At 43.1% G+C, this 115,343-nt stretch carries 112 protein-coding genes, 1 tRNA gene, 1 pseudogene and 1 riboswitch (2 of these 115 cut by a window edge); of the genes and pseudogenes, 30 read left to right on the plus strand and 84 right to left on the minus strand.

The features are described 5' to 3' along the window. From ACJ9PY_RS26000 to ACJ9PY_RS26035, 8 genes are all read right to left on the minus strand, one after another. A protein-coding gene (locus ACJ9PY_RS26000; protein WP_034315845.1) for a thymidine kinase crosses the window boundary here: on the minus strand, positions 1–27 show its 5' end (the start). 579 nt of this gene lie to the left of the window's left edge; 27 of the gene's 606 nt are visible here — the first part of the coding sequence; the start codon lies at positions 25–27; its stop codon lies off the left edge, out of view. A gap of 138 nt (positions 28–165) precedes the next feature. Next, positions 166–366 carry a 50S ribosomal protein L31 gene (gene rpmE, locus ACJ9PY_RS26005; RefSeq protein ID WP_034315847.1) on the minus strand — a complete coding sequence of 67 codons (201 nt, stop codon included), beginning with the start codon at positions 364–366 and terminating at the stop codon, positions 166–168. 149 nt (positions 367–515) lie between these two features. Continuing rightward, positions 516–1,805 carry a transcription termination factor Rho gene (gene rho, locus ACJ9PY_RS26010; protein ID WP_034315849.1) on the minus strand — a complete coding sequence of 430 codons (1,290 nt, stop codon included), beginning with the start codon at positions 1,803–1,805 and terminating at the stop codon, positions 516–518. A 318-nt stretch (positions 1,806–2,123) separates the two neighbouring features. Further along, the gene (gene glpX, locus ACJ9PY_RS26015) at positions 2,124–3,086 is read right to left on the minus strand and encodes a class II fructose-bisphosphatase (protein WP_034315852.1); all 963 of its coding nucleotides are present in this window, start codon (positions 3,084–3,086) and stop codon (positions 2,124–2,126) included. Positions 3,087–3,185: 99 nt separating this feature from the next. Beyond that, positions 3,186–4,469: a UDP-N-acetylglucosamine 1-carboxyvinyltransferase gene (locus ACJ9PY_RS26020; protein ID WP_034315853.1), complete on the minus strand. Its 1,284-nt coding sequence runs from the start codon at positions 4,467–4,469 to the stop codon at positions 3,186–3,188. 208 nt (positions 4,470–4,677) lie between these two features. Beyond that, the gene (gene fsa, locus ACJ9PY_RS26025; protein ID WP_034315855.1) at positions 4,678–5,328 is read right to left on the minus strand and encodes a fructose-6-phosphate aldolase; all 651 of its coding nucleotides are present in this window, start codon (positions 5,326–5,328) and stop codon (positions 4,678–4,680) included. 162 nt (positions 5,329–5,490) lie between these two features. Beyond that, positions 5,491–6,348: a class II fructose-bisphosphate aldolase gene (locus ACJ9PY_RS26030; protein ID WP_048683519.1), complete on the minus strand. Its 858-nt coding sequence runs from the start codon at positions 6,346–6,348 to the stop codon at positions 5,491–5,493. Positions 6,349–6,596: 248 nt separating this feature from the next. Then, positions 6,597–6,968: a response regulator gene (locus tag ACJ9PY_RS26035; RefSeq protein WP_034315860.1), complete on the minus strand. Its 372-nt coding sequence runs from the start codon at positions 6,966–6,968 to the stop codon at positions 6,597–6,599. Positions 6,969–7,278: 310 nt separating this feature from the next. Here ACJ9PY_RS26035 and ACJ9PY_RS26040 point away from each other — a divergent pair, with 310 nt between their 5' ends. Next, positions 7,279–7,809, plus strand: coding sequence for a DUF2529 domain-containing protein (locus ACJ9PY_RS26040; protein ID WP_411739288.1), 531 nt, complete (start codon positions 7,279–7,281; stop codon positions 7,807–7,809). A 260-nt stretch (positions 7,810–8,069) separates the two neighbouring features. Here the strand turns inward: ACJ9PY_RS26040 and ACJ9PY_RS26045 are convergent, their stop codons facing one another. The 10 genes from ACJ9PY_RS26045 to ACJ9PY_RS26090 all read right to left on the minus strand — a co-directional run bounded on the left by ACJ9PY_RS26045 (position 8,070) and on the right by ACJ9PY_RS26090 (position 21,972). Further along, entirely contained in the window at positions 8,070–9,677 is a 1,608-nt protein-coding gene (locus ACJ9PY_RS26045; protein ID WP_048683527.1) for a CTP synthase, read from the minus strand. Positions 9,678–10,088: 411 nt separating this feature from the next. After that, positions 10,089–10,679: a DNA-directed RNA polymerase subunit delta gene (gene rpoE / locus ACJ9PY_RS26050; RefSeq protein ID WP_057278194.1), complete on the minus strand. Its 591-nt coding sequence runs from the start codon at positions 10,677–10,679 to the stop codon at positions 10,089–10,091. Between the two features lie 205 nt (positions 10,680–10,884). Beyond that, positions 10,885–11,055: a hypothetical protein gene (locus tag ACJ9PY_RS26055; RefSeq protein WP_156319604.1), complete on the minus strand. Its 171-nt coding sequence runs from the start codon at positions 11,053–11,055 to the stop codon at positions 10,885–10,887. 137 nt (positions 11,056–11,192) lie between these two features. Next, entirely contained in the window at positions 11,193–14,459 is a 3,267-nt protein-coding gene (icmF, locus tag ACJ9PY_RS26060; RefSeq protein WP_411739289.1) for a fused isobutyryl-CoA mutase/GTPase IcmF, read from the minus strand. Between the two features lie 30 nt (positions 14,460–14,489). Further along, positions 14,490–15,122, minus strand: a complete 633-nt coding sequence (locus ACJ9PY_RS26065) for a TetR/AcrR family transcriptional regulator (protein ID WP_034315867.1) — start codon at positions 15,120–15,122, stop codon at positions 14,490–14,492. Positions 15,123–15,230: 108 nt separating this feature from the next. Continuing rightward, positions 15,231–16,370 (minus strand): acyl-CoA dehydrogenase, encoded by a 1,140-nt coding sequence (locus ACJ9PY_RS26070; protein WP_034315870.1) that lies wholly within the window; start codon positions 16,368–16,370, stop codon positions 15,231–15,233. A gap of 26 nt (positions 16,371–16,396) precedes the next feature. Beyond that, positions 16,397–17,533 (minus strand): acyl-CoA dehydrogenase, encoded by a 1,137-nt coding sequence (locus ACJ9PY_RS26075; RefSeq protein ID WP_063574644.1) that lies wholly within the window; start codon positions 17,531–17,533, stop codon positions 16,397–16,399. A 35-nt stretch (positions 17,534–17,568) separates the two neighbouring features. Next, complete coding sequence (locus ACJ9PY_RS26080; RefSeq protein WP_048683542.1) at positions 17,569–18,420, minus strand: 3-hydroxybutyryl-CoA dehydrogenase; 852 nt, start codon at positions 18,418–18,420, stop codon at positions 17,569–17,571. Positions 18,421–18,453: 33 nt separating this feature from the next. Next, the gene (locus tag ACJ9PY_RS26085; protein ID WP_411740336.1) at positions 18,454–19,644 is read right to left on the minus strand and encodes an acetyl-CoA C-acetyltransferase; all 1,191 of its coding nucleotides are present in this window, start codon (positions 19,642–19,644) and stop codon (positions 18,454–18,456) included. Between the two features lie 198 nt (positions 19,645–19,842). Continuing rightward, a complete protein-coding gene (locus ACJ9PY_RS26090; protein ID WP_411740337.1) occupies positions 19,843–21,972 on the minus strand; it encodes a heterodisulfide reductase-related iron-sulfur binding cluster in 2,130 nt (709 codons plus the stop codon). 292 nt (positions 21,973–22,264) lie between these two features. Between ACJ9PY_RS26090 and cls the strand changes: the two genes are divergently transcribed. After that, on the plus strand, positions 22,265–23,467 hold the full coding sequence (cls, locus tag ACJ9PY_RS26095; protein ID WP_283929675.1) for a cardiolipin synthase: 1,203 nt from the start codon (positions 22,265–22,267) through the stop codon (positions 23,465–23,467). 28 nt (positions 23,468–23,495) lie between these two features. Then, positions 23,496–24,449: a UV DNA damage repair endonuclease UvsE gene (uvsE, locus tag ACJ9PY_RS26100; RefSeq protein ID WP_411739290.1), complete on the plus strand. Its 954-nt coding sequence runs from the start codon at positions 23,496–23,498 to the stop codon at positions 24,447–24,449. A 49-nt stretch (positions 24,450–24,498) separates the two neighbouring features. Here uvsE and argS read toward each other — a convergent pair whose 3' ends face one another. From argS to speE, 4 genes are all read right to left on the minus strand, one after another. Beyond that, entirely contained in the window at positions 24,499–26,169 is a 1,671-nt protein-coding gene (argS, locus tag ACJ9PY_RS26105; protein WP_145506359.1) for an arginine--tRNA ligase, read from the minus strand. A gap of 3 nt (positions 26,170–26,172) precedes the next feature. Further along, a complete protein-coding gene (locus tag ACJ9PY_RS26110; protein ID WP_063574638.1) occupies positions 26,173–26,613 on the minus strand; it encodes a DUF1934 domain-containing protein in 441 nt (146 codons plus the stop codon). A 253-nt stretch (positions 26,614–26,866) separates the two neighbouring features. Further along, positions 26,867–27,745 (minus strand): agmatinase, encoded by an 879-nt coding sequence (gene speB, locus ACJ9PY_RS26115; protein ID WP_034315888.1) that lies wholly within the window; start codon positions 27,743–27,745, stop codon positions 26,867–26,869. Positions 27,746–27,759: 14 nt separating this feature from the next. Next, the gene (gene speE, locus ACJ9PY_RS26120; RefSeq protein ID WP_034315891.1) at positions 27,760–28,587 is read right to left on the minus strand and encodes a spermidine synthase; all 828 of its coding nucleotides are present in this window, start codon (positions 28,585–28,587) and stop codon (positions 27,760–27,762) included. 207 nt (positions 28,588–28,794) lie between these two features. On the opposite strand from speE, the gene ACJ9PY_RS26125 reads away from it, so the two are divergent. Then, positions 28,795–30,864, plus strand: coding sequence for a transglycosylase domain-containing protein (locus ACJ9PY_RS26125; RefSeq protein ID WP_411739291.1), 2,070 nt, complete (start codon positions 28,795–28,797; stop codon positions 30,862–30,864). Between the two features lie 150 nt (positions 30,865–31,014). On the opposite strand, the gene ACJ9PY_RS26130 is transcribed toward ACJ9PY_RS26125, so the two are convergent. Then, positions 31,015–31,524: a YwhD family protein gene (locus ACJ9PY_RS26130; protein ID WP_098936991.1), complete on the minus strand. Its 510-nt coding sequence runs from the start codon at positions 31,522–31,524 to the stop codon at positions 31,015–31,017. Positions 31,525–31,566: 42 nt separating this feature from the next. After that, on the minus strand, positions 31,567–32,241 hold the full coding sequence (locus tag ACJ9PY_RS26135) for a site-2 protease family protein (protein WP_411739292.1): 675 nt from the start codon (positions 32,239–32,241) through the stop codon (positions 31,567–31,569). 139 nt (positions 32,242–32,380) lie between these two features. On the opposite strand from ACJ9PY_RS26135, the gene ACJ9PY_RS26140 reads away from it, so the two are divergent. Continuing rightward, positions 32,381–32,566, plus strand: a complete 186-nt coding sequence (locus ACJ9PY_RS26140) for a 2-hydroxymuconate tautomerase (RefSeq protein WP_034315897.1) — start codon at positions 32,381–32,383, stop codon at positions 32,564–32,566. 29 nt (positions 32,567–32,595) lie between these two features. On the opposite strand, the gene ACJ9PY_RS26145 is transcribed toward ACJ9PY_RS26140, so the two are convergent. The 3 genes from ACJ9PY_RS26145 to ACJ9PY_RS26155 form a co-directional block, all read right to left on the minus strand. Then, positions 32,596–33,105, minus strand: a complete 510-nt coding sequence (locus ACJ9PY_RS26145) for a YwgA family protein (RefSeq protein WP_034315899.1) — start codon at positions 33,103–33,105, stop codon at positions 32,596–32,598. Positions 33,106–33,137: 32 nt separating this feature from the next. After that, the gene (locus ACJ9PY_RS26150; protein ID WP_034315900.1) at positions 33,138–34,445 is read right to left on the minus strand and encodes an HD domain-containing protein; all 1,308 of its coding nucleotides are present in this window, start codon (positions 34,443–34,445) and stop codon (positions 33,138–33,140) included. A gap of 235 nt (positions 34,446–34,680) precedes the next feature. Then, the gene (locus ACJ9PY_RS26155; RefSeq protein WP_034315903.1) at positions 34,681–34,902 is read right to left on the minus strand and encodes a DUF1450 domain-containing protein; all 222 of its coding nucleotides are present in this window, start codon (positions 34,900–34,902) and stop codon (positions 34,681–34,683) included. A 269-nt stretch (positions 34,903–35,171) separates the two neighbouring features. On the opposite strand from ACJ9PY_RS26155, the gene ACJ9PY_RS26160 reads away from it, so the two are divergent. After that, positions 35,172–35,918, plus strand: a complete 747-nt coding sequence (locus ACJ9PY_RS26160; protein ID WP_095390579.1) for an RsfA family transcriptional regulator — start codon at positions 35,172–35,174, stop codon at positions 35,916–35,918. Positions 35,919–36,148: 230 nt separating this feature from the next. Here the strand turns inward: ACJ9PY_RS26160 and ACJ9PY_RS26165 are convergent, their stop codons facing one another. Beyond that, positions 36,149–36,997: a biotin/lipoate A/B protein ligase family protein gene (locus tag ACJ9PY_RS26165; protein ID WP_098864419.1), complete on the minus strand. Its 849-nt coding sequence runs from the start codon at positions 36,995–36,997 to the stop codon at positions 36,149–36,151. Between the two features lie 34 nt (positions 36,998–37,031). Then, entirely contained in the window at positions 37,032–38,018 is a 987-nt protein-coding gene (gene pta / locus ACJ9PY_RS26170; RefSeq protein WP_034315909.1) for a phosphate acetyltransferase, read from the minus strand. A gap of 239 nt (positions 38,019–38,257) precedes the next feature. Between pta and hemQ the strand changes: the two genes are divergently transcribed. Together hemQ and gerQ are read left to right on the plus strand one after the other, a co-directional pair. After that, complete coding sequence (hemQ, locus tag ACJ9PY_RS26175) at positions 38,258–39,007, plus strand: hydrogen peroxide-dependent heme synthase (RefSeq protein ID WP_268563622.1); 750 nt, start codon at positions 38,258–38,260, stop codon at positions 39,005–39,007. A gap of 415 nt (positions 39,008–39,422) precedes the next feature. Further along, a complete protein-coding gene (gerQ, locus tag ACJ9PY_RS26180; protein WP_411739293.1) occupies positions 39,423–39,941 on the plus strand; it encodes a spore coat protein GerQ in 519 nt (172 codons plus the stop codon). Positions 39,942–40,244: 303 nt separating this feature from the next. Here gerQ and ACJ9PY_RS26185 read toward each other — a convergent pair whose 3' ends face one another. The 3 genes from ACJ9PY_RS26185 to ACJ9PY_RS26195 all read right to left on the minus strand — a co-directional run bounded on the left by ACJ9PY_RS26185 (position 40,245) and on the right by ACJ9PY_RS26195 (position 41,845). After that, entirely contained in the window at positions 40,245–40,613 is a 369-nt protein-coding gene (locus tag ACJ9PY_RS26185; RefSeq protein WP_053536916.1) for a DUF423 domain-containing protein, read from the minus strand. Positions 40,614–40,636: 23 nt separating this feature from the next. Next, complete coding sequence (locus tag ACJ9PY_RS26190; protein ID WP_369315174.1) at positions 40,637–40,894, minus strand: YwdI family protein; 258 nt, start codon at positions 40,892–40,894, stop codon at positions 40,637–40,639. A 270-nt stretch (positions 40,895–41,164) separates the two neighbouring features. Continuing rightward, entirely contained in the window at positions 41,165–41,845 is a 681-nt protein-coding gene (locus ACJ9PY_RS26195; protein WP_057278207.1) for a uracil-DNA glycosylase, read from the minus strand. Between the two features lie 152 nt (positions 41,846–41,997). Between ACJ9PY_RS26195 and ACJ9PY_RS26200 the strand changes: the two genes are divergently transcribed. After that, positions 41,998–43,431 carry a phospholipase D family protein gene (locus ACJ9PY_RS26200; protein WP_411739294.1) on the plus strand — a complete coding sequence of 478 codons (1,434 nt, stop codon included), beginning with the start codon at positions 41,998–42,000 and terminating at the stop codon, positions 43,429–43,431. Between the two features lie 135 nt (positions 43,432–43,566). Then, a complete protein-coding gene (locus tag ACJ9PY_RS26205; protein ID WP_053536921.1) occupies positions 43,567–43,914 on the plus strand; it encodes a general stress protein in 348 nt (115 codons plus the stop codon). Between the two features lie 76 nt (positions 43,915–43,990). On the opposite strand, the gene ACJ9PY_RS26210 is transcribed toward ACJ9PY_RS26205, so the two are convergent. Genes ACJ9PY_RS26210 through ACJ9PY_RS26225 form a run of 4 tightly spaced genes read right to left on the minus strand, consistent with a single transcriptional unit; the run spans position 43,991 to position 46,348 of the window. Further along, positions 43,991–45,010, minus strand: a complete 1,020-nt coding sequence (locus ACJ9PY_RS26210) for a MoeB/ThiF family adenylyltransferase (RefSeq protein ID WP_411739295.1) — start codon at positions 45,008–45,010, stop codon at positions 43,991–43,993. 24 nt (positions 45,011–45,034) lie between these two features. Beyond that, positions 45,035–45,268, minus strand: a complete 234-nt coding sequence (gene moaD, locus ACJ9PY_RS26215) for a molybdopterin converting factor subunit 1 (RefSeq protein ID WP_034315925.1) — start codon at positions 45,266–45,268, stop codon at positions 45,035–45,037. Continuing rightward, complete coding sequence (locus ACJ9PY_RS26220) at positions 45,261–45,725, minus strand: molybdenum cofactor biosynthesis protein MoaE (protein ID WP_053536924.1); 465 nt, start codon at positions 45,723–45,725, stop codon at positions 45,261–45,263. Before ACJ9PY_RS26220 ends, moaD begins: the two co-directional genes overlap by 8 nt. 2 nt (positions 45,726–45,727) lie before the next feature. Further along, on the minus strand, positions 45,728–46,348 hold the full coding sequence (locus tag ACJ9PY_RS26225) for a molybdenum cofactor guanylyltransferase (RefSeq protein WP_057278210.1): 621 nt from the start codon (positions 46,346–46,348) through the stop codon (positions 45,728–45,730). A gap of 370 nt (positions 46,349–46,718) precedes the next feature. Between ACJ9PY_RS26225 and pdxK the strand changes: the two genes are divergently transcribed. The 3 genes from pdxK to bshB2 all read left to right on the plus strand — a co-directional run bounded on the left by pdxK (position 46,719) and on the right by bshB2 (position 48,788). Next, positions 46,719–47,546, plus strand: coding sequence for a pyridoxine/pyridoxal/pyridoxamine kinase (gene pdxK / locus ACJ9PY_RS26230; protein ID WP_170946897.1), 828 nt, complete (start codon positions 46,719–46,721; stop codon positions 47,544–47,546). A gap of 128 nt (positions 47,547–47,674) precedes the next feature. Next, positions 47,675–48,022: a YojF family protein gene (locus ACJ9PY_RS26235; RefSeq protein WP_034315946.1), complete on the plus strand. Its 348-nt coding sequence runs from the start codon at positions 47,675–47,677 to the stop codon at positions 48,020–48,022. 100 nt (positions 48,023–48,122) lie between these two features. Then, on the plus strand, positions 48,123–48,788 hold the full coding sequence (gene bshB2 / locus ACJ9PY_RS26240; protein WP_034315960.1) for a bacillithiol biosynthesis deacetylase BshB2: 666 nt from the start codon (positions 48,123–48,125) through the stop codon (positions 48,786–48,788). Positions 48,789–48,939: 151 nt separating this feature from the next. Here bshB2 and ACJ9PY_RS26245 read toward each other — a convergent pair whose 3' ends face one another. From ACJ9PY_RS26245 to ACJ9PY_RS26345, 21 genes are all read right to left on the minus strand, one after another. Further along, on the minus strand, positions 48,940–50,145 hold the full coding sequence (locus tag ACJ9PY_RS26245) for an MFS transporter (protein WP_268935960.1): 1,206 nt from the start codon (positions 50,143–50,145) through the stop codon (positions 48,940–48,942). An 18-nt stretch (positions 50,146–50,163) separates the two neighbouring features. Then, positions 50,164–50,583, minus strand: a complete 420-nt coding sequence (locus tag ACJ9PY_RS26250) for a MarR family winged helix-turn-helix transcriptional regulator (RefSeq protein ID WP_053536927.1) — start codon at positions 50,581–50,583, stop codon at positions 50,164–50,166. A 400-nt stretch (positions 50,584–50,983) separates the two neighbouring features. Beyond that, the gene (locus ACJ9PY_RS26255; protein WP_411739296.1) at positions 50,984–52,072 is read right to left on the minus strand and encodes a PQQ-dependent sugar dehydrogenase; all 1,089 of its coding nucleotides are present in this window, start codon (positions 52,070–52,072) and stop codon (positions 50,984–50,986) included. Between the two features lie 27 nt (positions 52,073–52,099). Next, entirely contained in the window at positions 52,100–52,966 is an 867-nt protein-coding gene (locus ACJ9PY_RS26260; RefSeq protein WP_258249495.1) for a Cof-type HAD-IIB family hydrolase, read from the minus strand. Between the two features lie 166 nt (positions 52,967–53,132). Then, positions 53,133–54,251: a PRK06851 family protein gene (locus ACJ9PY_RS26265; protein ID WP_057278215.1), complete on the minus strand. Its 1,119-nt coding sequence runs from the start codon at positions 54,249–54,251 to the stop codon at positions 53,133–53,135. Positions 54,252–54,340: 89 nt separating this feature from the next. Next, a complete protein-coding gene (ybaK, locus tag ACJ9PY_RS26270) occupies positions 54,341–54,817 on the minus strand; it encodes a Cys-tRNA(Pro) deacylase (protein WP_095678764.1) in 477 nt (158 codons plus the stop codon). A gap of 213 nt (positions 54,818–55,030) precedes the next feature. Further along, on the minus strand, positions 55,031–56,575 hold the full coding sequence (gntK, locus tag ACJ9PY_RS26275; protein WP_057278217.1) for a gluconokinase: 1,545 nt from the start codon (positions 56,573–56,575) through the stop codon (positions 55,031–55,033). Positions 56,576–56,891: 316 nt separating this feature from the next. Next, a complete protein-coding gene (locus ACJ9PY_RS26280) occupies positions 56,892–57,215 on the minus strand; it encodes a hypothetical protein (RefSeq protein ID WP_057278218.1) in 324 nt (107 codons plus the stop codon). Between the two features lie 132 nt (positions 57,216–57,347). Further along, positions 57,348–58,046 (minus strand): ATP-binding protein, encoded by a 699-nt coding sequence (locus ACJ9PY_RS26285; RefSeq protein WP_411739297.1) that lies wholly within the window; start codon positions 58,044–58,046, stop codon positions 57,348–57,350. Then, the gene (locus ACJ9PY_RS26290; protein WP_063574619.1) at positions 58,043–58,537 is read right to left on the minus strand and encodes an ECF transporter S component; all 495 of its coding nucleotides are present in this window, start codon (positions 58,535–58,537) and stop codon (positions 58,043–58,045) included. The genes ACJ9PY_RS26285 and ACJ9PY_RS26290 overlap by 4 nt, the downstream gene beginning before the upstream one ends. A 2-nt stretch (positions 58,538–58,539) precedes the next feature. Further along, positions 58,540–59,124, minus strand: coding sequence for a cob(I)yrinic acid a,c-diamide adenosyltransferase (locus ACJ9PY_RS26295; protein WP_241589569.1), 585 nt, complete (start codon positions 59,122–59,124; stop codon positions 58,540–58,542). Positions 59,125–59,138: 14 nt separating this feature from the next. Then, positions 59,139–59,603 (minus strand): bifunctional adenosylcobinamide kinase/adenosylcobinamide-phosphate guanylyltransferase, encoded by a 465-nt coding sequence (locus ACJ9PY_RS26300; protein WP_411739298.1) that lies wholly within the window; start codon positions 59,601–59,603, stop codon positions 59,139–59,141. Beyond that, positions 59,519–60,136, minus strand: a complete 618-nt coding sequence (locus ACJ9PY_RS26305) for a histidine phosphatase family protein (RefSeq protein ID WP_411739299.1) — start codon at positions 60,134–60,136, stop codon at positions 59,519–59,521. The genes ACJ9PY_RS26300 and ACJ9PY_RS26305 overlap by 85 nt, the downstream gene beginning before the upstream one ends. Next, positions 60,094–60,885 carry an adenosylcobinamide-GDP ribazoletransferase gene (gene cobS / locus ACJ9PY_RS26310; protein ID WP_411739300.1) on the minus strand — a complete coding sequence of 264 codons (792 nt, stop codon included), beginning with the start codon at positions 60,883–60,885 and terminating at the stop codon, positions 60,094–60,096. Before cobS ends, ACJ9PY_RS26305 begins: the two co-directional genes overlap by 43 nt. Beyond that, a complete protein-coding gene (locus tag ACJ9PY_RS26315) occupies positions 60,882–61,457 on the minus strand; it encodes a bifunctional adenosylcobinamide kinase/adenosylcobinamide-phosphate guanylyltransferase (RefSeq protein ID WP_057278223.1) in 576 nt (191 codons plus the stop codon). Before ACJ9PY_RS26315 ends, cobS begins: the two co-directional genes overlap by 4 nt. After that, on the minus strand, positions 61,430–62,503 hold the full coding sequence (gene cobD, locus ACJ9PY_RS26320; RefSeq protein WP_400449956.1) for a threonine-phosphate decarboxylase CobD: 1,074 nt from the start codon (positions 62,501–62,503) through the stop codon (positions 61,430–61,432). The genes ACJ9PY_RS26315 and cobD overlap by 28 nt, the downstream gene beginning before the upstream one ends. Further along, positions 62,478–63,443, minus strand: a complete 966-nt coding sequence (gene cbiB / locus ACJ9PY_RS26325) for an adenosylcobinamide-phosphate synthase CbiB (RefSeq protein ID WP_411739301.1) — start codon at positions 63,441–63,443, stop codon at positions 62,478–62,480. The genes cobD and cbiB overlap by 26 nt, the downstream gene beginning before the upstream one ends. Further along, complete coding sequence (locus tag ACJ9PY_RS26330; RefSeq protein ID WP_411739302.1) at positions 63,440–64,912, minus strand: heme ABC transporter ATP-binding protein; 1,473 nt, start codon at positions 64,910–64,912, stop codon at positions 63,440–63,442. Before ACJ9PY_RS26330 ends, cbiB begins: the two co-directional genes overlap by 4 nt. Positions 64,913–64,918: 6 nt before the next feature. Next, a complete protein-coding gene (locus ACJ9PY_RS26335) occupies positions 64,919–65,974 on the minus strand; it encodes a FecCD family ABC transporter permease (protein ID WP_411739303.1) in 1,056 nt (351 codons plus the stop codon). Then, complete coding sequence (locus tag ACJ9PY_RS26340) at positions 65,937–66,908, minus strand: ABC transporter substrate-binding protein (RefSeq protein ID WP_411739304.1); 972 nt, start codon at positions 66,906–66,908, stop codon at positions 65,937–65,939. The genes ACJ9PY_RS26335 and ACJ9PY_RS26340 overlap by 38 nt, the downstream gene beginning before the upstream one ends. Before the next feature lie 171 nt (positions 66,909–67,079). Beyond that, positions 67,080–67,255: riboswitch (cobalamin riboswitch) on the minus strand. 86 nt (positions 67,256–67,341) lie between these two features. Further along, positions 67,342–68,190 carry a polysaccharide deacetylase family protein gene (locus ACJ9PY_RS26345; protein ID WP_411740338.1) on the minus strand — a complete coding sequence of 283 codons (849 nt, stop codon included), beginning with the start codon at positions 68,188–68,190 and terminating at the stop codon, positions 67,342–67,344. A gap of 229 nt (positions 68,191–68,419) precedes the next feature. On the opposite strand from ACJ9PY_RS26345, the gene ACJ9PY_RS26350 reads away from it, so the two are divergent. Together ACJ9PY_RS26350 and ACJ9PY_RS26355 are read left to right on the plus strand one after the other, a co-directional pair. Next, positions 68,420–68,493: transfer RNA gene (locus ACJ9PY_RS26350), tRNA-Arg, on the plus strand. Positions 68,494–68,669: 176 nt separating this feature from the next. Further along, positions 68,670–68,843 carry a hypothetical protein gene (locus ACJ9PY_RS26355; RefSeq protein ID WP_162604434.1) on the plus strand — a complete coding sequence of 58 codons (174 nt, stop codon included), beginning with the start codon at positions 68,670–68,672 and terminating at the stop codon, positions 68,841–68,843. Between the two features lie 108 nt (positions 68,844–68,951). On the opposite strand, the gene ACJ9PY_RS26360 is transcribed toward ACJ9PY_RS26355, so the two are convergent. Next, positions 68,952–69,626 carry a hypothetical protein gene (locus tag ACJ9PY_RS26360; RefSeq protein ID WP_411739305.1) on the minus strand — a complete coding sequence of 225 codons (675 nt, stop codon included), beginning with the start codon at positions 69,624–69,626 and terminating at the stop codon, positions 68,952–68,954. A 927-nt stretch (positions 69,627–70,553) separates the two neighbouring features. Between ACJ9PY_RS26360 and ACJ9PY_RS26365 the strand changes: the two genes are divergently transcribed. Continuing rightward, positions 70,554–70,718, plus strand: coding sequence for a hypothetical protein (locus tag ACJ9PY_RS26365; protein ID WP_156319600.1), 165 nt, complete (start codon positions 70,554–70,556; stop codon positions 70,716–70,718). A 54-nt stretch (positions 70,719–70,772) separates the two neighbouring features. On the opposite strand, the gene ACJ9PY_RS26370 is transcribed toward ACJ9PY_RS26365, so the two are convergent. After that, positions 70,773–72,965 carry a DNA topoisomerase III gene (locus ACJ9PY_RS26370; RefSeq protein WP_411739306.1) on the minus strand — a complete coding sequence of 731 codons (2,193 nt, stop codon included), beginning with the start codon at positions 72,963–72,965 and terminating at the stop codon, positions 70,773–70,775. A 216-nt stretch (positions 72,966–73,181) separates the two neighbouring features. Between ACJ9PY_RS26370 and ACJ9PY_RS26375 the strand changes: the two genes are divergently transcribed. Next, a complete protein-coding gene (locus tag ACJ9PY_RS26375; RefSeq protein ID WP_034316019.1) occupies positions 73,182–74,732 on the plus strand; it encodes an ABC-F family ATP-binding cassette domain-containing protein in 1,551 nt (516 codons plus the stop codon). 105 nt (positions 74,733–74,837) lie between these two features. Here ACJ9PY_RS26375 and ACJ9PY_RS26380 read toward each other — a convergent pair whose 3' ends face one another. From ACJ9PY_RS26380 to ACJ9PY_RS26390, 3 genes are read right to left on the minus strand one after another with little or no spacing between them, the layout of a single operon-like run. Then, the gene (locus ACJ9PY_RS26380; protein WP_411739307.1) at positions 74,838–76,025 is read right to left on the minus strand and encodes a class I SAM-dependent methyltransferase; all 1,188 of its coding nucleotides are present in this window, start codon (positions 76,023–76,025) and stop codon (positions 74,838–74,840) included. A 33-nt stretch (positions 76,026–76,058) separates the two neighbouring features. Further along, the gene (locus tag ACJ9PY_RS26385; RefSeq protein ID WP_063574610.1) at positions 76,059–76,973 is read right to left on the minus strand and encodes a phosphotransferase; all 915 of its coding nucleotides are present in this window, start codon (positions 76,971–76,973) and stop codon (positions 76,059–76,061) included. Positions 76,974–76,988: 15 nt separating this feature from the next. Beyond that, positions 76,989–78,542: a DEAD/DEAH box helicase gene (locus ACJ9PY_RS26390; RefSeq protein ID WP_411739308.1), complete on the minus strand. Its 1,554-nt coding sequence runs from the start codon at positions 78,540–78,542 to the stop codon at positions 76,989–76,991. 299 nt (positions 78,543–78,841) lie between these two features. On the opposite strand from ACJ9PY_RS26390, the gene ACJ9PY_RS26395 reads away from it, so the two are divergent. Next, positions 78,842–80,134 (plus strand): NCS2 family permease, encoded by a 1,293-nt coding sequence (locus tag ACJ9PY_RS26395; protein WP_057278233.1) that lies wholly within the window; start codon positions 78,842–78,844, stop codon positions 80,132–80,134. Positions 80,135–80,229: 95 nt separating this feature from the next. On the opposite strand, the gene ACJ9PY_RS26400 is transcribed toward ACJ9PY_RS26395, so the two are convergent. The 3 genes and pseudogenes from ACJ9PY_RS26400 to ACJ9PY_RS26410 all read right to left on the minus strand — a co-directional run. Then, positions 80,230–80,772, minus strand: coding sequence for a hypothetical protein (locus tag ACJ9PY_RS26400; protein ID WP_057278234.1), 543 nt, complete (start codon positions 80,770–80,772; stop codon positions 80,230–80,232). Between the two features lie 8 nt (positions 80,773–80,780). Next, a complete protein-coding gene (locus ACJ9PY_RS26405; RefSeq protein WP_057278235.1) occupies positions 80,781–81,977 on the minus strand; it encodes a ParM/StbA family protein in 1,197 nt (398 codons plus the stop codon). A 475-nt stretch (positions 81,978–82,452) separates the two neighbouring features. After that, positions 82,453–82,653: pseudogene (locus tag ACJ9PY_RS26410) on the minus strand (nucleoid occlusion protein); the annotation flags it as partial. Between the two features lie 709 nt (positions 82,654–83,362). Between ACJ9PY_RS26410 and ACJ9PY_RS26415 the strand changes: the two are divergent. The 3 genes from ACJ9PY_RS26415 to ACJ9PY_RS26425 all read left to right on the plus strand — a co-directional run bounded on the left by ACJ9PY_RS26415 (position 83,363) and on the right by ACJ9PY_RS26425 (position 85,991). Next, positions 83,363–84,883: an FAD-dependent oxidoreductase gene (locus ACJ9PY_RS26415; protein ID WP_098864440.1), complete on the plus strand. Its 1,521-nt coding sequence runs from the start codon at positions 83,363–83,365 to the stop codon at positions 84,881–84,883. A 112-nt stretch (positions 84,884–84,995) separates the two neighbouring features. Then, positions 84,996–85,190, plus strand: coding sequence for a YwbE family protein (locus ACJ9PY_RS26420; protein WP_034316239.1), 195 nt, complete (start codon positions 84,996–84,998; stop codon positions 85,188–85,190). A 141-nt stretch (positions 85,191–85,331) separates the two neighbouring features. Next, the gene (locus ACJ9PY_RS26425; RefSeq protein WP_411739309.1) at positions 85,332–85,991 is read left to right on the plus strand and encodes an SIMPL domain-containing protein; all 660 of its coding nucleotides are present in this window, start codon (positions 85,332–85,334) and stop codon (positions 85,989–85,991) included. Between the two features lie 360 nt (positions 85,992–86,351). Here the strand turns inward: ACJ9PY_RS26425 and purU are convergent, their stop codons facing one another. After that, positions 86,352–87,254: a formyltetrahydrofolate deformylase gene (gene purU / locus ACJ9PY_RS26430; protein WP_034316032.1), complete on the minus strand. Its 903-nt coding sequence runs from the start codon at positions 87,252–87,254 to the stop codon at positions 86,352–86,354. A 466-nt stretch (positions 87,255–87,720) separates the two neighbouring features. Between purU and ACJ9PY_RS26435 the strand changes: the two genes are divergently transcribed. From ACJ9PY_RS26435 to ACJ9PY_RS26450, 4 genes are all read left to right on the plus strand, one after another. Next, on the plus strand, positions 87,721–88,500 hold the full coding sequence (locus tag ACJ9PY_RS26435; protein WP_053536955.1) for a transporter substrate-binding domain-containing protein: 780 nt from the start codon (positions 87,721–87,723) through the stop codon (positions 88,498–88,500). Positions 88,501–88,526: 26 nt separating this feature from the next. After that, complete coding sequence (locus ACJ9PY_RS26440; protein ID WP_034316037.1) at positions 88,527–89,192, plus strand: amino acid ABC transporter permease; 666 nt, start codon at positions 88,527–88,529, stop codon at positions 89,190–89,192. 11 nt (positions 89,193–89,203) lie between these two features. Continuing rightward, positions 89,204–89,944 (plus strand): amino acid ABC transporter ATP-binding protein, encoded by a 741-nt coding sequence (locus ACJ9PY_RS26445; protein ID WP_034316039.1) that lies wholly within the window; start codon positions 89,204–89,206, stop codon positions 89,942–89,944. 298 nt (positions 89,945–90,242) lie between these two features. Next, positions 90,243–91,895: a glutamine--tRNA ligase/YqeY domain fusion protein gene (locus ACJ9PY_RS26450; RefSeq protein ID WP_053536958.1), complete on the plus strand. Its 1,653-nt coding sequence runs from the start codon at positions 90,243–90,245 to the stop codon at positions 91,893–91,895. A 49-nt stretch (positions 91,896–91,944) separates the two neighbouring features. On the opposite strand, the gene ACJ9PY_RS26455 is transcribed toward ACJ9PY_RS26450, so the two are convergent. The 9 genes from ACJ9PY_RS26455 to ACJ9PY_RS26495 form a co-directional block, all read right to left on the minus strand. After that, the gene (locus ACJ9PY_RS26455; protein ID WP_411739310.1) at positions 91,945–92,799 is read right to left on the minus strand and encodes an STAS domain-containing protein; all 855 of its coding nucleotides are present in this window, start codon (positions 92,797–92,799) and stop codon (positions 91,945–91,947) included. A 22-nt stretch (positions 92,800–92,821) separates the two neighbouring features. Next, on the minus strand, positions 92,822–93,781 hold the full coding sequence (gene msrB / locus ACJ9PY_RS26460; protein WP_057278242.1) for a peptide-methionine (R)-S-oxide reductase MsrB: 960 nt from the start codon (positions 93,779–93,781) through the stop codon (positions 92,822–92,824). A gap of 149 nt (positions 93,782–93,930) precedes the next feature. Further along, positions 93,931–95,115 carry a NupC/NupG family nucleoside CNT transporter gene (locus tag ACJ9PY_RS26465; protein ID WP_063574601.1) on the minus strand — a complete coding sequence of 395 codons (1,185 nt, stop codon included), beginning with the start codon at positions 95,113–95,115 and terminating at the stop codon, positions 93,931–93,933. 264 nt (positions 95,116–95,379) lie between these two features. Next, complete coding sequence (locus ACJ9PY_RS26470) at positions 95,380–95,826, minus strand: hypothetical protein (RefSeq protein ID WP_411739311.1); 447 nt, start codon at positions 95,824–95,826, stop codon at positions 95,380–95,382. Between the two features lie 119 nt (positions 95,827–95,945). Continuing rightward, complete coding sequence (locus ACJ9PY_RS26475) at positions 95,946–97,184, minus strand: sensor histidine kinase (protein ID WP_411739312.1); 1,239 nt, start codon at positions 97,182–97,184, stop codon at positions 95,946–95,948. A 10-nt stretch (positions 97,185–97,194) separates the two neighbouring features. Continuing rightward, positions 97,195–97,866 (minus strand): response regulator transcription factor, encoded by a 672-nt coding sequence (locus ACJ9PY_RS26480; protein WP_057278246.1) that lies wholly within the window; start codon positions 97,864–97,866, stop codon positions 97,195–97,197. A gap of 108 nt (positions 97,867–97,974) precedes the next feature. Then, positions 97,975–99,144: an ABC transporter permease gene (locus tag ACJ9PY_RS26485; protein ID WP_411739313.1), complete on the minus strand. Its 1,170-nt coding sequence runs from the start codon at positions 99,142–99,144 to the stop codon at positions 97,975–97,977. Beyond that, entirely contained in the window at positions 99,092–99,832 is a 741-nt protein-coding gene (locus ACJ9PY_RS26490) for an ABC transporter ATP-binding protein (RefSeq protein ID WP_063574599.1), read from the minus strand. Before ACJ9PY_RS26490 ends, ACJ9PY_RS26485 begins: the two co-directional genes overlap by 53 nt. Position 99,833: 1 nt before the next feature. Further along, entirely contained in the window at positions 99,834–100,802 is a 969-nt protein-coding gene (locus ACJ9PY_RS26495) for an efflux RND transporter periplasmic adaptor subunit (protein WP_411739314.1), read from the minus strand. 225 nt (positions 100,803–101,027) lie between these two features. On the opposite strand from ACJ9PY_RS26495, the gene ACJ9PY_RS26500 reads away from it, so the two are divergent. Together ACJ9PY_RS26500 and ACJ9PY_RS26505 are read left to right on the plus strand one after the other, a co-directional pair. Continuing rightward, positions 101,028–101,366 carry a DUF485 domain-containing protein gene (locus ACJ9PY_RS26500; protein ID WP_063589618.1) on the plus strand — a complete coding sequence of 113 codons (339 nt, stop codon included), beginning with the start codon at positions 101,028–101,030 and terminating at the stop codon, positions 101,364–101,366. A gap of 14 nt (positions 101,367–101,380) precedes the next feature. Next, positions 101,381–102,919 (plus strand): cation acetate symporter, encoded by a 1,539-nt coding sequence (locus ACJ9PY_RS26505; RefSeq protein ID WP_411739315.1) that lies wholly within the window; start codon positions 101,381–101,383, stop codon positions 102,917–102,919. 105 nt (positions 102,920–103,024) lie between these two features. Here ACJ9PY_RS26505 and ACJ9PY_RS26510 read toward each other — a convergent pair whose 3' ends face one another. The 3 genes from ACJ9PY_RS26510 to ACJ9PY_RS26520 all read right to left on the minus strand — a co-directional run bounded on the left by ACJ9PY_RS26510 (position 103,025) and on the right by ACJ9PY_RS26520 (position 105,338). Next, positions 103,025–103,474: a threonine/serine exporter family protein gene (locus ACJ9PY_RS26510; RefSeq protein ID WP_170956501.1), complete on the minus strand. Its 450-nt coding sequence runs from the start codon at positions 103,472–103,474 to the stop codon at positions 103,025–103,027. A 16-nt stretch (positions 103,475–103,490) separates the two neighbouring features. After that, positions 103,491–104,246 carry a threonine/serine exporter family protein gene (locus tag ACJ9PY_RS26515; protein ID WP_283929722.1) on the minus strand — a complete coding sequence of 252 codons (756 nt, stop codon included), beginning with the start codon at positions 104,244–104,246 and terminating at the stop codon, positions 103,491–103,493. A gap of 285 nt (positions 104,247–104,531) precedes the next feature. Continuing rightward, the gene (locus ACJ9PY_RS26520) at positions 104,532–105,338 is read right to left on the minus strand and encodes an alpha/beta fold hydrolase (protein WP_411739316.1); all 807 of its coding nucleotides are present in this window, start codon (positions 105,336–105,338) and stop codon (positions 104,532–104,534) included. Positions 105,339–105,504: 166 nt separating this feature from the next. Between ACJ9PY_RS26520 and ACJ9PY_RS26525 the strand changes: the two genes are divergently transcribed. Then, the gene (locus ACJ9PY_RS26525) at positions 105,505–106,773 is read left to right on the plus strand and encodes a dicarboxylate/amino acid:cation symporter (RefSeq protein WP_411739317.1); all 1,269 of its coding nucleotides are present in this window, start codon (positions 105,505–105,507) and stop codon (positions 106,771–106,773) included. 115 nt (positions 106,774–106,888) lie between these two features. Continuing rightward, on the plus strand, positions 106,889–107,560 hold the full coding sequence (locus ACJ9PY_RS26530; RefSeq protein WP_098864451.1) for a lysoplasmalogenase: 672 nt from the start codon (positions 106,889–106,891) through the stop codon (positions 107,558–107,560). A gap of 84 nt (positions 107,561–107,644) precedes the next feature. On the opposite strand, the gene ACJ9PY_RS26535 is transcribed toward ACJ9PY_RS26530, so the two are convergent. From ACJ9PY_RS26535 to ACJ9PY_RS26545, 3 genes are all read right to left on the minus strand, one after another. Next, the gene (locus ACJ9PY_RS26535; RefSeq protein ID WP_411739318.1) at positions 107,645–108,844 is read right to left on the minus strand and encodes a class I SAM-dependent rRNA methyltransferase; all 1,200 of its coding nucleotides are present in this window, start codon (positions 108,842–108,844) and stop codon (positions 107,645–107,647) included. 110 nt (positions 108,845–108,954) lie between these two features. Continuing rightward, a complete protein-coding gene (locus tag ACJ9PY_RS26540) occupies positions 108,955–109,947 on the minus strand; it encodes a PTS transporter subunit IIC (protein ID WP_048685684.1) in 993 nt (330 codons plus the stop codon). A gap of 446 nt (positions 109,948–110,393) precedes the next feature. Beyond that, the gene (locus ACJ9PY_RS26545; protein WP_411739319.1) at positions 110,394–111,299 is read right to left on the minus strand and encodes a LysR family transcriptional regulator; all 906 of its coding nucleotides are present in this window, start codon (positions 111,297–111,299) and stop codon (positions 110,394–110,396) included. A gap of 155 nt (positions 111,300–111,454) precedes the next feature. On the opposite strand from ACJ9PY_RS26545, the gene gdhA reads away from it, so the two are divergent. Then, positions 111,455–112,837: an NADP-specific glutamate dehydrogenase gene (gene gdhA, locus ACJ9PY_RS26550; protein ID WP_187050305.1), complete on the plus strand. Its 1,383-nt coding sequence runs from the start codon at positions 111,455–111,457 to the stop codon at positions 112,835–112,837. Between the two features lie 194 nt (positions 112,838–113,031). Here gdhA and rbsB read toward each other — a convergent pair whose 3' ends face one another. The 3 genes in view from rbsB to ACJ9PY_RS26565 are tightly spaced (at most 15 nt apart) and all read right to left on the minus strand, a layout consistent with a single transcriptional unit that may run on beyond the window. Next, the gene (rbsB, locus tag ACJ9PY_RS26555) at positions 113,032–113,952 is read right to left on the minus strand and encodes a ribose ABC transporter substrate-binding protein RbsB (RefSeq protein WP_328130533.1); all 921 of its coding nucleotides are present in this window, start codon (positions 113,950–113,952) and stop codon (positions 113,032–113,034) included. Positions 113,953–113,967: 15 nt separating this feature from the next. Further along, positions 113,968–114,912 (minus strand): ABC transporter permease, encoded by a 945-nt coding sequence (locus ACJ9PY_RS26560; protein WP_034316083.1) that lies wholly within the window; start codon positions 114,910–114,912, stop codon positions 113,968–113,970. Position 114,913: 1 nt separating this feature from the next. Further along, on the minus strand, positions 114,914–115,343 hold the end of the coding sequence (locus tag ACJ9PY_RS26565; RefSeq protein ID WP_336058831.1) for a sugar ABC transporter ATP-binding protein. Its footprint extends 1,052 nt past the window's final position; the window shows 430 of its 1,482 coding nt (coding positions 1,053–1,482); its start codon lies beyond the right edge, outside the window; the stop codon is at positions 114,914–114,916.

Consider the following 115,343-nt stretch of genomic DNA (forward strand, 5'->3'; position numbering starts at 1 on the left):
CCAGCCTGTTTGTTTCATTACATACATGGAAACAGCTACTCCCTTCCACCTGTCGATCCATTGGCCATAATTGAAGTCGACCTGGCTTTGTATAAATTCTTACTTGTTTATGGAAAAGAAAAAACAGGCAAGAAAAATACTTGCCTGTTTTTTAAAAAGTCCGGCTTATTTAATACCGTATTTTTTGTTGAAACGATCAACACGTCCGCCAGCTTCAGCGAATTTTTGACGACCAGTATAGAATGGATGGCACTCTGAACAAGTCTCAACTTTGATCTCTTCTTTAACTGAACCAGTTTCAAAAGTGTTTCCGCAAGAGCAAATTACTTTTGAAAGCTTATAATTTGGATGAATTCCAGTTTTCATTCTTTTCATCTCCTTATGCCCTGAATCATTCGAAACAGAGTTATATACTTCAAGTTGAGGGAAAAGCACCCTCACATTTATTGTAAAAACACATGAACTCATTATAACAACTTAAGACTAGTTGTGCAACTGTTTGTTTCTTACCGGGTTTAAGAACGTTTTACGCTCGCTGGACCCTTTTTCATTTCTGACATCTCTTCATCCAGCTTACTGAAAAATTCTTCATTGCCTTTTGTCTGTTTTAGACGGCGAAGGAATTTCTCCGAGAAATCAGGAGAATCTGACATCGTTTTCCTGATGGCCCATAGTTTATCCAGGCGATCTTTCGGAATTAGCAATTCTTCTTTACGCGTGCCTGAGCGACGAATATCGATTGCCGGGAAGATCCGCCTTTCTGCAAGGGCACGATCTAGATGCAGCTCCATATTACCCGTACCTTTAAATTCTTCATAAATGACATCATCCATTCTTGAACCCGTATCTACCAATGCTGTAGCAAGGATTGTCAGGCTGCCGCCTTCCTCGATATTCCTCGCCGCACCGAAAAAGCGTTTCGGACGATGGAATGCAGCAGGGTCAATACCCCCTGACAGTGTACGTCCGCTCGGCGGAATGACAAGGTTGTAAGCACGGGCTAGGCGAGTGATGCTGTCCATTAAAATGATGACATCCCGTTTATGCTCCACAAGGCGCATGGCTCGTTCCAACACCAGCTCAGCCACCTTGATATGGTTTTCCGGCACTTCATCGAATGTTGAACTTACCACGTCTCCTGCGACGGAACGTTCAATGTCTGTCACTTCTTCCGGGCGTTCATCGATCAACAGCACAATCAATTCCGATTCGGGATGGTTTGTGGTTATCGCATTGGCAATTTCCTTGATGAGCATCGTTTTACCGGCTTTTGGCGGTGCAACAATCAGACCACGCTGTCCAAAACCGACCGGTGCCAGGACATCCATAATCCTGGTCGATAAGTTCTTCGGTGTCGTTTCCAGTTTAATTTGCCTGTTAGGATACAGCGGTGTTAAACCTGGAAAGTGGACACGCTCTTTAGCTGATTCCGGATTATCGCCATTGACCGCTTCAACATGCAGCAATCCATAATAGCGCTCGTTTTCTTTTGGAGGCCTTACCTTACCGGACACTTTATCTCCATTTCGCAAATCGAATCTGCGGATCTGTGAAGCCGAAATATAAATATCCTCCGAGCTTGGAGAATAATTAATTGGACGCAGGAAACCGAAGCCCTCTGAAGGGATGATCTCTAAAACGCCCTCCATGAATAGGAGACCGTCCTGCTCAGCTTGCGCTTTCAGGATAGCGAAAATAAGTTCCTTTTTGGAAAGTTTGCTGTAATAGGAAACTTTATATTCACGAGCGTGCTCATAGAGATCCTTAAGTTTCATGTTTTCTAAATTAGAAATAGTTAAATTCATTATGACACCACACTTTTATTAATTAAACGTTTTCACCCATACTGAAAAAGAATTGGTTTGTTAGATGGAAGAAAAACCGCAATCCATGTACCCGACCAGAGTTTTCTTAGAAAGGATGATACATTTTTACATGTAAAGAAGAAAATTATTTGAAGGCTTCTTGAAGTTTGGAGTGAAAGGGCAGATTTTAAATTATTAATAGTAGACCAAGCTTTATTTTACTTTTTTTATTTTAATTATTCAACTTAAATTTTTTTAAAGAGAAAGCGAGCGATGAAACCGCTCGCTTTTTAAAAGTGATTTTTCTAAAAAACGCTATCAGTCAATCAAACCATTCGGTTTAATCTTAAGACTGTGACGCCCATCAATGAATCGAACGGTACCAGATTTAGCACGCATGACTACGGATTGCGTTTCGCCGTAATGCCCTTTAAATTGTACACCGCGTAAAAGTTCTCCGTCAGTCACGCCTGTTGCAGCAAAAATTGCGTCATCTCCGCGAACAAGATCTTCCATTCTGAGGACTTTTCCTAATTCAAGGCCCATTTTCCCACAGCGTTCCACTTCTTCATCAGTATGTGGAACGAGCTTACCTTGAATTTCCCCTCCAAGGCATTTCAAGGCAACGGCTGCAATGACTCCCTCTGGAGCTCCGCCAGATCCGAATAAGATGTCAACACCGGTAAGATCGAAGGCCGTATTTATCGCTCCTGCGACATCTCCATCATTGATCAGCTTGATACGTGCCCCTGCCTCACGAAGTTCATGAATGATCTTCGAATGACGATCGCGGTTCAATACTGTTGCAACCACGTCTTGGATATCTTTATTTTTTGCCTTGGCTACCGCTTTCAGGTTGTCCAACACGGAAGCATTGATATCAATCTGACCAACCGCCTCGGGTCCGACTGCTATTTTATCCATATACATATCCGGGGCATGAAGCAAGTTCCCCTTATCGGCTATCGCCAATACAGCCAATGCATTCCAGCCGCCAGATGCAACGATGTTCGTTCCTTCTAATGGATCAACCGCAACATCCACTAGTGGCCCAAGACCAGTTCCAAGTTTTTCGCCAATATAAAGCATTGGCGCCTCATCCATTTCCCCTTCACCGATTACAACCGTTCCTTGCATGGGAATGGTATTGAAAACATCCCGCATCGCAGTTGTTGCTGCATCATCCGCTTCGTCTTTCTTTCCTCTTCCCATCCAACGAGCTGAATTTAGTGCCGCCGCCTCTGTTACGCGGACTAGCTCCATCGATAAACTTCTTTCCATTTCCGGTTCCCCCTCATGTACACTAGCATGATTTATTTATATATTAGTATAACACATTATATCATATATAGTAACACAATGAGGTAACAAGAAAAGGGATCAGCTTTTAAGCTGCTCCACTTCTTCTTGCGTCATTTCTTCACGCCAAATCGTCGCTCCCAAACCTGAAAGTTTTTCAACAAGATGGCTATATCCGCGATCTATATGTTCAAGCCCTGTCACTTCTGTAATTCCTTCTGCCATTAAACCGGCAATTACCAGAGCTGCTCCGGCACGTAAATCGCTTGCCTTCACTTTTGCCCCATGAAGTTGGACAGGACCATCGACGATGCCCGCTCTGCCCTCGACTTTGATCTTCGCATTCATGCGTCGCAGTTCATCAATATGCTTAAATCGTGCCCCGTATATCGTATCGGTCACCATGCTAGAACCGCTTGCTTTTGTTAAAAGGGAAGTGAAAGGTTGCTGAAGATCTGTTGGGAATCCAGGGTAAACCAACGTCTTGATATCAACGGATTTATAATTTTCTCCCGGTGAGACAAATATCTGGTCATCACCCGCTTCAATATTGATCCCCATTTCCCTCAATTTGGCAGTCAATGACTCCAAATGCTGGGGAATGACATTATCGATCAGAATCCCTTCACCGACAGCAGCGGCTAAAATCATGAAAGTACCGGCTTCAATCCGATCCGGTATGATCGTATGCTTGCAACCATGCAAACTTTCCACACCATCAATACGAATGATATCCGTTCCAGCACCCTTAATTTTCGCTCCCATATTGGTCAACAATGTGGCGACATCGATGATTTCCGGTTCTTTCGCAGCGTTTTCAATCACAGTGCGGCCTTTGGCCAAAACGGCGGCAAGCATGATGTTGATCGTTGCCCCTACACTAACGACATCCAAATATATGCGTGCTCCCCGGAGCTCGTCCGCCCTAAGGTAAATGGCTCCTTGTTCATTCGTCACTTGTGCGCCAAGTGCTTCGAACCCCTTAATATGCTGATCTATCGGACGGGGTCCTAAATGGCAGCCTCCTGGCAAGCCGATCACTGCCTTTTTGAATTTACCAAGCATTGCCCCCATTAAATAATACGAAGCACGTAACTTCTTGACCCTGCCATTCGGAAGAGGCATTGAAATCATCCTGCTGGGGTTGACTGTCATCTGTCCTTCGTCAAAGGACACCTCACCGCCAATTTCCTCCATTAACTCTTTCAGCATCTGTACATCCGAGATATCAGGCAGGCCTTCAATCGTTACGGGAGAGTCCGCTAAAATTGTTGCCGGAATAAGGGCAACCGCACTATTTTTTGCTCCGCTGACACGAATGCTTCCCTTTAGGGGATAGCCACCGGCAATTTTAAGTTTTTCCATAATATACTCCCTTCCACGCTAAGCACTTAGAAGCTACTTTCAAAAAGTAATATTTTACCACAAGAAATTTGCATAATCCGACAACATTTACTATCTAGTTCTTTAGTTTACACAAAAGTAGAAAATTCATGTAAAAAAAGAAAAAAATTTCTAATTTATGTTAATTTTATTAAAACAGTGCAATCTATAGCGACTTAGCGGCAAGGCATTATGCTTCTGTACGTGAATTCCAATCATTCAAGAAAGCTTCAATCCCTTTATCCGTTAATGGGTGGTGGAATAATTGCATTAAAACTTTATAAGGAATCGTTGCAATATGTGCTCCTTTAAGAGCCGCTTCTGTAATATGCATCGGATGGCGGATGGAAGCTGCAATGATCTCAGCATTGATATCATGAATTGCAAATATGTCAGCAATATCCGAAATTAAATCCAAACCATTTTGGCCGATATCGTCCAAGCGTCCTAAAAATGGCGATACATAAGTTGCTCCCGCCCTAGCTGCCAATAATGCTTGGTTTGCACTGAAAATAAGCGTGACATTTGTTTTGACACCTTGTTTTGTAAGTGCTGAAACAGCCTTCAAGCCATCTGGAGTCATTGGCACTTTGATCGTGATATTAGGTGCAATCGCAACAAGCTCCTTGGCTTCTGCCATCATTCCTTCAAAATCAAGCGCAATGACTTCAGCAGAAACGGATTCCTTAACAAGGCTTGTGATTTCTTTTAACCGGTCATGGAAAGAAACTCCCTTTTCCCTGGCAACAAGTGATGGGTTAGTCGTAACACCTGCTAGAACGCCAAGTTCGTGCGCTTGTTTGATTTCTTCCATATTTGCTGTATCTATAAAGAATTTCATAAAATATCCTCCGTATGTAATCGATTTTTTATTTCTCTATTGAATTCTAATTGTTCGAAAAATAGAGATCGGATTAAGCCCAAATCTAAAAGAAACCATTAGGGGGGAGCCCCCCCAATGGGAATATTGCCTTACATTTAAAGGGATGGAACCCTTTTGAAATTATGCTTTGCCGTTTGAACCGAATTCACGAATTTTGCCGATGACCGTTTCTTTAATAGCTTCACGGCCAGGAACCATGTATTTACGAGGATCGTACACTTCAGAATCGTTATTCAGGATTTCACGAACCGCTTTAGTGAACACAATTTGATTTTCCGTATTCACATTGATTTTTGATGTTCCAAGAGAAATCGCTTTTTGGATATCTTTCGTAGGGATGCCTGTACCGCCATGAAGAACAAGAGGTTTGTTCGTTAAATCCCGTACTTCTTCCATTTCTTTATAGCCTAGGTTAGGTTCACCTTTGTATGGTCCGTGAACGGATCCCAAAGCTGGAGCAAAACAGTCGACATTCGTTTCTTTAACCAACTGTTCACATTCTTGAGGGTCTGCATATACGACTCCATCAGCGATTATATCATCTTCTTGTCCGCCAACCGTGCCCACTTCCGCTTCAACCGAAACATTACGTGCGTGAGCGAATTCGACAACCTTCTTGGTTGTTTCGATATTTTCTTCAATTGGATGATGTGAAGCATCGATCATTACTGAAGTGAATCCCGCTTCGATGGCTTCCTTACATTTATCATAACTTGAACCATGGTCAAGGTGAATGGCCACAGGAACAGTGATTTTCATGTCTTCCAACAAACCTTGAACCATCATGACAGTCGTTTTAAAACCACCCATATGACGGGCAGCACCTTCGGAAACACCAAGGATGACTGGAGATTTTTCTTGTTCAGCAGCAGCTAGGATTGCTTGAGTCCATTCAAGGTTATTGATATTGAATTGACCTACTGCATATTTTTCATCAAGGGCTTTATTCAGCATATCTTTCATAGAAACTAAAGGCATTTGATTTCCTCCTACTAGTGGATGTTTATTTTTAAAGTTAATTCTTTCTAGATATTCCCTAAAACCAAAGTAGCATACGCTTTATAAATCAGAATATCTCTCCTCTTTTAGCATATCAATACATCAAAAAAACAGCAACAATTACAACTGTACCATGTCTCAAATTTTATTCCAAAAAAACACGGCCCATCTAAAAAAAAGATAGCCGCGGTAATTTCCCCGTCAATAATATTAAACTTTCAAGACCGTTAACTCGATTGAATCGGTAAGTATTCACGAACGGCTTTTCTAATATCATCAATATCAAACGGCTTTGCAAAGTGTGTCATTGCACCTAAATCCTTTGCTTCTTGAATCATATCAAGTTCACCATATGCCGTCATGATTATGACCCGGATGTCCGGATCGACGACTTTCATCCTTTTCAAGATCTCAATGCCATCCATTCCCGGAATCTTCATATCCAGCAATACAAGATCGGGTGAATGGTTATTTAGCACTTCCAAGGCTTGAATGCCATTAGCTGCTTGAAATGTTTCATACCCTTCTTTATGTAACACCTCGTTCAATAAAATACGAATCCCGAATTGATCATCAACAATCAATATTTTCCCTGGCATTTTATCACCTCTCCCCTTCCCGATTCATCGATTAAATATATTAGCCTATTCGGCCTATTACCCGAAAAAGGGTAGTTACATAGATTGCGTCAAATTACTTGAGCAACGCATTTATTCATTCATGACATCTATGTTCATATTCGATAATTGTAACAAAATTCCTGCTGTATGGCTAAAAGGAATTTTAATTTTTTTGTTTTTTCGACCGATTTAGTTAATTCTGCCCTTTGGACCAAAAACCCTGAAACCTGTCAATGCAAAGGAAAGTCCTTTATAATAAGTATATTATTTTTTAAAGGAGTCCCTGATCATGTTAAAAATTTTCTCGACACAGATAAGCGGTTTATTTAAAAAAATGATTGAAAATGAAGCCTTTGAAATGGAGGATGCCGGACGCCTGCTGGCTCAGGCTGTGGTTGGGGACGGATCTGTGTTCATTCACGGTTTTGGTGAAATGCAGGGCGTCACTGCCGAGGCATTGCATGGGGAAGAACCCTTTCCTAAGGCAAAAAGCTATGATTTAAGTGAAACAATTTCCAAGGAAGATCGATTTCTTATATTCAGCCGCCATTCGGGTGATTCAGAAGCATTGATGCTGGCAAAACAACTCAAGGAAAAAGATATTCCATTTGTTGCGGTTTCTACATCCGTCTCTTCTGAAGAAGATTCTCTTTTGGAGTTGGCTGACGTACATATTGATTTACGCATCCAACGGGGATTGATTCCCGATGAAACCGGAAATCGATATGGGTACCCTACCCTCCTTACCGCTCTTTTCGCTTATCATGGAATTAAATTCACTCTTGAAGAAATCATAAAAGAATATGAAGATGAAGAATGATGAATTCATCTAAAAAGGTTCGGAAAAATATATCTTTCATCAAAGGATGTTCCCGAACCCACTGACCACCCTCTATATGTTAAAACAAATTTGATTGGAGCGGGGTGTGCGGGACTCATGCGGGAAAGCACGTCTAAGCGGTGCTTGGAGTGGCCATCAACCTCCCAAAGTACAAACCATAAAAAAAACTGTAGGCAAACTCGATTTTCTTCAAGTTTGCCTACAGTCTGAAACAGCCACAGGGGCTGTTTTTTTGTTTATTAACGATTTTCGCCGTTCTTTAATGACATACCGACAAAGTCGCGGAATAGCGGCTGTGGACGGTTAGGACGTGACGTGAATTCCGGATGGAATTGGGAAGCCACAAACCAAGGATGATCTTTCAGTTCAATGATTTCGACTAGACGGCCATCTGGACTTGTACCGGAGAACACGAATCCTGCCTCTTCCATAGCTTGACGGTAGTGGTTATTGAATTCATAACGGTGACGGTGACGTTCATAAACAACCTCGTCATTATAAGCTTCGTATGCTTTAGTACCTTCGATAAGCTTACATGGATACAGACCAAGACGAAGTGTTCCGCCCAAATCTTCTACATCCTTCTGCTCAGGAAGAAGATCGATGATTGGATCAGGAGTATCCTCCTTAATTTCAGCTGAATGTGCTTCTGGCAATCCCAGGACGTTGCGTGCATACTCAATGGACGCCAACTGCATGCCTAAACAAATTCCGAAGAATGGTTTTTTTGTCGTGCGGGCAAATTCAGTCGCTGCAATTTTCCCTTCGATTCCACGATCTCCAAAACCTCCAGGTACAAGGATTCCATCTGCATCTTGAAGAAGTTCTGCAACATTTTCTTTAGTTACATCTTCGGAATTCACCCAGTCGATTTCAACATCTGCATCAAATGCGTAACCAGCATGCTTAAGTGCTTCCACTACAGAAAGATAAGCATCTTGCAATTCAACATATTTTCCGACTAAGGCGATTTTCGTTTTCTTTGATAAAGAAGTAACCTTTTTGACTAGTTCCTTCCAATCTTCCATATCCGCTTCGCCACAATCCAATTGCAAGTGATCACAAACGATTTGGTCCATATTTTGGGCTTGAAGCGCTAGAGGGATGGAGTAAAGTGTATCCGCATCAAGACATTCGATAACAGAATTTTTATCGATATCGCAGAATAAAGCGATTTTATCCTTCATATCTTGTGAAATCGGGCTTTCTGTACGTGCAACGATGATATTTGGCTGAATGCCAAGACTGCGTAATTCTTTTACACTATGCTGCGTCGGTTTTGTTTTCATTTCACCTGCAGCTTTGATGTAAGGAACCAATGTACAGTGGATATACATAACATTATTGATGCCGATATCACTCTTGATTTGGCGAATCGCTTCAAGGAATGGAAGAGACTCGATATCCCCTACAGTACCGCCAATTTCAGTGATGACTATGTCGGCATTCGTTTCATTGCCTGAACGGAAAACCCGTTCTTTGATTTCATTCGTGATATGGGGAATGACTTGAACCGTTCCACCTAGATAATCGCCACGGCGTTCTTTTCTCAGGACGGTTGAATAAATTCTGCCTGTAGTCACATTGCTGTGTTTACCAAGGTTGATATCGATGAAACGCTCATAGTGCCCCAAATCCAAATCCGTTTCAGCACCATCATCCGTTACAAACACTTCACCATGTTGATATGGACTCATCGTACCAGGATCCAAGTTGATATAAGGGTCAAACTTCTGGATCGTAACATTCAATCCCCTATTTTTTAATAATCTTCCTAAAGAAGCGGCCGTAATCCCTTTTCCCAAGGAAGAAACTACTCCACCTGTCACAAAAATATATTTTGTCATCTTATATCCTCCTAATAGAATGTTTTCTTCCAATTCAGTTCTTCACATCATTAGATCGGAACCTGAATCAAATCTTCCGCCACATGAGCGGTTAAAAGCTAAAAACCGTAACCAGTACAAACCATTAATCACTTAAAGGTCTTTAGTGAGAGTCATGCAGGATACATGAACAAGAATAAATTTCCTTAAATGACAGTTAACATAAATATGTTCTCTATAGTTTTTACAATTCTACGAGAAATCATTTTTAAAAATAAAAAAATGATGTCATTTATTCATTCCATCATTAAAAACAAAAACGCTCCGCTTACAAAAAAGTAAGGGAGCGATATAATTTAATCATTGTGTCCTTTTTTAAGGAGCCCAAAAATGATTCTACAAATTTCGCCTTAAAAAGTCAAGGGCGATTATTTATTTCTCATCCTCTTCATTCAAGTCATCCAAGTCATCTTCGTCTTCATCTTCGTCCTCATCATCTTCCAGGACAAATGCATCATCTTCGATTATTTCTTCTTCCAGGTCGTCGTCATCATCCACGTCATCATCCAAAAGCACTTCGTCGATGACTGGAGAACCTAGAATATCATCATCGTCGTCATCTTCATCCTCGTCCAGATCATCGATATCCTCTTCAAAGTCAAGGTCTTCGTCTTCAAGTTCATCGAAATCATCGATGACGACAGCAGCCTTTTTGGCTTTCTTTTTCTTTTTAGGTTTTACAACATGTACGACTTCTTCCTCGATTTGGTCAACCGGGTACCATGTTTTCAATCCCCAGCGGTTGTCTCCAAGTGAAGTGAAACGGCCATCCACATTTAAATCCGTATAGAATTGGGCAATCTTCTTTTCCACTTCCGCTTTGGATAAATGGTGCAGCGAAGCTAATTCACTAATTAAGTCTTTAAATGGAATCGGTTCATTTCTTTCAACTAACAAATCATATGCCATCTCTATTAAGGACATTTCCAATAATTGCTCTTTTGAGTATTGTTTTAAACTCAAATTCCGCACTTCCCTTCTCTATTCAAACACTGAATTCCGTGTTTTTTCACATAAAAAAATAATCTAAAACAGTAGTTCGATAAAATAACGACAATTCCTGCTAGACATATACTCCATTATAAACAATCTAAATGGGTTTATGCTAGTTCTATATGATACTTTCACAGATTTACCTTATTGTCTATCATTCACAGGAAACCAAAAGCTAAAGATCATTCCTTTTTTTCTTTTTCGATTTTTGACGATAGGCTGCCGTAAAAAAGACAACAGTCAGGATAAAAAAAGAAATGGCTCCCAATTGATGCTCATACAGCTCAAATAAAAAAATGATGGCAAGAATGTAACCTATGATCAACCCAATCATCTTCAGGTTCATTTTCTCAACTCCAATAGGGCTGATTCTTCATTTTTGCCCCTTTTCCGAATAATTATAAGGTAAAATCTTCATTTTGTTAAAAAAGACGGGAATTATTTAAAAAAGGGCCCCTAAACGTTCGGAGCCCCCTTCTAAGTTTACATATTTCTTCGATATTGACCGCCTACATCATATAACGCCCTCGTTATCTGACCCAGACTGGCCACCCTCACGCAGTTCATGAGCTCAGCAAAGATATTCTCCCCATTCATGGCTGCCAATTTCAGTTTAGTTAACGCTTCATCCGTGAACTCCTTATTTCTTTCCTGGAATGCCCGGAGATTTATGATTTGCCCTTCCTTTTCTTCCTTGGTTGCACGGGCAATTTCCATGCTGTTCACCGCTTCTTCGGAAGGAGGATTTGGATTCAAATACGTATTTACACCGATGATCGGCAATTCTCCCGTATGCTTTTTCATTTCGTAATGCATCGATTCATCCTGGATTTTCCCGCGCTGATATTGCGTTTCCATTGCACCCAGCACACCGCCACGATCATTGATGCGATCGAACTCTTGCAGGACGGCCTCTTCGACCAGATCCGTCAATTCCTCCACGATGAAGGCACCTTGCATCGGGTTTTCATTTTTTGAGAGACCATGCTCCTTCGTAATGATCATTTGGATGGCCATTGCCCGGCGCACGGATTCTTCTGTAGGCGTCGTGATGGCTTCATCGTACGCATTAGTATGCAGGGAATTACAGTTGTCCTGCAGTGCCATTAAAGCTTGAAGTGTCGTTCTGATATCATTAAAATCAATTTCTTGGGCATGAAGCGAGCGCCCGGAAGTCTGTATATGATATTTGAGCTTCTGGCTGCGGTCGTTCGCACCATATTTATCCCGCATGACTGTCGCCCAGATCCTTCTTGCCACCCTCCCGATCACCGTATATTCCGGGTCGAGCCCATTTGAGAAGAAGAACGACAAATTCGGGGCAAAGTCATCAATATTCATTCCGCGGCTTAAATAATATTCGATGTAAGTAAAGCCATTCGCTAATGTAAAAGCCAGCTGTGAAATTGGGTTGGCACCCGCTTCTGCAATGTGATAGCCAGAAATGGATACAGAGTAATAGTTCCTGACTTTCCGATCGATGAAATATGCTTGAATGTCGCCCATTAACCTTAGAGCAAATTCCGTAGAGAAGATGCATGTATTCTGGCCTTGATCCTCTTTCAGAATATCCGCCTGAACAGTTCCGCGTACCGTCTGAAGCGTATAAGCCTGCACTTCTTCAGCTTCGGCGTCTGTAAGGGGACGGCCTAGCTCTTCTTCTTTCCGTTGAATCTGCTGATCGACTGCCGTATTCATATACATGGCCAAAATGATTGGTGCCGGTCCATTGATGGTCATGGATACAGAGGTTGAGGGGTGGCAAAGATCAAAACCTGCATACAGCTTTTTCATGTCATCCAACGTGCAGATGCTGACTCCGCTTTCTCCTACCTTTCCATAGATATCAGGTCGGTGATCAGGGTCCTCGCCATATAAAGTTACAGAATCGAAAGCCGTGCTTAGCCGTTTAGCCGTATCATCCTTTGATAAATAATGAAAACGCTTGTTGGTACGGTCGGGCGATCCTTCACCGGCAAATTGCCGCTTCGGGTCTTCCCCTTCACGCTTGAATGGAAAGACTCCCGCTGTGTAAGGAAAGAAGCCCGGAACGTTCTCACGGAATACCCATCCCAAAATCTCTCCATAATCCACATATTTCGGCAGTGATACTCTCGGGATCATTAAACCTGATAAACTTTTCGTTTTCAGCTTTGTCACGATTTCTTTATCCCTTACTTTCGTTACAAACTGCTCTCCTGCATACTTTTCTTTTAAATCCATCCATCCAGAAAGGATTTTTTTAGATTCAGGTGATAAATTCGAGGCGGTTTCCTTTTTCAGTTTTTCTAAAGAAGCCACCATATCGCCGTTGTTATCATTTTCCTTAACTGCATCAATGGCTCCTTCAAGCTGGAAAAGCCTCCGGGCAATACGCACTTGTTCAGCGGCACGCTTATGATACGATCTGACCGTATCACTGATTTCACGTAAATAATACCGGCGGTCAGTTGGAATGATGACATTTTGCTTGTAAACATCCGCTTCTTTCGAAAAGGCCGTACTCCAAGCCGTTCCTGATTTTTCATTAAGCTTTTCAATCAGTGCAGCGAATAATGCATTGGTGCCTGGGTCATTGAATTGGGAAGCGATTGTACCGTATACTGGCATTTCAGATGGATCTTGATCAAAAAGCGTACGGCTTCTTTGGTATTGCTTTTGAACTTGATTTTTTGCATCTTCGGAACCTTTGCGCTCGTATTTGTTAATGACTATCAAGTCTGCATAATCAATCATATCGATTTTTTCAAGTTGCGAAGGAGCACCGAATTCACTCGTCATTACATACATGGATACATCGCATATTTCGGCAATTTCTGCATCACCCTGACCGATCCCGCTCGTTTCAACGATGATTAAATCGAAGCCTGCTGCCTTCACGACGGAAATGGCATCCTTTATCGCCAAAGACAGCTCACTTTTTGAATGGCGCGTGGCTAGGCTCCGCATATAAACACGCTCTGAAAAGATCGAATTCATTCTGATCCTGTCACCAAGAAGGGCACCGCCCGTTTTCTGTTTGGTCGGGTCTACAGATAGAATGGCGACTCTCTCGTCCGGAATTTCGTTAATGAACCTGCGTATCAATTCATCAGTCAATGAACTTTTTCCAGCTCCGCCAGTCCCCGTGATGCCCAGAACAGGAACCTTCTTTTCGGAAGTCTTGATCTGCTCAAAAAGACTCTCCACCGCTGCCGCTGATTCCTGTGAAACATCGAGTCTATTTTCGGCAAAGGTAATGAATTGGGCAATGGCATTCGTTCCCCCGGCAATCAATTCATCAAAACGTTCCTGTAAAGATGGTTTGACTGTCGAGAAATCACACTCCTCCATCAAAACGTTTATCATCCCTTGAAGCCCATATTCCCTCCCTTCATCAGGTGAAAAGATACGGGCAATCCCATAATCATGGAGTTCTTTAATTTCCCTAGGGATGATGACCCCGCCACCGCCGGCAAAAATCCGAATGTGCCCGGCTCCCTTTTCCATCAACAGGTCATACATATATTTAAAATATTCCACATGTCCGCCTTGGTAAGATGACATGGCTATGCCTTGGACATCTTCCTGGATGGCCGCATTCACGATTTCTTCCACCGAACGATTATGACCTAGGTGAATTACTTCCGCCCCGCTGGACTGAAGGATTCTCCTCATTATATTGATGGATGCATCATGTCCATCAAATAAACTCGAAGCTGTAACGAATCTAATATGGTTCTTCGGTTTATACACCTCAACTGTACTCATTTAGCTCCCCCTTATTGAAACTTATTTATATCAGTGCACTTTGGAACCCGATACATTTTGAATCAATAATTGCGTCTGCAGTTCAACATACTCTTGAAGCGTGTACTGTTTATGCAAAGCCCATCTTCTAAAACTCCACATCTGTCCCTGTACGAAAATGTTATGTGAAACAAGGCTTATTTGTTTTTCCGTTAATGATAGCTCCCCATTCTCAACACATTTCGTTATCACTTTTTCGAACATGCCCACCATCCGAAGTTCTTTATTCAGAACATATGGTAAAGCATCTTTCGTCAGGGCCTTCACTTCCTGATACATGACAAGCACTTCGTCCTGCATATCATCCATCACTTTATAAAAATAGGCGATTGTCAACTTCAAGCTTTCAAGTGTCCCATCACTCTGTTCTATTTCCTTCTGAAGCTTTTCCTGGACTTCATCATAAATAAAGTCACAAACGAGATATAATATATCTTCCTTGGTCCGGATATACTCGTATAATGTACCAATGCTAAAGCCTGCCGCTTTGGCAATTTCCCTGGTAGTCGTACGATGAAATCCCTTTTCTTTAAAAAGGGTCACCGCTCCTTTAATCATTTGAGTACGCCTTTTTTCAACCAGCCGCTCATCCTTTACAGATGCAAGAACCTCTCTTTTTTCCATTTCCAAACTCCTTTTGAAAGCCCATTATTCAACCATTGATATTCTGAAGAAATTGAAAAGGGAATTCCGGTAAAGGCAGAGCCTCATCGGAAAACCACAGTTTCAACCCTATTTAGTAACCATCCGTGAGATGACCAGCTTTTGAATTTCCTGTGTACCTTCGTAAATCTGGGTTATTTTCGCATCACGCATATACCGCTCCACTGGATAATCTTTTGTATATCCATAGCCCCCGAAAACCTGTACGGCCTCCGTCGTCACTTTCATTGCTGTATCTCCAGCAAAAAGTTTGGACATGGCCGACTCTTTCCCATAAGGAAGGCCCACTGATTCCAACCAGGCTGCCTGATAGGTTAATAGCCTTGAAGCCTCAACACCCGTTGCCATATCCGCCAATTTAAAACCGATTCCCTGCTGTGCAGAAATTGGCTTGCCGAATTGGACGCGCTCTTTTGCATAATCAACCGCGGCATCCAATGCACCTTGGGCTATCCCTACAGCCTGGGCTGCAATTCCATTACGGCCGCCATCAAGCGTCATCATCGCGATTTTAAAGCCTTCCCCTTCTTTTCCAAGGAGATTTTCTTTAGGAACACGGCACTCATCAAAGATGATTTCCGTAGTCGGTGATGAACGGATTCCAAGCTTCTTCTCTTTTTTACCAACACTGAAGCCCGGGAAGTCCTTTTCAATGATAAAAGCACTCGTTCCTTTTTGCTTCGATTCAGGATCCGTCAATGCAAAGACGACATATGTATCCGCAATCCCGCCGTTCGTAATGAAGATTTTGGAACCGCTGATAACATATTCATCACCCACAAGCTTTGCAGTCGTTCTCATCCCTCCGGCGTCTGAGCCTGAGCTAGGCTCAGTAAGGCCATATGCACCGATTTTTTCACCTTGTGCCATCGGGCGAAGGTATTTTTGTTTTTGTTCTTCAGTGCCAAACTTATATATTGGCCATCCTGCGAGCGAAGTATGGGCTGATAAAGTCACCCCAGTAGAAGCGCAAACGCGGGAAAGTTCCTCAACCGCTATGCAATACGCTAAGTAATCACTTCCAATTCCGCCGTATTCCTCAGGCCACGGAATCCCGGTCAATCCAAGTTCAGCCATTTTATCGAAGATTTCACGGTCGAATCGTTCTTCTTCATCCCTCTCGGCAGCAGTCGGAGCCACTTCATTCTGGGCAAAGTCGCGCACCATTTTCCTGATCATTTCATGTTCTTCCGTTAGTTTAAATTGCATGGCAATGCCTCCTAAATTTCTCGTAATTACAGACTTTTACTGATGACCATTCTCTGTATTTCGCTTGTACCCTCATAAATTTCAGTTACCTTTGCATCCCTGAAATATCGTTCGACCGGATAATCCGTTGTATATCCATAGCCCCCGAACACTTGGACTGCTTCTATCGCCACCTCAACGGCCGTCCTCGAAGCGAATAGCTTAGCCATTGCCGCCTCTTTACCGGACTTTAATCCCTGTGAGCGTAAAAACGCCGCACGATAGACGAGTAATCTTGAAGCTTCTATGCTCGTTGCCATTTCGGCCAGTTTGAAACCAATCCCTTGCTGTTCTGCAATGGGTTTTCCGAATTGCTCCCTGCTTTTTGCATATCGGACAGCATGTTCCATGGCTCCTTCTGCAATACCCAGCGCTTGAGCAGCAATCCCGATTCTTCCAGCATCCAAGTTGGCCATGGCGATCTTAAAACCTTCCCCTTCTTTGCCTAGGAGATTGGCTGCAGGGACTTTCATATCCTCGAACGTCACCTGTACGGTGCTCGAACCATGAAGGCCCATTTTACGTTCATCTTTACCGATGATTAAGCCCGGCGTCCCTTTTTCTACAATAAAAGCAGAGATTCCCTTGCTTCCCTTCTGTGGGTCGGTCGAGGCAAAAACAATGAACACATCCGCTTCCCCGCCATTGGTGATAAAAACCTTGGACCCATTTATTCGATATTGTCCGCCTTCCTTTACTGCCACTGCCTTCGATTTCAAACTCGCAGCATCGGAACCTGAGCTTTGCTCAGTCAAACAAAAGGCCCCTAAATTTTTACCAGCGGCTAACTTAGGCACATACTTTCGCTTCTGCTCTTCCGTTCCAAAATAAACGATTGGATTTGTGCCAACAGATGTATGAACGGACAGTATGACACCGAGAGTGGGACTTACTTTGGAAATCTCATTGATGGCAATGATATAAGACATGAAGTCCATACCCGCGCCACCGTATTCTTCTGAAATCGGAATTCCCATCAAACCAAGCTCACCCATTTTTTGCAGAATCGTTTTTGGAAACACGCCTGTTTCCATTGCCTCGATATGAGGAGTGATCTCATTCTCCGCAAAAGAGCTTACCATTTTCCGCATCATTTCATGTTCTTCGGTAAACTTGAAATCCATCCTTCATCCCTCCCTGGCTGCACATCTTTCCATGATTAGTTATATTCATAAAAGCCCCGTCCTGACTTCTTGCCTAACCACCCTGCCTTTACATATTTCCTTAACAGCGGACACGGTCGGTATTTATCGTCTCCCAGTCCTTGGTGAAGGGTTTCCATTATATACAAGCATGTATCCAGGCCGATGAAGTCAGCTAGCGTAAGCGGGCCCATCGGATGGTTCATGCCCAGTTTCATTACGTCATCGATCGCTTCTTTAGTAGCGACGCCCTCATAAAGTGTATAGATGGCCTCATTGATCATCGGCATCAAAATCCGATTCGCTACAAAACCTGGAAAATCATTGACTTCCACCGGTACCTTATTCAAGGATTCAGCCATCTTTTCAACCTCTTGATAAACTTCATCCGCTGTAGCAAGGCCGCGGATGACCTCAACCAGCTTCATGACTGGAACCGGGTTCATAAAGTGCATGCCTATTACCTTTTCCGGCCTTTTCGTGGCAGCGGCTATCTCGGTAATCGGTAGCGAAGAAGTATTGGATGCAAGAATGACGTGCCGGGGCGTGATTTCATCCAACTCGGCGAATATTCTTGTTTTTATTTCCATGTTTTCCACTGCCGCTTCAATCACCAAATCTACTGCAGCTGCATTTTTCAAATTCGTTGAGGAAGTAAGCCGGGAAAGGATTGCATCCTTCTCCTCGGATTCCATTTTCCCTTTTTCAACCTGCCGCGATAGGTTTTTGGCAATAGTCCCTAAACCCTTTTCTACATACTCATCTTTTAAATCGTGTAAAAGAACTTCATAACCGCTCATTGCACAGACCTGGGCAATGCCAGATCCCATCTGTCCCGCACCAATGACCATCACTTTTTGAATGCCCATGGGAATATCCCTCCTCATTTATCTATGAAACTATTATCCTTGCTTAGGCACTTCTATTAAAATGGCATCTCCCTGACCGCCGCCACTACAGATCGCTGCGATGCCCAATCCCCCTCCGCGGCGTTTCAGTTCATGCATCAGCGTAATGATGATGCGGGCACCACTTGCCCCGATTGGGTGACCTAATGCTACGGCCCCTCCGTTTACATTCACTTTTCCTGGCTCGATGTTGGCAATTTTCCCGCTGGCCAATGCAACCGCAGCAAATGCTTCATTCACTTCAAATAAATCAATTTCCTCTATCGATTTACCTGTCTTCTTCAGAAGTTCATTTATGACCAGACCTGGCGTTTTAGGGAAGTCCTTTGCTTCCACTGCCACTTCTGCATGAGCTAAAATATAGGCAAAAGGCGTTTTCCCTTCTTTTTCAGCACGTTCCTTACTCATCAATACGAGAGCACCCGCCCCGTCATTGACACCTGGTGCATTACCAGCCGTAATGGTCCCCTCATTATTGAAAGCTGGACCTAGTTTAGCCAACTTTCCGGCAGATGTATCTTTTCTTGGGGCTTCATCATGTTCGATGGTAATTGGTTCGCCTTTTCGGACCGGCACTTGTACGGAAATGATTTCTTCTGCAAGAATTCCGCCATCGATTGCTTTTATCGCTTTTTGGTGACTCTCATAAGCCCAGTTATCTTGTTCCTCACGGGTGATTTCAAGATCCTCGGCTGTACTGTTACCGTAAGTCCCCATATGGACGCCCGTAAAACTGCAGCTAAGTCCATCCGATATCATCGTATCCTTCAGTTCCCCATCACCCATCCTTAGGCCCCACCTTGCTTTTGGAAGGATATAAGGTGCATTGCTCATCGATTCCATTCCGCCGGCAACAATGATTTCTTCTTCACCTAAGCGAATGATCTGATCAGCCAATGTGACACTGCGAAGTCCTGATGCGCATACTTTATTAATGGTTTCCGTTTTCACTTCCCAAGGTAATCCAGCATGACGGGCTGCCTGGCGGGACGGTATTTGGCCTTGGCCTGCTTGAAGCACATTCCCCATGATGACCTCGTCCACTTGGCTTCCTTCAATCCCTGCCCGAACAAGTGCCTCTTTGATTGCTATTCCACCAAGTTGTGATGCCGTCAAACTGCTAAGACCACCGCCGAATTTACCAAAAGGTGTTCTCACACCGCTAATAATCACTGTTTTCGCCATCATTATTTCCCCCTATAAGTAACATTGATTGAACGCTCGCTCAATTTGGAGTTAAAAAAATAGTGTTGTAAGCGCTTAATATTATATTATATTACACATTTTTCTCAAAAATGAAAATATTTAGTTTATAAATATTTGAAAATATTGCCTGCTTCCATTTGAATCTCATTTAGAGGAAGCAGGCAATTCCATTTAAAATTAAGAGGCAATCGATTTATTTTCACCAATGACCGCTTTTTCGAGTAGTTCAGCTACATCATACGTTTTAACATTTTCCTCAACTTCTTTTGCCTTCGTCCCATCAGATAGCATGGTCAGGCAATAAGGACATCCTGAGCTGATCACTGTTGGACTGACGGCCAGCGCCTGTTCGGTACGGGCGACATTAATGCGGTTTCCAGTTTCTTCCTCCATCCACATCAAACCGCCTCCAGCTCCGCAGCACATACCCTTCTCACGGTTACGCTCCATCTCAATAAGTTTCACTCCATCAATGGATTGTAAGATTTCACGCGGCGGGCTGTAAACTTCATTGTACCTTCCCAAGTAACAGGAATCGTGGAATGTAATCGTCTCATTCACCGGATACTGCGGCACCAGCCTGCCTTCACTGACAAGTTTGGCCAACAGCTCAGTATGGTGATACACTTCCGCTTCCAAGCCAAAATCCGGATACTCATTCTTAAAGATATTGTATGCATGCGGATCGATCGTCACGATTTTCGTTATTTCATTCTTTTGGAATTCTTCTATATTTTTCATGGCAAGTTCCTGAAAAACAAACTCATTACCCAATCGACGTGGAGTATCCCCTGAGTTTTTCTCCTTATTTCCGAGAATTGCAAATGTGACGCCCGCTTCATTCAATAATTTAGCAAAGGAAAGGGCAATCTTCTGGCTTCGGTTATCGTATGACCCCATTGAACCCACCCAAAATAAATACTCGAATTCTTCGTCTGCCTTTTTTAATTCCTTCACGGTTGGGACGCTGACATCTTCCCGAAGGCTCCGCCAATCTTCTCTCTCTTTACGGTTCAATCCCCACGGGTTCCCTTGACGCTCGATATTCGTCATGGCACGCTGTGCATCGGGATCAAGTCTGCCCTCAGTAAGCACTAGATAACGGCGCATATCAATGATTTTGTCGACATGTTCATTCATTACCGGGCATTGATCTTCACAGTTCCGGCATGTGGTGCAAGCCCAAAGTTCTTCTTCCGTAATGACTTCGCCAATCAGGCTCGGACTGTATGCTTCAGTTGCTGCAGCTGATTCCTGCACCCCCTGCGCGGCACCAGCCAGAGCGATCTTATTTCCCTTCGTATTTCCAAAAACAAAAGATGGCACCCATGGCTGCTTCGTTGTAACGGCAGCGCCTGTATTAGTTAAATGGTCACGCATCTTGATTATGATATCCATCGGGGACAGCATTTTCCCAGTACCTGTGGCTGGGCACATATTCGTACAGCGACCGCACTCCACACAGGCATAGAGGTCCACCATTTGATATTGCGTCAAGTCCTCGATATATTTGGCACCGTAATATTGATTGCCTTCTTTGTCGAGAATCTCTTCTTCCAAATCAACCGGTTTCAATTTCCCCGGATTGTCCAGGCGATTAAGGAATACATTTATTGGACCGGCAATCAAATGAGCGTGCTTAGATTGCGGGATATAAACAAGGAAAGATAATATGATCAGTAAATGCAGCCACCAAGCTACATAAAAAACGACGGTTGCCGCTGTTGTCCCCATCCAGCCGAATAGAAATGCAATGCTCGATGCGACAGGCTCTGACCAGGTTGCATCGTGTCCATGCCAGATCATTCCCATTCCATTCCCCAGTAATACGGTGATCATGATACCGGTAATGAAGATGACAACCAAACCTGCTTTGAAATCCCTTTTCAAGCGAACAAGCTTTTCGACATAACGGCGGTATGCCGCCCATAGGATTGCAACAAGAACGGTAAGCGTCACAATTTCCTGGAAGAAAGTAAAGGCCGGATAAACAGGGCCGAACGGTAAATGCCACCCCGGCCTTAAGCCTTTAACGAAAAAATCAAGTGCACCAAATTGCACTAATATGAAACCATAAAATAACAAGGCATGAATGATCCCGCTCTTTTTATCTTTAAAGAGCTTCTTCTGTCCAAATACATACACCCCTATTTTGACAAGACGATCTTTCACACGGTTATCGAATTCCACTTTTTTGCCAAGTTTTATATAAGCAATACGAGTCTTTATCAAATAGATAAACAAACCGGCGGCGTAAGCGGTTACAAACAGGAATGCAACTAAGTTGATCCATAGTAAACCATTCATTTCCATGCAGTCTTTCCCCCTCTTTAGTAAATTGCAAAATGCCAGGTACCATTATGGGAAATTTGGCATTTTTCTGAAATTTGATTAATTCCATTATATAATGAATGAGCATTCAGTCAACTTTTTTCTTTTAAAAACCATTTAATTTTTCTGCCCCTTAATTATATAATTCGACAAATCCATGCATTACCCTTCCGCATTCAAAAAAAATGAAGACCCTTTCCCCCTTTTTAATGGTTACTGACAGGGAATTAGAGCCAAACTAAATATAATCATTTAGGGGGGATTTTTTTTGAAGATAATCACCACGATTGCCTCTATATTTTTATTGATCTTCTCTTGGTGCTGGGTTGATCTTAAGGTAGGGCATAGCCGTTATTCGAAGCACGCAACCAACATTAAATATCCGCCTCGGAATAGCGAAATAACTGTATTCACATCAGGGAAAATCCTGTTTGAAGATTATATCAAGGAAGTCAGGCAAGCTCAGGATTCCATCCATATCCTTTTTTATATAGTAAAAAACGATAAATTCAGCAAGGACTTTTTGAAGTTACTGCAGTCAAAAGCGGAAGAGGGCGTGGAAGTGCGGCTTTTAGTCGATTGGATAGGGAGTAAAAAAATGTCCCGCCAAACCATTCAGGAGCTGACTGAAAGCGGCGTTCATTTTTCTTTCAGCTTTAAACCGAAACTCCCCTTCCTTTTCTATACCATACAAAAAAGAAATCACCGTAAGATCTCGGTGATAGATGGAAAGATCGGCTATCTTGGCGGCTTTAATATCGGTAAGGAGTATATAAACCAAGGGGAGAAGCTGAACCCATGGAGGGATTACCATTTAAAAATGACCGGGGAAGGTGTAAAGGACCTTCAGGAAGTCTTCCTCTCGGATTGGTTCTATGATACAAACGAGGATTACAGAGGAACGCCTGCCTATTTTCCGACATTGACTCCCGGGACGCAGGCCCATCAGTTTGTCGTCTCGAATGGCAGTGATCTTGAACAGTCACTGACACACATGATTCGTCAAGCGACTAAAAAAATCATTATCGGGACTCCATACTTCATTCCCAGTGAAACTTTATTTCAGGAATTGAGGGATGCCCTTGCACGCAATGTTTCCGTTACGGTCATCGTACCTGAAATTTCAGACCACGCCCTTGTAAAAGAAGCTTCTTTTCCCTATTTTCGGGTACTAATAAAAGACGGGGCGGAAATCATGCAATTTCAAAGAGGGTTCTACCATTCTAAAGTGATGCTGATCGATGATATAATGTGTGATATCGGTACGGCTAATTTTGATAAACGCAGTTGTTTTTTAAACAGTGAAATGAACTGCACCGTATTTGACCGGACATTTATAAAAGATGTAGAAAAGGAATTGGCAGTGGACCTGGCCGAATCCAAACCGCTGAACGGGGACGCTCTTTCCAGCATGAATGTAGTCCGTTCAGCAAAAGAATCGCTGGCTTCCATCCTTTCTCCTTTTCTTTGACAACCCTTTGCTCAAGGAGAAAAATATAATGAAAATAAGATTTGGGTTCGTATCCAATGCCACCTGTTTATGGGAGGCTTCTCCGGCTAAGACACTTACTTTCAAGCGATATAGCACACTTGGCGCAGAAAAAGGAATGGAAAAGCTTCTGGATGTGACAAGGCAGAACATTGAAAATACCTTAAGGGTCCTTCAATATAACACGGCACACCAAATAGAAGTATACCGGATGTCCAGTTCCATTGTTCCTTTAGCGACACATCCCGAAATCGAATGGGATTTCGTCACTCCTTTTGAAAAAGAGTGGAAACAGCTTGGCGATTGGGCAACTGCACACAAGATGAGGCTCAGCTTTCATCCCAATCAGTTTACGCTGTTCACCAGCCCTAAGCCCGAGATCACACAAAATGCAGTGAAAGATATGGAGTTCCATTATAAAATGCTTGATGCAATGGGCATTGCGGACACCTCTTTCATCAATATCCATGTCGGTGGGGCCTATGGCGATAAAGAGTCCGCCCTTGTAAGGGTTCATGACAACCTTAAATCGCTGCCTATGCACATCAAGGAAAGAATGACTTTGGAGAATGATGATAAAACTTATACAGCATCTGAAACCCTCGGCGTATGTAAAAGGGAGGGAACTCCGCTTGTATTCGATTATCACCATCATCTCGCTAACCCTTCAGATGAGCCTCTTAACGAGCTGCTCACCGAGGTGTTCACCACTTGGAATCAAGCAGGGGCGGTACCAAAGATCCATATTTCATCCCCAAAATCGGCAGGTGAATTTCGCTCGCATGCAGATTATATCGATTTGGACTTCATCATGCCCCTTTTTAAAGTGCTTAAGGATCTTGGACAGGACGCGGATTTCATGATCGAGGCCAAGATGAAGGATCGGGCAATGTTGCAGCTGATTGAAGATATGGCTAAGATTCGAGGTGTAAAAAGGGTGAGCGGCGGAGCCATTGAGTGCTAAATAACCTAAAAAAAGCGGCTGTTTCGTTTGAAACAGCCGCTTTTTTCCATTACATTTTTTCCGGTGCCGAAACCCCGATGATGGCCAATGCATTCTTTAACGTAATTTGGACGGATTTGACCAGTCCAAGACGAGCCTTACTTCTTTCCATTTCTTCAACATCCAGAACCTTATCTGCATTGTAGAAACTGTGGAATGTAGAGGCCAGGTCGAATATATAGTTCGTCATACGGTGAGGCATCCGTTTTTCGGCTGCTTCCGCTATTGCCTGCGGGAATTCTCCTAATTTCTTCAAAAGCTCCACTTCTTTTTCAGTAGATAGGGCAGAGAAATCAGTGACTCCTTCATAGCTGATCCCTTGTTCCACACCTTGGCGCAAAATGCTGGAAATACGGGCGTGGGCATACTGTGCATAATAAACCGGGTTTTCATTGGATTGTGAGACCGCAAGATCCAAATCAAAGTCCATATGGGTATCCGCACTTCTCATTGCAAAGAAATAACGTGTTGCATCCAGACCCACTTCATCAATCAGGTCACGCATCGTAACTGCTTTACCGGTACGTTTACTCATCTTCATTTTCTCGCCATCCTTGTACAGGTGGACAAGCTGGATGATTTCCACTTCAAGCTGCTCGCGGTTGTACCCTAATGCTTCGATCGCCGCTTTCATACGAGGGATATAGCCGTGGTGATCTGCACCCCAGATATTGATCAGCGTTTCAAAGCCGCGTTCCAATTTATTACGGTGATAGGCAATATCCGGTGTCAAATATGTGTAAGACCCATCCTGCTTAATAAGCACCCGGTCTTTATCATCGCCTAATTCCGTAGAGCGGAACCATGTAGCCCCATCTTCCTCGTAAACATGGCCCCTTTCCCTCAACACTTTAAGTGCTTCATCAATTTTACCGTCTTGATAGAGGGATGTCTCGGAGTACCATACATCAAATCCGACACGGAAATTACCCAAGTCCGTTTTCAGTTTTTCCATTTCATATTTCAAGCCGTACTCACGGAAAAATTCAAAACGTTCCTTCTCATCGGCATTTACATATTTATCCCCATACTCACTTGCAAGCGTCTTACCGATGCCAATGATATCTTCGCCATGATAACCGCCCTCAGGCATATCCTTTTCGAGTCCAAGTGCCTGGAAATAACGGGCTTCTATGGAAATGGCCAAATTATTGATTTGGTTACCTGCATCATTGATATAGTATTCACGTGAAACATCATAACCTGCTTTAGCTAGGATATTACATAGCGTATCGCCTACTGCTGCACCACGGGCATGACCAAGATGGAGATCACCGGTCGGGTTCGCGGAAACGAACTCCACTTGGATTTTTTCGCCTTTACCAAAGTCACTTTCCCCATATGCTTCATCCACTTTCAAAATGACAGGAACCAGTTCTGTCAAATAAGCATTATCCATGTAGAAATTGATAAAACCCGGTCCTGCAATTTCAATTTTTTCGATGGATGCTTTTGAATTGTCAAAGTTTTCGATGATTGCCTCTGCTATCATCTTTGGCGCTTTCTTTGCAATCTTCGTTAATTGCATGGCCATATTCGTGGAATAATCTCCGTGTGTCTTATCTCTTGGCAGCTCCAATACAACATTCGGAATTTGCTCTTCCGTTGCTAAACCGGCTTTAATGACTGCCGCTTTAATCTCTTCTTTCAGTTTTTCCTGTACCTCTTTTACTATATTCATGCGTTATGCTTCCTCCTTGTAGGAAATAGTCATCTCATATTGACCGGGTTCGCTTCCCTGCATATGTAACGTATATTTAAGGACAAGTTTCCCTTGTTTGGCCTGCTCATCCCATTGATGAGAGATCTTCTTCGCGGTCGTCCGTAATCCTAACCTGCCATATATACTTTCGTAATGCCCATTTGTCGCTTCCTGCAGGCGGAAAAGCTGCCTCATTTTAATGGCACCGTTTCTAAGCAGGATCGTTTCATCCGGTTTGTGCTTGATGGTCGTTTGTGTTTGACCGGTTTCATTTTCCTCTTTATATTGCAAATATAAATCTGCACCTTTATACATTTTTGTACCAAATGTGACCAGCTCATACGTTTCCGTTTCTGAACCGTGCTTGATTTTTGTCTGTAAAGTCACTTTAATAGCATGCTTATCTATATCATGAAGAGTCAAAGCTACACTTCCTTCATCATGTCGTTCTTAACTTTATAAGTATAAATATTCTTCAAGGAAGTTTCAACTTGGAGCGGAAAATAAAGTGTTAAACCAAAAGTGTGCTGTCGAAATCAAGTTGTTGCAATCCATTTGATTTTAACGCAATAATGACTCATTGGGCGGAATTATTCAAAAAGAGCCCTTAATTCTATCCACGGATAAAAAAAGACCATTCCCGCTAAAAAAACAGGAACAGTCAAGTCTTCCATCATTAACCCTTTTGAACCCACCCTAGAATCATTTCGCGAATCAGCTTGCTCGCCGTATTCGCAGTTTGCTCGGATGGATCATAGATTGGTGCGACTTCTACTAAATCGCAGCCGACCACATTTATTTCAGACCGTGCTATCTCATGAATCGAAGCTAAAAGCTCTTTGGAAGTGATGCCTCCACAATCAACGGTGCCTGTTCCCGGCGCGTGCGCAGGGTCAAGAACATCGATGTCGATCGTCACATATACAGGACGGCCAGCTAACTGCGGCAGTACTTCTTTCAAAGGTTCAAGAACTTCAAATTTAGAGATGTGCATGCCATTTTCTTTTGCCCATTGGAATTCTTCCTTCAAACCGGAACGAATGCCGAAAGAGTATACATTTTTCGGGCCGATAAGTTCTGCGGATTTACGGATGATGGACGCATGGGAAAGCGGCTCTCCCTCATAATCCTCACGTAAATCTGTATGGGCATCCATATGGATGATGGCCATATCGGGATACTTTTTGAACATGGCTTTGATGACAGGCCATGTGACAAGATGTTCCCCTCCCATACCCATTGGGAACTTACCTGCATCCAACAAGCTGTCGACAAATTTTTCAATCATATCGATACTGCGCTGCGGATTGCCGAATGGTAATGGAATGTCCCCGGCATCAAAGAATTTAACTTCCTCTAATTCACGATCTAAATACGGGCTGTACTCTTCCAAACCAATCGAAACTTCACGAATCCGGGTAGGGCCGAAGCGAGATCCCGGACGGAAACTTACCGTCCAGTCCATCGGCATGCCGTATAGCACAGCTTCAGATTCCTCAAAAACAGGGTGGCTTTTAATGAATACATTGCCTGAATAGGCTTCATCGAATTTCATGGTCCATGCCTCCCTTACTTCACTAAATCTTGAACGAATTTAGGCAGAACGAAAGCTGCTTTATGAAGTTCTTTTGTATAATATTTAGTTTCCATTTCATGGAAACGATCTTCAGTCACTTCTAATGGATTATATTTTTTCGATCCGATCGTGAACGCCCAAAGGCCGCTTGGATACGTCGGGATATTCGCTAAATACAGGCTCGTGATTGGGAATATCTCTTTCACATCACGTTGTACATCGCGAATTAAGTCCGCTTTAAACCAAGGGTTGTCGGATTGTGCCACAAAAATCCCGTCTTCTTTCAAAGCTTTGGAAATCCCGGCATAAAAACCTTTTGTGAATAAATTGACAGCAGGTCCGACAGGTTCAGTTGAATCAACCATGATCACGTCATATTCATTTTCACTTTTGGCGATGTGCATGAAGCCATCCCCAACTTGTACGTCTACACGCGGATCTTCAAGCATGCCTGCAATTTCCGGCAGGTATTTCTTTGAGTATTCGATGACTTTCCCATCGATATCCACCAATGTAGCTTTTTTTACGCTTGGGTGTTTAAGGATTTCACGGATGACTCCTCCGTCCCCTCCACCTACAACCAAAACGTTTTCTGGATTAGGATGGGTAAATAAAGGAACATGGGCTACCATTTCATGGTAAACGAATTCATCGCGCTGTGAAGTCATTACCATGTCATCCAGCAATAGCATATTGCCCCACTCTTCCGTTTCAATCATATCAAGCTTTTGAAACTCAGTTTGCTCCGTATGTAAAGTACGATTCACTTTCATCGTAATACCAAAGTTCTCTGTTTGTTTTTCAGTAAACCAAATGCTCATTTATTAACGCTCCTTTTCCATTTCATATTGTCAGTCACCTTATAGGTTCCCCAAAATCGGTATAGTCATTAGCTAGAAAAATTATAGACGAATCTAGCAGAATTGCAAGATAAATTTCTTAAATGCAGTTCTTATGTTTAAAATTTTCTTTTTTTTCCATAATAGTAATAGATACTAGATTCTTACCCGATAAGAGAGGTGAAAGCAATGGAATTGATTCCAAGCGAACGATTTAAAAGGACAACTAAATATGTACGGGCCTTCATTATCCTTGCCGCAATCGGGCTGACAATACTCTTTGTATTGCTTCTCTCTTTACTGATTTACGCAAAAATATTAGGTCCGCCTCCTTTGGTCGTGCCGCAGTCCACTCTCTATTACAGTGATGATGGAAATGTGATCGGTGAAACAGATAATGGCCAGAAGCGTTATTGGGCCGGAATGGAGTCGATTTCACCACAGCTCATCAAAGCGACTGTCGCCGTTGAAGACCGCCAATTTTACACTCATTATGGATTTGATATAAAGCGGATCGGCGGTGCCATCCTTGCCGATATTAAGGCAATGTCCAAGGTGCAGGGTGCAAGCACCATTACCCAACAGTATGCCCGGAACCTGTTTCTTGGGCATGACAAAACATGGTCGCGTAAACTTAATGAGGCCTTTTATACGATACGCTTAGAAATGAACTACTCCAAAAAGGAAATTCTAGAAGGCTATTTAAATACGATTTACTATGGCCATGGCGCATATGGAGCCCAAGCTGCAAGTCAATATTACTTTGGCAAGGATGCCAAGGATTTGACTCTTCCTGAAGCGAGCATGCTGGCCGGAATACCAAAAGGGCCGTCAAACTATTCTCCATTGGATAACTTTGAAAAAGCGAAATCAAGGCAGAAAGTTGTCCTGCAATCCATGAAAAGCAAAAACTACGTTTCAGAAAAGGATATCGCGGAAGCTCTGCGAACATCCCTTACATTAAAAGGGGAACACGGAACGGTCACCAAGAAGACCGCTCCCTATTTCCAGGATGCCGTCAAGCAGGCTTTAAAATCTCAGCTTCATTTAGATGACCGGACGATCGAGCTCGGCGGCCTTAAGGTGTATACGACACTGGACGAAACCCAGCAGGATGCTGCTGAAGAGGTCCTTTCCAATACCATACCCAAGTCTTCAGGCATTCAAGCCTCGATAGTGGCAATGGATCCGGATACCGGGGAGGTCCGTGCGCTGGTCGGCGGTAAAGATTATTCCGAGTCTCCATTCAATCGGGCCACCCAGGCCGTTCGCCAGCCTGGGTCAACCATGAAGCCATTGCTATACTATTCAGCGCTGGAGAATGGTTTCACACCGTCCACCACCTTGAAAAGCGAGACAACTACCTTTTCTTTCGATGATGGTCACTCATCTTACACACCGCATAATTATAACCATCAGTATGCGGAAGGCGAAATCACGATGGCTCAGGCCATTGCTCTTTCCGATAATATCTTTGCCGTAAAAACGCATTTGTTCCTTGGGGAACAGTCATTGGTCGATACGGCGCGCCGATTCGGAATTACGGCAAAGATGGATGCGGTCCCTTCCCTGGCACTCGGTACGTCAGGTGTTAGGGCGATTGAAATGGTGAACGCATACAGCATTCTGGCTAATGGCGGCAAGAAGGTTGAACCCATGTTTATCAAAAAGGTGGAAAATCAAAAAGGTGAAGTGATTTTTGATGAAAAGGAGAAACCCAAACAGATTCTGGATAAGGACAAGGCATTTGTCATGACCCAGATGCTTACAGGTGTTTTCGATGAAACGTTAAATGGCTATACGAAAGTGACCGGCAGCACCATCAGTTCCCAGCTGACCCGCCCATATGCCGGCAAATCAGGCTCCACCCCGACGGATAGCTGGATGATCGGTTACACACCGGAGCTCGTAGCAGGAGTATGGACTGGATATGACCAAGGCAAAAAAATCGAGATCCCTGCTGAAAAAGGCTATGCAAAGAAAATCTGGGCTTCCTATATGGAAAAGGGTCTAAAAGGTAAACCGGCAAAATCATTTAAGGAAACCGAAAACGTAATCGGGGTAAACGTGAATCCCGTAAGCGGAAAATTGGCCACAAAGGATTGTCCCGTCTCAAGAATGACTTATTATGTTAAAGGAACCGAGCCTGTTGAATACTGTGCCGAGCACTTTAAGGGCGGGAATCCGAAACATGCCCCAAAAGAAGAAGAACTTAAAAAGGCCCCTTGGTACAAGAAAATCTTAAAACCTTGGGGATAACGAAAAACCCCCGAAGCCTGCAGAGGCTTCGGGGGTTTTTCTGTCCTAGTTCCACAGTGACTAAACTGCTGTCTTTAAGTTTACTGATTTTATCGCTTTCCTACAAGTGCATTTTTCACTAAACTTAACATTTCATCCATCAAACGAGATTCAAACCGTCAATGACTCCTTCAGCTGATTTGAAGAACGCTCCCACATTCCCGCATCATGGTTTTTCAGGAAGTCTGCGAGTACACGTTTTGATTTATCGTCCATTTCCTCAACGATGATCTTTCGTTTTAGCGATTTATCCATCCGGTTAACATGCTCCGGGAGCGATTTGTAACCGCGTCTAATTGATCTGTCGACCGTCATTTCACATGCTGTCACACCTGCATAGTGCGGACCATTTTGAGTGGCTTCAATGGTCACCCAAACAAGCCAGTAGGGTTTGGCATTCGGGACTTCCTCTTTAGTCTTTAAGAACTTGATCCCTTTTTCCACTGCACTCCTTGCATGCATCGCTCCGATATCGACTTCTGCTTCACCCGCATCCACATCGATGATGACCGGGGAAATATTATCGAGCGTTAATACCCCTGCCCCATATCCGCCATGGCCTTCTGTTGGGTCGTTTTTTATAATATTGAAGCCTACCTTTTTCTTTGGTTGTTCTTCCATTGTTCATATCCCCCTTTATTGTTTGTCATTCCTTATTATTGGTTAAAAAAACAAAAGTGAAAAAAATTGACTCAAGGTGTCTCTTACAAATTCTCTACCAGTATCCAAAATCGGGCTTATTGTATATTGACTCAGCGGTGTGATGATCAGAATCAAAAAAATAAGGGAGCCATATTGTTCATACTGGGTCATTTTTGCCCGCAAGTCTGCTGAAACAAGATCCTGAACGATCCTATAACCATCGAGAGGCGGCAGCGGTAACAGATTAAATACAAATAAAAGGACATTTAAATTTATGAGTATATTTAAGAAGGGCTCGACGAAAAACGGTAACTCGGGTCCAACGCCTGCCGCCAGCAACCCGTAAAAAATCAAATACCCCAAAATTGCAACAAGCAAATTGCTGAACGGACCGGCAAAAGAGACGAGCACTCCTGCCAATTTTGGATTCTTGAAATGAAAACGATTGACCGGTACGGGTCTCGCCCAACCAAATCCGGCTATCAATATCAACAGAGTTCCGATCGGATCCAAATGTGAAATCGGATTCAACGTGACTCTCCCTTCATTCTTTGCTGTCGGGTCACCGAACTTATAGGCCACATACGCATGGGAAAATTCATGAACCGTAAATGCGATCAACAGTGACACAATGACATATGGAAGCTTTTCCAAAGGATAAACCAAAAACCGTTCTATTTGCTCCAAGAATTGCATCGATAGCTTCTCCCCCAATGTTTAATACCGTTAGTATACATCAAAAGCTCAAGAAGTGAAAAAACTCTGACTTCCGTGTCTTGCAATTCTTTTTCCATTGTGAAACACTACAAGATAAGAGAGGAAGGGGGGAAAAGAGATGCCATATGTAACAGTCAAAATGCTTGAAGGCCGTACAGACGAACAAAAAAAGGCTTTAGTCGAAAAGGTGACTGCAGCCGTGACGGAAACAACTGGAGCACCAGCTGAAGCCGTGACGATTTTCATTGAAGAAATGTCAAAAAACCACTTAGCCGTAGCCGGTGTCCGTAAAAGCGATCTATAAGATTTACATAATGGGGAAAAGCTAAGCCATCAATTCGGCTTAGCTTTTGTTTTTAACTGCTCAATATATTCATATGCCTCATCAATTTCTTCAAGGGTATATTTTTGTTTGCTTTTCAGCGTAAAAATCTTCTCGGTGACTTCCTCTTTTTCAAGCGTGTCGAAGTATAATACCGTTGAAACCAGCTCCAAAAACCTGGCATTCTGTTCGTTCATATCCTGTAAGCATGCCTCAAGTGCCGGCATCTCCACTTCCTGTATGGATAGGAAATCCTGGCCGGCATCCGTTATCGAATAACAATATTGATAATAGCCTGCTTTTTTTTCCCTTACTTCATTCAAGTAGCCCATTTCGCAGAGCTCTTCAATCCGTAAGGTCAACTCCTCCGAATACGGTCCATAAAAGTGAAATTGAAACTTTTCATGAAATGGGAAGGACAGCTTCTTCGCGATATAAACGATTTTTTGTAATTTTTTTCGACCCGAGATTTCACCGGCAGTAGAAATTGCATTGATAATGTTTGCATGATCCTTAAACAAGGCCCGTCACTCCTCACCAAAAATGTACCACTTTAATCCGATAGCTCCAAAAGCTTGCGGATCTGTTTTTTAATATTTTTCTTCGTAGATTCATCACGCAATAAATCCGCTGGATAATACAACTTATGATCCGTTCTTCTTTTCCCTGAAATTGCATCGACAATTTCGGATTCACGTGATAATTCACGAATTTCGCCATTATTTTTAAGCAAGTGAATCGGAAGTCTCTCCTCTTCCTCACCCGGCCGGTAAAAATCATACGGCAGATCTGATGAGGAATCGACGACAAGATAATAATCCGGATCGATGCCTGCCTTCTTGAATAGCGTCCTTAATTCCATCAATCTGTTCATTTGACTGTTCGACGGATGGAATTCCACATATTTAAATAGTTTACGGTTAACGAAGCGAGTGCATAAATCTTTTAAAATCGCATCGTTTTCCTCTTCCCATGCTTCGAAATAATAGAGCATCACTGATTCATCCATTTTCAAATAGTCCGTTAAAGTCACTTCTCCCTTGAACAATGAATAAAAATGGTGCGGTTCTTGGGCAAACTCATAACCGGATTCATATAAATGTTTCGCCCTATGTAGGATCTTGGTAAGTATGACCTCCGCACTTCTCGTAACTGGATGGAAATAAACCTGCCAATACATTTGGTAGCGACTCATGATATAATCCTCAACCGCATGCATCCCGCTCTGCTTTATGACGGCATGTTCTTCCCTTGGCCTCATCACACGCAAAAGCCTTTCCATATCGAAATGTCCATAACTCACGCCAGTGAAATAAGCATCGCGCTGTAAATAGTCCATTCTATCAGCATCGATCTGACTTGAAATCAGGCTGACTACTAATTTGCCTTTATAGGTTTTCGCGATGACTTCTGCCACTTTTTTTGGAAAATCACGCCCAACTCTAAGGAGGATCTTATTCACTTCCGTATCGCCGACGATTATCTGCTGCGTGAATTGCTCATGATCCAGATCAAACACTTTTTCAAAAGAATGAGAGAAAGGACCATGACCCAAATCATGCAGGAGGGCTGCGCACAAGGATAGTAACCGCTCCTCTGGTTTCCATTCCGGTCTGCCCTCGAAAACATCATCCACGATTCTCCGGACAATCTCGTATACTCCAAGCGAATGGCTAAGCCGACTATGTTCCGCACCATGAAAGGTTAAATAAGTCGTTCCCAGCTGTTTGATCCTACGAAGCCGCTGGAATTCCTTCGTCCCTATTAAATCCCATATAACCCGGTCACGAACATGTATATATCGGTGCACCGGATCCTTGAATACTTTTTCTTCTTGTAATTTTTCGCCGGAATATCCCATGAACTACCCTCTTTTTCATAATCTCGATGCACTCATTATAGCGTGTTTTGACAAAAAACCCTAACTTCCACCTCGCTAGTAAGAGGGGGCATTTTTTAAGAAAACGGAAGTTCCAGTCTGGTTTTGTCTCGAAAATAAGGAAATAAAAAATCACCGCAGTGTGTCGAATCTGGGTGATGATTACTGGTTCCATATATCATAAGAAACAATCCACTCTACCTATATATCATGGATCCTACTTTAGTTTTTTATTGATTTTATCTAGTAACTCGTCTTCTGTCAGTGCAGCAACCGGACGGTTATTGACAAAGGCAAAAGACTTCTTTCTGCCAGGACCGCAGTAGGATTGGCAGCCCACTTCAATTTTCGCGTCGGGATCAAGCTTTTCAAGACGCGGGATCAATGTTTTTATGTTTACCGCCAAGCAGTCATCGCACACTCTGAATTCATTGGACATCCTCCGGTCACCATCCTTTCCATGACAAACTGTATTTCATCCATTTATATGACTAAAAGGTATTTTACCGTTTCTACTTATGAATATCAAGAGGGCTGAATGATGTGAAAAATGATGTAATTAATCAAAAAACTAGTATCCTTTTAACCTTTTTGTATAAAAAATCCATATTTTGTCCAAAATGCTAGTAGAACACCCATAAATCACTGCCACACGATATTTTATATAGTTATTTATTTTAAAAGTTACCAGAAAGGGAGTATGTAGAAATGAAGGTTCGTCAAGACGCCTGGACAGAAGAAGATGATTTGCTTTTGGCAGAAACGGTATTGCGCCATGTGCGGGAAGGCAGCACTCAGCTTAATGCTTTTGAAGAGGTAGGAGATAAGTTGAATCGTACCTCTGCAGCATGCGGATTCCGCTGGAATGCAGTTGTCCGCCATAATTATGATAAAGCGCTATCCCTTGCCAAGAAACAGCGTAAGCAGCGGCAAAGGATCCTTGGAAAAGATCAAGGAGGGAAAAAACGGCTTCTTTATACACCGCCGTCCCCAACGATTTCCGACATAATGGTTCCCCATGTACAAGAGGAGGAACTAGAGTTGAATACCGAAGTCGATACTGCCAATTATGAAGCAGCAGAGGAATTCGTTGTGGCAGAAGCCCTCACTCCTAAGACACAGCACACACCAGTTACTTTGGAATCGGCCATGAGCCTTGATGCCGTCATCGCCTATTTGGAATCCATGAACGGCCGCATGCTTCAAGCCGAAGTATTAAAAACCGAAAATGAAAGATTGAAGCTTGAAATTAAAGGACTGAAAAAGCGAAACGAAGATTTGGAGAATAAAATCAGCCACCTAGAACAAAACAGCGGCTTGATGCAGGAAGATTATGAAACTTTGATGAATATCATGAATCGAGCAAGAAAGCTGGTCTTGTTAGAGGAAGAGGAACGTCCGGCAACGAAGTTCAAGATGGACCGGAATGGCAATTTGGAAAAAATGGCCGAGTAATAAATAAGATAATGTGGGGTTCTGTTATATAGATCAACCACATGCCAGAGGCCGTTTCACCCCTATTTATCCGAAAAAAGGGAGCCAACAAGGCTCTTTTTTTCATTGTTTCAAGAAAGAAGGAATACTATCTCCGCCTATCATACAGCCCTTTTACAGTTTCAGTGAATGCTAAAGTCGTATTAAATGAAAGAAGCCATTCCTGACTTAATGGAACGGCTTCTTTCATATCAATCCTTTAATGCATCGAACACTTTATCATTGCGTTCGACCACTCTCGTCAAGTACGCCTCATACAGCGGCCATTCCTCAGCGGAAAGTGTGTCAGAGAATATCCTTTCGCTATGTTCCTTCAATACTTGAAGGAATCTGAGCATCACGTCTTGAACGCTCAATTGCACACCCAACAATTCGGTTAGGGATGCCATTACCGAAGGGACGATATCAGGATAAGCGAATTTGGTTTCTGCATTTCCTTTAGCTGCATCATAAAAACCCTTCACGAGACTGGCACGTTCAGCCCCGCTTCCATTGACACACAAATAGATTTGCACCGCTACACCATTGCGGATCCTGCGTTGGGATATACCGGCAAACTTTTGCCCATTTATACTTAAATCATAACTGCCAGGACAATAGGAACCGACGATTTCCCGCGCCTCCATCTTGACTGGGAAATCGGCAAACATCAATTGGACAAGCTCCCACATCGCATCATATCCACGATTGATTTCAATTTTCTGCTCGTTTTCAGGAAAAATGAGCGAAAAATTAAGGACCCCCTCATCCAGGACGACTGCAAGCCCTCCGGAATTCCTCACGATGGCCCGGAAACCATGTTCCTCCAAATGATCCAAGCCCTTTTTAAGAAAAGGCAACTTCGTATCCTGTATACCCATGACGATGGTTCGGTGGTGTACCCACGCCCTGGCTACGGCCGCTGATTTACCTGACCCAACGGAAGCGCAAAATGTATCATCCATCGCAAAGGACTCCAGAGCAGGAAACTGAGGTCCAACGGAAGATTGATCAATAATCCTCCACTCTTGCTGCATTAATAATGAATCTGTCTCACCCATACGAATCTCCCTCTACATTTAATCCTCAAGCTGCCTATTGATACTGCGCCACAAATCCCTGTGCAGCTGTAATGACAGCCAGTTTATATACATCCTCTTCACTGCATCCCCTCGAAAGGTCGTTCACCGGACGATTCAGCCCCTGAAGGATCGGACCGACTGCTTCGAAGCCACCCAAGCGCTGTACCATCTTATAGCTAATGTTCCCAGCTTCGAGACTTGGGAAAATAAAAACATTCGCATCCCCCTGAATAAGGGAATCCGGTGCTTTCTTCCTTGCCACAGAAGGGACGAAGGCCGCGTCAAACTGAAATTCCCCATCAAGGATGACTTCAGGGTCCATTTCTTTTGCCAAATCGACGGCATCAACCACTTTTAAGGTCTCGGGGGATGTTGCCGATCCCTTTGTCGAAAAGCTCAGCATCGCCACACGCGGTTCGATATCGAACATTAATGCAGTCTTCGCACTTTCTATAGCAATTTCAGCCAGGTCCTGGGAACTCGGGTTTATATTAATCGCACAATCCGCGAATACATATTTCTCTTCCTCCCGGACCATGATGAACACTCCCGAGGTTTTTTGGACGCCCGGCTTTGTTTTAATGATCTTTAAGGCTGGACGAACCGTATCGGCAGTAGAATGCGTTGCGCCACTAACCATTCCATGTGCCAGTTTCATATGGACGAGCATGGTTCCAAAATAGTTCTCATCCATTAAGATTTCACGTGCTTGTACATCAGTGTCTTTACCATCACGGACCTTCACGAACGCTTCAACCATTTCATCCATCATGATATAATTCTTCGGATCATATATTTCGATTGCATCAAGGGAGATCTTTAAGTCTTTTGCCTTCTCTTGAATCAACCCGATATCCCCGATCAATACCGGTGTCACCAGTTTAGCCTGGGCAAGCCTGCCTGCTGCTCCCAAAATCCGTTCATCCAACCCTTCCGGAAAAACGATCTTTAGATTATGCCCCATAATTTTCGATTCCAATATTTCAAATAAATCACTCATTGGCTCTTCCTCCTTTTTAGATACGTTTCCCCCATTTTTTCTATATTTAACCATCCGGTAAAATCCGTTGTCGTCTTCTTTTAAGAATACTCCAGCAGCCAGGTAAATTCCAGCCCTCCGCAAATTTGAAAATTACAGAAACACCGAAAAACAGTGATGGTGTTTGCGGGTTGATATAAATTTCCTTATACTGAAACTATGCTATATTAAAGTTATAATAAGACTTAGGAGTGATTGTAATGAGTGAAGCAGCACAAACACTGGACGGCTGGTATTGTTTACATGATTTCCGCCTGATCGACTGGGCTTCTTGGAAAACGTTATCAAGTGACGAACGCCAATTGGCCATCTCGGAATTCCAAGGTTTACTGGATAAATGGAATATGACACAAAGCGACAATGAAGGCAGCCATGCCCTATATTCCATCGTTGGTCAGAAAGCGGACTTCATGCTTATGTTTGCCCGCCCGACCATGGAAGAATTGAATGCAATCGAAACCGAATTCAACAAAACGAAGCTTGCCGAATATACAATTCCCGCTTATTCATACGTTTCGGTCGTGGAATTAAGCAATTACTTAGCTGGCGGAGATGGTGAGGACCCATACCAGAACCCTCATGTTCGTTCCAGACTTTATCCGATACTGCCAAAAGCGAAACATGTATGCTTCTATCCAATGGACAAGCGTCGTGATGGCGATGATAACTGGTATATGCTTTCCATGGAAGAGCGCAAAGGCTTAATGCGTTCCCACGGCTTGATTGGCCGCAGTTATGCCGGTAAAGTAAAACAAATCATTTCAGGTTCTGTCGGTTTTGACGATTATGAATGGGGCGTGACTCTATTCGCAGATGATGTCCTCCAATTCAAAAAATTAATCTATGAAATGCGTTTTGATGAAGTGAGTGCACGATACGCTGCATTTGGCTCTTTCTTTGTAGGCAATATCCTGCCTGAAGAAAATGTATCTTCATTCCTATACGTTTAAGACGAAGGGCTTCCGGTTTCCGGAAGCTTTTTTTGCGTCCGCTCCTTTTTATTTTTTCCCCGGCTGTGGAATAAATCCAATCCCCATCCCATACATTTTCAATAGTGATGAATTTATTTTTTCACAGTCCCATTCAGCTTCAGGAAAATTGATCAAGGCAATTCCTGACTCCAGCGAGGTGAAGGAACGTTACTTCTATTCATTAGCCGGCAAGAGGATATGGCTTATATCATGAACGGCAGCCGTTATGTATCGCTTAACATTCATTGTGGTTTTTTAAGCCACCCGGGGATTGTCCAGAAAACATATACAATACTACCGGTCGCTATAAATCGCACTGTTTCTCCCAGTCCACACTCTCGGATTATCCAAATTCCACAGCATCAACTAAACCTTGAATTCAGGAGGGAATGCAATGTCACAAAATAATCCTTATGGTAATTACCCGTACGGAGGAAGCCCTTATTACCCCTATGAAAATAATGAGCCTGAACTAAGGCAGCAGAATCCTAACCAGCAGCAGGGTTACCCGCAGCAAGGATACCAACAACCACCATACCAGCCACAACAGCCCACTATGGCAGGCACGCCACAACAAATGCCGATGCAGCAGGTGAGTCCAGCCACTTCCGGACCGCAGATACCTGGCATGCTTCCGGTTGAACAGTCGTACATCGAGAACATCTTGCGTTTGAATAAAGGGAAATTGGCCACTGTTTATACAACGTTTGAAAACAACAAGGAATGGAATGCCAAGATCTTCAAAGGAATCATCGAGGCTGCAGGACGCGATCATTTAATCATAAGCGATCCTCAGACGGGAAAACGATACTTAATCCCGATGGTATACTTAGATTATATAACGTTCGATGAAGAAATCGAATATGAATATCCATTTGGAGGCACTGGGCTTACCACCTATTCGCCAAGGTAAAAAAATCCTATATAGAAGAGCCTCAGAATCTATTTGATTCTGAGGCTCTTCTTATATTGGAATGACTTTTTCCAAAAAGATCGATCAGCTCAGTTTGTAGAGGTTCGGAACATTCCACCTTCAACTCATCAGGTATGGTTTCTATCTAAATGTAATAACAAAGTTGATTGGAGAAAAAGGTGCGAGCCCGCCTCTGGATAAGCGAGTGCCTGCAGCGGTAATGTACGTCCAAATTGTACAATCCATAAAAAAAACTGTAGACAAACTCGATTTCTTCGAATTTGTCTACAGCCTAAGCTGACCTTACAAGTATTTATACGCAGCAATGATCATTAAGACCCAAGCAACCAAGAAAGAAACTCCGCCAAGCGGTGTGATGGCACCAAGGACTTTGATTTGCGTAACGCTTAGAACGAATAGGCTTCCGGAAAATAGGATAATTCCTATTAGCATAAGCCAGCCGGACCAGTTGATCAGCGGACTATCAATTTTCCCAGCCAATAAACCGAGCACCAATAAACCCACCGCGTGGAACATTTGATATTGAACAGCGGTTTGCCAAGTTTCCAAATATTTATCAGGAATTTTCCCTTCCAGTCCGTGTGCACCGAATGCACCAAGTGCCACAGCAATAAACCCATTCAATGCACCTAAAATGATGAACAGTTTCAATTATTTCGCTCCCCTTCCCTAATTTAAAAATCGAACAAGGAATCCCCATTGGCCTCATCCATTTTAACCGGTACTACATTCGGTGTAGCCGGCATGACGGGCTGGGTTAATGTGATTGGCTTCTGTATGCTGATGTTCGCAGCTTTTTCATCAACCATCACTTCACAAAGGGACTTAATGGCCATTACATACCCTTGCACCTTATCCTCTGAATTTGCCTGTTTCGCTTTTAAAACAAGCTCTTCGATTTTATCTAACATTTGTCTTGATGAAATATCCAACTTTACCACCTCGTCTATATACAGGTCAAAACTATCATAACTAGCATAGCAAAAATCAGAGAAGAAAACACCTTGCATATTTCCTACCTTTTAATTGGCTTTGCTTGAAATTTCAAGCATGGCTCTCCTGAAGAACGAAAGACATCAAGAGAAGGCTGGTTTGATGTTTTGAATTGAAAAGCACGGCAGCCTTTTGGAAAACTGAGATCCCAAGTTATATAGAAATGACGGCAAGCCATACAATTCACCTGTTTCGTTCTCTTGCCGATATCATCGGTTCGGGATTTTCCAATCAATTGGAGATTCCCCCATTTCCATCAGCAATTGATTTGTTTTGGAAAATGGTTTGGTGCCAAAGAAACCACGGGAAGCCGACAGCGGACTCGGATGTACAGACTTAATAATTTTATGGCGGGCTTCATCAATCAAAGGGATTTTGGTTTGAGCAGGTTTCCCCCACAGGATGAATACAACCGGTTTCGGACGGTCATTCAATAGGCGAATAATTTGATTCGTAAAGATTTCCCATCCTTTTCCGCGGTGTGAATGCGCCTCTCCCTCACGGACAGTCAAGACGGTATTCAATAGAAGCACTCCCTGTTTTGCCCATTCGACCAGGTAACCATTATCTGGTACCTCATAGCCAAGATCGGTGTGTAACTCTTTAAAGATATTTCTTAAAGAGGGCGGGATGCGCACCTCCGGCTTGACTGAAAAACTAAGGCCATGCGCCTGACCCTGGCCATGGTAAGGGTCCTGTCCAAGGATGACAACCTTTACATCTTCAAAAGGAGTATAGTGAAGCGCATTGAAAATATCGTCCTGATCCGGATGAATGACTTGCTGACTGTACTCTTGCTTTATGAATTCCCATAGCTCCTGGTAATATTCTTTTTTGAATTCCTCTTTCAATAGAGGCCACCAATCATTTGTTAAAAACTGCTTTGCCATCTGCCACAGCCCCTCTCCGCTTATTGAAACTATATTATATCAAACTTCATCGCCTTGCCTTTTTCCATAGATTACGATTTATGTTTCTATATACCCCAAAAAGGGGAAAATAGAAAGCTAGCAAGCAATTTAACCATGTTGGAGGCTTTCCTATGAAAAAGTGGTACAAAAGAAAACGATTTTATCTGCTTGTCAGCATTTTGATCATCATTGCAATCGTCATTGCCTATAACAGCTACAAGCCACTTCCCGATGGCATTTCTTATGAAGGGAAGGTTCATCATGTCGAGGATATCGATTTCATCTATAATCTTTCCTATCACGACGAACAAGGGAATCTGCAACATGAGCAGCGAATTTTCCAAACCATAAATCAAGCCATAGAAGAGGCTGATTCTTATATCGTAATCGATATGTTTTTGTTTAATGCCTTTTATGATGAAAAGATAAACTTCCCGAAGTTAACCGAGACGCTGAAGGATAATCTGGTTGAACAGAAAAAAAAGAAACCTGGCCTCCAGATTATATTCATTACTGATGAAGTGAATACTTCCTATAATGCCTACCAGTTAGAGGCATTGGAAACGATGAAGAAAAATGGAATTGATGTCATTGTTACCAACTTAGACCGCCTCCGGGATCCGAATCCTCTCTATTCAGGTGTATATCGAACCTTTTTCCAATGGTTCGGTGAAAGCGGGAAAGGCTGGATTGTCAATCCAATGGCTAAAAGCGCACCAAAGGTCACCTTGCGTTCTTATCTTAGACTGATGAATATCAAAGCCAATCACAGAAAAGTGGTCGCGACTGAAAAAACGGCCATCATCTCATCTGCCAATCCTCATGACGCAAGTGGCTTCCACTCCAATATTGCCTTCCAGATGGACGGGAATATCATCGGCGATTTCGTTAAAGCCGAAGAAGCCGCTTCGAAATTCTCGGGAGGACCAAAGTCATTTCCTGAGTTCAAGGAGAAATCAGCTGATAAAGGGCCGATATCAGTACAACTGCTAACGGAAGGAAAAATCAATAAACATGTCCTAAAGGCAATTAAGGATGCCGAAAATGGTGACAAGGTCCATCTTGCCATGTTCTACATTGCCGATCGCGAGGTTGTCGAGGCATTAACGGATGCAGCTAAACGGGGTGTGAAGATTGAAATGATATTGGATCCGAATCAAAACGCATTCGGAAGTGAAAAAATCGGGCTGCCCAATCTTCCGGTTGCCGCCGAATTCGAAAAACTTGGGGATGAAAACATCTCGATCCGCTGGTATAAAACAGATAAAGAACAGTTCCATACAAAATTGATGATGATCCAAAAGGCTGATGAAACGGTCATTCTTGGAGGATCGGCTAATTATACTTCACGAAATCTAGATGACTATAACCTTGAAGCGAATGTTGAAATCCATGCTCCAAATGATGCGGACGTTTCCAAGGATGTCGACAGCTATTTCCATAGACTCTGGACAAATCAAAACGGAACATACACGTTGGATTACAGTGAATACCAAAAGAAACTGCCTGTCTTCAAATACTTGGCCTACCGCATACAGAAGGTATTCCGCTTCACCACTTACTAAATGTTCTTTGAGATAAATGTTTAACAGGGCCCAAATGAGGTTATATGTTACTATAGCCAATCAGCAACTGTAATAAGCAAGATTCCATTTACCTATTTTCGAGAAAACCTTAATGAAATTCAAGGAGGAGTTTATATGTATCAAGTACATGTAGTAGAAAACGGTTTACAAGCAAAGGAAAAAATCGATGAATTAGTTACATCAGGTTATACGAAAGACGATGTATATTTGTTTGCCCATGATAAAACCCGTTCTAAACACCTTACCGAGAATACAAATACAGAAGGTGTAGGCATGAAGGAACAAGGTTTCCTTGATACCGTCGGAAATCTCTTTAAATCTCGCGGAGATGAACTTCGTAATCGAATGAGCAACCTTGGCCTTAGTGATATGGAGGCAGAGCGTTACGAGGAAGTTCTTGACGAAGGAAAAGTAGTCATCGTTGCTTCCAAACAAGATAACAAAGACGGGGTCACACACTAAAACCCGTACCATTACCCTATATGGATTCATAAAAAAACGAGGCCCCAAAACCTAGGGCCTCGTTTTTTTATGAGCATTATCCCAGGATGCTTTGGTATGCGGCCTTTGCATGGACCATATCCTTCGTACCGTGAATCAATGCCCTGCCATCCTTGAAAATGACGATACGTTCCCCAGCTTTTTCACAGGAGAGAAGAAATGGATTGAATTTCACCAAATAACCGCTGCCGTCCAGATTTTTGGCTAATTTTTCAAGTTGCAGTTCCAGAGGTTTTGGCGGTCTTACCTGTACAGTGTCCCTCCCGCAAAGAACAGCCGTTTTCGTTGCATTTTCCATTGTTAAAAAGGGGTATGTCCTCTGCTCTCCGCATGAGAGACAATCTTTCTTTCTCGCTTTTGTCAATTTAACGGTTTGGTATTGATTTCTCCACAGATCAAAAGAAACTAGTGCAGGCCGTACCGATTCCCAATCTTCAACAAGGATTTTCAAAGCCTCGGCAGTTTGGTGTGCCACTACCATCGTAACAGCTGGTGATATGATCCCTCCTGTGTCACAGGTCATTCCTTGAATCGGGATCGCTTTAAGCAAACAGTGCAAACATGGAGTCTGCCCGGGAAGGATCGTCAAAGTCATGCCCACGCTCCCCACACATGCCCCATAAATCCACGGTATATGAAGCTTTTGTGATAAATCATTAATAATCATCCGTGTCTCAAAGTTGTCGGTTGCATCCAATATCAAATCAACATCACCTAGCAGCTGTTCGAGATTCTGGGCAGTTGCATCCATGATGATGGCATTCACTTCAACTTCATGGTTGATATCCAATAAATGACGCTTTGCCGCCTCTGCTTTTGGCAGTTTCTCCGCGACATCCCGTTCCGTATACATTTGTTGGCGCTGTAAATTACTGGTCTCGACATAATCCCTGTCAACAATGGTAAGCTTCCCTACTCCTGCACGAGTAAGGGCCTCGGCATTAGCAGATCCCAAAGCCCCTGCACCAAGAAGCAAGACATGCTTCTTCATAATTTTCAATTGGCCCCCTTCACCAACTGGGGCGAATAAAGTTTGCCTTGAATATCGCTCTTTCACCGTGAGCCCTCCCTTCCGGACGCTTCACCCTCCACTTACTGGCGGAATGAAAGCAACTGTATCTCCATCAGATAAAATCGTGTCATCATCAGCAAATTCCTCATTGACCGCTGTCATCACGGTTTCAAGACCTTCCAATTGAAAATCCACTTTCATCTTTCCTTTTAGCTGGGCAACACTCATTCCATTTCCTTCTATTGAAACAGTCTCTTTGCCTAGCTCATCTTTCAATTGGGCAAATAAAAGTACATTAATCATCAATATCCCCCTCTTCCGGTTTCCCTGATGGATATGGAACGGTTTCCAACTGGTTTCCTACCCATGTTTCCCCATCTTCCCAATGTTCTTTTTTCCAAATCGGGACGATTTCTTTAATTCTTTCGATCGCATACCTATTGGCCTCATATGCATCATTTCGGTGTGGCGTACTAACGGCAATAACCACTGCGATATCCGTGATTTCAAGTTTACCTACACGATGGGTGATCGCCGTTTCTGCATCAGGCCAACGCTCCTTGATCTCAGATCCGATTTGCTCCAATTTCTTGATGGCCATCGGTACATACGCTTCGTAAATTAAGAAGAGGGTCTTTTTTCCTTTCGTCATTTCCCTCACTGTACCAATAAAAGTCGTGACGGCACCCGCATTTCGACTGACTACTTTATCAATCACTTCCTGGATGACAATCGGCTCTTTTGAAATATTATAATTCATGTCTACCATCCTTTATATAATTCAGTTTGATCAATATAATCTGCCTCTTGATAATCTTCCCTCGTATTCATATTGAAAAAAAGGTAGTGAAATTGTTCAGGATTCTCGCGATATAACGTAAAGTCGGTTTCTTTCATGATTTTCACCGAGATCTTTTCCAAGAATAGACTCATTTTTAATTCATGTTTTAATAAACACTCCGTCAGTACAGGAAGACACCTTTTATGGTAAACAGCAAAAAGCGGCTGGAGCCTGCCATTTATTTCTGGAATGACAGCATCGAATCCAGGTTCATAATGGGTAATGATATCCTTTATGGCATCTGCACTCACAAACGGCATATCGCACGCTGCAAGGAACTGAAGCTCCGTTTTCGATGAGGTCAGCCCTGCATGCAATCCACCAAGAGGTCCTTGATCTTTATGTAAATCCGGAATGAGCGGAAGTTGCAGAAAATGATATTCTTCAAACGTATTCGTAATGACCATAATGTTTTCTGACACCTTTTTCAACTCGGATGCCACTCTTGAAATGTTCACAACGCCGCCTACGGTCAACAGTGCCTTATTCACTCCCATACGGCTTGATTTCCCGCCAGCTAAAAGCAACATGGTCCACTCCATAGAAATCAACCTCCCTTTTTTGGGTTTAATCCAGCATCGAACGGAAAAGCTATACTAAATGTGTCTCCACTATATTTAAATATTTTAAATCAAATTTGAAAATAATGACACTTCCACAACCTTTGCTTTGTCCATCAAAAGTTGGAGGCAGGGTCCAAAGCTAAAAGTGCATGCTGACATCCATCCAATTTCCTTAATTACAGGTTCGAAAAATGACTTATACGAGGCTATTGCCCTTCCTTTGCCAAGACACTCATAGTAGGCTGAAAACTAAGTTTTACATAAAAGAAATTTTGGTATATTCTAAAAATAGGATATTAACTGGTATGCTGATAATATCGATATCTAATTCTCCTGAGGAGGTCACATAATGACTATGAAAAGAGCTATGACAGTTGCCGGATCTGATTCGAGCGGCGGCGCAGGTCTTCAAGCAGATTTAAAGACATTCCAAGAATTCGGCGTTTACGGTATGTCCGCTTTAACGACAATCGTGACGATGGATCCGAAGAATGGCTGGGCCCATAATGTATTCCCTACACCGGTCGAAGTTTTGGAAGCCCAAATCGAAACGATTCTATCAATAGGCATTGATGCCATGAAGACAGGAATGCTTGGATCAGTGGAAATCATTGAACTTGTTGCCCGTAAAATAGATGAGTTGAAGCTGGACAAAGTCGTCATCGATCCAGTTATGGTATGTAAAGGTGAAGATGAAGTATTGCACCCTGAAACGGCTGTAGCACTGCGCGAACTGCTTGTTCCACGTGCAACTGTAGTCACACCTAACCTGTTCGAGGCCGCTCAGTTAGCGGGAACTGCTCCTATCAAGACGATTGATGATATGAGGGCTGCAGCTGAAAAGATTCATGCACTTGGTGCAAAATATGTCTTGATCAAAGGCGGTAATAAGCTGGATCATGATAAAGCCATCGACCTTTTATATGATGGACAAGAATTTGAAATCCTTGAATCGGAAAAAATCGAAACGACCAATACACATGGTGCCGGCTGTTCATCTTCTGCCGCCATTGCAGCTCAATTGGCTGAAGGGAAAAGCCCGCGTGAAGCTATCCTCGTTTCTAAAGACTTCATCACCGAAGCGGTTCGCCATTCTTGGAAAATGAATGACTATGTCGGACCCGTCAATCATGGCGCATACCATAAATATGGGGTTGCGGAAAAAACACAAAAATAAAACATCAAGTTTAATGGCCGCTCAAATTCATCGAGCGGCCTTTTTCGCTTTTTTTGTTTTTATCTAGTAAAATAGAAAGAAGGAAAAAAAAGCTTATCTAGCCGCCCAGTTAAGGAGGAAATTATCGAATGAAACCTATAGACCGTACAGAGGTGCAAAATGCCATTGATTCTTTCGCCGGACAAGATGTATATCTTCACCTTGAAACGACAAATGGCGCCTATGCCACTCATGTAGATGAAGCTTTCTTCTCGGCAGGTGCTTATATTCGTAACGCTTTTATTCAGTATGAACATGGCAAGATAGTTGGGGATGGACCCTATCGCATCGGCTTGAAGCTCAATATTGGCTGGGTATATGCAGAAGGCGTTAACCACTTCGAAATGGATGAACAGGGGAGATTGCTATTGGCAGGCCTTGATTTTTCCGGAAAGCTTGCTGTCTCCATGCAGCTCAGTCCCACTCCCTTTGAATGATGACAACTTGCTTGATATATATCATATGATGATTCCGATGAAAACTCCCATTCACCGATAAACATACCTACTGTAAGTAGTACGGAAGGAGAAATATACCTTGGAAAAAGAACGCCATGTATTAGTTATATTCCCACATCCCGATGATGAAGCCTTCTCGGTCTCCGGAACGCTTGCCCTTCATAGAGAAGCGGGCACTCCTGTCACCTATTTATGCTTAACTTTAGGAGAAATGGGACGTAATTTAGGAAACCCTCCATTCGCAACAAGGGAATCGCTTCCTAAAATTCGTAAAAAGGAATTAATCGATGCAGCAAATGCGATAGGCATCCAAGATTTACGCATGCTTGGATTGCGTGATAAGACGATTGAATTCGAAGATGATGAAAAGCTGACTTCATTATTCACCGATGCCATCAATGAATTGAATCCTTCATTGATCATTACGTTTTACCCAGGATACAGTGTCCATCCGGACCATGAAGCGACAGCACGGGCTGTAGTTCGGGCCGTGGAAAGAATGGAAGAGAAAGAGAGACCTAAACTTCATTGTGTCGCCTTCTCGAATAACTGCATTGACGAACTGGGACAGCCCGACATCGTCCATGATATCACTGCCGTCGAAGAAAAAAAGGTAGCCACATTCACTGCCCACCGTTCGCAAACGGAAGCAATGGTGATCGATTGGAAAGAGAAATTCGAAAATCAGGATGCAGATTTCCTAGACTGGATCCGCAAAGAAAGATTATGGACCTATAAATTTTAAGAAAACCGCCAATAAGGCGGTTTTCTTTGTTTATGGCATAAAAAAAACGCCTGTTGGATTACAGGCGGAGAAAAGGGGGATACTTTGGAAAATCAATCATAATATAAGCATCCCCAAAATACTTCTTTTTATACAATCCTATTGAAAAAATTTAGGCAGACAAGCGTTCCTCATGCTGCATTTTCACTCTTGCTGAGGCTTTTTTCCCATGTGCCAAGTAATAAATGCCAATAAGTACGAATGCAAAAACCGACATTCCCATGAATAACCCTTTGAACCCTGTAAATGGAATAAGGAATCCCAATAGGAATGGACCAACACCAATACCGAAGTCATACATTGTAAAAAATGTGGATGTGGCTAATCCCATCCGATTTGATGGGGCTTCCTTGATGGAAATCGCTTGACAGCTTGATTGGAATGTACCATACCCCACTCCGATCAAGGCGCCGGCAATCAGAAGCGTGATACCATGATGGGATTGACTGAGGATGACCATACCGACGGCAAATAGTAAGAGCGATGGGTAAATAACTGCATTTTCCCCCTTCACATCAAACATCCGTCCTGTAAACGGACGGGACGCCAAAAGGAAAACAGCAAAAACGACAAAGAAGAAGCTCGCCGCATCCATTAAATCCATTTCCTTCGCAAAAGACGTTAAATAGGACAAGATGCTCGAATAGGTAAATCCGGCAAACCCGATAAAAATGGAAATGGGCAGTGCCCTTTTTTCAAAGTAATCGCTGATTTTAAATCCTTTTTGTGGCGAAGCTCCGCCCTTATCCCCCTCAGGCACATTCATGAATAATGATGCAACTAAAGAAAATGCGGCAAATAAGGAGGCTGCATAGAAAATGATGGAATAACTGAAATGCTGTGTTATCAGCAATCCAATGAACGGACCGAATGCCATTGCCAAGTTGGTACTCATGGCAAAGTAACCCGTACCTTCCCCGCGTCTTTCATTCGGAATGATATCCGCAGCAATCGTTCCAGTTGCCGTAGTGGCAAGGCCAAAAGCAAAACCTTGAATAAACCGATCGATCAATAAGAGGGATAAACTATTCACCAGGAAATAGCCGATGGATGCGATCAGGAATAGAACCAACGAGCCAAGCAACATCTTTCTGCGGCCGATCTTGTCAATTTTTTTCCCTGCAATCGGTCTGACAAGCACAGCCCCCAGAACAAAAATACTTGAAGCAAGCCCTGCTTGTGCTTGCGACGCATTAAAATTATCCATCGTATAAATGGTCAATGTCACCATCAGGACATAAAAAGTTAAAAATAGAAAAAAGTTCACAGACGAAACAATCAGAAAGTCTTTCGTCCACAATTTCGGTTTGTGATTCATTTCAATCCTTCTTCCTTACTATTGTTTTAATTTTTCCTTCAGGAAAATCAACGTACGTAACGTTGCCTCCCGGTCTTCTTCAGCCAAACCGCTCATTAATTGAAGTTCAAATTCCTCAACTACCTTTTTGGCCTCTTGATAAGTCCTTAAACCTGACTCCGTTAACTGTATTCTCCGTTCCCGTTTATCTTTTCCTGGAACTTGTTCAATCAACTCAAGCTCTTCCAGCCGGTTTACCGTCCTAGTTACCGTCGGTTTCTCCACATCTAAATAAGTGCTTATTTCAACAAGCGTAGAACAGCCGAACTGACTTAGATAATATACAATTGACCATTGGGAATGATAAAGATCAACCTTGGCCAATTGTTCATTTAACTTTTTCGTAAATGACCTTGAAAATTGTAAGTTATGATGAAAAAAACCATTTTGAAAGGACAAAGGTATTCCTCCTGTAAAGTAGTTACCTAGGTAACTATACACCTATTCATTAAAAATGTCTAGCCCTCAGGAAGAACGAAAACAACCGTAGGGACACAGTATCCTCAGCTTCTACACCACTTCCGAGACAAAAAAATACCCTTTTCAGGGGATTCGCGCTTTTACTCGTGAATTTCATGCTTTTACTCGTGAGTTTCACACCTTTACTCGTGAATTTCACGCTTTTACTCGTGAGTTTCATGCTTTTACTCGTGAGTTTCATGCTTTTACTCGTGAATTTCATGCTTTTACTCGTGAGTTTCACACCTTTACTCGTGAATTTGGTGCCATACACAAAAAGGAAACCCCGCTATTGGCGAGGTTTCCCAAATATATGCTTCTTTTCTGCTCATTGATCACATCAAGGCATATTTAACCGAGATAGCGGCAAACGATATAGCTTATCATCCTTTTCATCAGGATTTCCTCGGCCGTCCGTATTGTTGCTTATGAAATATATGAATTCTTCATCAACGAATACATCACGTATCCTTCCTGAGCCCGTTATGATATTGGTCAGTTTTCCGCTCTTTACATCGTAACTCTTTAGCGCTTCGCCCCTTAAGGCTGCAAAATAAAGCTTTCCGTCAAAATAGGCCATGCCTGAAGGAGCCCATGTATTTTCACCGGAATGAATCAATGGTTTTACCATATCCGGTTTCTGCTCATCGCCCTGTATCTCTGGCCAGCCATAGTTCTTACCGGGGTCAATTTTATTTAATTCATCGTGGGCCGAATCTCCGTGCTCACTTTCATACAACTGTCCTGCTTCATCCCAAGCCAGACCTTGTGGATTGCGGTGACCGTATGAATAGATATATGAATTCCCGAAAGGATTATCTTTAGGAATGGTGCCATCCAGGTTCAAGCGCAGAATTTTCCCGCCTAAAGATTCTATGTCCTGTGCAATTTCAGACTTTCTTGCATCACCTGTTGTTGCATATAGCTTATCATCCGGTCCAATCTTGATCCTGCCGCCATGGTGGAAGTCCCCGCTTGGTATTCCGTCGATTAAGGTCTCCATCTCCTGCCATATATCATCATTTTTTTCTAAAATGACGATGCGATTGATGGAATCCCCGCCCTCTTCATAAGTATAATAGGCGAAAGCTTGCCCGCTCTTAGAGAAATCGGGAGCTAGTAAAAATCCAAGCAATCCAGCTTCCGCTTTCGCCGACAATGTCTTTTTAAGATTGACCTTTTGCCGTGTCATCTTATCCTTGTCCCATTCGACGATTGTTCCAGTCCGCTCTGACACATACATTATGTCCCCATTCTTCTGAATCGACCACGGGGCCTGCAGGTTCGTTACCAACACATCCGGACCTTCCCCTAAAGTGCCTGTCACTTCCTTGTCAGGATTCGGCTGGTTTTTGCTTTCGTCATCATTCATGTTGCAACCAGTTAAAAACAATGTCGCCATAAGGAAAAATAAGAGCATCTTTTTCAATGTTCTTTCCCCCTTTGATTCATGAGTTTAATAGGCTGACTGTTTAAGTACCTTTAAAATTGCCTCCGCGACGCCTGATTCATCATTCTTGCCTGTTACTGCATCACACAGTTTTTTAATTTCGAGCGGGGCATTTCCCATTGCGACAGACAAACCTACCCGTTCAAACATGGATACATCATTATAATTATCCCCAATAGCCATGGTTTCCTGCATCGAGCCGGATTTTCCATTCACATATGTTTCAAGTGCCGTACCTTTTTGAGCCGTTTCACTCATGATTTCTACATTTTCACGTCCTGATGAAGTGACTGTAACTCCCTGTCCTTCCAATTTCGAAGCAATTTGATTTAATAAAGTTAAATCCTTTGAGAAGCTGAGAATTTTATAATATTCCTCATTCGAACGGCTGAATAACTCGGAATAATCGGAAATTGAAGTTACCTGTCCCAACTGTAAACGCTGCTCTGCAAATTTTCGCATACCCTCAGGGTCAATGTCGGGATTGGCTGTAACGAATACATCAACCAAAACAGATATTGCGTTTTCATAGTCTTTGGAATAAATCCCCTGACTCGTATATATTTCGAAATAAATCCCTTGTTCTTCGAGGAATCCAGCGACCATTTTAGCAGTGGCTGCTGACATTGGATTAGAAGCGGCAATCTCCCCTTCCTCCGTGAAGAGGGCCGCACCATTTACACAGATGACAGGGCAAACGATGCCTGCTTCATCTAAAGCGAACCTTGCTTCCACATAAGATCTTCCAGTAGCAATGATCACTTCCACTCCCTCGCTTTGCGCCCTCAGGATTGCTTGTTTATTTTCCTCACTGACCTTTTGCATTTTGTTTAGCAATGTTCCGTCCATATCAATCGCAATCGTCTTTATCAATTCAATCGGCCCCTTTTTTCAATATAATCCCTATTTTAACCGAAAGGGCGTGGATAAACACGTTTAACAAACCCGTATATATTCTTGATGTGGCTTCAGGGGTTAAAAAATCCTTTTATGTATATAAATAAACTGCGCCTATTTAAGGTAGGCGCAGTTTATTTTCTTAATGTAGAATCGTTTTTCTATCGGCATCTTGTGCCCGTTCAGTAATCTGTTCATTGATGTCTTTTTGAATATCATCGATGGCTGTAAAATCCATTGCTTTTACATAAATCTTTTCGAGTTCGTCATGCAGCTCTTTTGCCTTAGCCAGATTTGCTGTCGCTTCATTCATTTTCGTCCGATACCTGGTGGAAACATCCTTTAATTGATCGGCATATATTTCATCTGTTCCTGGCAAAATGGCCGTTTTATATATATCAATGATTTCGTCCCCTCCACAACTCGGGAAATACTCATGAGGCGATGTGCTGTCAAAGATGGCGATTCCCACCTCCCGGACGATTACCATGTCCAAGCTATGCGGATCGAAACCACAATGATATATTTCCACATCAAAGCCCCTTTGCTCCGCAGCCTTTGCAATCTTCTTCAGCATCGTTGATTTCCCTGAACCTGGACGCCCCTTTAAAAAGTACCGTTTTTGTATTCCCTCAGTAATATTGGGTATGAAATCAACTGCACCCGTTGGTGTAGCTGCACCTAAGAATCGGTGACGAACATCCGACTTCTTATTAAGGACGATATCTCTATAAAAGCTTTCAATCAATTTATTGGTCAACCCATTCAATTTTGCGAAATCAATATTTGACTTGTAAATGTCTTCCCATTCATCATGTATCTTTAATGCTTCAGCGAATAGGGTATATGCTTTTTCGAAACTCTTGCTTCTCGCATTCGTCAACTTTATGATGGCCGCTCTTTCAGAAGCCAGCTGCTGGGAATCCCAGGCAGCCCCAAGATTCACATATTCCTCAATCGCCCCTGGTGCCTTCGGCTCAATCACATGCGGCGCAGTCCCATCCACGATACCGATTTTCAAAGCCGGTATGATTACTCCATCAATGGAATCGTTATCGGACGAACAATGCAAATACTCGATGTCATAGTCTTTATCCAGCCATTCTTGGCCGATTTTTTTCATAATGGTCGATTTACCGGAACCAGGTCCGCCTTTTAATATGAATAATCTTTCCAGGCCTTTTAAATTTGAATCATATAAACTATAAAAACCTTTAGCCGTATTGCCTCCAGCAAAATAATTCATCACTTTTCCTGTCACTTTCACACTCTCCCTCACAATAAAGATGTGATCTTCAAGACAGCGTATGAAAAAAGTGCCTAATAGGTGAATACCTAAAGATAAACAATTTATTTTATTAGGGCGGCAGATTCCGCTTGTGTGACTTCCAGGAATTCTGACGGTTTTAAAACGATCTGTGTACCGATTCTCCCTCCACTTACGATGATTTCAGTCAGGTTTGCTGCACTTTCATCGATAAAGGTCGGGTATTGTTTTTTCATTCCGATCGGGGAACAGCCTCCCCGAATGTACCCTGTGTATTTTTGCAGATCTTTAACCGCAAGCATTTCAATTTTTTTTGCACCTGCGGCCTTCGCTGCTTTTTTCAAGTCTAGTTCGGTGGCTACAGGAATGACAAATACGTAAAGCTGCTGGGGTCCGTTATGGGTGACAAGCGTTTTAAAAACGGTTTCTGGCGCTTTTCCAATCTTGTCCGCAACAGTGATCCCATCAATTTTTCCATCGCGGGCATCATAACTCATCATGCCATACTCTATACGTTTGTTATCAAGAATTCGCATTGCATTCGTTTTACTGGCTCCCATAAGAAATTCCCCTTATCGTTTTATTCCATTTTACCATTTTAATTACCAGGCAAAAAGAAAAGCACAGTGCTTATGCATTTGTGCTTTTAGACTATAGACAAATTCGAGGAAAAGCCTGTTTTCCTCAGTTTTTATTAAAAAAAGTTCCAGTCGTGTTCTGAAGTCCGCTCTCTTTTCGACAAATTGAAGCACAGTGCTCATTCATCCTAAGAGTCATTCTAAATGGCGTCTTTGGAAATCCGCTATCCTCTTGTAGTCGCCTTCCAATTGCCTGCTTACGGATAAATAAATTGACATCAATTCTTCATACACTTTGACGTTCTCTTCGATCGGGACAAGTTCATTCGTTTCACCAACCATACCCTCAACCTCATCAAGGCTTTCGATTTCGCCTAAAGCATATAATCCAAGAACGGCGGCACCTAAGCTCGAACTCTCAAAGCTTTCTGGAATTGTCACGTTTTGATTGAATATATCAGCCATGATTTGGCGCCAGAGCTTCGAACGGACAAATCCGCCGCTTGCATGAATCTTCTCGGGAGCACCAGTCAATTCCTTTACGGCTATAAGGACACTGTACAAGTTGTACATTACACCCTCCAGTACTGCCCGGACCATATGGTCACGAGTGTGATGAAGCGCCAGTCCAAAGAAGGAGCCCCTTGCATCGGCACTCCATAATGGTGCCCGTTCCCCTGCCATATACGGATGGAATATCAACCCATCAGAACCAGGTGCAATATTAGAAGCCATATCCGTCAGAATCTCATAGGAGTCCTGTCCCGAAGCCTTTGCTTTTTCGATTTCCACACGGCCCAATTGATCACGTGCCCATCGGAAGGTGATTCCCCCATTGTTGACCGGTCCGCCGATTACCCAATGATTCTCAGTAAGGGCATAGCAGAATGTCCGGCCTTTGGGATCGGTAAGCGGCCTGTCACTGACGGTTCTTACCGCACCGCTCGTTCCGATTGTCACTGCCAGAACGCCTGGCTTGATTGCGTTTTGACCTAAGTTGGCAAGCACGCCATCACTCGCTCCAATCACAAACGGTGTACCAGCATGAATGTTCATTTTTGAAGCTAATTCCTCACTTAAACCTGAGAGGATATGCGTTGTAGGGACAAGCATCGGCAGCTTATCAGCCCCAATTCCAGCAATGGTGAGTGCCTCTTCATCCCAATTCAGGTCATTCATGTTGAACATGCCCGTTGCAGAAGCGAGTGAATAATCCATTACATACTCATTGAAAAATTTATAGATGATGTATTCTTTAATTCCTATAAATTTGTCCGTTTCGTTAAAAATTCCGGGGTGCTCATTTTTTAACCACATTACTTTCGTGATTGGGGACATCGGGTGAACAGGCGTTCCGGTCCTGTGATACAATTGCATCCCCTGTTCCGAAGCCTTCAGTTTCCTCGCATAGGCAACACTTCGATTATCCGCCCATGTAATGCTATTCGTCAGCGGGTTGCCGTCCTTACCCATGGCGATCAAGCTATGCATCGCCGAACTGAACGATATCAATCCCAGTTCTTGCTTTTCTATTCCGCTTGCAATCATGACCTCGCCTATAGCAATGATGACCGCTTTATAAATTTCTTCGGGATCTTGTTCCGCAACGGAAGGAGTTGGACTGTGCAGAGGATATCCCCTTGAACAAGATTGGACAACTTCCCCCCCTTTTGAAAAAAGAACAACTTTCGTACTCGTCGTGCCAATATCGATCCCCATCATATAACCTGAATGCTTCATATATACATCATGCTCCTTTCTCTTAAACAATTGAATTCAATAGTAAGATTAGGATAAGTGAAACGACTGATATAGTCATTTCCATAACCGTTCAAGTCTTTATCGTATGTGCGACTGCTGACCATCCAAAATCTGCTCCATTCACATGTGATGGAGTATTGGACCGGCAATTTACTATAACACCAGGACAGCAGATTTTATCATGGCTGTAACGAGCCAGCCCAACAAATCAAAGGATGTCGCTAGACTGACTTGCAATGGCTTCTTTCACCAGCTCTTGCCATACATTTTTAAATGCACCGCCCGCTCCAATAATCTAGATGATGGAGGCAGCGGACATGAATTGGTTTTGCTCCCCTTTATTAAAACCTCTAGCGCAACCTAATGTAAAGAGTGAAACCATGAGGCGCAATGATTGGTTTTCCAATGAAATCAACCCATCATTCCATGTTGAATCTTCACCAAAGCTCCGATCAACATTACCAAGAGTAATACCTACCCCTGTCTGAACAGCATCTGCAACATCCCGAATATCCATACCTGTGATGATCCCTAAAGTGACGGAAGCGAGCAGTAAGGCAATAATGGGTTTCTTTTTACTTTGGCATGATAAAACCGGGCAACAAGCCCACCTATCCAAATAAACCAAACATCTTATTCAAGCATTCACCCTAAATAGGAAAGGAATCCATCAAGGTAAGATCTCAATGAAAAAAGCATCGAACCCGTTCATTATGAACTAAACTCGATGCCTGATTCAGTCTTGGATCGATCAACCGCCAATAAAAAGAGGACCGGATCTTTGCTTGATTTCTTCCTCCAGTTGTTCAGGATAGGCAATGAGGAAGCAGGTGGATGGTCCTGATGATTTTTCAATATCGACTTTATTGCTTATATGCATAGAAACACCTTCACCACTTTGATCAAGATGTCCCCATTCATACGCTATCCCTTTTGAGCCGACTGGAAGTGCCTGAACACCTACCATTTCACATAAGCTTTTATATAAAGATAATGGTGCGACCCATTCTTGCTGTTCCATAACTTCCTCTCCAACGAGCGGCCTGCCGATCAGGGCGATTTTCCGTAAGGGCTGTTGCTTTTTAACACGTTCATTCACTCGTTTACCAATCACCATAAGACCAAGTGCCGACTGAAGAAGCGGCATGTTACTTTCTGTGCTGCCAGTGATGGGAAGATCCTCCATTCCCAATTCATACAGCCCCTTCCTGACACCCCTGGTCAAGTCCTCCCAGGCTTCATCACCGCAGAAATTATTTAGTACGACGGCTACGGGTCTTCCGCCAACGCCCAGGCATTCCATGACGGCAACCCGAAAGGAATAATATCCAACGACCTCATAAGGGACATGGACAAGATCTTTTTCCTTCAGCCCGATCCCGCCACTATTGTCACTTGAGACGATCAAGGAATCTGATTCGGAAAATGGCAAAATCAATGAATCACTCATTCTGCTAATCCATCTTTAAAAATGAGTTTTTTCAAAACAGGCTCCAAGCGCGGCAATAAAAGGACTGCCAATACTACATTTACCGCCGTCGCCACCGTTAAGCCCGGAACCAATAACGTGTAAAAGCCAGGGCTGATCAGAAATGCGAAAGGCAGGGCCAAAACGAAGGCATTACTGATAAAGAAGAGGAAAAATGCGCCTACTTTTTTCCCGTTTATATATAAAATGCTAAACATCCATGTCAGGACAGCCATTTCGACCATGATCAAAAAGTGGAATGGCCCAAGTGTCATGCCGCCGATGAACGCTGAAATGATATGACCAAGCCCAGCAACTATAGCCCCCGATACCGGGCCAAGTATGACAGCCGCCAAAAGGGCCGGAAAACTATCCAAAGCGATGCTTCCGATCGGTGAAGGGATTTTAATCATTGCCCCTACCGCCGATAAGGCGATGAATATAGCAATTGCACTAATTTTTCTTACATCCATGTTTACTCTTTTTCCTTTCTTTTCCCTCCCCGGAACACATTTGCGCTGCGGATATATTCCACATCTTTTACACCAAGACGGAAATTGATCACACGTGCAACAGCAAAGAAGTAATCCGACAAACGATTTAAATATTGAAGTGATAATGGTGAAACGGCCGCACCCGACTTGATCAATGAAACGACCAGCCGTTCTGCTCTTCTTGTCACGGTTCGGGCAATGTGAATCGTTGCAGCCGCTTTTGAACCGCCAGGCAGGATAAACTTTTCCAATTCCGGCGCTTCAAGTATGAAGGCATCTATCCGTTCTTCCAAATAGGTAATGGCCTCATCCGTCAGCTTTTGCGGGGCTTTCTCAGAAACGGTTGCCAAATCACCGCCGCAGTCAAACAACTCATGCTGGATTTTTTCTAGATCGGCCAGTATATCCGTAAATATCGCAGGATCCAATTCTGTCACCGCAAGACCGATATAGCTATTCACTTCATCCACCGTTCCATAAGATTCAACACGAATGTCATCCTTGTCAAGCCGACCTCCGATTACGCTGGTTTGTCCCTTATCCCCTGTACGTGTATAGATTTTCATCCCAATTACCTCCTCTACTTTATTCGCTGGTCAATTCCATACCAGATGATATCAACGCGCTTTGATATGGATGCTACATCTTGATAGACCCATCCGCAGGCATCGCGCCATCTGCGATCTCTTGCTTCCATCGGGACTATTCCCTTGGAAATATCAGAACCTATCACAATGCAGCAATGTTCATCCCTTTCATTCTCCCATATTCGCCAATCGGCCATGATTCCCTTCCATTTTTTTCGAATCGAATTTGAATCCATCTTTTCTGCATCGTGTTGAATCCATGCATCCAATCCTTGCAATATAACAATCTTGCCTTGAAAATCAATCATTTCCGGCTGTTCTTGTCGATAACCGGATAGCCAAAGGACATCATTTTCCAAACCATACAATTGCCTTACCCATTTAGTTTTGCCATTATAGGCGCCTCCTGTAACAAAGTGCAGCGTTCTCCCCTCCTTAAGCTGTTCCGGTCTTCCCATATGAGCTCATATCCCCTGCCATGGGAAATTCCCCAATCAAAAAAAGACTTTTCCTGCGGGGCATAACGGACCAATAAATCACGAATTACCCCTCCATGGGTCATTAGGGCAAATCGGTTCTCCTTACCGGCAATCAATTGTTTCCAGCCATTATTCACACGTTCGGAAAATGCCGGATAACTTTCACCCCCAGGCACCAGTGCCTCCATGGGACGTTCCAGCCAATTAAGATACTCTCCATCTGTCTTCAACTCTTGATACGTCTTTCCTTCCCAATTGCCGAAGTTCATCTCACGGAACGAAGGGTTTTTGAGCGGAACTGCATCTGGAAACAGAAGTCGTGCAGTTTCCACACAGCGGGGCAAATCGCTGCTGTGAATTTTTTCATACTGTGGGTAAGAACCCCTTAAGTTAAATATTTCCTTTTCTCCTTCGGTACTTAATGGAGAATCTGTCCACCCTAAATAGGCCCTTCGCTCATTCGCTACTGTCAGCCCATGGCGAAGTAGTGTAATAGCCACAATATCAGCCATAACCAAAGCTCAACCCCTTCCACGGATGCCCCCAGCACATCCCCCGTTATCCCACCGAACCAACTGAGGATTTTACGTTTCATATATACCAGGAAAAACACGGCAGCCAGACACATGATGAAAAATAAGGTGACAAGCTTAAAATCAATGATCCAGGCAAACGCCAGACTTACAAGGAGGTACAGCCAATAAATGGGCAAACTGCTTTTCATCACTGCACTTTGAAAAAAAGCACCTAGCCCCTCTTTTTTAGCGAGCGGCATCCGGATGAGTAAATAACCCATCACACATTTGCTTAAGAGCGGAAGGGCAATGATCAAGAAGTATGTCCATTCATTTACCCTTTCGACAATTTCATAGATAAATAGAAACCGTGCGGCCAATAGGACTATGACGGAGATGACACCGAAGGCACCTGTCCTGGAATCCTTCATGATTTCCAATCGCCGCTCTTTATCCTGATAGGAAAAAAAAGCATCACTTGCATCGATCCAGCCATCGAGATGCAAGCCTCCCGTTAATGCCATGGTCAAAAACCAAAGGAAAAAGGCAATCGAAAGCGATGACAATGGGGTCCATTCCACAAGTGCATACAAAACGCCGCCCAATATCAAGCCTAGCAAAAGACCTACTAATGGAAAGGTTTGAATGGCACGGTGAATATATTTCTTCTCCATCGGAAGCTGCTTCTTTATTGGAAAGACCGTAAAGAACTGCAGGTTAATTAAAAATCCAATCACTCCGCTCATTCCTGCATGCCCCCTTTCTTCCGCAATGGAATTCCCGCTTCCACTAGATAGGCTTCATCGGCCAGCCCGACGATCGTTTGATGAAGCAATCCCAGTGTTTTTCCGTATATATGAAGGAAATCATCCTGGAAAATCGGTTCCTGCACCAATTCATTGCTCACGACAATTAAACAATTGGATTGTTTTTTTATCTCATTGATTCCGGTTATTATTTTTGAAAAAACGCTATTTAAGAATTCTTCTTCAAGCGGAAGGCCAGGGCCAAATAGTTCGTTATCAAGCAGGGTTGTCAGACAATCGAGCAGAATTATGGAATCCTGATCAATATCCGCCCCTATTCTTGTAATATCCGTTGCGTATTCGGAGGTCTTCCACGCAATCGGGCTGCTTTCCCTATCTTTCCGGTGCCTAAGGATGCGTTCACCCATCTCAGCGTCACTGACTCGGCCACAGGCGAGGTAATGCAAGTTCCCATCCATCTGGAGTGCATACTCCAGGGCTTTTCTTTCCGCGAAGCTGCTTTTTCCAGAACGGACACCCCCGGTTATAAAACAGAGCCTTGCTTTCTCCACTGTCTTACCCCCTCCATCAGTGCTTCGTTATCATGTTCACTCTTCACTGCAAACCGAAGCCACCTTCCATCCAAACCCGGAAAATTATAGGTATGGCGCGGTACGATTCCTTTTTTCAGCAAAAAGGGGAAAAGGGATAAAGATTCATCTTTCACCAAATAAAAATTAACTGTGCTATCGGAGACATCCAACCCCTGCTCCTCATAAAACCGGAATAGTTTTTGCTTTTGCCATGCAATAAAGTCTCTTGTTTTTCTCATATAGGCTTCTTCTGCAAGACAGATTTTCCCTACTTCAAGTGCCACATGGTTGACGCTCCAATGCGGTTTATAATTTCTTACCCGTTTTATGATGTCAGGTGACGCAAGCAAATAGCCTAGTCTCAAACCGGGGATTGCAAAGATTTTAGTCATTGATCTTAGTATGAGTAAATGTGGAAATGCATTGATTAAAGAAGCATAACTAAAGGCATCCTCCGTGAAATCATAAAAAGCCTCATCCAGGACAACCAGGCAATCCGCTTTTTGGCATTCAATGATCAATTCCCTAACTGTATCCCGCTTAAATGAAACTCCCGTCGGATTATTAGGCGTACATAAGAAAATGGCATCATATTCGGGTAATTGCGGAATCAATCGTTCCAGGTCCAATTGCCACCCAGGAGCATCAAGCTGGTGAAAATCGACCTTACAACCTGCTGCCAAACAAGCTTCAGCATATTCCGCAAATGCCGGCTGTATGATCAGCACCCTTTGATTGGCTAATCCGTTCGCTACCAGCATGATGATTTCAGCACCACCGTTCCCCATCAAAACGGATTGCTCGGGAAGTGCTTCTTTTTTTGCAATGGATTTTGTCAGTTCAATGGCATGCGGATCTGGATATTGAAGGATTCCTTCGAAAAACCCAGACCACTGTTGCTTTATGCGTAAAGGCGGACCCAATGGGTTGATGTTAGCACTGAAGTCGAGAACCGATTCAGGCATTTCAATTTTCAGCGCTTCATAAAGATAATGAGGATTAGAGCCATGAGAAGGTAATGTCAAGAATAAGTCCCCCTAGCCATAGCATCAGCAGAAATAGAAAAGATGACCGATGCATGATGGTAATCGTTTGTGGTATATGTTTTGCTTCCAATCGAACAAGCGGAACTCCCATCCTCGCACGATCGGAAACAATTCCTTTGTACATATTACGGCCTCCAAGCTGTATTCCCAAAATCGCAGCAACGCCTGCTTCACACCACCCGCTATTCGGGCTTGGATGTTTTTTTGCGTCATTGAATAATATCTTCCATCTGGCGCCGAATCCATGATAGACGGATTTCGAGCTCAGCAACATCAGGAATCCGGTGAGGCGGCTGGGAATCCAGTTGACGATATCATCGAGCTTTGCTGAAGCCCATCCGAATTGCCCATATTTATCATTCTTGTACCCTACCATGGAATCGCAGGTATTAATCGCCCTGTACACCATCGCGAGCGGCGCACCGCCGATAGCTGCCCAAAATAATGGCGCTGTAATCCCATCACTGGTATTTTCCGCTACGGTTTCCACCGTGCCCCTGACGATTTCTGGCTCATCAAGATCAGCCGTATCACGGCCGACGATATAGGAAAGCTTTACCCTCGCTTCAGGGAAATCCCGTTCATTAAGCGGAAGGCAAACATCCATCCCAGCTTGCTTCAGGCCCTTCTGAGCTATCGTTGTGGAAATGACAACAGCTTCCCAAAGGATACCTGCAAGCGGATGGATTAGATAAGCCAAATAAACGGTAAGAAGTGTAATCAATAACACCGCCGATAGGACGATGATCAACATGAAGAGCCCTTTCCGTTTCTTATATGCCCCTTTATTGAACGCCAGGTCCAACTTGCTAATCATCGTTCCTATCCATTTGACTGGATGCGGCCAACTTGGAGGATCTCCAATTAATAAATCAAGGAAGAACGCCAGCGTAACCGCAAAAAGATGATGATAAATCATAATTCCTCAATCCGTTTCCGATTATTCGTCAATGCTTCCACTGTACAATCATATACACCGCGACTGATCAGCTTCCCTAACGGAGTGATGGTGCCTGCATATTGAAGCTTTGCCCCTCTTTGAGTTGCCGCAATCAACATGCTGTCTGTCGATGTTCCTGTTGCACAAGTATTTGTCACCTTATCCATGACATGCAAATCATGAAGCGCTTTTACTTTTGCCTCGGTCGCAGTCACTATACTGTGGATATATGCCTCTTCTGCCAAATGCCCATTTACGAATATCCATGTATTTATCGTTCCTGGAGAAGAACTCCAAGAATGCCGGTCAGCTAATGAAGCGTCGATGGCATTCCCTACACCGGCCGTCACAATGATAAAAACCGAGAAATCTTCAGCTCTTAAAAGCTTGAAAGCGACCGTATCGAGAAAGACAGCTGTCATCATCCCTACCGTTTCCTGAGGCTCAAAACCATGAGCTGTTAAATAGTCTGCCATTTCAACATGATGATCCTCGCAATCATAACCATGATGGACGTGCCTATTCACAAAATACTTATGCCAGCCCGTCCCAGAACCAGTCACTCCAGAAGACATCGTTCTAAGCGGGATCGGAGACTTCAATTGAATCATCTCAAATCCGACTGTCAAATAAGATTCATCAATTTCCAGCGGGATGGTATCCTGGCCATGCTTTTCCGGAACGATGAACATTTGCGGTTTCGGAAGGGCGGGATGCGGATGTTTTTCGATCGTCGTATGATATACACCCTGAATCCGTTCCTGTTGAAGCACTTCATTCGGGACATCAACGACCTGAATCTGCCCTTTCTCAAGCAGCATAAGCCGATCACAATATAATCCAGCCAAATTCAAATCATGAAAAATTGAAATAACGGTCAACTTCTGCTCTTTTGCCATTTTCCTCATTAGATCAAGAAGATCTTTTTGATAGGAAAGATCCAAATGGTTCGTAGGCTCATCCAAAAAAAGGATTTCCGGCTCTTGGGCAAGGGCCTGTGCCAGCAGGACCCTCTGCCTTTCCCCTCCTGATAATCGATCAAAATGAAGATCCTGAAAATCAGCTACTCCCGTTTGTTCCATCACCCGCTGGACAATCGATTCATCTTCTGCGGACCAACTATGGAACCAACCTGATTGATGGGCATATCGCCCAAGCGAGACCGTCTCTTTTACTGTATAGGAGAAAGCTAATGAGGAATGTTGAGGGAGCACGGCAATGACCTGTGCAAGTTGTTTTGACGAATAATCCTTCAAATCCCTGCCGCTTATCCGTACGCTTCCGCCTTTATAATCAAGCACCCCGCTAAGCATACTTAAAAGCGTCGTTTTCCCGCTGCCATTAGGACCAAGAACCCCGAATAATTCCCCCTTATGTACATCAAAAGAGACAGAGTCCAAAACAGCTTTGTTGTGATATCCACCTGTTAACCCTTTTACTTCAAGCATCCGTTTTTACCCTTCTCTCCGTCTCTTTAATAAAATCAGCGCAAATGCAGGTGCCCCGATAAGTGAGGTGATCACCCCGATCGGCAGTTCCGATGGGGCAATGATCGTTCGTGCTACAAAATCGGCCAATATCAAGAATCCGCCTCCTATCAACAATGACAACGGAAGCAAATGTTTATGGTCAGGTCCCCAAATCTTTCGGACAAAATGAGGAATGACCAATCCTACAAAACCAATCGCCCCTGAAACGGCAACGGCTGCCCCTGTCAATGTCGAACCGGCTATCAAGATCCACATTTTCCGCCGCTTGACGTTCACACCTAAGTGTTTTGCCCGGTCTTCCCCGAAAGTCATCGCATTCAATTCTTTTGTATTCATGATCAAGGTCAACGAGCCAATGATAAAAAACGGCAAAATGATTACGATATAATTCCAGCCGCGCATTGAGACGCTTCCCATCAGCCAGCCGATGATTTGTCTTAATTCATCACCCGTCAGCGCAATCATCAATGAAATGAAGGCACTTAAAAACGAGCTGAAAATGATTCCCGTTAAAATGATCGTTTCCACTTTCATCGACCGATCCATTCTTTTTGCAAAAGTCAGTACGCAGAGCATCGTGAGCACTGAACATAAGATGCTCAATGCCGGAAGAGTATATAAACCGATGAATGGCAGTGATATATTCAAAAATATCGTCAATACGGCGCCGACCGATGCTCCTGATGAAATACCTAATGTGTAAGGATCAGCGAGCGGATTCCGGAGCAGACCTTGAAAAGCCGCACCCGCGATCGCAAGTGATGCCCCAACCAAACCAGCGAGCAGCACCCGCGGCAAGCGGATGTTCATCACGATATTCGTAAGCATCACATCCGGATCGGCAGAAATCGGCAAGTGGAAAATCTCCTTGCCGATTATTTGTATAAGTACGGGAATCGGAACTGGCACCGAACCAAAGGAAATGCCTATCGTCATTGCGAATAACAAAATCAACAACGCAATCAAATAAGCAAACGCCCATTTAGTTGTCAAATTGGTTCGGATAGACTGCTTTGGCAAGTTCCTCTACTCCTTCTATTAAGCGTGGACCGGAACGGGTCACCAAGTCAGAATGGACATCAAAGACTTGGCCATTCTTAACAGCATTTACGTCTTGCCATCCTTTTCGGGCCTTCACTTCACTTACTGCATCTTTCGTATAATAACCATACGTTGTAATGATGACATCAGGATTTGCAGCAATCATCGACTCTTCATCAATTTTTGCCCAACCGTCCAATTCAGCAGCCGCATTATCCGCTGAAATAATCTGAAGCATCTCATTCATGAACGTATTTTTTCCAGGTGTGTATATTTCCGGTGAAGGCGAAACTTCCACTAAAACGGTCTTCCTATCCTCTTTCTTTACGGATTTGGCTTTTTCCTGGATATCCTTGAGCTTCGTTTTCATATCCTTAACGATTTCGTTTGCCTTATCATGTTCTCCCGTTGCCTTTCCAATCATTTCAATAGATTCATAGACTTGGTCAAAGCTTTGTGCATCATTGACTACGAGCACATCTATTCCAGCATCCTTAAGCTGCTGTAAACCCTCATTTGAATTATGGGCACTTGATGCATGCGCAAGAACAAGGTCAGGCTTCATGGAGACAATCAGCTCCGTGTTCATTTCCATTCCGCCAACTTTTTCAATTTCTTTCGTCTCTTCCGGGTAATTATCATTGTCGGAAACACCAACGACCTTTTTACCCAAACCAAGTGCAAAGACCACTTCCGTATTACTTGGTATCAACGAAACGATTTTCTTCGGTTCTTTTTCTATCGTTACCTTTTCCCCACTTGCATCTTTAATCGTAATCGGGAAAGCCTCGTGTTGAGCATGATTCGTTTGCTCTTTTTCTTTTCCTTCATCAGCAGCACCACCGCAGCCTACCATCATGCCTGCAGTAAGCAACATTAACAGTATCAGACCAAAAATCTTCTTCATTTTCATTCCCCACAATCTTTTTATTTAATTTCTTCATACCTAACAGAGAAAACCAATACTGGAAGATACCCCCAAAATAAAAAGCATCTCCCGTTAAACGGAAGATGCTTGCATGGCAACAATATCAATACGGACTCTTTCTTAGGGTCTGCCACACACCTTCCCATCCGCGTAGGTTACAGGTGTACGAATTCTGGCAGGTCTCCTGGCTCATGGTCATCGTCAACGGCACCTTCCCATATCTCATACAGTGGTACACAGCCGTCAGCTCCCATATACAGTGGCGGGACCGCGTTGGCATTTCACCAACTTCCCTATTAAGTCATTAAGACACCAAATCGTTCATATGTATATAATTTTCACTGCCTTCATTATACACCATGTAAGAATCGATTATTATATGATTTTTCTGAACAAGTGCGAAATGACCCTTCCACCTTCAATGCTTTGCAGCATTTTCAATCAGCGACGCAAACCCATTGATCGATAACCCTGGTGAAATCCGAACTCGATGCAGAGCATGCATCCCTTGGTCGCTTGAAGCTCCCCCAGGGTCGGTAGTGACTGCCATCTTGTATCCAGCTTCTTCTGACAGCCTGAGACTCTCTTCGTTATACCGGCCAACCGGATAGGAAAGAACTGTCGTGTCCTGGTCGAGGATATGGTCGAACAGCACCTTCGACTGAACCATTTCCGCTTCTTGCTGCTCTGCCGTCATGCGGTTCAGCTCCAAATGGCTGATGGTATGGCTTTCAATTGAAATCCCATCCCTGCTCATCTCCAACATTTGATTTTCAGTCAGGTGATGGCCATTATCAATGGACTTCCCGATCATGAAGACAGTTGATTTCATATCATGTTCTTTTAATATCGGGAAGGCCTCCGTGTAGTTATCTGTATAGCCATCATCAAAAGTAATCCAGACGCACTTCTCACTTGGCATCCGATTCTCGGTTAAAACGAGGAATGCTTCTTCAGGGGATAATGTATAGTAACCATTCTCCCGAAGCCAAGCCATCTGTGATCGGAATTCCTCCCTTGGAACCCGAAGGCCATTCCCTTGGGAAATGCTGTGATACATCAATATCGGGAGCTGGACCGGGGACTCGGCCTTTAACCAGTCTCCCGTATCGATTTGCCCCTCCGAATCCTGCCCGGTCCCATTCTCAGCCGCTTCGGCCACTTCAATGTCATCTTCCGCAATCGGTGCAGCCGTCTTTGTGCCTATCCCCTCTAAAATCCCTTGTGAGCATCCAGGTAAAATCAAAACCCCCAGCAATGCCGCCATCCTTAACACTCTATATTTTTTCACTATCATTCTCCTGATTTTTTTATAGTATAATAGTACCAGAAAACCAGCGGGCAATAAAGTATTCCATTTAATGAAAAAAGAGGAAAAACGAAAGCTTAGCGACACGCTAAACATTCATGAGGATTTTTTTTCATAAGTATGTGCTATTAGCTTGAAAAGTTTGCCTATAAGAAATATAATAAATAAGTCGTCGACTTTAATATATGTCCCAGTAGCTCAGCAGGATAGAGCGACAGCCTCCTAAGCTGTAGGTCGTAGGTTCGATTCCTATCTGGGACGCTAAAGTTTATAAGCCCTGTTATAATGCGGTTTCTCCGTGTTGTAGCAGGGTTTTTTTCTGTTGGTATGACCGTAAAAGCCGGAAATTGTATGTAGGATAAAAGCATTTCTGTACGTAGGAAACAGTGATATTCCATATCACTATTATTTTTCTATGTTTGGAGGTGCTTTTTTTCATGAAAAAACACGTTATTAAACAGCGTGGAACAGCGTTAAAGGAACGGAAATTGACCAGTAAGACTACTGAAAGTTTCACGATTGAATACACACTGCATGAAGCCTTAGATATTTTTCTACGTGCAAAAGTTGCTGAAGGTGTCCGACAGCGAACATTAGGCGAATATGTGTGAAGTGAAAAGGATATTTTCGAAAATTCTTGTTGGACTATAGTAAAAGGGGTTTATCAGTGATACAGACTGATAAACCCCTAAATTCATTTTATTGAAAATTAAGCACTTCTATTTCTTTAATGTTAAAGAGCGTTTCCACGAACCATTCCATTTAAATCCAATAGGGTGTCCTGCAATTATAACACCTAGCACATAAACCCCATCAACAGTTATGTTAGCAGTATCTTTTGTACTGTTCTTTTTACTGAAGGATGCCTTCCCGCCTTTATGTAACCAGTCAACTTCCAAATTAATTCCAGTTAAGTAAGAATCGTAATTAGAAACTGATACAAACTGAGGTTTTTTATTAACCAATTTATATTTGTATTTTATTCGAATATTCTTGTATGAACCTAGTACGATTTTCCCATTTTGAACTGGTGACCACCAGTTCAAAAGTTTTGAGCCACTCTTTGTAGTAGCAAAAGTTTGCATTCCACCGGAGTTTTCTTCATCTTCAGAAACTGAAATTTCTTCATTAACTTCAATTTCATCTTCTTCTTGAAGACCTTTTACGAATTCTTCAAATTCTTCTGTTGTATCAAAATCTAATTCTGTTGGATTAATAGTTTCTGTTGAATCATTCAAGTCAACTGTTTCAAAACCATAAGTTTTTTCTAACTGGTTGATTTCAGCATTAATGTCCTGTTGATTAGATGAAGATTCTGCGAAAGTTTGAATAGGATTAGCTATCCCGAGCATAAATAAAGTAAAAACACATATGATGCATGAAAACTTTTTCATGTTACCCCCTAATAAAATATGATAGTATAAAACTACAAATATATTAACATAATTTCAAAAAGAAGGCAAATATGCAATTAAATAGAAGAGGTGGTAAAAATTGTTTTATAAGAAATTATTCTTAATTAGTTTGGCTGTGACTATTGTTGCAGCATTCGTGTTACCACAAATTGGCGATGGATATGGTATACCTTTGAATTGGATAATCTATAGAGGTGATGGAGAGGTCACAAATATTCTACAAATATTTCAGTATAAGATTTTTAAACACACACAGATTAAATTAGGTTTACTTGTACTAAATACTCTCATGCTATTTGCAGTTTTAAGTATAATATTTAAACTTTTTACGAAAATGGACAAAGCTAGGTAGGAACAGTGTATAAACTCGAATGCCGAAACTAATTTTAAATGTCTATATTGGAAACTTCCTTTAATAGAAAGGTGTTTTAAACATTTTTTGGTGTACTGAATCTCCTTAATTATAGGACAGTTAAAGGACGACGATTATATAGAAAACTTTGGCGAGAAATGATAAAAAAGCTTTGATGTTAACTGTAGATAACATCGTGGAAAGGTGAGTAAGAAAGAAAAATTTAACTTCTTTCAACGTTGCCGGACCTGGGTAGGTACGCAGGATTGCATAGAGAAACGCTGCAATTGAAACGTTACGTTATCTGAATAAAATTATATCTTTTTTTAAAATAAATGTTTTAACCTGTCCCATCCGGGTATACAAATACTGTAAGACATTCTCACCAAAGGAGATGATAGTGCATGATGAGTACAATCAGAAGCCAATGGAACAAAGAGAATGACGCAGCGGTGTTTAGTCCCGGTGATCAGCGTTAGAGTCAATTGAAGAGTTGGAAGATAATCAAGCATGGGAATTACTAGTCTTCTCATCCAAAGGAGGAAGATACGATCATGAGTATTTACAGCCTATGGAATCCAGAGAATGATGAAGCAATTTTCAGTCCGGGTGATCAGAAGCCATTCAGTACGCTCATACGAATAGATTCGGATAAACACACACACACTGACAAAACACTTGAATATGAATTACATGGCACCGTACTGAATGAAATTTAATCGAAGCAGGAATATACCGAAAAAGGATGGAGCGATTGCTCCATCCTTTTTCATTTATTTATCGAATTTCAGTTTCGCCAAGGCATCTGCCAATGCAGTATTGATCGGCTCTTCTTTATTTTGCTTTTTCATATAATTGGTTACTTCATTTTTGGATACTTTTTGATTTTTATTTTGCCCTCTTCGTTTATTGTAAGAAGATAGTTTTTCGTGAAAACCGCATTTACAGGTGAATGTCTGTGCTTCTCCTTGACCGCGCATTTCCATCTTTTTATGACATTGCGGGCATCTGGCATTTGTTACACGTGAAACACTTTTTTTGTGGCCGCAATCACGATCTTGACAGACAAGCATTTTTCCCTTTTTACTATTCACTTCCAGCATCAGCTTGCCGCAATCAGGACATTTCGTTCCTGACACGTTATCATGCTTGAATTTTTGGTCACTATTTTTGATTTCATGGACGATATTTTTGGCGTAGGAGCGCATATCGCCGATGAAAGCCTGTTTTGGCAGCTTTCCTTTTGCTATCGCAGTTAACTTTTGCTCCCATTGAGCTGTCAAAGCTGGAGAACGCAAGTCTTCAGGTGCCAATTGAAGAAGTTGTTTTCCTTTCGAGGTGACATGAAGGCCCTTTCCTCTCTTCTCGATCAGGAAGCTATTGAACAGTTTTTCAATGACATCCGCACGTGTTGCAACAGTTCCAATCCCGCCAGTTTCACCAAGAGTCTTGATGAGCTCTTTGCTTTCCCCTGCCATGAAACGAGCGGGATTCTCCATTGCCGAAAGAAGCGACCCCTCATTGAATGGTTCCGGCGGTTTCGTTTCACCCTCTGTTTGTTTCACAGTCGAAATGGTTAAAATGTCACCTTTTTGAACGTTCGGAAGCAGTTGCTCCGCAAGGCCCTCTTTAGCTTCTTCCTCATCGAATTGGTGATCATAAACTTCCTTCCAACCTGACTTCAGGATGACCTTCCCTTTTGCCATGAACATCTCCTGCCCCATTTTTGCGGTGATGGTCGTTTGTTCATATTCAAAAGGCGGCATCAATACAGCAAGGAACCTTTTAACGACCAAATCATAGATTTTCGATTCTTTGTCACTCAGTTTTCCCGGCAGCGGCGTTTGCTCAGTGGGGATGATTGCATGGTGATCAGAAACCTTGCTATCGTCCACGAACGATTTATTTGTTTTAATCGGGCTGCGCAGGATCCTCGATGCATACTGGGCATATGGTTTAATGCTTACAGCCTGTAATCTTTCTTTTAGCGTATCAACCAAATCCGTAGATAAAAAGCGTGAATCCGTCCTTGGATAAGTCAAGACCTTATGGCTTTCATATAAGCGCTGCATGATCGATAACGTCTCCTTCGCCGAATAGCCGAATTTCTTATTGGCGTCCCGTTGAAGTTCTGTTAAATCATATAAAGAAGGGGAAAAACTTTTCTTATGTGCCTTGTTCACTTCAACCACTTCTGCACTTTTCCCCTTAACGGCTGCAAGAACCTTTTCTGCCTTGTTTTTATCAAAAGTGCGGATATCTTTTGATTGTGCATCTTGCCAGACGAGGCGCAAATTGGGTTCTGCAATTGCCGAAACGCCATAATATTTCTTAGGCTGGAACTGTTTTATTTCCTCTTCTTTTTTTGCAATCATCGCAAGTGTCGGCGTTTGGACCCTCCCGCAGGATAATTGGGCATTATGCTTGGTCGTTAGGGCACGCGTCGCGTTCATCCCAACGATCCAGTCCGCTTCCGCCCTTGCTACAGCAGAGGCAAATAGGTTTTCATACTCCTTGCCATCTTTCAGATTTTTAAATCCATCTTTGATCGCTTTATCCGTTACAGAGGAAATCCAAAGCCGCTTGACCGGCTTCTTCACATTCGCTTTTTCTAGAATCCAGCGTGCAACAAGTTCCCCTTCACGGCCTGCATCCGTCGCAATGATGACATCCTTGACATCATTGCGATTCAATTGTGTTTTAACCGATTGAAACTGTTTGCCTGATTGCTTGATCACGACCAATTTCAAAGTAGGCGGCAACATGGGCAGGTCCTCAAGGCGCCACGTTTTATATTTTTCATCATAAGATTCCGGATCTGCATGGGTAACCAAATGACCCAGTGCCCAAGTGACGATATACTGATCGCCTTCAAAAAAGCCATTCCCCTTTTTCCCGCAATTCAACACTTTTGCTATATCTCTGCCGACCGATGGTTTCTCGGCCAGTACGACTGTTTTACTCATATTAACATCCTTTCGCTTTTAAACTGGTTCCTCTATTATCTCATATAATTTATGACAGGGCGATAATGCACCACGGCATTGGATCGGTTGGTTCACTTTAAGGATTCCCCGTACCCACATATATGTAATTTAATAGATTAGATAGCATTCCCGTGCAGATTTTAGTATGATGAAACGTAGGGATTTTTTCAAATTAATTGGGAGGTTCAATATAAAATGAGCTTACTTTCTATAGATAAATTAGCACACAGCTTTGGCGACCGTACCTTATTCAAGGATGTATCATTCCGCCTGATGGCCGGCGAACATGTTGGTCTGGTCGGGGCAAATGGTGTCGGGAAATCAACGATGATGAATATCATTACAGGGCAACTCATCCATGATGATGGCCGGGTCGAATGGACACCTGGTGTCGAATATGGCTATCTTGATCAACATACGATACTTTCAAAAGGTAAATCGATTCGCGACGTCTTACGGGATGCATACTTACCTTTATTCGAGCAGGAAAAAGCACTGAATGAAGTTACAGAGAAAATGGGTACTGCCACTCCGGAGGAACTTGAAGAACTCTTGGAACAAATGGGTGAAATCCAGGACAAGCTGGAAGCCGGCGGTTTTTACAATCTGGATATTAAAATTGAAGAAGCGGCACGCGGTTTAGGGTTGGATGCAATCGGTTTGGACCGTGATGTCTCTGCCCTGAGCGGCGGACAGCGGACAAAGGTTTTACTAGCCAAGCTACTTTTGGAACAGCCTGAAGTACTGCTCCTAGATGAACCGACGAACTACTTGGATGTGGAGCATATCCGCTGGCTGAGCAGCTACTTAAAGGAATATCCTAATGCATTCTTATTAATTTCGCATGATACCGAGTTCATGAACGGCGTCGTCGACGTCATCTTCCATCTTGAATTTTCTAAACTGACCCGTTACACGGCAACTTATGAAAAATTCCTTGAGCTGGCTGAATTGAATAAAAACCAACATATTAACGCCTATGAAAAACAGCGCGAATTCATTAAAAAGCAGGAAGATTTCATTGCAAAGAATAAAGCACGCTATTCAACGACCGGACGGGCAAAGAGCCGTCAAAAGCAATTGAATCGCATGGAACGCATCGATCGTCCGGAAACTGCAATGAAACCTACCTTTGACTTTAAAGAGTCACGTGCGAGCAGCCGTTATGTCTTTGAAGGTGAAGATCTGGAAATCGGATATGACCGCCCACTGCTTCCGAAGTTGTCCATGACCATCGAGCGGGGAGAAAAAATTGCCGTGGTCGGCTGTAACGGAGTTGGTAAATCCACTCTATTAAAAACGATTTTGGGTAAAATTGATCCTCTAGGCGGTAAAAGATCACTTGGCGATTTCCTTTTTTCTTCTTATTTTGAACAAGAAGTGAAAGCAGGCGATACGACGCCGATCGATGAAGTATGGAATGCATTTCCGCATCTGGACCAACCGCAGGTACGTGCGATTCTTGCCCGTGTCGGTTTGAAAAACGAGCACATTACACGTCCGATGAGCCATTTAAGCGGTGGGGAACAAGCAAAAGTGCGCCTTTGTAAACTCATGCTTACCGAAAGCAATTGGCTGTTATTCGATGAACCGACAAACCATTTGGATGTCGTTGCAAAAGAAGAACTGAAACGTGCATTGAAAGAGTATAAAGGAACGATTGTCCTTGTATGCCATGAACCTGATTTCTATGAAGATTGGGTAACCAAAGTATGGGATGTAGAGGAATGGTCGGCACAAAATTAATTTTTTCGGGGATGTCGCGGAAGCGGCATCCCCTTTATTGTGGAATAAATAAAAAGCTGACTGAAAACACTCCTTCAGTCAGCTTTCATTTCCTCATCATGCAGCTTAAACTCGTTCCGCCACCAAGGTATATGTTTTCGGAAGCCCGATATCATGGATTTTATGATTCGGTTCTTCCTCGAGCACTTTAATAACGAGCCCTGATTGACCAATTGACGTTATAAGTTCCCCGATTGTCCATTTACGCTGTACAACTCTTGAAAGGCTCCCTTTTTCTTCATCCGGCATATGCTTCGAAAAAGCGACCTCATTGTTTTCGATTGCCGGAGCAAAATAGTTGCCTGTTATTTTATGTTTTTTACCATTTGAAGTAATGAGCTTTGTTGAAATTGGATGAAATTCATGCAGTACGATTCGGCCTCCAGGTTTCAGCATCTTTTTAATTTTTTCAAATAACGGCTGCAGATCTATTAAGTAATGAAGTACACCTAGCTCCATTAAAACCAAATCCTGATTCCCTGATTCATGCTCGGATGATAGCGAAAGGACATCCGAAACGATATACTCGATGGAGACACTGGCGCCACTTGCCAGTTCATTTGCAAACATTGCGTTTTCCTGGGAAAAATCAACAACTTTCACTTCTGCTCCCAATATGGCCAGTGCAACTGCCTTCACACCGTTCGATCCCATCAAATGTGTGATTTTTTTGCCGGATATTTCCCCCATATATTTATAAAAAGGGTGCAGTCTCCATTTTGGGTTTTGTTTGATTTTTGATGCCAATTCAACGGGATTTCCATAACGATTGACAAGCGCTAAATAATTATTCTGGTTCCAGGCTTGTTCATTTTCCGCTGTGAACCCCTTCTGCTCAGCTGATAAGTAAGCATGAATCTCGGCACTGAACTTTCTCATTTCTTCTTCGTATAAATAGCTGTATAACGACCTGCACCAAACCTCCATATCCCCCATCTTTATGGATAAACGATAAGGGTCCGTTTTAATGGTCGTGTTAAACCGGCAGCGAACAGTGACAGAAATCCCCTCGACATCCATTAGAAAGAATGCAGTCTCAGGACTTCTTTCAGGCTTTGTTGGCGCGTATTCGGAAAAAAGATCCAAAGCCTCATTAAAGACATCCCATTGTACATCCATGCTGATTTTCTTATATTCATCGATATCCACTCCTTGTACGAAAAGCGCAGATCGACCTGTATATTGGTAGGGAATATTAGCTTGATCCAATATGTTCGCCATTAATGTGATTGTATGATAATAACTTGCCTTCATATGTACCTCCTAAACATCAAAAGAGCATGACAATTATTCTTCTATAGCAAATTTCAAACCGGTACTCGTAATGGCAATCAGCTCTTCATCGTGGCGATCTATGCCATAAACGAGTAATGTAACAAGCATATATATGGCTCTGAACCGGGCTAGGCTCTCTGTTTCCTTTTCGATTTCACCATAGATTTCGAAAAAAGTACTGCGCACCTCTTTTGGGAAATAACTGTATAAAAAGGAGAAATCAATGGCTGGATTCCCGATATGGACATCTCCCCAATCAATGACACCTGCGAGAACGCCTTCGTCATCAAGTAAAACATTCCGGATATGGATGTCTCCGTGAACGAGCGAAATCGGATGCTGAACATCCAATTCACCTTCACCTAAGGTTTCAACAAAATCCTTAACTGCATGCGCCTGTTCAAAGTATCCTAGCTTTATTAGATTCGAGACATTTTCCATAAGTGATTTCTTTCGATAGGGTATATCAAGCCTCATCATCCCATCAGGCTGCACACCTAAACGCTTAGCCTTTTCGACAGGAAAACTGTGAAGAACCTTCAAAAAGCGGGCAAATCTTTTTGCCGATTCGACCTTTTTTGCTTTTGTTCCTTCTACAGGCAAGTGTCCCTTCACCATTTTATAACCGGTAAAAGGATAAGGATACAACGTGCTTGGTTTCCCAAAAAATATTGGTTCCGGGATAGCAAGCGGAAAAGTGCCTGCAATGGAAGGCAAAAGCTGATTTTCCACCTGAATCAACGTAACTGCAATAGGGCGGCGGGGAAAACGGAATACAAATTGCCCATTGATTTGTATGACCGTGTTATCGAAACCCTCCCCAAGTTGCTTGATCTCTTCCAACTCAATTTCCGGAAACTGCAGCATGATCAATTTCCCTGCCAGCTCCAGAGAAACTGGATATTCTGCCAACCAAGGCTTGTTCACTCCCGTCTCCCCCTTTTACCGGTTTCTCCCTCTATTGGGGCTGTTGCCAGATCCACCTCTGCGATTACTCGCCCCTTGTGTACTAGTTGATCTGCGGCTGTCCCTTTGACCTCCTCGTGGATTGTCACGCTTTTGTCCACGGCCGTCTTCCGAGCGGCCACCCCGCGGATTCTCTCTCCTTGGTCCGCGGCCGTTTTCCGAACGAACTCCCCGTGAATCCTCACGTATAGGCCCGCGGCTGTTTTCCATCCGGCCTCCACGTGGTTTCTCCCTCTCGACTTCACGATTGTCCGCTTGATTTACAGAACGGTGACTGCCCCGATTCGGTCCTCTCGTATCAATCCGTTCCCGATGTTTCCTTCCCCCTCCCGAACGCGGGCGGCGAGTACCCTCATCAGAAGGGTCTTCATGACGCTTCCTTTTTTGCCTCACCTCATCGGGTTGGAACATTTTCACTCCTTCAATCGTCCTTCTTTCGATTTTCATGGAGATCCCTTTTTCAATATCGCTTAATAGCTGAAGATCCTTCGTTGCTATGAAGGTGACAGCCAAGCCATTCTCACCCGCACGGCCCGTCCGCCCGATTCGGTGGATGTAACTTTCTGCATCCTCGGGAACATCGTAATTAAACACATGGGTCACGCCTTCTACATCAAGCCCTCGTGCAGCAACATCCGTCGCCACTAAATATTGAAGCTTTGCGTCTCTGAAGTTTTTCATGACACGTTCCCGCTTTGCCTGTGAAAGGTCACCATGAAGCTCTTCAGAATTGAATCCAGCTGCCTTCAGGGCATCATTCAATACCGAAACGCGACGTTTTGTACGGCAAAATATGATTGCAAGGTATGGCTGTTCTTCTTTTATCATGTTGATTAATGAAGATTGTTTGGCACGATCGGTCGTCTCGATGACAAGCTGCCTGATTTTCTCGACCGTTACTTGCTCAGCCTTCACAGCGGCAGTTAGTGGTTTAGTCATATAGCGTTTAGCCAATTGATGAACCTGTTCTGGCATCGTCGCTGAAAAGAGCAGCGTTTGGCGCTCCTCTGGAAGCTGTTCCATGATCTCTTCCACTTCTGGTAAAAACCCAATATGAAGCATTTGATCAGCTTCATCTAACACAAGCGTTCCAGTTTGTGAGAGATCGATGGTGCCTCTTCGTAAATGATCTAATAACCTGCCGGGCGTGGCGACCACCACGGAGATGTTTCTTGTCAGCTTTTTCATTTGCTGCTCGACATCCTGTCCGCCATAAACTGCAAGCACTTGAAGTCCTTCGATTTCATCAGCGAATTTTTTCAATTCAGCAGTGATTTGTAAAGCCAGTTCCCTTGTTGGCGTGACGATCAGTGATTGTATGTGGGATGCGGCGGGATCGACTTTTTCCAGGATTGGCAGTAAAAAGGCCAAAGTCTTCCCCGTCCCTGTCTGCGCCTTCGCGATGACATCCCTTCCAGCAAGGATATCGGGTATCGATTTCTCCTGAATCGGGGTTGGGGTGGATATTCCTATTTGCTTTAATATGTTGTTAATCGCCGGGCTGACGCCAAGGTCGATGAATTCTGTCATGTATGGGCCTACTTTCTGAATTTCTTCATTTAATTTACTGATAAATCCACTTAAATGGTAACAGCTTCCTTCATTTCAAGTCATTATCCTTAGTCTAAGCTATTTGTTAGTATATCATTATCTATTTTCGAGAAAACCTGTACCTTAAAATTTTTCATCCTATTGTACTTTAGTTATTTTTCTAATATAATTTATAAGATTTATTACCATCTATCGAGCTACTTACTTGAAAAAGGGTAAGCATCTCCTCCTTGTAGATTTTTGCAAGGATTTTTTGTATATAAAAAAGGAGTGACCGCATGTTTAAATTAAAAGAACGGAATTCAAATATTAAAACGGAAGTACTTGCGGGGCTTACAACCTTTTTAACACTGGCTTATATCATCGTTGTAAACCCCATGATCCTTTCTGATGCTGGTGTTCCCTTCGACCAAGCATTCACAGCAACCATACTCGCAATAATAGTCGGTACACTATGCATGGCCCTTTTAGCCAATTACCCAATTGTCATAGCCCCGGCAATGGGATTGAATGCTTATTTTGCATACTCGGTATTGGGAACCCATGATATCTCATACACAGTTGCCTTCTCTGCAGTCTTTGTTACCGGTATCATCTTTATCCTATTATCCCTAACCTCTTTCCGCTCAAAATTGATCGAGGCCATCCCTAATAACTTAAAGCATGCAATCAGTGCCGGAATCGGGCTCTTCATTACCTTCATCGGACTTCGTTTGTCAGGTGTCGTCACACAGCATGAATCCAACCTGGTTACTCTTGGAAGCTTCAGGGATCCCAGTGTGGCACTTACATTGGTTGGTTTGGTCATAACAATCGTGCTGATCGTTCGCAATGTGCAGGGAGCGATATTCATCGGAATGATCGTGACTGCCATAATCGCTTTCTTTACAGGCCAATTGGAAATTAACGGCCTGGTTTCCACCCCTTCGTTACCTGAAGGGATAATAGTCGCCAATCCAATCACATCTATCGCCGATGTGATTAACTATGGGCTTTATGGCGTCGTCTTCTCCATTTTGCTTGTCATGCTTTTCGATACGACCGGTGCTTTATTGGGCATTGTCCGTCAAGCTGGATTGCTGAAGGAGAACAAGCTTGAAAAATCAGGCAGTGCCTTCTTTGCAGATTCGATCGGCACTACTGTCGGCGCCATGTTCGGCACAAGCCCGACCGCTGCCTCGGTTGAATCATCAGCTGGTGTAGGAGCGGGCGGCAAGACAGGTTTAACCGCGTTGGTGGTGGCCATCCTATTCTTAATAACCGCCTTTTTCAGCCCGTTGATAGGAGCTGTCTCAAATGTAGCGGCAATCACTGCACCTAGCTTGATCATCGTCGGAAGCATGATGATTAAAAGCATTAATGAAATTGACTGGACACACTTTGATGAATCATTTCCAGCCTTTTTGGTCATTGTCGCCATGCCTTTAACATCAAGCATCGCCAACGGGATAGCACTCGGATTCATCGCCTACCCCATTTTAAAAATGGCAAGAGGCAAATTCCGTGAAGTGCATCCGTTCGTGTACATGTTTGCCGTTTTATTCCTTTACCAACTGATTTTCCTTGCTTGATCATCTTAAGAGGAATCCTTGGGGTTCCTCTTTTTTTGGCCCCTGCAAAGAAAAAGGAGGATATCCAACTTGTCGTCAGATATCCTCCTATATATTCACTGGTTCATTTGATCAAGAAAATCACCCAGGAGATCGTCAAGATTTTCTTCTTCAGGTTCTGTTTCTTCCTCTTGTTGTGAGGGTTCATTCAAATTCCAATCAAAGTCATCCAAATCTTTCTTAGGCAGGTCCTCCTGGACCTCCACGGGTTCCTTTTCCTCGGGCTCGGCCTGCACATACAATTCCTCACTCAATACATTATTATTCAAAGAGGCAAGCAAGGCCGTAGCGCGTAAAGGATCGGATAAAAGGTGGTACATAATCGTTCCAAGCATAGCTTCTGAGTGGGAATGCTTGAGCCAATCACGCTGAGATTTGCTTAACTTGTTCGGCATGGGCAGGGCAATCATTTCCCGATCCTGATGGGTGGATTGCCCGACTCCATCGAGAACATACTCAGCAATTTTACTGGAAAAATTCCTTCTTTCCGTTTCCTTCAATTTCTGCAGCTGTCTTAACGTATAGTCTGAGACATCCGAAGGGATACGAAAAGTGATGGCTTGTCCTCTTTTAATTTCAGAAGAAGCTGTTTTTTTCATTCTCTCACCTATTTAATGGAACCCGTTCTTTGTTCTTTCTTCTTTTGCTGGGACTGATTCTGTTCCTTTGCATTCCGGCGGCGATTAAAATCCGAAATCAATTTATAATAGGCGTTTGCCATCATCCAAACGCTTTCCCGCTCATCTTCGAAAAAGTCTATATTGTAGCCATCGAAATTTTGATTCAAGGTTTTCAAGTAATCTTTCAAGACAATCGATCCCCCGCCTACAAAATAGCAGATTTCCGTTTGTGAGTTTTTTTGCCATACGTTGCGCAGGTGGCGATATTGCTTTTTGGCCAGTTCTCCCAAAATACGGTCAACGATATCATGAACGCTTGTCCGGCTTCCGCGAACCATAATATGATTGCGATCATTTTTCTTCGTGATGATTTCAACGACGTCGCGCCTGCTATCCAACTCGACACCATGTTTCTTCCTGATTTCTTCGCGAATCGATTCAAGGGCTTCAGCTACTCCCAAATTGAATCCTTGCGCTTTGTCATCGTCAACTTTACGATTTTTAATGACAGCGATATCCGTCGATAATCCACCGATATCCTGAATCAGTATTCTTCTATCTATTAATTCACGATTAATGATATTCAAATCTTTATCCATGACCAAATTTATGTATGCTGCAAAACCCTCTGGATAGACTTTCACTTCATCAAATTTGATATTAACCTTCATGCCTTGGTATTTAGGAGTAATTAAAAATTCCACCTGGTGGACTGAACCAAGTAATTTCGAGCGGTATCCGACGTCTTTCCCTTCTTTAACCTCCCGAAGTGGCAACCCTGTTCCAAGAGTATAGTTGGCTTCCACAACGTTATTCACTTTTTTGAATGTATCGTTGTCCCCCAACTTGGCAGCGTCTAATGCAAGAGCCGCAAAAAGCATGACTAATGTTTGATCTTCTTCCGATTTACTGCTTCCTAAATCCAATTCGGTAGGATTATCACTTTTTGTCGCCAAGTTCCCAACGCGATAAATCGCATTATTGTCTTGCAGAGCCGGTGAATGGACCCTGATATGAATCCCTTCCAATGGGTTTTTTTCATCAAGTTCCTCAATCCCAATGACCGGACGGTCCTCTATGTCTTTTGCAATGACATTCGGTATATATAGTTCAGACTCTAGCTTTCCAAAAATAGCCTTGATAGCATCATTTCCTACGTCTACTGCTGCGATTCTAGAACTCATCTAAAAACATCCCCTTTTTCATGGAAAAAATTTAAGTGAAGCATTCCCTTTAAGAATAGGAAAAGTTTTCACGTTAGTCAATCCTTCATTAGTTGTAGCTATATTTGTCGAATTGTTTTCAAATTGTTTACAATAGGAACAAATATGTACACACCTTATAAATAGCTATGTGTACTTGATTGTAAACATGTTTACATTTTTGTTTGCAATGTATCTATTTCTGTTTACATGTATACTCATTTGTAAACAAACCAAATAATGTATTTTTTAAAATATTTCTTCTTACAAAAATCAGCAGATAAATAGTAGATTTTAGATAGGATAATAATTGGACGATTCACTAATGAACTGTATAGAGGTATTCAAATGACTGAAAAAATACAGAAACTTCCCAAATTCGGGAACACGATTGTCGCAGTGCGTTAAATTCCCCTTCATTTTCTAAACTAGATACAGATATAACCACTGACGTCTTCGAGCGGGCATGGCGTTCCGTAATTTGCTTTTGAAGAAGTGCATCCTGAACCTCCTTCGGCAGCTTAAGCAGCCGAAGCTTATTCGCCACGGTAGATTGACCTATTCCCAGTCTTTGTGCCAGAGCTTCTTGCGTTAAACTATGCAGCTCCAATAGTAGTTTTCCATAAGCCAAAGCTTCTTCAATCGGTGTCAGTCCTTCGGCGGAATTACAGGGAACAATGTAATAAAGTTTCACTGATAGATGCTGGCGAAATCCTTAACGGAACAACGGGACACACCACAGCATGACTGGTTTACGACTTTTTTGTTCACTAAAACATGGTGAAGAGAAAGCCAAACTATAATATGTAGCCAATGCAGAAAGAATGGGCTTATGTAGAAAAACATTGCATTGAATGTAATTTGACTGCAATGGATACCTATATTCACGCAAATATAAATGTAAAATCCCCAAAGAACCAAAAGCCTATCGAAACTAGCCATTCGCGGGGATTATGCAGAAAAAATCCCTTTCTCCTTTCCTTGTAATTCTTCCATAATCAAGCACAGTTAAACCCACTTTAAAGTATTTAACGGCCCTCCTCTCTACGATTCTGGAAGCTGAAAAAGTTTCCACTATAGTCAACCCTTCATAAGTTGTAGCTATATTTGTCGAATTGTTTTCAAATTGTTTACAATAGGAACAAATATGTATACACCTTATATATAGCCATGTGTACGCATTTGTAAACATGTATACATTTTTGTGTACAAACTATCTATTTTTGTTTACATGTATACATTTTTGTAAACGAACCAAATAATGTATTTTTTTAGTCTTTCTTCTTACAAAAATAAGCGTATAAATAGCGAATTTGGGTATGGTAATAAATGGACGATTCACTAATGAACTGTATGGAGGTATTCAAATGACTGAAAAAAATACAGACCTTCCCCGATTTCCGGAACCTTATTGGCGCAGTGCGTTAACATTCCCTTCTTTTTCTAAACTAGATACAGATCTAACCACTGATGTCTTAATAGTAGGCGGCGGAATTACCGGAATCACATCTGCTTACCTACTTGCTAAACAAGGTGTAAAAGTCACACTGATTGAAGCAGGACAAATCCTTACCGGAACGACAGGACACACTACAGCAAAAATCACGGCCCAGCATGGCCTGATTTACGACCAGTTGATCACTGACCATGGCGAAGAGAATGCCAAGCTTTATTATGAAGCCAATACAGATGGAATGAAGCTGATTAAAGACTTGGTAGAAGAACATTCCATTGAATGTAATTTGACTGCACAGGATGCCTATGTGTACGCAAATACGGACGAATATATAAGCAAAATCCAAAAAGAACTGAGAGCTTATCAAAAACTTGGCATTCGGGGGGATTATGCGGAGAATATCCCTTTCTCCATTCCATGTAAAGCAGCTGTGATAATGAAAGATCAAGCACAGTTTCACCCATTAAAATATTTAACGGCCCTCATTTCGACAATTCTCGATGCAGGAGGCACCATTTATGAACGGACAACGGCAATGAAAATTGAAGATGGCGATCCACCAACCGTTCTGACTGATACGGGACATTCCATCAAAAGCAATCAGGTTATCGTGGCCTCCCACTTCCCTTTCAATGATGAAAAGGGCTTATACTTTGCCCGTGTTCATGTAAGTAGGTCCTATGTGCTTGGCATCAGGACTGAACAGGAGTATCCAGGCGGGATGTATTACAGTGCAGACAGCCCTAGCCGCTCCCTTCGCTATACGGAATTGGACAATGGGGAAAAACTTATACTTGTTGGCGGAGATGGCCATAAAACAGGCCAGGGAATATCGACGATCGAGCATTATGAAGCACTGAAGGACTTCAGTGCCCAGTATTTCGATGTGAAAGACATTCCCTACCGCTGGTCGGCACAGGATATCGTGACACCGGATAATATCCCCTTCGTCGGTCCAGTGACAGCCAACCAACAAAACGTTCTGATAGCTACCGGCTTTGCGAAATGGGGAATGACGAATGGATCGATTGCCGCCAGGATCTTAACTGACCGGATTTTGCAAAAAGAAAATCGGTATGCGGAATTGTATGATCCTGCCCGTTTAAAAGGCGTGAAGAATATTCTTCAAGATAATGCTGATGTGGCGAAGCATCTGATCAAAGGCAAATTGGCTGTCAATCATAAAACGCCGGAAGACATAGGAATTGATGAAGGAGCAATCGTGAAGGTGGATGGAGACAAAGCTGGGTGTTACCGTGACCATGATGGCCAGCTTCATATTGTTGATTCCACATGTACACACATGGGGTGTGAAGTTGCCTGGAATAGCGGCGACCGTACTTGGGATTGCCCATGCCATGGCTCCCGCTACTCCATCGCTGGTGAAGTGTTAAATGGCCCTGCTGTCGAACCATTGAAGAAAATTCGCTGACTGCCAATTTGTGATTTTATCTAATAGTCGACTGGGCCCGCCGTTTTCCTTATACTGAAGTTACTGCATGGTTGAATGGCTGCAAATAACTCTGAAAAGGAATGAATCGAACATGAACGGTAAAAACCGGAAAGATATTACCCCAGGTGCCTCTGTGGATATTGTACTTAAAGCAGATCAACGCACCGGAAAGCTGACAAGCGGCACTGTAAAGGATATTTTAACCAACTCCAGCACCCACCCTCATGGAATTAAAGTAAGATTGACTGATGGCCAGGTAGGCAGGGTTCAAGTCATTCATAAGTAATGTGCACTCGGTCCAGGCCGAGTGTTTTTTTGTGTGATTGTTCGATGGATTAATGACAAAGGGGGATATTTCAATCATGTTTCCCATTCATAATTCGTACAATAGGGGTGAGATTATCTCTATAAAAAGGCTGGTGTCAAAATGAATCAAGAATACAATGCCCCCTTTAGGGATCATTACCGCACCGATGAACATATATTGAAAGTTTCCGGCTCAGAGACGCTATCTGCTGCTCCGGATCAAGCCACGATCACCCTTGGAGTCATAACGGAGGATGAGGACCCGCAAAAGGCCCAGCAAGCCAATTCCCAAGCAATCGCAAATGTCATCGCATCACTTAAATCCGCAGGCATTCCCGAAGAGCAATTGAAAACGAGTGATTACAGAATCGATCCACAATATGATTATATTGACGGAAAGGAATTGTTCAAGAACTACAAAGTCCAGCACATCATACAAGCCCAAACGACCGACATCGAGAAAATAGGCAGCATAATCGACACGGCCGTCAGAAGCGGCGCCAATTCAATCACCAACATCCGCTTCTCTTTATCCAATCCAGATGCATACTATAACCAGGCACTTTCTCTCGCTTTAAAAAATGCATACGAAAAAGCTCTTTCCATGGCTCGAACGCTAGGAATCTCATTGAACCCAGTCCCTAATAGGGTTGAAGAACTATCTGAAACGGCAACTCCAATGCTTTTTCAAACAGGTACTCTCTCAAAAATGGCGACTACCCCGATTCAGCCTGGTGAATTGAACATAACTGCCTCAGTAAGGGTGGAATACTCGTACTAGCACTCACTTAATTCCATCATAAAAAACCCCCCTTAACCTAAAGGGGGATTCAGACTGCAGACAAATTAGAGGAGAACTAATTTACTTTCAATTCGGTTAAAAAGGTTCCAGGTGATTTCAGAAATCCGCTCCCTTTCCGTCGACTGTCTGCCAAGCCTCCTCGCCGGCAAGCGTTCCCGGGGTCTCAGCTAGCCAGTTATTCGGCAGGAATGTCGCAAATTTTCTTCAATCTAGTAAGGGTTTCATTCCTATAATCAAGTTAAAAACATGCAGGATAATTCAGTATTCCACTAAAATCATGGTTCTAGGATGGGCGCAAACGGAACCCCCCTTTGGGTTGCCAAGGGGGGGTTTTTCATTTTAAAAGACTACCGTTTTATTTTCATGAACAATGACGCGGTCCTCCAAATGCCATTTAACGGCACGTGCCAGCACCCGGCGTTCAGCAGAACGACCGATTTTCTTCATATCCCCGGCAGAATCACGATGGTCCACACGTTCGATATCCTGCTCGATGATTGGACCTTCATCCAAATCATTCGTCACATAATGGGAAGTCGCCCCAATCAGCTTAACACCTCTGTCATAAGCTCGTTCATAAGGCCGTGCTCCAATGAAGGCAGGTAAAAATGAATGATGGATATTGATGATCCTGTTCGGATGGGCCGCTACGAAGTCCGGCGTCAATATCTGCATATACCTGGCCAATACAATAAGGTCCACTTTGAATTCTTCCAAAAGTCCAAGCTGTTTAGTCTCCACTTCCTTACGTATATCCTTATTGGCAGGAATGTAATAAAACGGGATGCCCATCGATTCGACAATTTCCCTCGTATCTTCATGATTGCTGATGACCAGTGCAATGTCAGCCAATAAATCCCCGCTTTGCCACTCCCATAGCAATTCCAGAAGGCAATGGGGTTCCTTCGAAACGAAGATTGCCGTCCTCTTCAGATCACTCACATGATTAAATGTCCATTGCATCGAGAATGCTGTCGAAACTTCCTGGAATGCCAGTTGCATATCCGCTGCCTTGTCATTCAATCCTGGACAATCGAACTCGATCCTGGTGAAAAAGGTACCGCCCTCAGGATTCATCGAATACTGACTCAATTCAACAATATTTGCATCATATTCTTTAAGAAAAGCCGTAACTGTCGAAACAATTCCCGGCTGGTCCGGACATTTTATAATTAAACGGCCTCTATCTTGATTTCTTTCGCGATATTCCTGTAACTGCTCTTGCACAAAGTTGCTAACCATTTTCCCAACTGCCCTTCTTCTATTTTGCTATATTATACTTCAATTCATGTCTGAAATTAAAGTCAGTCAATCAAATCGGGACTTTGTTGGTAGACAAAATCAACATTGCCTAAAATACTCCACAGTTTTATCCCATCCCATCCCATTCATTAGATACGGTTATCATCAGTTTTTCGCTTTCGATAGATACATCATCAGCCTGAATTGTTTCAAAATTCCTTCTCCTATTAAGTAATTTTTGTCACTTTTTCAGGAAATTACATGTAATTTGGAAGGAAATGAAGGCAAAGGCCGAGAACCTTTATGAAATGCATAGTGAAGGGGGATTCTTGTATGAAATGTCGGTATGTGCTGGACAGCCTTTTTGGTTTCAGTTTTATTTTCCATAGTTAATAAGGTTATTCATTGCCTCATAAGGGTATAGACCATTCTATTAGTTTTTTTCAAAGGGGGAAATGAAATTATCATGAAATCATCCGTTACATTCATTGTATCCATTCTGGCTGTCCTTGGTCTTCTTTCCGGCTGTGCCGAAAAGGACCAGCTGGAGGACGGGAGTAAGCTGATCAATGAGGACCAGTTTGTTTTTGCTGCCTCAGGTGAATTCAAGCCATTCAGTTATGTCAATGATGACATGACCGTAACCGGATTCGATATTGAAGTTGGCGATGCAATTGCAAAGGAACTCGACCTAGAACCTGTGCCTAAACGGATAAAGTTCAAAGGTATTGTGGAAGGTGTTAAAACCGGTCGGGCAGATGCCGCGGTTGCCAGCCATACAATCAATGAAGAACGAAGTAAACATGTTGCCTTCTCGACCCCTTATTACTACTCAGGTCCTCAAATTTTCGTTCGCCCGGATAGTGATATTAAAACGGTTGAAGATTTAAAGGGTAAGGAAGTTGCAGCTTCTAAAGGCTCCACGTACGCAACGACAGCAGAAAAATATACAACCAATGTAAAAACCTATGACAGTGATATCACCGCCCTGAAGGCATTGAGCGGAGGACGTCATGATGCCGTCATTACCGACTTCGTAACCGGCAAGGAAGCGACCAAGGAAGGTTTCGACATCGAAGGAAGGCAATTGATCGAACGAAGCGAACAGGCCATCGTACTGCCTGACGACAACCCTCAGCTGCTTGCACGCATCAACGAAGCTCTTGAAAACCTCCGTGAAGATGGAACGCTTGCTGAAATCAGCAAAAAGTATTTTGGTGAAGACATCACAACTAAGCCTGAATAAAGATTGATAGAAAGGGAGTCATTACATTGCCAAGTTTTTCACATTTTTTTGATACATTATTTAGCTCCTCGGACGTATTCATCCGGGCCATGCTCCTCACATTGGAACTGACGGTAGTCTCCATATTGGTGGGTATCTTCATCGGTTTGCTATTTGCCCTATTAAAAATATCCAATATAAAAATTCTTGCATGGATTTCAGATACATATGTATTCCTGGTACGGGGAACGCCTTTAATCGTACAGATATTCATACTCTATTTCGGTATCAGCAATCTCTTCTTACTGCCGGATTTCTGGGCGGCGTCACTTGCCCTGGCTTTCCATAATGGAGCTTATATTTCAGAGATTTTGCGTGGTACGATTCAATCCATCGACAAAGGCCAAATGGAGGCCGGACGCTCCCTTGGCATGAGCAATTCGCTCACCTTAAGGAGAATCATCTTGCCTCAAGCCTTCCGCCGCGCATTGCCGCCGCTTGGCAACCAATTCATCATCGGACTGAAGGATTCATCACTGGCAGCTTTCATATCCATGAATGAGCTGTTTAATGTAGCCACTACGTTGGGCTCGAATAATTTCGATGAAATGACTTATTTATTGATTGTAGCGGTCTACTACTTGATTCTAGTGGCTTTCCTGACCATTATCGTCAATTTATTCGAAAAGAAACTGTCCATCAGTGATCGATAGGGGGAATTGAAATGGAACAAAAAGAAATGATTCGCATTAGGAATTTAAATAAATCGTATGGAAACCTGCATGTACTTAAAGATATCGATATGAAGGTACTCGACAGCGATGTTGTCTGTCTGATCGGACCAAGCGGTTCCGGAAAAAGCACCCTGCTCCGCTGTTTGAATTATTTAGAGAAGAAAGACAGCGGCCAAATCCTCATTGAAGGAACGGAAATCAATCCTGGTACCCATGATATTAATAAAATCCGCGAGAAAGTCGGAATGGTATTTCAGCATTTCTACCTCTTCCCGCATATGACCGTACTGGAAAATGTCATCGAAGCACCGACACACGTCAAAAAAGTCCCTAAGGCCCAAGCGATTGAAGAAGCAAAGACATTGCTTGCCAAAGTCGGTTTATCAGATAAAGCGGATGTCTATCCAAGCAAGCTCTCAGGCGGGCAGAAACAGCGTGTTGCCATCGCCCGCGCCCTTGCCATGAAACCTGATATCCTGCTCTTTGATGAGCCTACCTCGGCTCTGGATCCCGAACTTGTGGGTGAAGTTCTTGCCACGATGAAGGAACTTGCCTTGGAAGGGATGACAATGGTAGTCGTTACACATGAAATGAGCTTTGCACGTGAGGTCGGGGATTGGATTGTCTTCATGCATAATGGGAGGGTTGTCGAAAGCGGACCGCCAAAAGAATTCTTCACCAATCCAAAAGAAGAACGTACAAAAGAATTTTTGCAAACGACAGTCTTTTGATTTTAATTCTAAAATCTGAATGCTAGCGAGTTTATAAGCAATACAGGCATGAATTCCTGTATTGCTTTTTTAGATGAAAAGGGTCTAATTTGTTTCTTTAATATCCAGTTAGGTCATTCCCTAAATTACATGATCAAAGTTTCAGGGATATTTCCGCTCGGATTGTACAAACTAAATACTTGATGAATTGTTTCAGATAAACCGTGATTCCGGCTCGAACATGGAAAAATATCTGTATTTATGGTATATATACAGGTAAAATTAAAAGAAGTATATAAATGAAAGAGGTCGAATTCAGTTGGAAAATAACTCTTCGAATTTTATTAAAAATATTATAAAAGATGACCTAGAGTCCGGAAAACATGATCATGTCATCACCCGCTTCCCTCCTGAGCCGAACGGATATTTACATATCGGGCATGCCAAATCAATCATTTTGAATTTTGGGGTGGCTGATGATTTCAATGGGAAAACCAACCTTCGTTTCGATGATACGAATCCATTGAAAGAGGATATTGAGTTTGTAAACTCCATTAAGGAAGATGTAAAATGGCTCGGTTACGACTGGGATAACCTTTTCTTCGCTTCCGACTATTTTGATGAAATGTATAAAAGAGCTGTGCTGCTCATCAATAAAGGACTGGCATATGTGGACGACCTTAATGCCGACCAAATCCGTGAATATCGCGGAACGCTGACAGAGCCGGGAAAAGACAGCCCCTACCGCAATAGAACCGTCGAGGAAAACCTTGAACTATTTGAAAAGATGCGCAGCGGCGAATTCGAAAACGGCGCAAAAGTATTGCGTGCAAAAATCGATATGAGCTCACCTAACATTAATTTGCGTGATCCCGTCATATACCGTATCTCCCATACTGAACACCATAATACCGGCAACAAATGGTGCATCTACCCAATGTATGCCTTTGCCCACCCGATTGAAGATGCCATCGAGGGAGTCACACACTCCATTTGTACGCTAGAGTTCGAAGATCAACGCCCTCTTTATGACTGGATCGTTGAGAATTGTGAAATGGAAAGCAAACCAAAGCAATATGAATTTGGCCGTCTTAACCTGACCAACACAGTAATGAGCAAGCGAAAACTGAAGCAGCTTGTCGATGAGGGCTTCGTGGACGGTTGGGACGATCCGCGGATGCCTACTGTTTCAGGCTTGCGGAGACGCGGGTATACACCCGAAGCGATTCGTGCATTCTGCCAAGAGATAGGTGTCGCCAAAACAAGCGGTATCGTAGATTCTCAAATGCTTGATCATTTCGTGCGGGAAGACTTAAAGCTGAAGGCTCCACGGACTATGGCCATCCTGAACCCGCTTAAAGTGGTCATCACCAACTATCCGGAAGGCGAGATAGAGTGGCTGGATGCTGAGATCAATCCGGAAGTACCGGAAATGGGTACACGCCAAATCCCGTTTTCACGTGAAATATATATCGAACAGGACGATTTCATGGAAAACCCGCCGAAAAAGTATTTCCGACTTTTCCCGGGCAATGAAGTCCGTTTGAAGCATGCTTATTTCATTAAATGTGAAGAAGTGATTAAGGACGAAGCCGGTAACGTCATTGAACTTCGCTGCACATACGATATTGAAACGAAAAGCGGATCGGGCTTCACTGGCCGTAAAGTGAAAGGTACATTGCACTGGGTCGAAGCTTCACAAGCGGTTTCAGCAGAATTCCGCAACTTTCAGCCTTTAATCTTGGATAAGGAAAATGATGAAGAGGAAGAAAAATCATTCCTGGACCGGGTAAACCCTGATTCTATCGAAATTTTACAAGGATTTGTCGAGCCTAACATGAAAGATGCTAAGCCTCAGGATAAATTCCAATTCTTCAGGCATGGCTATTATAATGTTGATTCAAAACTCACTGCGGCCGATCACTTGGTCTTCAACCAAATCGTCGGATTGAAAAGCTCATTCAAGTTATAGAATCACGAAAAAGAACCAGATTCCTAGCGGATCTGGTTCTTTTCATTTATCATTTTTTCTCGTATAGCTTGATCCCTTGTTTGGAAAGGGCTTGTTTAAGAGTACTATGTGTCGAAACCTGACTAAAATCAAGGCCTAACTGAATCGATGTCTGGGCCACTTCAGGTCGAATCCCGGAAATGGTCGATTGAATGCCTAACAGGTTCAGGGTACTTATCAATTGATAGATTTGTTGGGCAACCATCGTATCCAAAAGGGAGACTCCCGATAAATCGATGAATAAGTGGGTGATATTTTTGCTAATGCATTTGCTTGGAGTCCCATTCAAAATTCCCTTTGCCCGATAGGTATCGATTTCACCGATTAACGGCAATACCGCAATGGCATCAACAATGGGAATGACAGGTGCGCCCAGTTCATTAATCAGCTCCTGTTGAGCTGACAATCGTTCTTTTGTCAAAAGGTAATACTGCTCGGTGAACTCACGGTTCAATTGATCGAAGGCACGATTAATAAGCCGGCTCCACCGGATGATTATTTCTTTCGTTATCTTCGTATCCATGAGCATATAATCAGTGATGAATGCCCAATATATTTCACGTACCTTATTAAGCGCTTCCAACACTTCGTGAATAGGGGTGTCCGATTCAACCCTGCTCTTCGCGACAAGTGTGGCCCACTGCTCCATCGTTTCAATAAAAGCAGTTTCATCTTCAAGTAAAGCACTTGTCACTGTCTTGATGGTCCATGTATTCTGTTCCCTAAGCAGCTTTTCGATTTCCTCATTAGAATCTATTGAATAGATCGACCCAGACTGCTTTTCCCTTAAAGCCAGCCAGTTTTCCGTAATCTTAGACGAGTTATCAAGGATATATCGATATAAATTTTCATCTATTTTATCCATTTGTGTTCCCCTATCTCCCTAGTTATTTCATTTTGAATAGTATTAATAAATCTCCATATCCCGCTTTCTCCATTTCATTTCTGGGGATGAATCGAAGGGCCGCAGAGTTTATGCAATATCTCGTGCCTTTAGGACTTGGACCATCGGGAAAAACATGTCCAAGGTGTGAATCGGCATCCCTGCTGCGCACCTCGGTCCGGGTCATTCGGTGGCTGAGATCCATTTTTTCATTGACACTTGCCGACATGATGGGCTTCGTGAAGCTTGGCCACCCACAACCGCTATCATATTTATCCCGCGAACTGAATAGGGGCTCCCCAGAAACGACATCCACATAAATGCCTTCTTCAAAGTGATCCCAATAAGCATTATCGAAAGGCGGCTCCGTGCCATTTTCCTGGGTGACATGAAACTGACTCTCCGTTAAGGTCTTTCTAAGGTGTGCATTATCCTTAGGCCAATTTTCTTTAATGAAGGCATCCCGTCCTGAGCCTTTACGGTACAATGCATAGCGAAATTGGTTTTTTCGATAGAATTCTTGATGATATTCCTCAGCGGCGTAAAATTCCCCCGAGGGTAGAATACCCGTAACAATAGGTTTCTTAAACCGCCCGCTCATCATTAAATCTTCCCTCGATTGTTCTGCCTCCCGTTTCTGACGTTCATTAAGATAGAAAATGGCTGCCTTGTATTGCTTTCCCCTATCCGAGAACTGTCCATTATCATCTGTTGGATCGATTTGCTGCCAGAATATCTCTAATAACGTTTTATAGGAAATGATTGATGGATCGAATACCACTTGAACCGCTTCAACATGATCAGTCGCACCGGTAATCACTTGTTTATAACTTGGAGCGGCAAAATCACCGCCTGTATAACCTGATGTCACTGAAATGATACCGTCCATTTCATCAAAGGGAGCAACCATGCACCAAAAGCAGCCTCCTGCAAAGATAGCTGTTTCTTTTCCATCCATCGTCATCCTAAAACTCCCCTTTCACTCCTGTCATTTTATGTATTATATATCAGCAAGCCAAGCACCTTCAAATTCAAAAACTCTACCTTGCGTAACAAATATAAAAGAGGCACTTAGGAGTAAACCCAAGTGCCCTTTTGTGTTAAATCCGTTATTTAAAGTATCACACTTACAATGATCGCTGATAGGATGCTGACAAGAGTCGCGCCATATAACAGCTTCAAGCCGAAACGGGCTACAACATTTCCCTGTTTTTCATGAAGTCCTTTGACTGCACCGGCAATGATACCAATTGATGAGAAATTGGCGAATGAAACCAAGAAAACCGAAACGATCCCTATCGTCCTTTCGCTCAAGGCAGCTGATGCTTCCCCTAAGCTCAGCATGGCAACGAATTCATTGGTTACCAGTTTCGTCGCCATGATTCCGCCAGCAGTCACGGTTTCTGAAATCGGTATACCCATGATAAAGGCAAACGGTGCAAAGATATACCCCATGATGTCTTGGAAGCTGATGCCAAAAATCATGTCGAATATGCTGTTGATCCCGGCGATTAAAGCAACGAAACCAATTAACATCGCCGCTACAGTGATGGCAACCTTGAACCCATCCATGATATATTCCCCAAGCATTTCGAAGAAAGACTGCTTCTCTGCCCCTTCTTCAACAGGGAGAATATCCTCTTCATCCGTTACGGTATAAGGATTGATAATGGATGCGATGATAAATCCACCAAACATGTTAATAACAATGGCCGTCACAACGTACTTTGGTTCAATCATCGTCATATAAGCACCGACAATCGACATCGATACAGTTGACATGGCTGATGCACAAAGCGTATACATGCGAGATGGCGGAATGGCACCGAGTTGTTTTTTCAAGGTTATGAAAACCTCGGATTGGCCTACTATTGCTGATGCAACCGCATTGTAAGATTCCAATTTACCCATTCCATTCACCTTACTTAGAACGAATCCAATCCACTTCATGATGAACGGAAGGATCTTGAAGTGCTGTAAAATCCCGATTAATGCGGAGATGAATACGATAGGAAGAAGGACATTTAAAAAGAAGGGCGATGCTCCTTCATTTACGATCCCGCCAAATACAAAGGTGATCCCTTCATTTGCCCATTCCAAAAGTTTTCCGAAGCCATCGGCAATTGAATTGATGATCACTAAGCCAAACTTCGTGTTTAATAATAAATAAGTTAAAACAAGCTGAATGACCAACATGAGGATGATCGGTTTTATTTTAACTTTCTTCCGGTCACTGCTGACTAAGATAGCTAGTCCAAAAACAATAAGCAGTCCTAAAATTGCAATCAGAAATTTCATATATTCTGCCTCCACTAAGGGTGAATTTAATGTTCGTGCATTAATAGTAGGATACCCTCAAATAATTTATGCAAACGTTTTCTCTTTCATCCAAAATACATGTACGTACCTCTCCAGAAGTCTATATTAAACTAATATTTTTTTTAGTGCAATTATTATTTCCCTTTTTAAAATAACAATTAGTGACAATAATGGGTTTCGTGAATTAAAAAAGAAGGCTCCACTTCGAAAGGAACCTTCTCTTGCCTAAATAATATCGACTATTCAGGCAGCTGTTTTTCTGGATATCACCGTTGTCGCTAATCCAGTGACTCCAATTACAAAGATGATGATGGAAGCGGCCAAGCCACATGCCCCTTGATAAAAGTCGATGAATTTCCCAGCAAAAGAGTCTCTGCCTTGGAAACCGCCGCCGCTTGGCATTTCTCCTGGAGTTCCGGAACCATTAGGCCCCCCTTGTGGAGTGCCCTGCGTATCATTAGTTGCCGTTTCCGTCGATGAATCATCTGTCTCCGTACTGCTATTAGCCGATTCCTCCGAATCCGATTCTGTTGTATTGCGGTAGGCATGCTGCCCCATCACCGCCTGTCGATTCATGGGCTCATTGCCGCTGCCATCCACATACATCATGATCCCGATGACTGCTTGGGCCATTAAGAGGACCGGAACCCATATTCCAACCAAAAAGTGTAACCTACCAAGTCTTTTCATCAATGATTCTCCTCCGAAAATAAATGTATTTATAAGATAGATGATTATCTAAAAAGACCCTTAATTTTTCCTTAAGCAGCAAGGAAGAAAGTAAGGGTCTTTTTCGTATTGGATGGCAGCTAATTTTTCCTTTGATTTCTCGGAAAAGTGATTTCAAAATGGGTCCGTTCATTCTGCTCACTTGTAACCTTGATGTTCCCTTGATGTGTGTTTACAATCCATTTGGCTATGGATAGACCTAAGCCAGAGCCTTCGTTTTCGGAACGGGATTGCTCCACTTGGTAAAAACGGTTAAAAATCAAGGGGAGTTCTTCCTGTGGAATGCCTATTCCATTATCTTCTACAGTAAGAATGATGGATGAAGCATTCTTGATGCAGGATAGGGAAATTTCCCCGCCTTCCTCGGTGAATTTCATGGCATTATCCACCAAGATCACCAATAGCTGATGAATTCTCTCTTTATCCCCATGAAACACTACCTGTTCGGGAGCATGGCTAATGATTGATTTCTCTTGAAAAGAAGCTATATCCGTATACTGTTCCACGATATCCATAAGTAGATCATCAAGGAAAAAGTTCGATTTCTTAACCTCCATTTGATTCGAATCCGTTCTGGTCAAGGTTAAAAGTCCGCTAACAAGCTTATTCAATCGGCGGACTTCTTTGGAAATGATGGATATATCAACGGCTTTTTCCTCGATTGTCGCGTTAGGTGATTGAAATAGCAAATCAGCCCGCGATTGAATGACAGCAAGCGGCGTTCGAATTTCATGCGAAGCATCCGAGACAAACTGCTGCTGCTGATCCCAGGATTTCTTGACCGGGATCAAGGCCCGTCCTGCCAGAAGATAGCCAGCGCCCACCGCCACTAGACTTCCAATTCCTCCACCAACGAACAATATGAGCAGCAAGCGATCGAGCATATCCTTTTCTGTATCCACATTCCTGATGAATTGTACGGCCATCTGTCCATACCCCGTATCGACCTGGGTGGAAAGGGCCCGATACGTGTATCCATTCACTGAAATTTCTTCAATGTCATCAAAAGTTTTAGGGAAAAATTTTTGTTCATTGACCTTAAAAAAATTATCTACACTCATTCTTGGCTCAATGATCGTATCATCCGGCCCCCAAACGATGACGCTTGGCCCCGGTCCTAATAGAAACTCACCTTGCGGACGTCCGCCTGGCATGCCGCCATTATTGAAATCCCGGTAATCCTTTATAAGTGAATCATTGACATCCTTATAGATCTGGTCTTCCGTATAGAAATAAATCGTTCTGCTTAATATGGCTATTAAGACAATAAAGACGATAGAATTCAATATTGTTAGTTGAAGCCTTGTTTTTTGGAACATAATGATCCCCTTATGGTTGTTTTAGCATATAACCAATACCCCGAACGGTTTGAATATCTTTATGATAATTGAAAGGTTCCAATTTTTTTCTAAGTTGATGGATGAACACTTCCACAATGGCAATCGTCGTATCTGAATCAAACCCCCAAATGCGGTCGAAAATCTGCTCACGGGTCAATATTTTCCCATTATTTTGAATCAGGTATTCCAGTAATTCAAACTGTTTCAAGGTCATTTTAATGACCTTTCCATCAACCAAAATATCCTTTTCTTTTTCCAACAGTTCAATATTGCGGTATTTCACATGCTGTTCTAGCGAAATAATGCCACTCCTTCGAAGCAGGGCACGAATCCTGGCCTTAAGTTCCGGTGCCTGAAACGGCTTGACTAAATAATCATCGCCACCCATTTCCAACCCTCTGACACGATCCTCAAGTGCATCTTTTGCCGTCAAAAACAAGACACTTGTATCTATTTTTGCTTCCCTGATTTTCCGTACGATTTCAAATCCATCGATTCCCGGAAGCATTACATCCAAAATGATGATATCGTAAATACTTTGTTGAGCCATGAATAGCCCATCTTCCCCATTATCCGCTGTATCGACTTCATATTCATCCGTCAAAATCTGTCGGATCGACTCTAATAATGAAACATTATCTTCTACCACCAAAACCTTCATGCAGGGTACCTCCCAACCGCCTCAATTGTGATATATGTTGATTTTATCCTTTTTCATATGCAAAAGAAAGCGGGCTTTTAATGCCTGCTTCCTTTCAAAATGGTATGTTCATTCGTGACGCAGTGCCTCGATTGGATTTAATTTGGATGCCTTATTGGCGGGAAATACACCAAACATTATCCCAATTAAAATGGAGAATAAAAAGGCAAACAATGTCACCGTCCAAGAATAACTAATCGTTAAACTTGAAAAAGCTGAAATCAATTTTGCGATCCCCAAGCCAATTCCAACTCCCAACAGTCCCCCGTAGCAGCTCAGGACCATCGCTTCAATTAAGAACTGAAGAAGAATCGACTTCCGATTTGCCCCAATTGCTTTCCTAATCCCGATTTCCTTTGTCCTCTCCGAGACGGAAACCAACATGATATTCATGATCCCGATTCCTCCTACCAGTAACGAAATACTGGCAATACCGCCAAGCATGAGTGTAAACGTGTCCGATACAGAGCTCATTGTATCCATCAGATCTTCTTGATTGGACACCGAGTAGTTATCACTCTGTTCTGGGAATGATGTGGTCATCGCACCTTGTACCTGGTACATTGCCCTATCCATGAAATTCTCGTTCTCCGCTTTTAAATAGACGGTTCCGATTGTCGTGCTGCCTGTAGCCCTTTCGGCAGTGGTGATAGGTGCAATGATGACATCATCCCCGCTCGATCCCATTGAGGTGCCTACCGATTTCAGGACACCGATCACGCGATAGGAAACACCGCCGATAAGCACGTTCTGGTCCACGGCTTTTTGATTTTCAAAAAGCGTGGTGGCTGTATCCGACCCCAGGACAACGACCTTGGAGCGTAATTCCGTTTCCATATCCGTCAAAAACCGGCCTTGACTGAGCTCTAGATCCCTGACTGATAAGTAGGAAGAAGTTGCACCGGTCATTGAAACCTGCGCCGTAGCTTCTCCGTTCTTGGCATAAACGCGTCCAGTGACCACAGGCGCCACTTCCGATATTCCGCTCAGCTCTTTAAACTGTTCAATTGTATCATCGGTCAGCTCCACGGAGTCGGTATCCGTGACACTTACCGTTATCAGGTTCGTTCCCAGACTATTGATTTCATCCTGAACGGACTGTGAAGAACCCTGCCCAATCGAAACTAGAACGATTACGGAGGCAACTCCAATTATGATCCCAAGCATGGTTAAAAATGCTCTGACTTTATTGGTTTTGATACTGCGTATAGCCATCTTCATTGATTCGCTCAGATTCAATCCAATCACCCCCGTTTTCAAATAGCTGACCATCCTGTATCCGGACGACACGAGTCGCTTCTTTAGCCACTTCCAAGTCATGGGTTATTAGAATGATTGTTTGTCCCTTCCCGTTCAATTCTTTCAGCATCTGCAGCACTTCTTTACTCGTTTTACTATCAAGCGCCCCCGTCGGCTCATCCGCCAATAAAACGGGAGGATTACCGGCAAGTGCCCTTGCAATCGCAACTCTTTGCTGCTGTCCACCCGACAGTTGGGTCGGCAGATGATTCTTACGGTCACCAAGGCCCACCATATCAAGGCACGCATTGGCCACTTCTCTTCTTTCCTTCACGCTTGCCCCTCTATAAACCAGGGGAAGTTCGACATTCTCCAACGCTGTCAGTTTTGCCAACAGGTTGAAATTTTGAAAGATGAACCCTATTTTAATATTACGAATGGCAGCTAACTCATTATCCTTCATCTTTTCCACTTCTTTACCATCAAGAAGATATTCACCTATGTCAGGCTTATCAAGGCAGCCAATCATATTCATGAACGTCGATTTCCCTGACCCAGAAGGACCGATGATCGAAATGAAATCGCCTTTATCGATTGTAAGACAGACATCCTGAAGTGCCTTGACCGTTTCACCGCCTAATTCATATGATTTAGACATGTTCTTAATTTTTATGATGGGTTTCGCCATTTTACTGACCTCCCTTTCCACTCGGCATTCCGCCACCGTTTGGCATCCCGCCGCTTGGCATACCGCTGCCGCTCTGCATTCTTATCTCGCCTCCTTGGCCTCCCCTCATTCCTTCGCCGCCACTGCCAGTGGAGCTTTCATTGATGGTGATAGGCAAGGAAACAAACTGTCCCTCTTCAAGCCCTGAAGTTATTTCAATATATCTATCGTTGCTGATTCCAGTCTCAACCACTTTCTTTGTACTGGCAGCTCCTTCAGTTGTACCGGATTGTTGTATATTCACATATTTCTCTTCCCCGTCGATTTGGACTGCTTCAATCGGAACATATAAGGCATCTTTTACACTATTCGTCAAAATGCTCACTTCAGTCGACATCCCAATTTTTATATCGCCGGGTTTGTCAATTTTGATAGTGACATCGAATGAAGAAACTCCATTCTCATATGTACCTTCCTTTGCTACACTGGTTACTTCCCCCGTAAATGTTTCATCTTCAAAGGCACTGGCTTTAATTTCAACCGTTTGTCCTTTTTTAACACTTGGAACATCCAATTCATCAACACTGATCGTGGTTTTCAATTTTTTATAATCCGTAACATGTGCCAACACTTCACTGCTTGATACACGATCCCCTTCTTCAACATCCATTGTTGTAACGGTACCATCGAATGGGGCCGTTATCGGGTCACTTCCATCCGTGAAGGTAATAAGTTCATCACCTTTCTCAACCAATTCATTCTTCTCTACAAGGACTTCGTCCACTTCACCCGTTACGGAAGATGTAATGTCCTCACTATTGATTGCGGCGACCGATCCGGAACCGCTTATTTGCACTTCAAGATTTCCCTTTTCAACTGTAGCCGTCACCGATTTCGCAATGACAGGCTCAGCATTGTCCTTCATGAAAAACCAAACGCTTCCCCCAATCACCAGCACTAAAACCGTACCTATCGTTATCAACTTTTTCATCACTTTTCTCCTTTCAGGTTTCCTTCGTTGAAACCAGTATCGTGAAAGAAGCTTAACTTTTCCTTAATGGTTTTGCTTGTGCGTAAAAAGAAAAAACTATGTCGAACGAAAAAAACTTTAATTCCAGCATTTGAATTTACAATATATTCTGAAAAATATATACTGATACTGTTATCGGAAAATGGTAATGAAAACCAAATCAATAATGATGAAGGGGGAACCAACTTGGCATCAAACGATTCAATCGCTAAGGAAACCGAGGTAAGCGCTTCCACGGACTATACCAAGATCGTCCAATCACAATCTTTTCAAGAACTCTTAAGGAAAAAACGCAATTTCATCGTCCCGCTATCCATCTTTTTCATGGTCTTTTATTTCACCCTACCCATACTAACTTCCTATTCTAAAGTTCTTAACTCAATTGCCTTCGGGGCAATCAGCTGGGCCTGGATTTTTGCCTTCGCCCAATTTATCATGACCTGGACTTTATGCATCCTCTATTCCAGAAAAGCGGCGACATTTGACCAATTAGTAGAAAAAATCGTTAAAGAGGCGAAAGGATAAAAGGTGAATTTACAATGAATTTTCTTGCTTTTATATTATTTCTTATCATTGTCGGACTAACATTAGTCATTACCTATTTTGCTTCACGGCGCACCAAAACAACCGCGGACTTTTATACGGCGGACAGCAGCCTCACTGGCTGGCAGAATGGCTGGGCCATTGCGGGAGATTATATGTCCGCCGCCTCATTTTTGGGAATAGCCGGCATGGTCGCTCTCTCTGGATTTGATGGTTTTTTCTATAGCATAGGTTTTCTGGTTGCGTACCTGGTCGTTCTTTATATCGTGGCCGAACCGCTTCGTAACCTTGGCAAGTATACATTGGCGGACATGATCGCTGCCCGTTTCAATGAAAAGAAAGTACGCGGGGTTGCTGCCCTTAACACCATTTCGATTTCAACCTTTTATATGATCGCCCAATTAGTCGGTGCAGGTGCCCTTATAAAACTCTTACTTGGAATTGATTATCTTTACTCCGTCATCATTGTAGGTATTTTAATGACCGTATATGTCGTATTCGGCGGTATGACGGCCACCAGTTGGGTCCAAATCGTTAAAGCCGTTTTATTGATGGCAGGTACATTCATCATCTCCATCATCGTGTTGGCGAAATTCGACTTTAGCGTGATCGAGATGTTCAGGCAGATGAAAACAGCCACCCCTTTGGGCGGGGATTTCCTTAACCCCGGTAATAAATTCAAGGATCCTTTGGATACTTTATCCCTTAATTTAGCGCTTGTACTCGGTACGGCTGGACTACCTCACATTCTCATCCGTTTCTTTACGGTGAAAGACGCCATCACAGCCCGAAAGTCCGTGGTATATGCCACTTGGATCATTGGCATCTTTTATATAATGACCATTTTCCTCGGCTTTGGAGCGGCAGCCTTTGTTGGTTATGACAAGATCATAGCCGCGAATGCGGCCGGCAATATGGCTGCTCCGCTGCTTGCGGAAGCCATTGGGGGAGACTTCCTGTTCGCCTTTGTCTCTGCAGTTGCTTTCGCTACCATTTTAGCGGTTGTGGCAGGTCTCGTTCTATCGGCAGCATCTGCTTTTGCCCATGACTTCTATGGCCACATCATCCGGAAAGGTCAAGCCACCGACAAAGAACAAGTCGTTGCTGCTCGTTGGGCATCCATCGGAGTATCCATCCTTTCCATCATCCTGGCCTTATTTGCCCAAAACATGAATGTCGCCTTTCTTGTTTCACTCGCCTTTGCCGTCGCTGCCAGTGCCAATCTGCCCATCATTGTCTTCACGGTATTCTGGAAACGTTTTAACACGACTGGGGCTGTAACAGGCATGTTAGTTGGACTGGTCAGTTCTTTATTGCTTGTATTCCTAAGTCCCAATGTCTGGTCTCCGGTGGAGGGAGCGGCAATATTCGTTGGGGAACCATTATTCCCGCTTGCCAACCCAGGCATCATCTCCATCCCGATTGGTTTTATCGCAGCCATCGCCGGAACACTTCTGTCAAGTAAGAAAGCTGATGCCAAAAAATTCGACGAAATTTTGGTTACTGCCAACACTGGGATGAAAGATCCTATATAAACTAGATTCATTATTATTTTAAAATATCAAAAAGAGAAAGGAGATCAGGCTTCGGCCTGCTCTCCTTTCTCTTTATTCAGAACATACCCATCAGGAAGATTCCCGTTAACTTCTCAATCTTACCTTCCTTCTATTGTACTTAGTTACTAACTGGTTCATGACTTCTGCAAAGATCAGTCCCATCGCAATGGCACCAGCCAGCATGAAAACTTTGGCTGCCAGCTGAACGGCGACATAAAAATCATTTCCGACAAAATGCTTCATCGCATCATACGACAAACCTCCAGGGACGAGGGGGATGATTCCCGATACATTGAAAATCGTGATCGGCGTTTTATACCTTTTAGCAAAATACTGGCTGATGACCGCAACGATAAATGCAGACGCTAATGTTGCAATGATGCTGTTTATCTCATTTTCAACCAGAGCAAAGTATAAGATCCACCCCAACATCCCCACGAAACCACATTGAAACAATGAATTCTTTGGTACATTGAAGATGACTCCAAAGGCGGCTGAGGCAATGAAACTTGTAATAAGCTGTGCAATCATCATTCTTCCTCCCCTAAAATCATAAGAAAACAAACGCGGCCGATATTCCTGCCCCAATGGCTAAAGCAGTCAAACCTGCATCAGCACCCTTGGATAGACCCGAAACCAAATGCCCTGCAATTAAATCCCTGGCTGCATTCGTTATTAATAGCCCTGGCACAAGCGGCATTACCGCTCCGATGATTATCGTGTCCAAATTACTCCCTACTCCAATCTGGACAAAGAACATAGCTACTAATCCTACGACTAAAGAGGCGATGAATTCAGCAAAAAAACGGACTTCCAGTAACCAGTGCAAATAAAGCAGGCATGAGAATCCCATTCCTCCAGCTATGCAGGACCAGATGAAATCACTCCACTGTCCTTGGAACATGATTAAAAAGCAGCCGCTCGCTATAAATGCAGCAAAGACCTGCACCCACATGGGATACCCCATCCCGGCCTTTTCGATTTGTTTTAACCGTATATATGCTTCCTCCGGTGTCATTTCCTTGCTGGAAATGCTTCGGGATATACTATTAACCAGCGTCACCTTATGTAAATCTGTAGATCGTTGGGAAACCCGGATCAATTTTGAAGCTGGGTGCATGCCATCCAGCGAAAAAATAATTCCAGTAGGGGTTGAAAAACTGTGTGATTCACCGCACCCAAATGCTGCAGCGATTCTAACCATCGTATCTTCCACCCTTGATGTTTCCGCTCCGTTCTGAAGCATGATTTTTCCCGCAAGTAAACATACATCTATAATTTCATTGTATGGTAAACGATCATCCATTTTATCCTCTCCATTACTTCCTGCATGAGTTTCGCTCAATAACAGATAAATGATCACACCAATTTAAATCCACCTCATAATAGCCCAATTCCTATGAAAAGGATATATAAATATTACCTATTTAATTTATCAATTCCATTAACCTTTCACTACTATCTTCTAATACCAGTATTCCCCTTATTCCATGCCGAAACCATTTAGTTAGAAGAAAATTCAATTATATCCATAATTAAAAGGAGTGCAGACACGGTCACTGCATCCCCCTTTTCCTATCCTGCTGTACGACTATACTCCCTTTTGAATGAAGCAATTCACGGTTTCATTAAACAAATCGCTTTCTTCCATGAACGGACAATGGCAACTCTCTTCAAAGATTACTAGTTTGGAATTCGGAATGTTTTTATGCAAATGTTCCCCAGCTGCTACAGGAATGACTTTTTCATGCCTTCCAAAACAGAGAAGTGTAGGTACATTAATTGCTGGCAAGAAGTCACGATAGTCCACAATCGATTGGTCAAATAGAATGCTGCCAGCAATGGATTCCGGCATTTTGGTCACTTCCCCAAGCATCCAGCCTGCATCCTCTGCAGATAATTCATTGTTGAACATGGAAGCAAGGAATTTATTCAAAAATGGGGTACGATTCGTTTGAATTTCTGTCATGAAGGCAATCAACGTTTCCATATCAAATGCACCGATATGAAAATCGGGCCACTTAAAATCAGAGGCCAATTCATCCACGATCACAGTTGAATGAACATTTCCCTCACCGAATTGCTTAAGATAATCCCAAACGACAAATGCCCCCATCGACCACCCTACAAGTATGACATCCTTTAATCCCAGTTCACCTATGAACGCATGAAGATCTTTTGCATAAACGGAGACCGTATTTCCGTAATGTACATGATTTGACTGGCCATGACTTCTTAAATCAAGCAATATCGTTCTATATTTTCCTGAAAAGTACGGCAGCTGCCTTTTAAAGAACCGGCTGCTCATCCACACACCATGGATAAAGATAATCGGTCTCCCCTGGCCCTTTTCTTCATAAAATAACCGAACGCCTTCTTCCACCTCAACAAATGCCATTCTATCCCTCCTTCTCGATATTTTCACCATCCATCCCCCATTATTATTTATTGCCTTTATTCTTTTAACATTCCTTCCTATAAAAAAATATTGTCAAACCCGATTTTAGAGTTGATAATGAAGTATATTTTTATTGATATCTTCATCCTGAAAGGACGGAATTTAAATGAAGAGCTTTATCAAAAACTATCGATCCTCTTTAATACTGCTCACTGCCATCATTATCGGTGGGATAGCGGGCGTGGTTTTCGGGGAGAAAACCTCGATCATACAGCCGCTAGGGGACTTATTCTTAAATCTGATGTTCACGATCATCGTGCCATTGGTATTTTTCAGCATTGCTTCAGCGATTGCCAATATGAGCGGAATGAAGCGTCTCGGAAAAATCATGGGAAGTATCGTTCTCGTTTTCCTGACAACAGCCGCTTTAGCTGCCGTCATTGGATTTATTGGGACAACCATCGTCAATCCGTTGGAGGGCACTGATACGACAGCCATTAAAGAACTGATGGAAAACAGTTCCCCTGAAGAGACCATCGAAGAAGTTTCCTTCTTCAGTCAACTGGTCAGCACTGTAACCGTTTCCGACTTTCCAGAACTGTTCTCCAGAAGCAATATGCTTCAGCTTATCGTTTTCTCAGTATTAATCGGACTTTCCACTGCACTGGCTGGTGAGAAAGCAAGACCGATTACTGAGTTTTTGACAGCAGGTACAGCTGTCATGATGAAGGTCGTCAAAATCGTCATGCACTATGCGCCAATTGGACTTGGTGCTTATTTTGCGGCGATTATCGGGCAGCTTGGGCCTCAGATTTTAGAAGGATATGCTCGCACTTTCATTCTTTATCTAGTCTTGGCCATGATTTATTATTTCGGCTTCTTCACTTTGTATGCCTTTATCGCCGGCGGGAAAGATGGAGTTAAACTATTTTGGAAAAATGCCCTGACACCATCCATTACAGCCATCGCAACTTGTTCAAGTGCCGCGTCCATTCCAGTCAACCTGGAATCAGTCAAGAAAATGGGCGTGCCTAAGGATATAGCGGAGACTGTCATCCCACTCGGAGCCAACACTCATAAAGATGGTTCGGTATTCGGCGGTGTATTGAAAATCGTTTTCCTATTCAGCTTATTTGGAAAGGATATGACAAGCATTTCAAGCATTTTAAGTATACTTGCTGTTGCCTTTTTGGTTGGAGCTGTTATGGGTGCCATTCCTGGGGGAGGCATGATTGGGGAAATGTTGATTCTTAGCGTATTCGGCTTCCCTGTAGAAGTCCTTCCTATCATTGCCGTTATATCCACGATCATCGATGCTCCCGCTACATTGCTTAACTCAACAGGAAACACGGTTTGTGCCATGCTTGTCACAAGGCTTGTTGAGGGGAAAAACTGGTTAAAACAAGCTTTCGTTAAAGAAAACTCAGCCGTATGATTCTTATGACTGACTGGCTCCTGGTTAAAACAGGGGCCAGTTTTTTCATTTTCACGACTTTTGACAAGGGGTTCCTTCCCCTTGCATAGAATTAAAGATTGAAGGAGGGAATGGAATGTTAATGAAATGCCTACCTGCGGCAATCCTTATCACGGGACTATCCTATATTTTTCTTATACCGGAAGAGCCTTTGATCATAAAAATACTGTTCAAGGTACTCCCCATGTTATTGATTTTGCTCTACGCCCGCACTAATGTAGGAAGACGGGGGCATTACCAATCCTTAATCCTTCTTGGTTTATTCTTTTGCATGCTTGGAGATGGTTTGTTGATTTGGTTCGTCATCGGGCTTTCCGCCTTCTTGATCGGCCACCTTTTCTATATTTCGGCATTCTTTGGACGATGGAACTTTTCATGGCTCCGATTTGCGACGATTCTTCCGATTAGCATTTACTCCACTTGGATTAGCCGTGAAATGCTACATTCATTAATCGAAAAAGGTGAACATAACCTCATCATCCCTGTGATCTGCTATGTAACGGTCATCTCCCTTATGGGCTGGGCAGCATTTATGACCGGAAATGCGGCCGCAATCATCGGCGGGCTCCTCTTCATGATTTCCGACTCCATTTTATCTTGGAACAAGTTTATTGATGATGTTGCCTTTTCAGGTCCACTGATCATGCTTACCTACTATGCAGCACAGTTTTGCATCGCTAACAGCATCCGTAGGAAACCTCCCTTACATGTATCGAGAGGTTTGAAAAGTGAACGGCCTATCCAGTGAATCTAATGTCCAATCGTTCCACATGAAACATTTACATTATAAAAAAGGCATTCACAGTTCTGCTTGAACTGTGGACGCCTTTTCTTATCCTTTAATTTTCTTAATGAAGACTACTTTTAAATAATTCCCTTCCTTATACTCAGGAATTGTTTTAAAATCAGCCGGCAATGAGAATTGTTCCATGATTTCATACTTTCCATTCATTTCCTTGAAAGCAACATCAATGAAGTTCTTGAATTTTTTCATGTCGAACGTACTGCAATTAGTTGAGGCGATAATCACCCCGTTGTCTTCCGTAATGGAAATGGTATCCTTCAGTAGATTCGTATAGTCTTTTCCGGCACTGAAAGTAAACTTCTTCGATTTGGCAAAGCTAGGCGGATCAAGGATGACCATTTCAAATTTCAAGGCTTTCTTCACCGCATATTTAAAATACTTGAAAACATCCATCACCACGATATTGTGATCTTCAGGATCTATCCCATTCACACTGAACTGCTCGATCGTCTTTGGTAAACTTCGATTCGCCAGGTCGACACTCGTTGTTTTAACAGCACCGCCTAAAGCGGCAAACACGGAGAATGCTCCCGTATAGGAGAACATATTCAAAACCGTTTTCCCTTTTGCGTATTCATCGCGGATTTTCCGTCTGACATCGCGTTGATCAAGGAAGACACCGACCATTGCGCCATCATTCAGATAAACAGCAAAATGGACTCCATTTTCCTTTACAAGAAGCGGAAATTCCGGCTGTTCGCCCATGACAAAATCGTCTTCATCCACGTACTGTCCCTTTGTATCAAAGCGTTTCTTCTGATAAATCGATTTGACCTCGACCGTTTCCTGCAATGCCTTAATGATGTAGTCCTTAAAGGAATATATTCCTTTGCTATACCAGCTAATGACAAAATGGCCATCATAATGATCAATGATTAAACCGCCAATTCCATCACCTTCCCCATTAAACAAGCGGAAAGCTGTAGTCTCCCCATCTTCAAAAAAAGACTTTCGGAATTCATATGCAGCCTGGATTTTTCCGTTAAAGAAGGATTGATCGATCTTTTCATTCTCTCTTCGGGTCAATATCCAGCCATAGCCCTTATTCTGTATGCCATAATATCCTTTTGCCAGAAAGCGGTTGTTCTCATCCACCAAGCGCACCAAGGATCCCTCTTCCTGAAGGTCATTAAGATTGGCTATCGACTCTTTAACAATCAAGGGAAAACCCTTGCTGATTTTACTCACGAACTTAGCTTTCACTTTTATATCGATTTCTTTTCCCATCTATATCATCCTATCTTTGCAAATGCTTTCCTCCCCATTTTACCCTAATCCCCTTATAAATAAAAACCAGCCCGGTTCCTTAACCTGGCTGGTTTCCAAGAAAACTTTGATTATGAAACTTCCAAATGAAGATCGCCTGGCTTAACTTTACCCATCATCTTCAATACGCGATGTAAGGCAAGCGTGATCACAGCTGGCAATACCATCCCCACTGCCACATAAACCAAGAACGTGTATAGCCCCTGACCGGTAATGATGGCAATCGGGGCAATCATTGAACTTAACCCCATGCCTCCAAGCTCATACGGCACTTGAAAATCGAATGCCAAGGTAGCGATAGGCGCACAGATGATTGCCGCCACAAAAGGCGGAACTACATATAATGGTTTTTTGATCAGGTTAGGAAATTGAACTTTTGGCGTAACGACCATCTGTGCCAGGAACCCGCCCATATCATTATCTTTATAAGACATGACAGTGAACCCGACAAACTGAACCGTACATCCGATTAGGGCTGCAGCACTGGAAACGGGATCCAATTGCAGGGCGATCGCCAATGCGGCGGAAGACGCCGGTGTCATCAATAAAATGCTCCATACCAAGGCTATGACCATGGAACCGATTAATGGGGAACCCTCGACCGCAGCGGTAGTTTGACTGCTTATCCATGTTAGGAGCGGAGTGGTGACAAGAGCCAGGCCATATCCCGAAACTCCACCGACAAGAACGGCACCCATTGGGATGGCCATGATGTCCAACTTCGTTTTGCCGATTATGCGCTTACCTATATATGTTGCAATCACCGCTGCCAAGACAGCACTTAGCGGCTGGCCCGTAACAATCGTGAAGGCACCCTCAGCCGTTTTGTGAATGGCAGCACCTCCAACAGCACTTGAAGCCATGGCGCTAAAAATAATTAATGAATTCCCTCCTAGCTGATAGGCGATTCCTGCTCCTAAAGCTGGTGCCAGCAAGACCTTCGCGGCCCCGCCTATTGCCAGAAAGACCTCCCAACCTAAATATCCCCCTATGGATTCAAACAATAACCCGATCCCTAATGTAACCAAAACAGCGTTGGCTATCCCCGTTGATGCCTTGTACATTCGATCGCTGATGTATTCTTTCCTGCTCACTATATCTCCACTCCTTGTTAATTATCAGAATATTCAATTTAGGAAAATCAAAAAAAAAATAAAGGTCTTCTTTTAAAAAGCCTAATAAGTATATCGTACCGCTGCCCGAATGTCTGTTAATGTCTGTTAATGTCTGTTAATGTCTGTTAATGTCTGTTAATGTCTGTTCGTATAATAACATGAATTTTCTGATAATGTAAGTAATATTTTTATTCCAAAAAAATAAAAGCGCTTTCAAAAATAAAGGTTTAACACATTACTATTCAATATAAATCAATAATTCATTATTTCAAAATAAGTTACCCCCTTTTAAGGATGCCTACATGGAAATATTTTGGAGCATTTGCCACAAAAAAAGAATCCGATTAAGGATTCTCTCATTAGCTGTATTTATGCCTTTTCTAATAAATATCATCCTATTTTTGAAATCCTTCCAATTTGGCAAAAGTGTCCTTCAAATATTGGTAAAATAATTTCTCCGTTGGCATCAGTTCCCTATCAGTCGGAACGATGACTCCTACAGCCCTGGTAACGGAAGGTTCCTCCAGCGGCAATCTAACCGTAAAACGCGGCAAGCTATCAATCAAGGAAATCTCAGGTATCAAAGTTATACCCAGACCTGCCGCCACCAGGCCTTTTATGGCATCAGTATCTTTCCCTTCAAATGCCACTTCCGGTTCAAAGCCATGCAATTTGCAAGCTTTCATAACGAGATCCCTTAAAACATAACCCTTTGGAGATAAGATGAACGGATTTCCTTGAAGCTCATTCAAGGATAGTGATTTCTTCAGGGCCAAAGGATGGCTTTCTGGCAGAAGGGCAACTAAGTTCTCAATAAACAGCGTTTCCCCTTTGATTTTCTTTTCATTCATCGGCAGGGGGCCAATCAAGGCCATGTTAATGTTTCCTTTAATCACAGAATCTATCAGGTAGCGATAGGAACCTTGTTTCAATGTGAATTTCGCCTGGGGGTAACTTTCCCTGAAGTCGGAAATGACCCTTGGCAATACATAAGAAGCCAAACTGCTGGGAAAGCCAATGCGGATTGTCCCTTTTTCCGGATCCAGACTTTCGGCCATCTCACGCTTGGCACGATTGATTATATCCATAGCTTGTTCCATATGAGATAAAAATGTATGGCCTATAGGCGTCAATCTAATCTTTCGGCCTTCCCTGATAAATAAGGGCACACCCAGCTCTTCTTCTAAATTGTATATTTGGCGACTGACAGCAGACTGGGCAACATGCAAATCCACTGCTGCTTCCGTCATATGTTCACGCTTTGCCACTTCAATGAAATATTCAATTTGCCTTAATTCCAATCTAAGCTCCCTCTTTCATATCAAAACAGCATGTTATTTATCTAATATTCAGATTGTTCGTTTCATTCTTAAATTATATCATGAAAGTATCATATAAAAACCGATAGACTTACCCTATTTAATATTTTATGACTTTAACTAAAGGAGAGAAAACAATGACCACTTCACAGGAAGTCGAACATGAGGAATTGCAGGTTGCCAGAGAGTTCGTACGTCAAGTATACGCGCAGGTAAAGGAACGTAATCCTCACGAAAGTGAATTCCATCAAGCCGTAAAGGAGATATTCCTTTCATTGGTCCCGGTTTTTGCAAAACATCCAGAATATATGAAAAGCGGGATATTGGAGAGGCTTGTAGAACCCGAAAGAATGATCACCTTCCGTGTCTCTTGGGTTGATGACCTGGGAAATGTTCAAGTCAACCGTGGTTTTCGTGTGCAATTCAACAGTGCAATCGGACCATTCAAAGGCGGTCTCCGTTTCCACCCCACTGTCAATTCCAGCATCATAAAGTTTCTTGGTTTCGAGCAAATCTTTAAAAACTCGCTTACTGGCCAGCCGATCGGTGGGGGTAAAGGCGGATCGGACTTCGATCCAAAAGGAAAATCGGATGCGGAAATCATGCGTTTTTGCCAAAGCTTCATGTCAGAACTATCTCGTTATATCGGCCCTGATACAGACGTACCGGCTGGTGATATCGGAGTCGGTGCAAGGGAGATCGGGTACTTGTTCGGCCAGTATAAAAAGATGCAAGGCAGCTACCATGCCGGTGTTTTAACCGGTAAAGGCATAAGTTACGGCGGAAGCTTGGCCCGTACAGAGGCGACTGGATATGGAACGGTTTACTTTGTCGAAGAAATGCTAAAAGACAAAGGGTTACAATTCCATGGCAGCACTGTCGTTATCTCAGGGTCTGGCAATGTATCCATTTATGCCATTGAAAAAGCTACACAGCTAGGCGCTAAAGTTGTTGCATGCAGCGACTCCAATGGCTACATATATGATGAAAATGGCCTGAATCTTGATACAGTCAGACGTCTAAAAGAAGTGGAACGAAAACGTTTAAGCGAGTATGTCGATGCGCACCCGGAGGCTGTATACCATGAAGGAAGCTACGGCATCTGGTCTGTACCATGCGACATCGCACTGCCTTGTGCCACACAAAACGAAATCGATGAAGAAGCAGCAAAATTACTGGTCAAAAATAATGTGAAGGCAGTCGGTGAGGGCGCTAATATGCCTTCAACCCTTGAGGCCATTGATGTATTCCTTAATAACGGCATCCTTTTTGGACCAGCAAAAGCAGCCAATGCAGGCGGCGTAGCCGTGTCTGCACTCGAAATGGCCCAAAACAGTGCCAGGATGCCTTGGACTTTCGAAGAAGTCGATGCCAAGCTGCATGAGATCATGAAAAATATCTATAAAAACAGCATAGAGGCTGCCGAAGCATATGGTGCGCCTGGCAATTTAGTTGTCGGGGCCAATATTGCCGGATTCCTTAAAGTGGCGGATGCGATGCTGACTCAAGGTGTACTCTAGCAATCAATGGATGTAATGGGCGGTTCCGATACGGGGCCGCCTAAAAAAATGAACTACTTTTCTATCTCCTCTTATTGATATCATTTCAAGCTGAATATCCACACTAAGATCACATCAATGAGATCAAAACATTTCTTTCTCACTACAAAAAGAGTGCCGGAAGATTTCCGGCACTCTTTTTGTTTGGGAGACAATCACTCTTTGGTGACCAATTTCAATGGAACGGATATTGTGTCATCCACTTTGTCGCCTTTTAAGATCTTTTCAGCCGCATTAACCGCTTCTTTACCGATAAGCGCCGGTTGTTGGGCGATTGTAGCTTTTAGTTCACCGCTTTCAACTGCTTTCAATGCATCATCATTTCCGTCAAAGCCAACGACGATGATGTCTTTGCCTGCCGCCTTGATTGCTTCAATGGCTCCTAGTGCCATTTCATCATTATGGGCGAATACCGCTTGGATGTCTTTATTGCCTTGCAGGATATTTTCCATTACGTTAAGCCCTTTTGTCCGGTCGAATTCCGCCGTTTGACTTGTCAGGACCTCTAACTGCTTGTCCGCAATATTGTGGAAACCTTTCCCGCGTTCACGAGTTGCAGATGCTCCGGATACCCCTTCAAGTTCCACTACTTTCGCTTTTTCGCCAAGCTCTTTAACTAGATATTCTGCAGCCATTTCCCCGCCAGCCACATTATCGGAAGCGATGAACGTTTCAATGTCGCCTTCGTCTGAAGAGCGGTCAATCGTGATAACGGGAATGCCCGCATCATTTGCATCTTTAACGGCTGAAGATATTGCCGCAGAGTCAGTTGGATTCACAAGAAGGACATCAACCTTTTGAAGGATTAAATCTTCAATTCCGCTGATTTGTTTTGCCGTATCATCCTGGGCGTCAACAACTGTGACTTTCATGCCCTTTTCTTTTGCCTTTTTTTCAATGCCATCTTTTAAGGAAACGAAGAATGGGTTGTTTAAAGTAGAGATGCTGACCCCGACTTTCACGTCTTTCATCGAGTCTTTCTTTTCTTTTTTATCATCTGTTAGACCAGAATCCATTGAACAGGCAGCCAAGACCATTAAAGAAAGAACCATGATGATCGATACTATTTTTTTCATTGATTACACCTCTTCTTATGATTTTTTACGGTCAAGTAAGACCGCGATTAATATAACTGCACCTTTTACCACTTGCTGGTAGAAGGAGGATACACCAAGTAAGTTCATGCCGTTATTCAAGGTACCGATGATCAGGACACCCACCAGCGTACCGAACAACCGCCCTTTACCGCCTGAAAGGCTCGTTCCGCCCAGCACCACGGCTGCGATGGCATCCATTTCATAGGATTGTCCTGCCGTCGGCTGTGCCGAATTCAGACGCGACGTTAAAATGGCACCGGCAATTGCCGCCATCGTACCGGCCAGACCATATATGGCCACCTTGACCCGGTCAACTTTAATCCCCGAAATCCGGGAAGCCCTTTCATTTCCGCCGATGGCATATGTTTTACGGCCAAAGGATGTTTTATGAAGCAGGAACCATAGGATCATGAAAGCGATGATCATCACAACGGCCGGTACTGGCACTCCCAGGAAGTAACCTCTCCCAAGCATCTGGAACATAACCGAATCGCCAATTCCAGTAATCGGCTTTCCATCCGTGTACACAAGCGTTAATCCCCGGAAAATCGTCATGGTGGCCAGTGTCACGATGAAAGGGGCCATCTTACCCTTTGAAACGAGTATCCCATTGATTACACCCATTATCGCACCTAGTAGAATGCCTACCAATATTGCTAAAATCGGATCTAATCCCGAGACCATCATACCAGCCATGAGTGCGCTGGATAGAGCTAAAATGGAACCGACGGATAAGTCGATGCCGCCTGTCAATATGATAAAGGTCATTCCAAATGCAATAAGTGCATTGATGGAGGTTTGACGCAATAAATTCAAAATATTATTCGGTTCCATGAATGATGGATTTAAAACGGTTATTACGATAAATAAAAGTACCAGGGCGAGTAACGGACCAAATTTTTGCCAAATCCCGCTTTTCCCTGTAGCCTCAAGTTTCATCCTAGTTCCCTCCTGTCGCCAATGCCATAATTTTTTCTTGCGTCGCTTCCTGCTTTAACAATTCCCCAGCAATCTCACCTTCGTGAACCACAAGGATTCTATCGCTCATTCCAATGATTTCCGGAAGTTCTGAGGAAACCATGATGATGGCGATGCCTCGCTCCGTCAATTCATTCATCAATTCGTAAATTTCACGTTTTGCACCAACATCTATGCCCCGGGTCGGTTCATCCATAATTAAAACTTTAGGGGAAGTGCCGATCCATTTGGCGATTACCACCTTCTGTTGATTTCCTCCGGATAGGTTGCCGATGACCGTTTCAGCAGAAGATGTCTTCACGTGAAGGCGCTTAATCATCATTTCGGCAAAGTTCATCTCATCCTCCGTTTTCACGATACCGCTAGGAGCAAAACTCTTGAGATTCGGCAAG

Origin of the sequence: Peribacillus sp. S4 (genome assembly GCF_046715815.1) — a bacterium.
GTDB classification, from domain to species: Bacteria; Bacillota; Bacilli; order Bacillales; family DSM-1321; genus Peribacillus; species Peribacillus frigoritolerans.

Coding starts and splice junctions, on each gene's coding strand:
- ACJ9PY_RS26205 (WP_053536921.1), top strand. CDS start 43,567: ATGTATCAAGTACATGTAGTAGAAAACGGTTTACAAGCAAAGGAAAAA.
- ACJ9PY_RS26475 (WP_411739312.1), bottom strand. CDS start 97,184: ATGTTCCAAAAAACAAGGCTTCAACTAACAATATTGAATTCTATCGTC.
- ACJ9PY_RS26495 (WP_411739314.1), bottom strand. CDS start 100,802: ATGAAAAAGTTGATAACGATAGGTACGGTTTTAGTGCTGGTGATTGGG.
- ACJ9PY_RS26465 (WP_063574601.1), bottom strand. CDS start 95,115: ATGAAATTTCTGATTGCAATTTTAGGACTGCTTATTGTTTTTGGACTA.
- hemQ (WP_268563622.1), top strand. CDS start 38,258: ATGAGTGAAGCAGCACAAACACTGGACGGCTGGTATTGTTTACATGAT.
- ACJ9PY_RS26030 (WP_048683519.1), bottom strand. CDS start 6,348: ATGCCTTTAGTTTCTATGAAAGATATGCTGAATAAAGCCCTTGATGAA.
- ACJ9PY_RS26355 (WP_162604434.1), top strand. CDS start 68,670: ATGAAAAAACACGTTATTAAACAGCGTGGAACAGCGTTAAAGGAACGG.
- ACJ9PY_RS26135 (WP_411739292.1), bottom strand. CDS start 32,241: ATGCAATTCTTGGAGCAAATAGAACGGTTTTTGGTTTATCCTTTGGAA.
- gdhA (WP_187050305.1), top strand. CDS start 111,455: ATGACCACTTCACAGGAAGTCGAACATGAGGAATTGCAGGTTGCCAGA.
- ACJ9PY_RS26455 (WP_411739310.1), bottom strand. CDS start 92,799: ATGGATAAAATAGATGAAAATTTATATCGATATATCCTTGATAACTCG.
- argS (WP_145506359.1), bottom strand. CDS start 26,169: ATGAATATAGTAAAAGAGGTACAGGAAAAACTGAAAGAAGAGATTAAA.
- gntK (WP_057278217.1), bottom strand. CDS start 56,575: ATGAAGCATTCAGGTTATATGATGGGGATCGATATTGGCACGACGAGT.
- ACJ9PY_RS26375 (WP_034316019.1), top strand. CDS start 73,182: ATGAGCTTACTTTCTATAGATAAATTAGCACACAGCTTTGGCGACCGT.
- speE (WP_034315891.1), bottom strand. CDS start 28,587: ATGAGCATTTGGTTTACTGAAAAACAAACAGAGAACTTTGGTATTACG.
- ACJ9PY_RS26290 (WP_063574619.1), bottom strand. CDS start 58,537: ATGGATGTAAGAAAAATTAGTGCAATTGCTATATTCATCGCCTTATCG.
- ACJ9PY_RS26360 (WP_411739305.1), bottom strand. CDS start 69,626: ATGAAAAAGTTTTCATGCATCATATGTGTTTTTACTTTATTTATGCTC.
- pta (WP_034315909.1), bottom strand. CDS start 38,018: ATGAGTGATTTATTTGAAATATTGGAATCGAAAATTATGGGGCATAAT.
- ACJ9PY_RS26195 (WP_057278207.1), bottom strand. CDS start 41,845: ATGGCAAAGCAGTTTTTAACAAATGATTGGTGGCCTCTATTGAAAGAG.
- icmF (WP_411739289.1), bottom strand. CDS start 14,459: ATGAGTACAGTTGAGGTGTATAAACCGAAGAACCATATTAGATTCGTT.
- ACJ9PY_RS26490 (WP_063574599.1), bottom strand. CDS start 99,832: ATGGCGAAACCCATCATAAAAATTAAGAACATGTCTAAATCATATGAA.
- ACJ9PY_RS26435 (WP_053536955.1), top strand. CDS start 87,721: ATGAAATCATCCGTTACATTCATTGTATCCATTCTGGCTGTCCTTGGT.
- speB (WP_034315888.1), bottom strand. CDS start 27,745: ATGAAATTCGATGAAGCCTATTCAGGCAATGTATTCATTAAAAGCCAC.
- ACJ9PY_RS26065 (WP_034315867.1), bottom strand. CDS start 15,122: ATGGAAAAAAGAGAGGTTCTTGCATCTGTAAAGGATGAGCGGCTGGTT.
- gerQ (WP_411739293.1), top strand. CDS start 39,423: ATGTCACAAAATAATCCTTATGGTAATTACCCGTACGGAGGAAGCCCT.
- ACJ9PY_RS26045 (WP_048683527.1), bottom strand. CDS start 9,677: ATGACAAAATATATTTTTGTGACAGGTGGAGTAGTTTCTTCCTTGGGA.
- ACJ9PY_RS26420 (WP_034316239.1), top strand. CDS start 84,996: ATGAACGGTAAAAACCGGAAAGATATTACCCCAGGTGCCTCTGTGGAT.
- ACJ9PY_RS26035 (WP_034315860.1), bottom strand. CDS start 6,968: ATGCCAGGGAAAATATTGATTGTTGATGATCAATTCGGGATTCGTATT.
- ACJ9PY_RS26345 (WP_411740338.1), bottom strand. CDS start 68,190: ATGGCGGCATTGCTGGGGGTTTTGATTTTACCTGGATGCTCACAAGGG.
- ACJ9PY_RS26395 (WP_057278233.1), top strand. CDS start 78,842: ATGTTTAAATTAAAAGAACGGAATTCAAATATTAAAACGGAAGTACTT.
- ACJ9PY_RS26140 (WP_034315897.1), top strand. CDS start 32,381: ATGCCATATGTAACAGTCAAAATGCTTGAAGGCCGTACAGACGAACAA.
- ACJ9PY_RS26340 (WP_411739304.1), bottom strand. CDS start 66,908: ATGAAAATGAAGAAGATTTTTGGTCTGATACTGTTAATGTTGCTTACT.
- ACJ9PY_RS26405 (WP_057278235.1), bottom strand. CDS start 81,977: ATGAGTTCTAGAATCGCAGCAGTAGACGTAGGAAATGATGCTATCAAG.
- cbiB (WP_411739301.1), bottom strand. CDS start 63,443: ATGATTTATCATCATCTTTTTGCGGTTACGCTGGCGTTCTTCCTTGAT.
- fsa (WP_034315855.1), bottom strand. CDS start 5,328: ATGAAATTCTTTATAGATACAGCAAATATGGAAGAAATCAAACAAGCG.
- ACJ9PY_RS26155 (WP_034315903.1), bottom strand. CDS start 34,902: ATGTCCAATGAATTCAGAGTGTGCGATGACTGCTTGGCGGTAAACATA.
- cobS (WP_411739300.1), bottom strand. CDS start 60,885: ATGAGCGGAGTGATTGGATTTTTAATTAACCTGCAGTTCTTTACGGTC.
- ACJ9PY_RS26090 (WP_411740337.1), bottom strand. CDS start 21,972: ATGAATGGTTTACTATGGATCAACTTAGTTGCATTCCTGTTTGTAACC.
- msrB (WP_057278242.1), bottom strand. CDS start 93,781: ATGACGATGGATGGAAAAGAAACAGCTATCTTTGCAGGAGGCTGCTTT.
- ACJ9PY_RS26540 (WP_048685684.1), bottom strand. CDS start 109,947: ATGTACAAGGCATCAACGGGGATAGCCAACGCTGTTTTGGTTACATTA.
- uvsE (WP_411739290.1), top strand. CDS start 23,496: ATGAAAATAAGATTTGGGTTCGTATCCAATGCCACCTGTTTATGGGAG.
- ACJ9PY_RS26020 (WP_034315853.1), bottom strand. CDS start 4,469: ATGGAAAAACTTAAAATTGCCGGTGGCTATCCCCTAAAGGGAAGCATT.
- ACJ9PY_RS26245 (WP_268935960.1), bottom strand. CDS start 50,145: ATGAATCACAAACCGAAATTGTGGACGAAAGACTTTCTGATTGTTTCG.
- ACJ9PY_RS26285 (WP_411739297.1), bottom strand. CDS start 58,046: ATGAGTGATTCATTGATTTTGCCATTTTCCGAATCAGATTCCTTGATC.
- ACJ9PY_RS26365 (WP_156319600.1), top strand. CDS start 70,554: ATGAGTATTTACAGCCTATGGAATCCAGAGAATGATGAAGCAATTTTC.
- ACJ9PY_RS26130 (WP_098936991.1), bottom strand. CDS start 31,524: ATGGAAGAACAACCAAAGAAAAAGGTAGGCTTCAATATTATAAAAAAC.
- ACJ9PY_RS26220 (WP_053536924.1), bottom strand. CDS start 45,725: ATGAATTATAATATTTCAAAAGAGCCGATTGTCATCCAGGAAGTGATT.
- ACJ9PY_RS26235 (WP_034315946.1), top strand. CDS start 47,675: ATGAAACCTATAGACCGTACAGAGGTGCAAAATGCCATTGATTCTTTC.
- ACJ9PY_RS26295 (WP_241589569.1), bottom strand. CDS start 59,124: ATGAAAATCTATACACGTACAGGGGATAAGGGACAAACCAGCGTAATC.
- ACJ9PY_RS26525 (WP_411739317.1), top strand. CDS start 105,505: ATGAAGAGCTTTATCAAAAACTATCGATCCTCTTTAATACTGCTCACT.
- rho (WP_034315849.1), bottom strand. CDS start 1,805: ATGAATTTAACTATTTCTAATTTAGAAAACATGAAACTTAAGGATCTC.
- ACJ9PY_RS26055 (WP_156319604.1), bottom strand. CDS start 11,055: ATGAACCTGAAGATGATTGGGTTGATCATAGGTTACATTCTTGCCATC.
- ACJ9PY_RS26225 (WP_057278210.1), bottom strand. CDS start 46,348: ATGGAGTGGACCATGTTGCTTTTAGCTGGCGGGAAATCAAGCCGTATG.
- pdxK (WP_170946897.1), top strand. CDS start 46,719: ATGACTATGAAAAGAGCTATGACAGTTGCCGGATCTGATTCGAGCGGC.
- ACJ9PY_RS26390 (WP_411739308.1), bottom strand. CDS start 78,542: ATGACAGAATTCATCGACCTTGGCGTCAGCCCGGCGATTAACAACATA.
- ACJ9PY_RS26520 (WP_411739316.1), bottom strand. CDS start 105,338: ATGGCATTTGTTGAGGTGGAAGAAGGCGTTCGGTTATTTTATGAAGAA.
- ACJ9PY_RS26560 (WP_034316083.1), bottom strand. CDS start 114,912: ATGAAACTTGAGGCTACAGGGAAAAGCGGGATTTGGCAAAAATTTGGT.
- ACJ9PY_RS26200 (WP_411739294.1), top strand. CDS start 41,998: ATGAAAAAGTGGTACAAAAGAAAACGATTTTATCTGCTTGTCAGCATT.
- ACJ9PY_RS26040 (WP_411739288.1), top strand. CDS start 7,279: ATGTTAAAAATTTTCTCGACACAGATAAGCGGTTTATTTAAAAAAATG.
- ACJ9PY_RS26370 (WP_411739306.1), bottom strand. CDS start 72,965: ATGAGTAAAACAGTCGTACTGGCCGAGAAACCATCGGTCGGCAGAGAT.
- glpX (WP_034315852.1), bottom strand. CDS start 3,086: ATGGAAAGAAGTTTATCGATGGAGCTAGTCCGCGTAACAGAGGCGGCG.
- rbsB (WP_328130533.1), bottom strand. CDS start 113,952: ATGAAAAAAATAGTATCGATCATCATGGTTCTTTCTTTAATGGTCTTG.
- ACJ9PY_RS26070 (WP_034315870.1), bottom strand. CDS start 16,370: ATGCAATTTAAACTAACGGAAGAACATGAAATGATCAGGAAAATGGTG.
- ACJ9PY_RS26380 (WP_411739307.1), bottom strand. CDS start 76,025: ATGAAGGCAAGTTATTATCATACAATCACATTAATGGCGAACATATTG.
- ACJ9PY_RS26300 (WP_411739298.1), bottom strand. CDS start 59,603: ATGGGAAGACCGGAACAGCTTAAGGAGGGGAGAACGCTGCACTTTGTT.
- ACJ9PY_RS26150 (WP_034315900.1), bottom strand. CDS start 34,445: ATGGGATATTCCGGCGAAAAATTACAAGAAGAAAAAGTATTCAAGGAT.
- ACJ9PY_RS26425 (WP_411739309.1), top strand. CDS start 85,332: ATGAATCAAGAATACAATGCCCCCTTTAGGGATCATTACCGCACCGAT.
- ACJ9PY_RS26510 (WP_170956501.1), bottom strand. CDS start 103,474: ATGATGATTGCACAGCTTATTACAAGTTTCATTGCCTCAGCCGCCTTT.
- ybaK (WP_095678764.1), bottom strand. CDS start 54,817: ATGGGAGCCAGTAAAACGAATGCAATGCGAATTCTTGATAACAAACGT.
- ACJ9PY_RS26080 (WP_048683542.1), bottom strand. CDS start 18,420: ATGGGCATTCAAAAAGTGATGGTCATTGGTGCGGGACAGATGGGATCT.
- ACJ9PY_RS26470 (WP_411739311.1), bottom strand. CDS start 95,826: ATGAAAAGACTTGGTAGGTTACACTTTTTGGTTGGAATATGGGTTCCG.
- purU (WP_034316032.1), bottom strand. CDS start 87,254: ATGGTTAGCAACTTTGTGCAAGAGCAGTTACAGGAATATCGCGAAAGA.
- ACJ9PY_RS26160 (WP_095390579.1), top strand. CDS start 35,172: ATGAAGGTTCGTCAAGACGCCTGGACAGAAGAAGATGATTTGCTTTTG.
- ACJ9PY_RS26445 (WP_034316039.1), top strand. CDS start 89,204: ATGGAACAAAAAGAAATGATTCGCATTAGGAATTTAAATAAATCGTAT.
- rpmE (WP_034315847.1), bottom strand. CDS start 366: ATGAAAACTGGAATTCATCCAAATTATAAGCTTTCAAAAGTAATTTGC.
- ACJ9PY_RS26505 (WP_411739315.1), top strand. CDS start 101,381: ATGAATTTTCTTGCTTTTATATTATTTCTTATCATTGTCGGACTAACA.
- ACJ9PY_RS26515 (WP_283929722.1), bottom strand. CDS start 104,246: ATGGATGATCGTTTACCATACAATGAAATTATAGATGTATGTTTACTT.
- moaD (WP_034315925.1), bottom strand. CDS start 45,268: ATGATTAATGTACTTTTATTTGCCCAATTGAAAGATGAGCTAGGCAAA.
- ACJ9PY_RS26480 (WP_057278246.1), bottom strand. CDS start 97,866: ATGAAGGTTTTGGTGGTAGAAGATAATGTTTCATTATTAGAGTCGATC.
- ACJ9PY_RS26305 (WP_411739299.1), bottom strand. CDS start 60,136: ATGGCTGATATTGTGGCTATTACACTACTTCGCCATGGGCTGACAGTA.
- ACJ9PY_RS26125 (WP_411739291.1), top strand. CDS start 28,795: ATGGAATTGATTCCAAGCGAACGATTTAAAAGGACAACTAAATATGTA.
- ACJ9PY_RS26535 (WP_411739318.1), bottom strand. CDS start 108,844: ATGGGAAAAGAAATCGATATAAAAGTGAAAGCTAAGTTCGTGAGTAAA.
- ACJ9PY_RS26400 (WP_057278234.1), bottom strand. CDS start 80,772: ATGAAAAAAACAGCTTCTTCTGAAATTAAAAGAGGACAAGCCATCACT.
- ACJ9PY_RS26330 (WP_411739302.1), bottom strand. CDS start 64,912: ATGCTTGAAGTAAAAGGGTTAACAGGTGGATATCACAACAAAGCTGTT.
- ACJ9PY_RS26165 (WP_098864419.1), bottom strand. CDS start 36,997: ATGGGTGAGACAGATTCATTATTAATGCAGCAAGAGTGGAGGATTATT.
- ACJ9PY_RS26085 (WP_411740336.1), bottom strand. CDS start 19,644: ATGGCGAAAACAGTGATTATTAGCGGTGTGAGAACACCTTTTGGTAAA.
- ACJ9PY_RS26530 (WP_098864451.1), top strand. CDS start 106,889: ATGTTAATGAAATGCCTACCTGCGGCAATCCTTATCACGGGACTATCC.
- ACJ9PY_RS26075 (WP_063574644.1), bottom strand. CDS start 17,533: ATGGATTTCAAGTTTACCGAAGAACATGAAATGATGCGGAAAATGGTA.
- ACJ9PY_RS26415 (WP_098864440.1), top strand. CDS start 83,363: ATGACTGAAAAAAATACAGACCTTCCCCGATTTCCGGAACCTTATTGG.